Raw genomic sequence first — 111770 nt, 5'->3', positions numbered from 1 at the left:
CGTCCGGCCATCGCCCGGACGGCTTGGGAACGCAGAAGTGATCGCATCTCTAATCCTTGAGCAATCCGGCGTCGTGCAGCGCCTGAGCGGCGGCGACGACGGAATCGAACGGCAGCCCGGACCGCTCGGCGACGTCGAGCAGGCTGTGCTCGCCGTCCGAGAGGTTGAGCACCCAGAGCATGGCCATCTGGGCTTGTTTGGCGTCGCTTCGCCCGCCCAGCGAGCCGTACAGCCCCCGCTTGCCGAGTTGCGGCTCGCCGTAGGGGCTGAGGTTGACATAGCTGCGGTTGCGGTCGAGAACGGCGTACGTGTCCTTCAAGGTCTGGAGGGTTTCCTCCATGGCCTCGGTGGAGACGAAATCGAGGTTGTCGGCCGAGGTGTGGTACTCGGGATAGCCCGCGTACGGCGTCCTCGTCAGCGATCCGACACCCAGGTTGAAGCCGGGGGAGCAGAACTGGCGCTCGTCGTAGCCGTACGGCGAGAAGTCCACGATCTCGTGCGCGCGATCGGCCAGGACGTAGGAGAGCACGCGGTCGATCTCGGCGTCGCCCCGGCGGCTTCGCTTGTACGTCAGCGATCCAGGGTCACCGGCGCACGCCAGCACGAGCCCGGCCTTGATCCGGCCGGCGCGCTCGGTGTTGCGCGCCAGCCAGGTGATGGCGCCGATCGTGCCCGGCATGAACAGGAACCGGTACGTGTAGTGGGGCTTTTCGAGCGTCTGCGCGAAGGCGGCGGCGATCGCGATCCCGGCGACGTTGTCGTTCGCCAGCGACGGATGACACGTGTGACAGGAGATGATCACCTCGTCGGCGACCTCGCCCCGCACAACGTGCTCCGCGTAGGTGAGGCTCCCGTCGGCCAGTGTCGAGTCGATGCAGACCTCGTACTCGCCGTCCGGCATCGCGTCGAGGGTTTCCTGTGCCAGGCAGAAACCCCAGGTCGGCGAGTAGTAGCTGGTCCGGTACGGCACCCAGGACGGCTGGTCGGGCAGGGTGTGGAGGTGTTCCCGCAGCTCGGAGAGTGGCATCTTCCGCGACACCGGGACGCTGTAGCCGACGACGTGCAGATTCGACTCCTGAAAGTCGACCACGCGGCGGCCGGAAGCGTCCTTGATGTACGCGTCGCGGATGTTCCACTCCTGCGGCACCGTCCAGTCCAATACCTGGGTGCCGGTGGGGACCTCGTGGATCTCCAGCGGGATGTGCTCGCCGACGATCTCCAGCGTGCGGCGGACGCCGTCGCCGGTGATGCTGCGGCACAGCGGATACAGGCGCTCGACCAGCTCACGCAGGCCGGCGCTCGTGTCCAGGTCCCGGTACGACATCAGCGACGCCGGAGGGTGTCGTCGAGTTCGCCGGCGGCGGTGCGGTCCTGCAGCCGGGCCAGCCGGGTGAACAGGCGCTGGAAGCCGTGTTCGGTGAGGCCGTGGGTCTTGTAGGCGTCGATCAGTTCGAGCGCGCCGTCCTTGACCGACCAGTCGCAGTCGAAGCCCGGGATCGCCGCGCGGAACCGGGAGAAGTCGACCCGGTAGGACCGCGGGTCCGCGCCCGCCTCGCCGGTGATCCGCAGCGTCGAGCCGGGAACGGCCTCGACGACCTCTTCGGCGATCTCGGCGACGGTCACGTTGTTGCGTTCGGTGCCGATGTTGAACGCCTTGCCGTGCACGGCTTCCTTGGGCGCCACCAGGGCCGCCGCGAAGGCACGCGCGATGTCCTTGGCGTGCACCAGCGGCCGCCACGGCGTGCCGTCGGAGAGCACCAGGACCTCGCCGGAGAGGAACGCGTGCGCGGTCAGGTTGTTCAGCACGATGTCGCCGCGCAGCCGCGGCGAGAACCCGAACGCGGTGGCGTTGCGCATGTACACCGGGCTGAAGTCGCCGTCCGCGAGCTCCTGGACGTCGTCCTCCACCCGCACCTTCGACTCGGCGTACGGCGTCACCGGGCGCAGCGGCGCGTCCTCGTCGACCAGGCCGTCGCCGCCCGAAGCGCCGTAGACCGAGCACGTCGAGGCGTAGAGGTACCGCTTGACCCCGGCGTCCTTCGCCAGCTTGGCCAGCTTGACCGACGCGTGGTGGTTGATGTCGTAGGTCAGCTCCGGCGCCAGCGAACCGAGCGGGTCGTTGGACAGCGCGCCGAGGTGGATCACGGCGTCCACGCCGGCCACGTGCTCGGCCGTGACGTCACGAAGGTCGACCTCGAAGCCTTCGGGATCCTGGGGCGCGGGGCCCAGCACGCAGGTGTCGTAGAGACCGGAGTCGAGGCCGACCACCTCGTGGCCTTCGGCGGCCAGCACCGGGGCCATCACCGTGCCCAGGTAGCCCTTGTGCCCGGTCAGCAGCACACGCATGACTTTCAGCCTTTCGCAGTGAGGTCGAGCGTCAGTTTCTTGAGGTCGAAGGCCTCGGCATAACGCTGCCCGCATTCGATGCCGCGAATGCGGGCGAGGCCGAGGAAGGCTTCCCGGTCGTACCAGGGCCGGTGCCGCTGCGAGGCGTAATGCTCCTGCAGCAGCCGGACCTTCTCCTCGGCGCGGTCCGGGGAGAGCGGGACGTACGCGGTGGGTTTGCCGAGGTCGCCGTCCCATTTGGCGATCTCGTACTCCAGCTGGAGATGGGTGCGGAACACCGTCGGCACCAGCGTCGCCAGGCCGCGGTGGTCCTGATGCGCGTCGGCCGTGCGCGGCGAGAGGACGAGATCCGGATCCGTGCGGCGGCGCAGGTCCTCCAGCCCGTTCTTGGCCTCTTCCCAATGCGAGGGGAACCGGCCGTCGGGCAGTTTCAGCACGGTGACCTCGACGTCGGCGCCCGGGCAGAAGGCCGCGAGCGCGGCGCGCTCCTCGGCCTCCCGCTCGGTGCCGCCGCCGGACAGGACGAGCGCGTCGACCCGGACCCCCGGGTTGCCGGCGCAGATCGTCAGCAGTGTGCCGCCCGCCCCGATGGCGATGTCGTCACAATGCGCGCCGAGCGCGACGATCCGCTCGATCCCGCCGGTGCCGAGTCCGATCACGCCGTGACCGCCGGCGCGGGTTCGCGTTCCCACCGCGCCCAGGGGCGGTCTCCGTGCGCGTACGCGTCGTCGAGCTGGACGCGTTCCTTGACGGTGTCGGTCGGCTTCCAGAACCCGCGGTACGGGTACGCGAGCAGCTTGCCGCGCTTGGCGAGCTCGCCGCAGCCGTCGGCCACCAGGTCGCCGCCCTCGGGGATGTGGTCGAAGACCTCCTGGCGCAGCACGAAGTACCCGCCGTTCTCCCACAGCGGCATCTCGCTGACCGGGGTCAGCGCGCCGATCCGGCCGTCCTCGTTCATCTCGACGCAGTGGAACGACGACTGCGGCGGCACGACCATCATCGACGCGCCGGCGTCGGATTCCTTGAACCGCTCGATCATTTCCGGGAGCGGGGCGTCGGTGAGGACGTCGGCGTAGTTGGCGAGGAACATCTCGTCGCCTTCGAGATACGGGCGCACCCGGCGCAGCCGCTCGCCGATGGCCGATTCGAGGCCGGTCTGCACGAAGGAGATCGACCAGTCCGCGATGTCGGTCGACAGCAGTTCCGCCTTGCCGTTGCGCAGGACGAAATCGTTGGAGACGGTCTCCTGGTAATTGAGGAAGAATTCCTTGATGTGGTGCGCGCCGTAACCGAGACAGAGCACGAACTCGGTGTGGCCGAAATGCGCGTAGTAGCGCATCACGTGCCAGATCAGCGGTCTGGGGCCGACCATGGCCATCGGCTTCGGCACGTCGGACGCGTCACCGTTGCGCATCCGCATGCCGTAGCCGCCGCAGAAGAGGACTACCTTCACGACTTCACCTCGACGATTTCCAGGTGCGGGATGGGGAAGACCAGTTTCCCGCCCCAATCGCCGGCAAAGGACAATTGGGCGGTCAGTTCCTTCCGGAGGTTCCACGGAAGGACGAGCACGTAATCGGGCCGGTCCGCTTCGATGCGCTCCGGCGGGAGGATCGGGATGCGGGTGCCGGGGGTGAACCGGCCGTGCTTGTACGGGTTGCGGTCGACGGTGTACCGCAGCACGTCCGGGCGGATGCCGCAGTGGTTCAGCAGCGTGTTGCCCTTGCCCGGGGCGCCGTAGCCGACGACGGTCTTGCCTTCGAGCGCCGCGTCGGTGAGGAACTTGTTCAGATCGAGCCGGACCTTGGTGACCCGCTCGGCGAATTCGGTGTAGCCGGACATTTCGTGCAGCCCGGCGGCCTTCTCGGCGTCGAGGACCCGCATCATCCGCTCGCTCGGCTCGCCGGCGACGGCGTCCGGGCGCGCCCACAGCCGGATGGATCCGCCGTGGGTGGGCAGCAGTTCGACGTCCACAACGGACAATCCGCCGCGCGAAAGGGCCCGGCGCGCGGATTCCACCGTGTAGTACTGGAAGTGCTCGTGATAAATGGTGTCGTACTGGTTCTCCTGGATCAGCGTCAGCAGGTGCTGGACCTCGATGCTGACCCAGCCGTCATCGGCGACGAGGGCGCGGAGCCCGTGCGTGAAGCCGATGATGTCCGGAATGTGTGCGTAAACGTTGTTCGCCACGACGAGGTCGGCGGGACCGTGCTCCTCGCGGACGTCGCGCCCGCTTTCGGGACTGAGGAAGGCGGTCTTCGTCGGCACCCCGGCGTCACGCGCGGCTTGGCCCACGTTCACCGAAGGTTCCACGCCAAGACAGCGGATCTGCTGCGCCACAACATGTTTGAGCAGATAGCCGTCATTGCTGGCGACTTCGACGACGAACGAGGACTCGTCGAGCCCGAGTCGTTCGACGGCGCCGTCGACGAAGGTCTTGGCGTGGTCGACCCAAGAGGCGGAATACGACGAGAAGTACGCGTATTCGGTGAAAGTCTCTTCCGGGGTGATCAGCGGTGGGATCTGGGCGAGCCAGCATTCGGTGCAGACCCGCAGGTGCAGAGGATAGGTCTGCTCCGGTTCCGCGAGCTGTTCCGCGGTCAGGAAACGTTCGCACGGCGGCGTCGCCCCGAGGTCGACGACGCTGGCGAGATGGGCCGATCCGCAGAGTCGGCAGGTGGTCATCGAGAGGCTCCTTGGCTCGCGTCACGTATCCCAGACGTCGGCACCTCGGGCCACCTCGTTACAGGCCATTCCGGGGTCTCACGCTTCCGTCTCACAACCGAAACCTGGCGTCTCGTCCATCGGCGCACCTGTCTCGGCCATCCGGGCGCGGGCAATGCCGGAACCCCGTGACCGTGGGTGATTCCAAGCCCCTCACTTCGCGTTTAGCCCGCTAAACGCGATCCCGCATTCACGGAACCCGGCCACTTCGCGTTCAGCGGGCCAAACGCGAAGTGGCCAGTGGCGCCGCTCACATCGTCAAGAAACCACCAAGGCGTAGTCCGCGTCGGTCGCCGGCGTTTCCGGATGTCCGTCGGCGTTGACCTGCGTCGCCACGACCTCCACCGTCCAAGTCCCGGCGGCGGGCTTTTCGAGGATGACGTTCTCCACCGTGTCGAGGGTGTTCGGCGAGCCGCCCGCGGTCGAGAAGTTGCCCGCGTTCAGCCCGTTGTTGCCGTAGTAGACGGTCCCGTTCGGCGCGGTCACCTTCAGGGTCAGGTCGTTGACCCTGGCGGCCGACGCGCTCGGCGAGCCTGCCGGGTCGGTGTAGGCCAGCGTCGCCTTGAACTGCTTCGTGCCGTTCACCGCGACCGTGTACTTCTTGGACTGCCCGGTGCTCAGCAGATCCGTCTCGTTGACCAGCACCGGCAGCTTCCACCCGTTCGCCTTGGCCTGTTCGTGCAGGTACCGCACGTTCGCGGTGCCCCAGCCCTGATGCGTGCGGGTCATGTCGTGCGAGGTGCCGCTGAACGCGAACTGGTCGGCCCCGTTGACCAGCAGCGCCTTCGCGGTCGCGGCGTGCGGGCGGCTCGTGAAGACGTCGCGCCCCTTGCCGGGGCCGCCGTCGAACACACCGTCGGCCCACATCTGGAACAGCAGACCGGCGTTTCCGCAGGTGATCGGGGTCGCGCCGCTCGTGCCGCCGAACGACGTCGTGTACGAGGTGTCACTGCCGGACGACGTGGTGTCGATCTTGTCGTAGTAGTTCGACAGTTCCGGTTTGATCCGGCCGTCGGAGGCCGGGCCGATGCTGGCGCCGCGGTTCCACTTGTCGTCGGTGCGGCTCAGCGTGTTGTAGTGGTACTGCCCGCCGACCGAAAGCACGTTCTTCGACCAGGCCTGCGGCCGCGACTGCTGGGTCCCGGCGTTGCTCTGCGACTGGCAGATCAGCAGGTCGAGGTCGAAGACGATCTTGTCGAGCTCGGCCGACACCGAGGTGTACGACGTCGTCAGCCCGCCGCCCCAGCTGTTGCTCTGGAACACCGCGCGGTACTTGCCTGCCGGGTCGACGAGTTCCTTCGTGTGCGCGTAGCGGTCCGGTTTGTTGTAGGTGGCGAAGATGCCCTGGCCCTCGGGCAGCAGGCCACGCTGCGGGGCGCTCACGCCGGACGCGAAGATCTCCCCGTACGTCGCGGTGCCGTGGCTGGTGTCGGTCGAGTTCGAGCCGTGCAGCACGGTCGGCCGCGCCTTGAACTCCTGGTGCGTGGCGCGCAGCCCGCCGTCCATGACCTCGCCGCGCACGCCCTGGCCGCGGTAGCCGCCGACACTCTCGATGTAGTTCGCGCCCCCGCTCTCCCTGGCGTTGGCCATGTCGGTCCCGGGTGCGGTGATCGCGCCGACCGCGAGCACCTCGGCGCCCTGCGCCACGGTCGCGACCTGGCCGGAGCCGAGCGTGGCGACGAGGTGCTGACCGCTCTGCGAGATCGCCTCGATACCGCCGCCGAGCCGCAGGATCCGCTCGGCCACCGCGCGCTGGTCCCGCGCGTCCGGCTCGACCAGCGTCACCAGATAGCTGCCCGTCCCGGCCATCGAGATTTCCGTCTTGTCATCCGGCCGGTATTCGCCGAGCCAGCGGACGAAAGTCAATTTCGCGATCGATTCGCGGTTCTCGGGCTTGAACCTGACCACGTACGCGAAATCGGGAATGTAGGTCCCGATTCGCACGCCGAGCCCGCGCAATTGTCCCCGCTGCGCGTCGGTCAGCGTGTTCCGGACCTGGAGCAGGTAGGCGCCCTTCCAGTCCTGGCTCGCCGCCGCGCGCTGGGTGAGCGGGTCGAAGGTCCTGCTGGCCAGGCGGATGAACTGGGGGTCTTCGGGGGTCGGGGCGGCCGCGGCCACCCCACTGGTCAGGAGCATCGCGCCGACCAAGGGCGCGAGGAAGCGGACAGACTTCGACCGTGGCATGAAATACCTCCGGGGAGCTCTGCAGGGGAGAGAGTCTTCCGAAGGTACCGACCGAAATGCCCGATGATCAGCCGCTGAACGGCCCAGCGCTTTTCCGGCGCTGCGGGAAATGGAGCATAAACGGTTAAAAACTCGTTCAGCGGGCGGCGGGGATCTCGTCGATCGTCCCGCTGAACCGCGCCAGCCGCTCGCGTTCCTCCTCGTCGAGGCGCCGCGTGCCGCCGTCGGGCAAGGTGCACGCGACCCAGATGGTGCGGCAGCGCGCGTAGACGACCTTCTCGTCGCGAAGTCTGCTGTTCACCACGATGTCGCAGGTCCCGATTCGTCCCACCACGGTCTCCACCTCGACCGGGTTGTCGCGGAACGTCAGCCGCCGCACGTAGCTGACGTTGTGCTTCGCGATCAGATAGGTCGGCCCCTTCGTCCGGAAGACCCGGTCACGCCGCGGGTCGAGCATCGCGACCTGCGCTTCCTGGAAGTAGTCCAGCAGCCGCACGTTCCCGACGTGACCGAGGTAGTCCAGGTCGGTGACCCGCAGGCGATGACGGTAGAGATGGATTTCGGAGGCGGGATTCGCACTGGTCGTCCCCAGCGGATGTGCGTGCACGGTGTGGATCTTCAACGATCGCGCGGTGTTCCCGCCGCACGGCGCCGCCGACACCGGCCCGGTTCACTCCATCAGGGTTTCGGAAAGCTCGCGGATCGCGGCGGTCTCGGCGGTGTGGAGGTCCCGGATCATCGTGCCCATCGCGGCGAAGAGGTCGCGGGCCTCGACGTCGGTGAACGGCGTTTCGTCGTCGTAGTGCGCACGCAGTTTCCACAGCTCCGCGCCGGCCTCCGCGGCCGCGTCCTGCCCCGCGTCGCCTTCGCGGACACCCGCCGAGACCGCGCTGACCAGCCCGCGCATCCACCCGAACTCCGCCGCCGACGCCGGGACGGCGGCCTCGGCCAGTTCGGCCCAGCGTTCGGCGATCCCGCGCCATGTCGAGGCCTGTTCGGCCAGCTCCGGGAGTTCGAGCAGACCGGAGGCCTCGGTGAGCGCGTCGGCGAACAGCCCGCGCAGGTGCCCGCCTTCCATCCCGGCCGGGGTGACGCTCTCCCAGACGTCGAACAGCGCTCCGACGAGACCGCGCCGCTCGGCGAACGCGCGCGGCCAGCCCTTCGGGTCGCGTTCGTCGGTCATCGCCTTCGCCCAGCGTCCCCAGGCGGGCAGCGAAAACGACTTCGACGGCTCGGAGAGGTTCCGCGCGCAGTCGGCCAGCCCGTCGTGCACGGCCGCCCGCCAGTCCGGGACCTCGCCGGGCGTGATCGTCGCCAGGAGGTTCTTGTACGAGCCGACCCGGCCGCGCGCGGCGTCGAACGTCTTCCGGTCGACCGTCAGCGGAGCGAGGTTCCGGTCGTCGACGAGCACACGGCCGTCTTCTTCGCCGTACGCGACGACGAAGTGGCCGCCACCGCCGGACATCGCCGGCGGCAGGTGCCAGTAGCCGAGCGACTCGCGGTCGGGGAGGACGATCACCGGTCGCCCGGCTTCGAGGTCGGCGGTGAGCCGTTTCGCGGCCGCGCGTTTGCCGCCGGTGGTGTGGATGTCGGCGCCGAGCCCGAGACGGTCCACTGTGGACTTCAGCCATTCCCGCGGATAGTGCCAGCGCGCGCGGAAACCGAACACGATCGTCGACGTCGACTCGTGCGCGAAATCCCAGAGGATGTAGCCCGCCCCGATCCCGCCGGACACGGCGAACACCAGCGCCTCGCTCGGCGGTTTCCCGTCCGGGCCTTCGACGTCGTGGTGTGCCAGCACGGCGGCCACGGCCGACACGTCCGGTTGCAGCCCGCCGCGCGGTACGTACTCGCTCACCCCGCCATCATGCCCGCGGACGCCCGCGGTGGGCGAGCGCCGGTCAGAGCTTTTCCGCGACCGGGATGACTTCCGCGCCGATCTTCTCGACGAGGTCGAGGTCGGGGAGCCCGGGAATGGACCCGATCGCGACGTCGACGCCGAGTTCCGCGAGCTTGCCGAGCGCGTCGTTCAACTCGCCGGTCTTCTCGCCCTTCGGCCCGATGTCGAAGGTGTGATAGACGGTCTTGGTGATCTCGGCGTAGTCGCGGCCCTCGTTTTCGCAGTGCTGCTTGAGCACGTCGAGTTTGCGCTCGAGGTCCGGTCCGTCGAAGAGATTGCACATGTCGCCGTACTTCGCGACGAACCGCAGCGTCTTCTTCTCACCGCTGCCCCCGATCATGATCGGCGGATGCGGCTTCGACAGCGCCTGCGGCACGTTCATCAGCCTGTCGGCCTGATAGTGCTTGCCCTGGAAGGGACCGTCGTCGTCACTCCACATCTGCCTGATGTACCGCAGCGTCTCTTCCAGCCGCTCGAAACGCTCGGCGGTGGACGGGAACGGGAAGCCGAGCCCGCGCGATTCCTCTTCGTTCCAGCCCGCGCCGATACCGAGAATGGCGCGGCCGCCGGAAAGGACGTCGAGGGTCGTGATGGCCTTCGCCAGCAGGCCGGGTTCGCGATAGTGCACCCCGGTGACGACGGTGAGCAGTTTCGCGCGTTCGGTGTGCGCGGCGAGGAAGCCGAGCGCCGTGTAGGCCTCGATCATGTCGTTCTCGGGCGGGCCGACGACCGAGATCTGGAAGAAGTGGTCCATCAGGGCGACGGAGTCGAAGCCGGCTTCGTCGGCTTTCCTGGCGACGGCCGCCAGATCGGCGCCCAGCGAGCTCGCGCCCTTCGGCCACGTGAGGTCCGGGATCTGCAAACCGAGTTTCATGCCATCGACGGTATACCCGGAGTTACTCCACGTGGGAACTCAGAAATCCCTGATCAAGGAAACCCTGCCGCGCAAGGGATCCGTCACGTACACCGTTCTGGTGCGCTGGTCGATCGCGATCGCGCCGGGGTTCACGCCGAGTGACAGGTCGCCGGTGAGCAGGCTCGTGACGCCGTCGATCCTGGCGACCCCGTTGGGTCCTCCGTTGGCGTAGACGGTGTTCGATCCTTCGTGGACCGCGACCGCCGACGATTCCGAGCGCAGCAGCACGGTCGCCTTCTCCTTGCGCGCGGCGCCGTCCACGACGGACAGATGATGGATCGCCGAATTCGCGACGAACACCGTCCCGGACGGGCGGTGCACGGCGACCCCGGTCGGGGACTGTCCGACCGGGATCCCGCCGGTGAACTTGCCCGCGCCGATGTCGTAGACCTCCAGCGAGTTCGTGTCCGGGCTGGTGCAGTAGGCGAGCTTGCGCCCGCTGTCGACCGCCGTCGACGCCAACGACCGCGTGGGGCCGGGGAGCAGGTTCAGCATGCGGCAGCCGACGCCGTCGATGACCGCGAGCGTCCCGGTGAGGTCGCTCACCGCGTAGGCGCGGTTCGCCTGCTCGTCGACGTCGACATCGGACGCGCCCGGACCGGCGGGCACCACGCTGACGACCTCGTTGACCAGCCCGTCGATGACGAGGACGGTCCCGCCCGGCGGGTTGGCGACGTAGACCCGGTTGGTCACGGTGTCCACGGCCAGCCCGGCGGGTTCGCCGCCGACCGGGATCACGTCGCCGACCGTGCCGCTCCGCGAGTCGAGGACGACGACCGTTCCGGTGGCCGGGTCCGAGACGTAGGCGAAGCCGGTGACGGAATTCACCGCGACCGCCTCCGGGGCGCCCCCGACCTCGACGACGAGCACCTTCTCGGCTCTGGCCGCCGGCGCGAAGGCGACCGCGGAAGCACCGGCCGCGGCCAGCGTGAGCAGGGCTCGGCGGCTCAGTTCGGGTCCTCGCACGGGCGCCTCCCCATGAACGTTCCGGGGTTCGACGATAACCCGCGATCCGAGCGGGCGAAGGAACTTCGCGTCCCCCGAAAGCGTTGTTTCCGATGAGTAACCCCTCACTGGAGAAAGAAAGGAGCAGGACGCCGTGCACAAACACCAGAACGGACTGAAGACCGTCGTCCTGCTCGGCGTGCTGTCCGCGCTCATCGTCGGGATCAGCGGGTTCTTCGGCCGGGGAGCGCTGCTCATCGGCCTGGTGGTGGCGCTCGGCGTCAACGCGTACGCCTATTTCAACTCCGACAAGCTGGCCCTGCGGGCCATGCGCGCCCGGGCGGTTTCCGAGGCCGAGCAGCCGGCGATGTACCGGATCGTGCGGGAGCTGGCGACCACGGCGCGGCAGCCGATGCCGAGGCTCTACATCAGCCCCACGCAGGCCCCGAACGCCTTCGCGACCGGCCGCAGCCCCCGGCACGCCGCGGTGTGCTGCACCACCGGCATCCTCGACCTGCTCGACGAGCGCGAGCTGCGGGCGGTGCTCGGGCACGAACTGTCCCATGTCTACAACCGCGACATCCTCATCTCGTGCGTCGCGGGCGCGCTGGCGAGCGTGATCAGCGTGATCGCCAACATCGCGATGTTCGCGAGCGTCTTCGGCGGCGGCGACCGCGAGGACGGCGACAGCCCGCTGGTCGCGCTGCTCCTGGTGCTGATCGGGCCGATCGCGGCCGCCGTCGTGAAGCTCGGGGTGAGCCGCTCGCGGGAGTACCAGGCCGACGCGTCGGGCGCGGAACTCACCGGTGATCCGCTCGGCCTCGCTTCGGCGCTGCGGAAACTCGACCAGGGGACGCGCGCGGCCCCGCTCGTTCCTGAGCCGAAGCTGGTCTCGCAGTCGCACCTGATGATCGCGAACCCCTTCCGGCCGGGCGAGGGCCTCACGAAACTCTTCTCGACCCACCCGCCCATGGCCGAACGCATCCGCCGCCTGGAAGAAATGGCCCGCCGCCCCTTCTGACCCCACCCTCGCCCTCCGTCCCGGATCGCGTTTAGCCCGCTAAACACAGGTCGCGCGCTCCTTCCCCCCGGCCTCCAGATCGCGTTTAGCGGGCTAAACGAGGGTCGCGGCCGCCCATGCCTCGAAACGTCAGGAAAGGGTCGTTCAGGACGAAAAACGTCATGAAAGACCCTTTCCTGACATCCACGACGCCAGCCCCGCCCCAGATCGCGTTTAGCGGGCTAAACGCGACGTCCCAGGTAGTGGGAGGGGGAATCGGGCGGCGGACCTGCGGGTTCCCCGGGCATGGGTTCCGCACAGCAGTTGCACCTCGGGGTCGCGCTCGACGGGGCCGGGCAGCACCCGGCCGCCTGGCGGGTGTCCGACGTCCGCCCGGCCGCCTTGTTCACCGCCGCCCACTACCTAGCCCACGCGAAGCTCGCCGAAGCGGCTTCGCTCGACTTCGTCACCCTCGACGACACTCTCGCGCTCCAACCCGGCGGCGAGGAGGTCGTCCGAGGCAGGCTCGACGCCCTGCTGACCTTCGCCGCGATAGCCTCCGTGACCAGCGGAATCGGCCTCGTCCCGACGGTCACCACCACCCACACCGAGCCGTTCCACATCTCGACGGCCGTCGCTTCGCTCGACTTCGCGAGCAGAGGCCGCGCAGGCGTCCTCGCGGTCCCTTCGCGCACCGAAGCCGAGGTCGCGCACTTCGGCAGGCGCACGCTGCCGTCCGAGGTGGACGCCGAAGCGGAGAACGCCGAGGTCGTCGACGTCATCGCGCGCCTCTGGGACAGCTGGGAGGACGGAGCGATCATCCGCGACGAGCCGACCGGCCGCTTCATCGACCGCGAGAAACTGCACTACGTCGAGTTCGAAGGCCGCTTCTTCGACATCAAGGGACCTTCGATCACGCCACGCCCGCCGCAGGGCCACCCCGTCGTCGCGGTCTACGGCGACTCGCCCTACGCGCGCGGCGCCGACGTCGTCCTGATCGACGAGGTCCGCGACGCCCGCGAGCGTTTCCCGGACGCCAAACTCCTGGCCGGTCTCTCGATCGTGCTCGCCGAAACCGAGCAGGCGGCCATCGACCGCCGCCGCGCGCTGGAGGCCCACGCGCCCTTCCCGCCGGGCCTGAGCTTCACCGGCACTCCCGCCGACCTCGCCACCGAACTGCCCCGCATCGCGGCGTCGGCCGGCCTCGACGGTTTCCACCTCCGGCCCGCGGTCCTGCCCGACGACCTGGCGCTCTTCACCGCCGAGACCGTCCCCGCGCTCCAGGCCGCGGGCGCGTTCCGGCAGGCCTACACCGGCACCACCCTGCGCGACCACCTCGGCCTCGGGGTCGCCGCCAACCAGTACGCGGAGGCGTGACAGATGCCCAAGCAGGTCAAACTCGCCGCGCACTTCCCCGGCGTCAACAACACGACCGTGTGGAGCGACCCGCGCTCGGGTAGCCAAATCGACTTTTCCTCCTTCGAGCACCTCGCGCGCACCGCCGAGCGGGGCAAGTTCGACTTCCTCTTCCTCGCCGAGGGCCTGCGCCTGCGCGAGCACGCGGGCAAGATCCTCGACTCCGACGTCGTCGGCAGGCCGAACACCACCACCGTGCTGGCCGCGCTCTCCGCGGTCACCACCCGCCTCGGCCTCGCGGGCACGCTGTCGTCGACCTTCAACGAGCCGTACGAGGTCGCCCGGCAGGTCGCGAGCATCGACCACCTCTCCGGCGGCCGCGCCGCGTGGAACGTCGTCACCTCGCCGGACTCGTGGACGGGGCAGAACTTCCGGCGCGGCGGCTTCCTGAAACGCGAGGACCGCTACCGTCGTGCCGAGGAATTCCTCGCCACCGTGCGCGAACTCTGGGACAGCTGGGCACCCGGCGCGCTGGTGGGGGACAAGGAGAACGGCGTCTTCGCGCGCGACATCGGCCGCTTCGTCCACAGTGGACCGCAGTTCGACATCCGCGGCGAGTTCACCGTCCCGAGGACGCCGCAGGGACAGCCGATCGTCATCCAGGCCGGGGACTCCGACGAAGGCCGGGAATTCGCGGCCAAGACCGCCGACGTCATCTTCAGCCGGCACGGTTCACTGGAAAGCGGCAAGGAGTTCTTCGCCGACGTCAAACGCCGCCTCCCCGCCCACGGCCGCGAGCCCGGCGAGCTGCTGATCATGCCCGCCGCGACCTTCGTCCTCGGCGACACCGAGGAGGACGCGCACGAGTACGCACGGGAGATCCGCTACCAGCAGGTCCGCCCGGCCACCGCGATCCAGTTCCTCGAACAGGTCTGGAGCCGCGACCTCTCCGCCTACGACGCCGACGGCCCGCTGCCCGAGATCGACCCGGACCCCGACGCCGAACCGCTGACCTGGGGACGCGTCCGGCACGAGAAGGATCCGCTGGCCGTGGCCGCGAAATGGCGGGCGATCGCGGAGGAGAAGAAACTCTCGATCCGTGAGCTCGTCATCGAGGCGACCGCGCGCCAGCAGTTCGTCGGCACCGCCCGGCAGGTCGCGGAATCGGTCAACGAGTACGTCCAGAGCGACGCCGCGGACGGCTTCGTGCTGGTCCCGCACCTGACCCCGGGCGGCCTGGACGCCTTCGTCGACGACGTCGTCCCGCATCTCCAGGAGCGGGGTGTCTTCCGGACCGACTACACCGGGGACACCCTGCGCGAGCACCTGTTCAGCCGCTAGCACCCTGGGTGCGCGCGACGTTCATCAGATATTCGCCGTAGCCGGACTTCGCCAGCTTCGCGCCGAGCGCGAAGCACTGGTCCGCGTCGATGAAGCCCATCCGCAGCGCGACCTCCTCGAGACAGGCGATCCGGACGCCCGTCCGGTGTTCGAGGACCTGCACGAACTGGCCCGCTTCCAGCAGCGAGTCGTGCGTGCCGGTGTCGAGCCAGGCGAACCCGCGGCCGAGATCGACCAGGGTCGCGCGGTCCTGCCGCAGGTAGGCGAGGTTGACGTCCGTGATCTCCAGTTCCCCGCGCGGCGAGGGCTTGAGGTCACGGGCGATCTCGACGACCTGGTTGTCGTAGAAGTACAGGCCGGTGATGGCCTTGTTCGACTTCGGCTTCTCGGGTTTCTCCTCGATCGAGAGGAGCTTGCCGTCGGCGTCGATCTCGCCGACGCCGTAGCGCTGCGGATCCTTGACCGGGTAGCCGAACAGCACGCAGCCGTCGAGCGCCGTCGCGGCGGCCTGGAGCCTGCTGGAGAACCCCTGGCCGTAGAAGATGTTGTCGCCGAGCACGAGCGCGACGTCGTCATCGCCGACGAAGTCCGCGCCGATGACGAACGCCTCGGCCAGCCCGTTGGGGGCGGCCTGCTCGGCGTAGCTGAAGCTGAGCCCGAACTGGCTCCCGTCGCCGAGCAGCCGCCGGAAATGCGGCAGGTCTACGGGCGTCGAGATGATCAGGATCTCGCGGATCCCGGCGAACATCAGCACCGAGATCGGGTAGTAGATCATCGGTTTGTCGTAGACCGGCAGCAGCTGTTTCGAGATCGCCTGGGTGATGGGATGCAGACGCGTCCCACTGCCCCCGGCCAGCACGATGCCCTTCATGCGCAGCCCCCACTCCCGTAGCCGTCCTCTCGACGACTCACACTACCGGGTGGGTCAGAACGCCGGGCCCTTCGCGAAATAGGCCTTGCAGCCCAGGTTGTACTCGGTGGAGATCTGCAACACGTTCTTGCCGCCGTCGACCGGCAGCAGTGTCGAGCTGTAGTTGGGGCAGAAGTTGTTGTGGATGCCCACGACGTGCACCGGCGCGGGCAGTTCGTACCAGTTCCCGGCGCCGAAGTTGTCGTTCGCGAGCAGGACCTGGCCGTTCTTGTCCTGCGGGACGCCGGCGGCGTCGGTGTAGATCTGCCCGACCATCACCAGCCGCACCCCGTTCGGGCCGCCGGGGAACAGCGTGATCGTCTGGGCGTGCTGGAAGTAGTTGCCGCTGGCGGTGGTGACGCGGGTGCCGGGATCGAGCGGATCGCCCCAGTTGGCGCCGTCCGAGGAGATCTTGAAGTACGGGTCGCAGTACCGGTCGCCGTAGTTGCAGATCTCGTAGGCCAGGTAGTACCGGCCGTCGGGGAGGCGGCGGATGATCGGCATCCCCGGCCGCACCCGATGAGGAGGGATGGCCATGGTGCGCTGCTTGGTGCCCCAGTTCACCCCGTCGGTGGACGCGACCCGGTTCATCACCTGCGCGAACTGCGGCGCCTCGGTCTCGTCGGCGTAGTGCAGCCACAGCGTGCCGCCCGCGTCGACGACGAACTCGGGCTCCCAGATGCCGTCGTGGTTGTGCGAACGGGCGGCTTCGGACAGGAAGGACCAGCTGCGGCCGGCGTCGCGGCTGTACCAGATCTTGATGCCGATCCGCCGCTGCGGACCGGCGTCCTGCCGGTAGCTCGCGGCCCACAGCAGGGTGCCCGCGCGAAGCCTGCCGACCCGCTGCGGCAGTTCGTACAGCGTCCCGCAGCACATGCCGTAGCGGCCGTCACGGTCGCGGATCTCGCCGATCTTGTGGAAGGTCTCGCCCTCGTCGGTGCTCTCCATGATCGGCGTGAACTTGCCGCTGCCGTCTTCGCTGGTCAGCGAAGCGAGGATGCGGCCTTTGCCGATCGCGGAATGCTCCAGGCGGATGAGCCGGGCGTAGGAGCCATAGCCGGGCACGAGCTGTTGCCGGTCCGCGGCCTGCGCGGACGTGAACAGGGACGCGATCACGGTGAGTGACAGCGCGAGGGCGAGTGCGGAGCTGAAACGGCGCTTCATCGAGACCTTCCTTGAACGCGATCGCCGGATTACAACACGGACATTTGTCCATTTCGGACTCCCGCGAAGGCGTTGCGGCAGAAACCCACGCCCGGGTGGCCTGAATCGCTCGGCCGGGTGGTCCGGTAACGCTGGGCGATCGGTCGGCGAAGATCCCATGACCGAACAACTAGGGGGAGTCCGTGATCAGGCGCTTGTCCGCGGCGTCGGCCGCCGTGCTGCTGACCGTCGGCCTGGTGGCCTGCGCGCCGCCGAACCTGGGCCGCGTCGTTTCGCACGCCGCCGCCCCGGACGAACTGCGCTCACCCTCGGCGACCCCCAAGCCGCCGCCGACGTCCAGCACCACCCCGCGACCCGGCCCGCAGCCGGAGGAGAAGCACTCGGGCAAGGGGAGCGCGTCGGTCCCGATGACCTGGCCGATGCGCCTCGGCTTCGTGACCTTCGACTGTCCGAAGTGCTCAGGGCACGTCGCGGTCAACACCGAGAACGAGTTGATCGTCAACGACGTCGGCCCGTACAAGGGCACGCAGTGGATCAACGACATGCCGGGCCACCAGGCGAAGACGTTCACCATCAAGGCCAACGCCGCCTGGACGCTGACCATCACCGACGAAAGCGGCCTGCCGGTGCTCGAACCGGGCAAGCCCCTCTCGGGCAAGAGTGAAGCGGTTTTCCGGGTGCCCGACGCCGTCTCGTCGGTCGCCGTCGTCACCAAGAACAGCGGCCGTACCGCGGTGTGGGTGCATAGCGGCGACTACTCGGACCTTCCCGTGAACCAGCTCGGCGACTACAAGGGCGACGTGCCCGTGTCCGGCCCGGCCTATCTCTCGGTAGAAGGCGACGGGACCTGGACGGTCACCGCGTCCTAGCTATGACGAAGGCCACCTTCGAGGGTCTCGAAGGTGGCCTTCCTCGCCTGGATCACCGGTAGTTCGTGAACTGCAGCGCGATCTCGAAGTCCTTGCCCTTCAGCAAGGCGATCACGTCCTGCAGCTGGTCCTTCTTCTTGCCGGACACCCGCAGCTGGTCGCCCTGGATCTGCGCCTGGACCCCCTTGGGGCCCTCGTCACGGATGAACTTGGCGATCTGCTTCGCCTTGTCCGACGCGATCCCCTGCAGGATCTTGCCGCCCACCTTGTAGATCTTGCCGGACAGCGCCGGCTCGTCCGCCTCGAACGCCTTCAGGGAGATACCGCGCTTGATCAGCTTCTCCTTGAACACCTCGACCGCCGCCAGCGCGCGCTCTTCGGTCTCGGACTCGATCGCGATCGCTTCTTCGCCGGACCAGTCGATCTTGGTCCCGGTGCCCCGGAAGTCGAACCGCGTACCGAGTTCCTTGCTGGCCTGGTTCAGGGCGTTGTCCACCTCCTGGCGATCGACCTTGCTCACCACGTCGAAAGAGGGATCCGCCACGTGTTCTCACACCTCGTACTCGCTTGTCAGGAGCTTCCACCCTAGCCCTGCGGAACCCGGTTGACCGGCCCGCCACGGCATTGGGTATTCTTTCGTCTCGGCCGGGGAGACCCGGCCACGGCGAGTTGCCCGAGCGGCCAAAGGGATCTGACTGTAAATCAGACGGCACAGCCTTCGGGGGTTCGAATCCCTCACTCGCCACACCAGAGCGGCCCCTGTGACCAGGTCACGGGGGCCGCTCTCGTTCGTTGAGGCGCTTACCGTCCGCGACCCCGCCGCTGCGGCCACGCCGGGTGGCTCTCCGGTTCGACCAGGTCTTCGAGGTAGGTGTGGTCGCTGAAGTCGTCGTCGGTCACGGGCGCTTTACGGGCGCGCCGGGGCGCGGCCACCGGCTCTGGTGCCGCTTCGAGTTCGGCGGCGATCTCGGCCAGCTGTGGCCATAGCTTCTCCTGGGCCTTCGGCGCGAACAGTGCCTGCGCGAGCGGATGCTCGCAGGCCCCGGTGGCGACTTCTTCCCAGCTGAACTTGCCGTCCCGGACGCAGCCCGCCGCCCGGGTCAGCCGCGGCGAGGCGCCGGGCCGTTCCGCCGCGAGGCGGAAGACCTCGGCCGTGAACTGCGACGCGTCGACCATGATCGCCACCTCCGTCGTACTCCCGCCGCTACGCGGAGTAAGACGACCCTACCGAGTCCGGTAGCGCAACAGCACGATCCCTGAAGTGAATGCCCGCTCCTCGACCAGGCGGAGTTTCGGTACGCCGGTGGCACTCTCGAACAGCCGGCGACCTTCCCCGACCACGACCGGATAGACGAACAGCCGGTACTCGTCGACGAGGCCCTCGGCGATGAGCGCGCGCACCAGCGAAATGCTGCCGGTGGTCACGATGTCCTTGCCCTCGGCGGCCTTCAGTCCCTCGATCTCCGAGCGAAGCTCGCCGGAGAGCACCGTCGTGTTCTCCCACTCCGGCTCCGTCAGAGTGCCGGAGACCACGTACTTGCTCACCGAGTTCAGATAAGCCGAAATCCCTGTCGTGTCTTCGGTTTGTTTCGGCCAGTAGCCGCGCATGTCCTCGAAAGTGACGCGTCCGGTCAGGAACGCGTCGGCGTTCTCACGTTGTTCGCGCAGTGCGGCCATGACGTCGGACTGATCGGTGTCGCCCGGGACGAACCAGTCTCCCGCCAATTCGATCACGCCGTCGATCGTGCAGTTCTCCGTGACGATCAATTCCCGCATGCGCCCGACCGTACCGCCGCCCACCGACAAGAATGGACCGATGATCGAGCCGCCGCCCTGGCCCGCCACGCCGCTGGCCCACGGATCCGTTGTCCTGCGCGAATTCGCTGAAACCGACGTTTCGCTCGTCCTCGAACTCGGCGAAGATCCCTACGTGCCGCTCATCGGCAGCCTGCCCGCGCATCCGACCCGCCGGGAGGCCGAAGACTGGGTGCGACGGCAGCAGACCCGTCACGCCGAGGGACGGGGCTTCCCCTTCGTGATCGAGGCCGACGGGACCGCGGTCGGCACGATCGGCCTCTGGCTGCGGAAACTGTCCGAAGGCATCGGGATCCTGGGCTATTCGGTCTCGCCCCGGCATCGGCGACGCGGGATCGCGACTGACGCGCTCAAGGCGATCACCGGCTTCGCTTGGACGGTCCCCGGTGTCGAGCGGATCGAGCTGTGCATCGAGCCGTGGAACCGCGGCTCGTTTCGCGCGGCCGAGAAAGCGGGCTATCGGCGTGAAGGGCTGCTGCCCGCCCATCAGGAGATCGGCGGGATCGCGCGGGACATGTTCCTCTATGTGTCGCCGTGAACGGCGTGCCTCGACGGGTACCACGTCTCACCCGCGGGTTCGCCCGCCATGTTCCAGCTCCACGACACGGTGGGCGTGACGCGCGCGTAGATCCCCGGACCGAAGACCCCCGTGCGTTCGACGGGCTCGGCGGCCTCGCCGTAGATCCGGACACCGCGCGCGACGAACGGGTCCAGTGAGACCAGGTCGTCGATGACCAAGGCGACTTTCCGTTGTCCTGCTTGGATGTTGCGGAACTTTCGGGTCACGAGGACCGACGCGCCCGCGCCACCGACCCAGAAATGCGTCCCGTCGAACTCGAACGCCAGCGGGACGACGTCGGGCTGCTCGCCGTCCTCGGACAGAGTCGCGAAGCGGGCCAGGGGTTGTGAGCGCAGGTACTCGATCTCGTCCTCGGTGAAGGCCATGACGTCATTCTCCTCGGCTAAGCCGTGAGCGCCTGCGCGCCGTTGAGCACCAGCATGTCGGTGACGAAGCAGACCGGGGTGCCGTCGGCGTTCCGGCCGATCCAGGTCGGGTAGCTCCCGTCCCCCCAACCGGTGGCGAACGCGATGATGTTGCCGTCGGCTCCTTCCGGGGTGATGTCGACGTGGGGATCCACCTCGGCGAACTTCTCCATGAGGTCGTCGTCCACCTCCTCGGGGAGAGCGTCGGCGTCGGCGAAACAGCCCGTCCCGCTGTCGACGCCGTAGCCGTAGAACTCCCCGTCTCCCAGGAAGAGCGCGTTCTGACCCGGCCAGACGGCGACTTCCCAGGTGGCCACCGGAACGTCGGCGACGACGAGTTTGGCGGCGGCGACCCGCTCGTGGGTGGGCTCGTCGACGAACCGGATCACGGCGAGCTCGACCCGGTGCTCCCCGGGCGGGACCGTGACCGTGAAGTGGTCGGAATCCGGGTCGAGGAAGGCCGGATCCGAGGCGACGAGCCTGCCGCTGGGCATCCGGAGCTTCCCGGCGTCCTGAAGTTCGATCTCCACGAGACCGTGGTCGTTGCTCAACGCGAAACGCGTGCCCGCGGTGAACATCTCCACCATGCCGCTGGGCCGCAAAGGAACCGACGGGCGCCAGGGACGCTCGTCGACGGGAAGCGGCGAATCGGTTTCGGGGGCCTCGGGCATCCGCAGCGTCAGCGGCCCTGAGTTCGCGAGAGATTCCCAGTCACCGAAAGCGGGCTTCGGGCTGGTCAGCTCGGACACCGGCTTGTGCGCGCGGCCGCTGCTGGAGCCGCCCGCGTAACCGTCGGGCGCCTGATGCATCCAGCCTTCGCCTTCGGGCCCGAACGACATCTCCACGCGGCCTGCGGTCTGTTTGTCGAATTCCTCCTGGTCAGGGGTTTTGTAAGTCCACTGCTCGACGCGTACGAGGAACAAGGCACCGTCTTCGAGCAGGCGGTACTCGAACGAAGCGCTCCGCCTGCCCTGCTCGTCGATGTGCCGGCAGCGGGCGAAATGGTGCTCCCAGGCGATCTCCAGCAGCACCGACGGCGACCCGGCGCCGGGACGAACCAGCGCGACGGCGTACTGCTCACCAGCGGCGTCGCGTTCCCGCGCGGTACCGGGCGCGAGCCTGCCGACCAGAGCAAGGGTGGCCGGATCCCAACCCTCACAACAGATGACTTCGAACGAAGTCCCCTCAGACATGCAGCGGACCCTAGCGGGCGACACCGACAAAAACACTAGGCTGTTCGTTTACGAAGGGAGACAACGTGTTCGCGATCCAGCCGTGGCATCTGCTCATCCTGGTCCTGGGGGTCGTCTTCGTCGCGGCGGTCATCGTCGCGGTGGTGATGGCGGGCAGGAATCGCTGACCTGCTCGCGGATCGCGTAGTCGCCGAAGGCCGGTTCCAGCAGTTCGAAAGCCCGCTGTGCCGCCTTCGTCAGCGCCTCGGCGATCTCGGCATCGCTCTCGCCGGAATGCGAGCGCCGGAGGACCTCGCGGAAGAGGACGCGGTCGATCGCGTTGAGCTCGGCGGCCGCCATGACCGGCGTGACGTCGTCCGTGTCGGCTCCGGTCTCGGTCGTGAGCAGCACGGCGAGCGCTTCTTCCCGTAGTTCGTGCAGTTCACGCAGCCGTGCGGTCAACGTCGGGCTCTCCAGCACCATCGTCGCGAAAGCCGTTCCGGTGAAGCCGATCACCGGGGAGTGCTCGGCCAGGGCGTCCAAGAAGGTGCGCCGAAGCGCGGCCAGCGCCGACTCGCCCGGCTTCCGGTCGCGGACGGCGTTCGCCAGCCCGTTCGTGAACTCCTCGTGCTGATCCAGCGCCAGGTCTTCTTTGCGCGCGAAGTAGTTGGTGACGGTCTTCTTCGCGACCCTCGCCGCCGTCGCGATCTCGGCGATCGTCGTCTCCTCGAAGCCCTTCTCGATGAAGAGAAGCGTCGCCTTGTCGGAGATCAGTTGTCGTGTCTCCTGCTTCTTGAGCTCTCGTAAGCCCACATCCGCGCTGGTCATGGACGAAGTTTACCACCGTAGTAAAAATATCCTTGACTTCCGGTAGGTCGGGTGTAAACTTACGTCCGTACTACCAAGTAGATGAGAGAAGAGGCTCCTTGACCGCTCGAATCCCCCAAGGCAACGAAGGCATCAACCGCGCCCAGGTCCGCCGGAGCGACCGCCGTCAGCAGCCGTTCCCTGGCCGCTCGATGCCGGTGCGCCGCTCGACCGGCGTCCCGCGCCGCCGGTCGTACTGACCGATCAGCTCGTCCGAGAACTCATCGCCGACCGAAGGGGATAGCCCATGAACGTCCTTGCCTCCACCGTTTCGCTGACCGTCGACGACGTCGCCGCCTCCAGTCGTTTCTTCACCGAGCACTTCGGCTTCACCGAGCAGATGGCCGCGGAGGGTTTCGTCTCCCTCGGGCACGAAACCGCGAAGGTGGCCATCGTCCTGCTTCGGGCGGGGATCGAGGTCCTGCCGGAGAACCTGCGGCAGGTGCGCGCGGCCGGCGTGATCGTGGCCTTCACGGTCGAGAACCTCGAAGCCGAGGAGAAGCGCCTGCGCGAAGCAGGTGTCGAGATCACGTTGCCGCTGCGGGAAGAGTCGTGGGGAGAGCGCCTCTTCATGGTCACCGACCCGAACGGCGTGCCCGTGGAACTCGTGGAATGGGTGCAGCAGTAGGGAAAGCCGAAGCGGGTCTCGGTTCATGGTGGACCGAGACCCGCTTTGCGCCGTCGCCGCCTACTTCATCGTGGCGAGCTGGATCAGGTTGCCGCAGGTGTCGTCGAAGACCGCGGTGACCACGGGGCCCATGTCGACGGCGTCCTGGGTGAACTCGACGCCCAGCCCCTTGAGTCGCTCGACCTCGGCGTACACGTCGTCGACGGCGAACTGGGTGAAGGGGATCCCGTCGTCGGTCAGTGCCTTCTTGAACGGCTTCGCCGCGGGGTGACCGTCCGGTTCCAGTAGCAGTTCGACGCCGTCGGGATCGGCGGGGGAGACGACGGTGAGCCAGCGGGCGTCGCCGGTGGGCACGTCGGTCTTCTTGGTGAACCCCAGCTTCTCGGTGTAGAAGGCCAGCGCCTTGGCCTGGTCGTCGACGAAGACGCTGGTGATGGTGATCCGGATCATGGGTTCGGTTCCTCTCGGTCGATGGGCCACCGCTCGACGATCGACCGCAGCGGACTCGTGTCGATGTGGTGGAACTTGTAGCGGCCCTGCCTCCGGGTGTGCACCAGGCCCGCCTGTTCGAGCATCGCGAGATGCTGCGAGATGGCCTGCCGCGAAGACGCCAGGCCGTGCTTCATGGTCAGCCTGCCGCAGATCTCGAACAGGGGCTGACCGTCCTTTTCGGTCAGCTCGTCCAGGATGGTGCGCCGCGTCGCGTCGCCGATCGCCTTGAACAGGTCGCCGTCCACGACACCGTTTATAGGCAAGTCGTCACTTGCCTGTCAAGCCGGGGTCAGGAGCCCAGGTAACGCAGGATCGCCAGGACGCGACGGCTGTAACCGGCGGTGTCGGTCAGTGCGAGCTTGTCGAAGATGGCGTTCACGTGCTTCTCGACCGCGCTTTGCGACACGTACAACGACCCGGCGATCCCGGCGTTCGTGTGGCCCTGTGCCATCTTCTCCAGCACCTCGCGTTCGCGGACCGTCAGCTTCGCGAGCGGATCGGTGTGCGTGGTCCGCGCGAGCAACCGCCGGACCACTTCCGGATCGAACGCGGCCCCGCCCGCGGCGACCCTGTCGAGCGCGTCCAGGAATTCGCCCACCTGGGCGACCCGGTCCTTCAGCAGATAGCCGACGCGTTCGCCGTCGCCGGTGATCAGCTCTGCGGCGTAGCGCTTCTCGACGTACTGCGAGAGCACCAGGACCCCGATCTCCGGCCAGCGTTTCCGGATCTCGAGGGCCGCGCGAAGGCCTTCGTCGGTGTGGGTCGGCGGCATGCGGACGTCGGTGACGACCACGTCCGGCTGGAACGCGGCGGTCGTCGAGACGAGGGCGTCGCCGTCGCCGACCGACGCCACGACGTCGTGCCCCTCTTCGACCAGCAGCCGGACGAGTCCTTCGCGCAGCAGGGTCGAGTCTTCGGCGAGGATCACCCGCACGGCAGCACCGCCGTCACCACGGTCGGACCGCCGGGCGGACTGTCCACAGTGAACTCACCGTCCGCCGCCGCGACACGCCGTGCGAGGCCGGAGAGACCGCCGCCGGACGCCCGCGCCCCGCCGGCGCCGTCATCGGTGATCCGCACCCGCACCCCGTCCCCGGCCCGCTCGGCCTCGATGTCGATCCGCGTCGCCGCGGCGTGCTTGATCGTGTTGGTGACCGCCTCGGACGCGACGAAGTAGACGACGGTCTCGATGGCCGCCGACGGCCGTTCCGGTAGGTCGACCCGCAGGTGGACCGGGACGCCGGAGCGTTCCGCCAGCGCCTCCAGCGCGGGGTGCAGACCGTCCGAGTCCAACGCGATCGGATACACCCGCCACGAGACTTCACGCAGGTCTTCGAGGGCTCGCTGCGATTCCTCGTGCGCCTGCCGGAGCAGGTCCGACGCGTGGTCCGGATCGCTGGTCCGCCGCGCCCGGCCGAGCAGCATCCCGAGCGCGACCAGCCGCTGCTGGACGCCGTCGTGCAGGTCCCGTTCGATTCGGCGGCGCTCGCCGTTGACCGCTTCGACCACCTCGGCCCGGCTGGTCGACAGTTCGGAGACCCGGCGGCGCAACGTTTCCTGTGTACTGGGGCCGAGAAAGCGCCTGGCCAGCTTGCGTTCCAGTGTCGCGATCCCGAGGAGTCCTTGCACGGAAAGGAAGAGCAGGAGGACACCGAGCAGGACGGTGGCGATCTGATCGGAGACGTCACCTTCACCGGGCCAGTCGCCGAAGGCCTTCTGGTACGCGACGTACGTCCCGATCACCACGCCGTAGCCGAGCAGCAGGAAGATCCCGGCGCCGAAGAGACCGACGACGCACCGCGGGACGAGATAGGCCATCGCGCGGCTGTCGGGGTAGTCCAGGGCGTTCGCCTCGCCGAAGTACTTCTCCAGCCGTCGCCGTTCCATTTCGGACAGTACGTGGGCACCGGCGAGGACAGGCTCCCGCACCGCGGGGATCAAGAGCGCGAGGCCGCCGAAGAGCACGTAGAAGAACTCCGCGAACGCTGTCATGGCGCCGATCGCCAGGCCCAGCGTGCCGCGGAGAGCTTTTCGCAGGTAGCGGCGAATCGCTGCCGGAACAGGCATAACGCCAGGTTAGCGGGGTCGTCGAAGATCGGTACTGCGGTTTTCCTCAGTGATCTGTGCCGCTTCACCCCAGGGTGTGGAACCCGGGCAATTCGTACGTTCGTTGACACCTGCAGACGACCACGAAAGGCCGCCATGAATCTCCTCCTCGCCCAAGCCGCCAGCGAACCGATGGGTGGTCTCGCCGGCTGGGCGGTGTCGCTGATGGACGCGCTGGGCGGTCCGGGAGCCGCGATCATCGTCGGACTGGACAACCTGTTCCCGCCGATCCCGAGCGAACTCGTGCTCCCGCTCGCCGGATTCTCCGCCAGCCAGGGCACGTTCACCCTGGTGGAAGCGCTGGTGTGGACGACCTTCGGGTCAGTCGCGGGCGCGATCATCGTCTACTACCTCGGCCTGCTGCTGGGCCGTGACCGCACACGCCGCTGGATGGCGAAGATCCCGCTCGTCAAGGCGTCCGACTTCGACAAGACCGAGGCATGGTTCCGGAAACACGGCACCAAGGCGGTGTTCTTCGGCAGGATGGTGCCGATCTTCCGCAGCCTCATCTCCCTGCCCGCCGGGATCGAGCGGATGCCGTTCTGGCGGTTCCTGACCCTGACCACGCTGGGCAGCCTGATCTGGAACACGGTGTTCGTCCTGGCCGGCTACGCCCTCGGGGAGAGCTGGCACCTGGTCGAGGAGTACGCCGGGTTCTTCCAGTACTTCGTGATCGCCGCCGTCGCGATCGCGGTCGTGCTCTTCGTCGTGAACCGGCTTCGTGAGAAGAACCGCACCAATGCGTGAACCCGTGTTGGGGCGCCTGGAGCGGCGCCCCACACGGTCGTATCAGGACCGGAAGGGACCGGTCACCTCGTAGGTGATCCCACCCGAAGACGAACCGGAGGTGCCGCGTTGCGACGAGAAGTACAGCCGATTCCCCGCAGGAGTGAACGCGGGACCGCAGATCTCCGACGAGCTCTGGCCGGTGATCCGCAGGAAGGGCGCCACGATGTCGTTCGGCGTGATGACGCAGATCTCCATGTTGCCGCCGTCTTCGGCGACGTACAGGTCACCCGACGCGCTCCCGGTGACGTTGTCGACGCCGGTCAGCGGCGCCGAACCAGGGCTGACCAGCGAGTCGTCGTAGGCCAGCTCGTAAGTGCTGTTCGTCAGGTTGAGCTGCCAGACGCGGTTGTCGCCCTTCGTGGTGAACCAGGCGGTGTCGTTGGCGTAGTGGAGGCCTTCGCCGCCGTTGAACCGCTTCGCGCCGGACACCTGGTTGCGGGTGGCGGTGGGGGAGCCGTCGGGGTCGGGCACGTTCGCCCAGGTGAAGCTGCCCGACGTCGCCGTGCCCGCCTTCAGCACCTGCAGCGTCCCGGCCGAGAGGTCGCCCCAGGTCGTCGGGACGAAGCGGTACAAGCAGCCGTCCGTGGTGTCCTCGGTCAGGTAGACGACCTTGCGCACCGGGTCGGCCGCCGCGGCCTCGTGCTTGAACTTCCCCATCGCGGGCCGCTGGACGGCGGCCGAGGCGGGTCCGTTCGGCTGGCACTCGTAGACGAAGCCGAGATCGATCTCCTCGCAGGAAAGCCAGGTGTTCCAAGGAGTTTTGCCACCCGCGCAGTTCTGGCGCGTGTTCGCCAGGACACGGTGGGCGCCGGTGATGTTCCCGCTCGCGTCGAACTTGACCGCGCTCGCGCCGCCGCCGGGCGTGATCTCCGAGTTCGACACGTAGATCCAGCCGCTGCCATCGGCGAACACCGCGCCGCCGTCCGGGGCGCTGTGCCAGGTGTAACCGGTGCTCGCGACCTTCTGGCCGGATCGTGCGATGACGCGGCTGGTGAATCCCGCGGGCAGCTGGATCCTGTTCGCGTCGGCGGCCTGCAGCGCGCCGTACGGGCTGGGTCCGTTCTGGGCGGGCGCCGCCAGCGCGGCCCCCGAGAGCCTGTTTCCGAACGCCGTGACGCCGGCGCCGACCACGGCCGCGCGCAGGAAATTCCGTCGCTTCACTCGTGCCTCCGCTGATGTGGTGGTGCGGGAAGGAGCGGATCGGAGAGTACGGGCGGAACGGGACTTCCAGGTGAATTCGCGGCGTATTCACCGGGAGGGGAGAACTTTCGTAGGGAGGCCTCGTTCAGCACTATTTCCTTCGCCTTCCGAAGGCCCGGCGCTTCGGCGCCACCGCGTTGTTCGGCGATTTCCAAGGCGAGGAGTACGCGGTCGAGCGGAGCACATCCGCCATTGCGGTGGTGCCGACGTCCGATCAGGTGACGCCACTCGGCGAGATACTCGTCGAGCCCGGGTTCGCCGGGTACGGCCCGGAGCAGCGCTCGCATCAGGACACGCATCTGATTTTCATTGCCGGGCAAGGTGTTCCGGGCCAAGGTGTCGGCCAGGGTGCTTCGGGACTGACCGGTCGCGGCGGCCAGCGCGCGGATGCTGAGGCCGCTTCGATCGCGGAGTTCGCGCAGTCGCGCCATGAATTCCGATTCCGTGGTGAGGGTGGTGTTCATCGGCGTGCCCGTGCGGGCATCGGACGGAGGACGGCGCAGAGCAGGGTGATCGCGATCCCCGCCGCGATCGGCGCACTCGTACCGGCGAAGGTCAGTGCCGTGACGAATACGGTGAGAATGCTCAGGCAAACGATCTGACCGGCCGAAACGCAGCTTCGCCTCGGCAGCAGGGGCGGCAGGATTCCGTGACTCATGACCTTGCCCTCTCAAGGCTCAGTGGCGGCATCCGGATGGATGGGCACGGAATACACGTTATCAAATCGTGATAGGGAGTTTAAGGAGGTTTAATGTCCGGGATCGTCCGGGTTTCGACGGCGAAGGCCCCGGATCCTGGACGGATCCGGGGCCTTCGGTTCGTGTCGTTACGCCGCCTGGGCGACCGGGGTGGACGCCGGGGCCAGCGCGAGGTCCAGCACTTCGCGGACGTTCGCGACGGTGTGGACGTCCAGCTGTGCCAGCACTTCGGCCGGGACGTCGTCGAGGTCCGGCTCGTTGCGCTGCGGGATGATCACCGTCTTCATCCCGGCCCGGTGCGCGGCCAGCAGCTTCTGCTTGACCCCGCCGATCGGCAGCACGCGACCGGTCAGCGACACCTCACCGGTCATCGCGACGTCCGATTTGACGACCCGGCCCGAAAGCAGGGACGCCAGCGCGGTCGTCATCGTGATGCCGGCGCTCGGCCCGTCCTTGGGCACGGCGCCCGCGGGGACGTGCACGTGGATGCCGCGGTCCTTCAGGTCGCCGACCGGGAGCTCCAGCTCCGCGCCGTGCGAGCGCAGGTACGACAACGCGATCTGCACCGACTCCTTCATCACGTCGCCCAGCTGACCGGTCAGGGCCAGCCCGGTCGAGCCGGATTCCGGATCCGCCAGCGACGCCTCGATGTAGAGGACGTCACCGCCGGCGCCGGTCACCGCGAGACCGGTCGCCACACCCGGCGTCGACGTGCGCTGGGTCGACGCGGGCAGCGAGGACTCCGGCAGGTGCCGCGGGCGCCCGAGGTAGGTCTCGAGCCCGTCGGCGTCGATCGTCAGCGGCAGTTCGATCTCGTCCAGCGCGACCTTGGTCGCCACCTTGCGCAGCACCTTCGCGATGGTCCGGTTCGCGTTGCGCACCCCGGCTTCCCGCGTGTACTCGGCGGCGATGCGGCTGAACGCGCCGTCGGTCAGCGTGACGTCGTCCTTTCCGAGGCCCGCGCGGTCCAGCTCGCGGGGGAGCAGGTGGTCGCGGGCGATGGTGACCTTCTCGTGCTCGGTGTAGCCGTCGAGGGTGACCAGCTCCATCCGGTCCAGCAGCGGGCCGGGGATGGTCTCGAGCGCGTTCGCCGTCGCGAGGAACACGACGTCGGACAGGTCCAGCTCGACCTCGAGGTAGTGGTCGCGGAACGTGTGGTTCTGCTCCGGGTCCAGCACCTCCAGCAGCGCTGCCGTCGGGTCGCCGCGGTAGTCGGCGCCGACCTTGTCGATCTCGTCGAGCAGCACGACCGGGTTCATCGAGCCCGCTTCCTTGATGGCGCGCACGATCCGGCCGGGCAGCGCGCCGACGTAGGTGCGCCGGTGGCCGCGGATCTCGGCCTCGTCGCGGATGCCGCCGAGCGCGACGCGGACGAACTTGCGCCCCATCGCCTTCGCCACGGACTCGCCGAGCGACGTCTTGCCGACCCCGGGAGGACCGGCGAGCGCGAGCACCGCGCCCGAACGCCGTCCGCCGACCGGGCCGAGACCCGACTCCGCGCGGCGCTTGCGCACGGCCAGGTACTCGATGATGCGTTCCTTCACGTCGTCGAGACCGGCGTGATCGGCGTCGAGGATGTCGCGCGCGGCGGCGATGTCGTGGACGTCGGTGGAGCGCTCGTTCCACGGCAGTTCGAGGACTGTGTCCAGCCACGTGCGGATCCAGCCGCCCTCGGGGGACTGGTCCGACGTCCGCTCCAGTTTGTCCACTTCGGACAGTGCGGCCTTCTTGACCGCGTCCGGCAGTTCGGCGGCCTCGACGCGGGCGCGGTAGTCGTCGTCGTTGGCGGTGCCGTCGAGTTCGCCCAGCTCCTTGCGGATCGCTTCGAGCTGGCGGCGCAGCAGGAACTCCTTCTGCTGCTTCTCCATGCCCTCCTGGACGTCCTTGCGGATCGTGTCGGTGACCTCGAGCTCGGCCAGCTGCTCGCGGCTCCATTCGAGGGCTTTTTCGAGCCGTGCCGAAACGTCGAGCGCGGAGAGCAGTTCGAGCTTCTGCTCGGTGTTCAGGTACGACGAGTTACCCGCGAGGTCGGCGAGCGCGGACGGGTCCTCGACCTCCTGGACGGCGTCGATCATCTGCCAGCCGCCGCGCTGCTGGAGGATCGCGAGGACGACGCTCTTGTACTCGGACGCGAGCTTCGCGGAGTTGTCGTCCGTGGTCTCGGTGGCGACCTCGGCGTGGACCCAGCGGGCGGCGCCCGGACCGTCGGCGATGCGGCCGACGACGGCACGGCGGGTGCCGCGCAACAGCACCGCGGTCTTGCCGCCGGGCACGCGCCCGATGCGTTCGACGGTGGCGATGGTGCCGAGTTCGGCGTACTCGCCGTGGACGCGGGGGACGATCAGCACCTCGGCCTTGGCGGCGGCGCCGGACCGGATCCCCGGGAACGAAGCCTGGGCAGGTGTGTTGGCCTGGGCGGACTCCACCGCGGCGCGCGTCTCCGTGTCGGCGAGGTCGAGCGGGACGATCATGCCCGGCAGCACGACGTCGTCATCGAGCGGGAGGACGGGCAGGAGGCGGTTGTCGGTCATCTGTGCACTCCTCGGTTAGTTGAGTCTGCCTAGCTCAACTCTCCGATCGACCCGTTTGTTTCCTTTCCGCGTTCGCCGTCAGCGATCACCCACTCCTCCGACCTCCACGCCCCAACGCGTCGAGATTAGGGGGCTAAAGTCGACGCGTTGGGGTCAAAGGTCGGATGTCAGGGGTGGGTGGCGACACCGCACCAGGCGAATGGCCGGGCGCCTTCCTCGTCCCGGCGCAGTTCCCGCGTCGGCCGCCACGCGGGCAGGTGCACGAGACCGGGCTCCATCAGAGGCCAGTCCCCGAAGAGCGGCTCGATCTCTTCGCGGTCCCGCATCCACACCGGGTTGCTCGTCTTCCGGTACTGCTCGACCATCCAGCGCAGCCCGTCGGCGTCAGCGCCCGTCTGGCCGCCGAAGCTCATGTGCGACAGCCCCAGCCAGCTGCCCGGCGCCAGCGCGTTCCGATAGGTCGCGACCAGCGCGGGCGGATCGTCGTGCGGACCGGCGAAATGCAGGACGGCCATCATCATCAGGCAGACGGGCTGCTCGAAATCGATCAACCGCCGCGTCTCCGGATGCCGCAGGACGTCCTTCGGTCGCCGCATGTCGGCGTGGACGATCCCCGCCCAGTCCGTCGCCTCGTGCCGTTCGAGGATCAGCTCCGCGTGCGCCACCGCCACCGGCTCGTAGTCGACGTACACGACCTTCACCTCATCGCCGGGCTCCAGCTCTTCCCGGACGATCTCGTGCACGTTCCCGGCGGTCGGGACACCGGAACCCAGATCGACGAACTGCCGGATCCCGGCGTCCAGCGCGGCCCGCACGACGCGGTTCATGAACTCGCGGTTGTGCCGCGCGCCCGGTTTCACCCACCGCCACTGCCGTTCCAGCCGCCGGGCGAACTCACGGTCGACCGCCCAGTTGTGGGTCCCGCCGAGAAACCAGTCGTAGATCCTCGCCGCGGACGGCTTTTCGGTGTCTACCCCGGTCGGCGCAACCGGGGCCGCGTCATCGTCAGTGGTCACGGAAACCCCCTGCTCTCCCAGGAAAGGGCCTATCGGGATCAGTGCACCGCCGGCCGCCGCTGCCAGTACGTCCAGAGCGGCCGGTAACCCTGCGCGTACCAGAACGGCGTCGACCGCGGATTGGCCAGCGCGTGGTGCAGCAGCACGGCTTCGGTGCCGCATTCGTCGAAGATCTGGTGCGCGTGCGCGGCGAGCGCCGACCCCACGCCGCTCGACCGCGCCGGTTCGGCCACCGCCAGCGACGACAGGTAGCCGACCTTGTCGGCCGCGACCCGGCCGCCGATCCACGCCGTCTCCCCGGGGAACTGCACCCGCACCATGCCCAGCGGGCGCCCGTACAGCTCGGCGATCCACAACGTGGGGTTCTCCCGCTGCAGCTCTTTCGACAGGTCCGCGGTGATCGCCTCCTCCGCGCCCTCGCGCAAGGTGACAGAGCCGAACTGCGCGTCATAACGCTGCAATTCCAGTTCGAGTCCGACGGCGGTTTCCAGATCATCCGCTTCCGCGGGCCGGATGTGCACTCCGGGAGTGGCGGGCGGCCCGGTCACGGCGAGCCGGTCGGCCGGCCGGACCGCGATCACCAGCACCGGAGCGAATCCGCGGCGCAGCAATTCGGCGGAGCCGGGCGAATCCCGGCTGGGCCGCACCACGGTCGCGGCCGTTTCGACATCCCCAGGTGGGGCGACCGCCTTTAGATGTTCATCCCATCGGGTGAGTAATGCGTCAAGGGCCGCTTCCGGACGAGGTCCGGTGAGCCGCGCTTCGAGGCGATGTTCGACGAGGGCCCGCCACGGAGAGTCAACAGAATCAGGACCCGCTTCAGTCCGTACCGACAATCCGGCGGCAGCCGAGTCGCCCGCTGTCGCGGAGAGTGACACGGAGCCCTCGACAGGCTCCAGTGCAGGCATTTCAGGAAGCAGGGCGTCCACGGTGGCGAGCCGCTCGGCATGCCCGGCGGCGATGGCGTGGCTATTCATAGGACTATTCAAGCCCCTACTGACGGGTCCGACGGGAACTTCACGAGATTGGCTTGACCGTGGCGCCAGGTGACTTCCGGTAGTCGGAAGGAACGCGAATATCGCTCCCATTTCACCCCTTGGTCCACGCAGGTCAGCGCGACGCGCCCATTGTTAACCCTGGGGTGATCTCATACTGTCTCGAATGGGACTTGGGTACGCCCTCCGGGGTACTGTATTGCCCTCGTCCCCGAGGTCGCGGTAGGACAGGACCGGTTGGGCAGCCGGGAAGGAAGGTCGGATGCCGGACACGAACGGCAGGCCCGCGAGCGCCGCACAGGCGGCAGCGGGCAAGGGAGGCGCCGTTACGGAGGCTCGTACCGACGAGCGACGATTCCGCGTCTACACCTTCGCGGTACTCACCATGGGCATCGCCGCCGCGGCCGCCGTCAGCCTGTGGCTGGACTTCGAGGCCTCGGACGATCTGCTGTGGATCGGGCCGATCCTCGCGCTCGCGTTCCTGCTCGCCGAACAGCTCGGGATCAACGTCGACGTCCGCAGCGGCATCTCCTGGACGATCTCGTTCACCGAGATCCCGCTGGTCATCGGATTCTTCGTCGCACCCTTCGAAGTAGTCCTCGCCGCGCATCTCGTGGCGGGCATCGGAACCTTGCTCGCCCGCAAGGTCGCGGGCCGTGTCCTCTACAACGCAGGCGCGTTCCTGCTGGAGATCACCGGCGCGTTCGCCGTGGCAGGACTGGTGAAACAGGCCTCCGGCGCCCACAGCATGACCTGGATCGCCGCGCTGGCGGGCACTTTGACCGCGCCGCTGGTCAGCACGCTGCTCGCGCTCGCCGCCGTCCGCGTGCTGCGCCGCCGCATGCGGGTCAGCACCGCGATCCGGCTGACCGGCCGCATCCTCGTCGTCGGATTCGTCAACGCCTCGGTCGGTCTTTCCGGTTATTTGGTCATTTCCGGGACGCCGAAGGCTTGGCCGCTCGTGCTGGCCGTCTTCCTCGGACTCACCGCGCTGTACTGGGCGTACTCCGATCTGCTCCGCGAACAACGCGACATGGAAGCGCTGTCCGACGTCAGCCTGATGGTCGCGCGATCCGGTCAGCAGGCCGCCGCGCGTCCCGCCGGGCGCGCCGACGAACTCGTCGGCGGCGTGGACGTCCGCGAGTGGGCGACCATCGCCGAACGCATCAAGGACCAGCTGGCCGCGGGCCGGGTCGTGCTCAGGCTGCGGCTGGAACCCAAGGACACCATGCGCATGGTGGTCGCGGGTGACGAACTGCCGCCCGTCGATCCGGCCGCCGACGACCCGCTGCTGCGCCTGCCCGGCGCGCACGTCCGGCATTTCCGGATCACCGAAGCCAATCCGGATGTCCGCTCCGCGTTGCTCGACCGCGGCGCGCAGGAAGCGCTGGTCGTCCCGTTGCGGAGCGCGAACCAGCTCCTCGGCGTCGTCGAAGCGCACGACAGGCTGTCCCGCTGGCGTGGTTTCGGCAAGTACGACGTCCAGCTGCTCGGCACGATGGCCAGTCACCTCGCGACGTCGCTGGACAACCGGCGGCTGCTCGCGACCCTGCGTCACGACGCCTACCACGATCCGCTGACCGGCCTGCTCAACCGGCCGGGCTTCCGCCAGGTCGCCAAGGAACCGTTGCGGGAACAGGTCGACGCGGTCGTGCTGCGGGTCGACCTCGACGTCTTCTCCACCGTCAGCGACGCCCTCGGTTACGTGTGGGCCGACCGGATGGTCATCGCCGCCGGACGGCGGATCCGTGACGCGCTCGGCCCCGACGTCCCGCTCGCCAGGCTCGAAGGCGCGTCCTTCGCGGCGCTCCTAGTCGGCTGCGCGCCGGAACGCGCCCAGGCCGCCGCGGAACTGCTCCGCGCGGAACTGGTCGCCCCGTATCCGGTGGACCGGCTCTCCGTCGAGGCCAACGCGATGATCGGCTACGCCACGTCCTCGGCCGAAGACGACGAGCAGATCGACGTCGACATGCTCCTGCAGCGCGCCGACGTCGCCGTCCGGGCCACCAAGGGCGGCGAAGAGGTCCGCGGCTACATGGCCAGCATGGGCCAGATCTTCATGCGCCGGTTCCAGATGGTCACGCAGTTCCGGCAGTCGCTGGAAGAAGGCCAGCTGAGCGTCCACTACCAGCCGAAGATCACCTTGCCGAACCGGCAGATCCAGGGCGTCGAGGCGCTCGTGCGCTGGGTGCATCCGGAGTTCGGCAGGCTCGGCCCGGACGAGTTCGTCCCGGCGATCGAGGCGGCCGGCCTCATCGGCGTCCTGACTTCGTTCGTGCTCGAAGAATCGTTGAAGCGTGTGCGGAAGTGGCTCGACGAGGGCCTGCGCATCTCCGCCGCGGTGAACCTGTCGGTGCGCAACCTCGCCGACGAGGATTTCCCGACGAAGGTCGCACGCGAACTCGACCGCTTCGGCATCCCGCCCGAGCTGCTCACGTTCGAGCTGACCGAGTCCGGTGTGATGTCCGACCCGCAGAAGGCACTGCCGATCCTGCGGGAACTGCACTCGCTGGGCATCGTGCTCGCCGTCGACGACTTCGGCACCGGCTACTCGTCGCTGGCCTACCTGCGGCAGCTCCCGGTCGACCAGGTCAAGATCGACAAGAGCTTCGTCCTCGGCATGGGCACGGACCTGGGCGACCTCGCCGTCGTGCGCTCCATCGTCGAACTGGGCCACTCGCTCGGTCTCACGGTCGTGGCGGAGGGCGTCGAGGAGGACGTCGCGCGAGATCAGCTCGAAGCGATGGGCTGTGACGTGGCACAGGGCTACCTGATCTCGCGGCCGCTGCCCGAGGATCGCCTGGAGGCGTGGCTGCAGGCGCGCACGGCGCGTTCGCCGGGGCGACACTCCGAGACCGTCTTGACCCTGCTGACCTGAGGTTTTGCGGTAAGAGGCCCCCCGCTCAAGGCCCCTTAACCGGCCTGCTAATCTTTCCAAGTCCTCGCGAGAGGGCAAGGCCCCTTTAGCTCAGTCGGTAGAGCGTTTCCATGGTAAGGAAAAGGTCTACGGTTCGATTCCGTAAAGGGGCTCGCAACCTCAACCGCGTCACGCAAGCGTGTCGCGGTTAGGGTTATGTAAGGGCGGTGTAGCTCAGCTGGCAGAGCAAGCGGCTCATAATCGCTGTGTCGCCGGTTCAAGTCCGGCCACCGCTACGCGGTAATCCTGGGTTTCCCAGGCCTAGTAGAGAAGGAAATGCTGTGGCTGCCACTGACGTGCGACCGAAGATCACGCTCGCGTGTGAGGAGTGCAAGCACCGCAACTACATCACCAAGAAGAACCGGCGCAACAACCCGGATCGCCTGGAGATGAAGAAGTTCTGCCCGAACTGCGGTACGCACCGGACTCACAAAGAGACCCGCTGAGCGTCTAGCGGTTCTACCAGTCTTGCTCGAAGCCGTCCTGGTCACCAGGGCGGCTTCGAGTATTTTCCGGGTTCGGTAGCCTGCTCGGGTGGCCTTGGATCAGTCGTTCACCGGGCGGGCGTACCCGCCGACCAGCACCTATGAAGTGAGTCGCGAGAAGATCCGGGAGTTCGCCGACGCGCTCGGCGACACGAACCCGCTCTATCGCGACACCGAAGCGGCGAAGGCGGCCGGCTACCCCGACGTCATCGCGCCGCCGACGTTCCTCACGATCATCAACCTCGCGTCGATCAACGCGATCGTCTCCGACCCGGAGCTGGGTCTCGACTATTCACGGATGGTCCACGGCGACCAGCGGTTCACCTACACGCGGCCGGTGCACGCGGGCGACGTCCTGTCGCTCACCACGTACATCGACAACATCATGACCCGCGCCGGGAACGACTTCATCAACCTGCGCGCCGAGATCTCCGGCGCCGACGGCGGCCTGATCGCCACCACGTACGCGCAGCTCGTGGTCCGAGGGGAGGGCGCGTGAGCACGTTCACCGCCGGAGAAGAACTGGCTCCGCTGACCGTCGAGGTCACCAGGGAGCAGCTGGTGCGCTACGCCGGCGCTTCGCTGGACTTCAACCCCATCCACTGGAACGAGGCCTTCGCCAAGGAGGTCGGCCTTCCGGACGTCATCGCGCACGGGATGCTGACGATGGCGCTCGGGTCGCGGCTCGTCACCGACTGGCTCGGCGACCCCGGCCGCCTCGTCGACTACTTCGCGCGCTTCACGCGCCCCGTGGTCGTGCCGAACGACGGCGCGGCGACGATCGAGTTCACCGGGAAGGTCGCCGTGGTCAACGACGACGGCACCGCGCGGATCGACATCACCGCCAAGTTCGAGGGCAAGGCGGTTCTCGGAAAGGCGCAGGCGGTCGTCCGCACCTGACCTCGAAAGTGATAGCAAGGGACCCTTGCTATCGCCTCTCTCAACATTGAGATAAGCGATAGCGAGGGTCCCTTGCTCTCTTTTCGCAGGTCAGCTGGGGTGCGCCGGAACCGCAGCGGCTCGCGTAGCGCCGCGAAGCGCCCTTCGCAGGCTTAAGAGGGGCCGCTTCGCGCGCTTAAGCGGCCTTAGGGCGCGTGATCAGACCCGCGATGCCGAACACCTCTCACGCCACGTAATGCCTCGCGTGTACTGCCAGTCGCAGCACAAAGGCGACAGCGCGCTACGCGACCTTGAGCAGCTTCTCGATGACCTCCGCCATCCCTTCCTCGCCCCGCGCGTTCGGGTGCAGCGGCGCGGCGGGGACCGAGGGCGCCGGGCCCTCCACCCACCGCCGGTTCGCCGCGCTGCACATGTCCCGCCCCTTGCTCGCGGTCGACATGTCGGCGAATCCCGCTTCGTGCGCCTTGGCCGTCTCCTGAAGCGTGGTGTTCAGCAGCTTCAGCGAGTCGCGGAAGTAGGCCACGTCCCCCTCGCCGACCGGCAGGACCGGCCAGCAGCCGCCGTTGTCGTCCGGAAGCACCGTCGGGTACCCGACGATCACGATGCGCGCTTCAGGCGCCTTCGAGCGGATCTGGTCCAGGACGCCGCCGAGCCGGTCCGCCGCGGCGCTGATGCGTTCGGCGAGCTGGTCGCGTCCGCCCGCGTTCAACTGCGTCTTGCACGGCGAAGCGGTCTGCTGCTGCGTTGCGCACTGACCCGCGAGCCCGGCCAAGCCCACATCGTTGCCGCCGATACCGACGGTCACCAACGTCGTGTCACCGTCGACCGCGTCGAGTTGCGGGGCGTTCGTGCCGTCCCGGGTCTTCTGCTCACCGGTGAGGTGCTCGGTCGTGGCGCCACCACAGCTGACGTCGACGAACTCCGCCGGGCGCAGCTTCGCGGCGAGCAGGCTCGGATAGTTGTTGTCCGAGCGGTCGCATCCCGCCGGCGCGCCCGCGGGCCGTCCAGTGCCCGGTGAAGCTGTGTAGGAGTCACCCAGAGCCACATATCGGCCCGAGCCCTCCGAAGTGGTGACCCCCGCCGGTGTCACCGACGTCCCTCGCTCCCACAGGTGGTAAGCGATCCCCAGGACGGACAGCACGATCACCAGGAAGAGGCAGCCGCCGCCAGTTCTCCGCTGCGTCACCCGTTCGTTGTACGCGACCCGGGTCACTCTTGTCATCGGTCCGACCGTCGGTGAACTACGCGTGAACGGGTGATCACCGGTTGCCTGAGACGTGGATCACGTTCAGGGTGAGGCGCGTACCTAGCCCCGAGGAAAGGCGAAAGACGTGAGCCTGAACTTGAACAAGCTGGTCGACAAGGCGTGGGAGGACAAGGGCATCAACGAGCTGCTGGACGCCCCGCCGTCGGCGCTCGAAGGTCTGACCCCGAAGCACGACGAACTCCTCGCGGAATTCAAGATCAAGACCATCCGGGACCTCGGCAACTGGAAGTACGCCGCGAAGGCCCACGCGCTCGTCCAGCTCGCAGACGGCGAATCCTGACCGTCGAGGACCTCTCCTGCCGGGAGGGGCCCTCAGACGAGATCGCGCAGCTCGGCAGCGAGATCGAGGGCATGAGCGACGTCCCGCGCGAGGTAGTGCGGGTCGACGAAGGCTTCGGTGATCCCGGTTTCCGCGGCCGCCTCCAGCTGCGCCGCGACGTCCTTGAGGTCCGTGTCGGGCTTCGGGTTGATCCGCAGCACCCGCCGCAGCGTGCCGGGGTCGCGGCCCGCCCGCTCGGCGGCGCTCACCACGGTCTTCCAGAGCTTCGCCAGATACGGCGCGGGCAGTCCGGCGGGCAGCCAGCCGTCCGCGCGGCGGCCGACGCGCTCCAGCGCCGGCTCCGATCGTCCACCCAGCAACACGGGCGGATGCGGGCTCTGAACCGGTCGCAATCCCACTTTCGACGTCGGGATCCGCCAGCGTTCGCCTTCGTGCTCGACGGGGTCCCCGGTCCAGAACGCCCGGAGGACGTCCAGAAGCTCCTCCAGTTGCCCGCCGCGGCCCTTCCAGGGCGTGCCTGTCGCGGTGTACTCGTCGCGAAGCCAGCCGGTGCCCAGCCCGACGTCCAGGCGGCCCCCGCTCACCTGATCCAGTGAAGTGAGCATCCGCGCGAGCACCACGGCCGGGTACACCGTCCCGGTGAGCGTGCTGGTGCCGAGCCGGACCCGTTTCGTGACGCTCGCGGCCGCCGTCATCACGATCAGCGGATCGCCGAAAGTGACGAATTCGGGCGGGTACGGCCGTTCCGGTGTTCCGCCGGGATAGAAGTCCGACGGCGAGACCGGGGCCAGTACGCGATCCCCGACCCACAGGGACTCGTACCCGAGTTCCTCGGCCGCCGAGGCGAAACCGGTGACAGCGTCCAACGACGCCAGGGGGCCGTACTGCGGAAGCGCGATCCCCAGGCGCATCGCGGTCACCGTGCTTCCGCGAGCAGCCGGCCCATCCTGGTGATCCCTTCGGCGAGATCGTTTTCGTTCAGCGCGTAGGAGATCCGGAAGTACCCGGGTGTCCCGAAAGCCTCGCCCGGCACCACGGCGACTTCAGCCTCGCGCAGGATCAGATCGGACAGCGCCACCGTGTCGGCCGGTCGTTCACCGCGAATCTCTTTGCCCAGCAAGGCTTTGACCGACGGGTAGACGTAAAAAGCGCCGAGCGGCACCGGAGTTTCCACTCCCGCGATCTCGGAAAGCAGGGACAGCGCCGTTTTGCGCCGGGTGTCGAACGCCACACGCATCGCGTGGACGGCGTCGAGCGGACCGCTCACCGCCGCCAGCGCGGCGCGCTGCGCGACGTTCGAAACGTTGCCGCACAGGTGCGACTGGTACGCCGTCGCGGCCTTGATCACGTCCTGCGGGCCGAGCATCCAGCCCACCCGCCAGCCGGTCATCGAGTACGTCTTCGCGACCCCGTTGAGGACGATCGTCCGGTCGGCGAGCTCCGGGACCAAGACGGGCATCGAAGGCGCTTCGGCGCCGTCGTAGACCAGGTGCTCGTAGATCTCGTCGGTGATGACCCACAGCCCGTTTTCGTGCGCCCAGCGTCCGATCGCCTCGACCTGCTCGCGCGGGTACACCGCGCCCGTCGGGTTCGACGGCGAGACGAACAGCAGCACCTTCGTGCGCGGCGTCCTGGCGGCTTCGAGCTGCTCGACGGTGACCAGGTAGCCCGCCGTCTCGTCCGCCGTGACCTGCACCGGGACCCCGCCGGCGAGGGCGATCGACTCCGGATAGGTCGTCCAGTACGGCGCGGGCAGCAGCACCTCGTCGCCCGGGTCGAGCAGCGTCGCGAACGCCGAGTAGACCGCCTGCTTGCCGCCGTTGGTCACCAGGACGCGACCGGGGTCGATCTCGAACCCGGAGTCGCGCACGGTCTTCGCTGCGATCGCCTCGCGCAGCTCCGGCAGCCCGCCCGCGGCGGTGTAGCCGTGGTTGACCTTGTCGCGGACGGCCGCTTCGGCGGCTTCGAGCACGTCGGCGGGGGTGGGGAAGTCCGGCTGCCCGGCGCCGAACCCGATCACCGGACGCCCCTGCGCCTTGAGCTCCCGGGCCTTCGCGTCGACCGCCAGCGTGGCCGACGGCGTGATGCCGCCGATCCGGGCCGAGACGCGGGATGCCGCCGAGGACGAGGGTGCGGGAGCGCTCATGGCGACATCGTGGCACGATCATGGGGTCGGCCGTGGGGAGTTTCCCCGCGGAAGGCTGCTCCGCGCCGCTTTGAGGGGGCGCGGTTGCGAAGCTGTTCGGGGGTTGCCGTAGACTTCTGGTCTCGGAACGCACTACGGTCATCCCCGCCACGGCGGTGGGGACGATGGAATGCGTCCTCGGGAGCTCCAGAGCATCGGGGCTCCAAAGGGGTGTAGCTCAATTGGCAGAGCAGCGGTCTCCAAAACCGCAGGTTGCAGGTTCAAGTCCTGTCACCCCTGCGTAAGCGAACTGGTGAAGGCGGAGGAGTGGTCGTGAGCGACAGCGACGCCAGCGGTGAGAAGGCGCAGGACGACGCCGGGCAGAAGCCCGACGAACAGTCCCGCCCGGTGACCGCCGCTGCCCGGCGTGAGCGCCGTGCGTCCGCGCGCCCGTCCGGCAAGGCCGACGCCAAGTCGGACGACAAGACCCGCCCCGCCGGCAAGGCGAAGGCCGGGGACAAGACCGAGAAGTCCAAGGACGCCAAGGGCACGGCGACCCCGAAGCGCGACCGCAAGCCGAAGCAGGCGTCGATCTTCGCCCGGCTGATGCGCTTCATCCGCGAGGTCTGGGCCGAGCTGCGCAAGGTCATCTGGCCGAACCGCAAGCAGATGGTCACTTACACCGCGGTGGTGCTGGTCTTCGTGGTGTTCATGGTGGCGCTGGTGAGCGGCCTCGACCTGGCCTTCAAAGAGGTCGTCGGTGCCGTCTTCGGCAGCTGAGGCAGCCGGTCGCGGTGCCTGATTGCACCGCACGGTGGCCTGCGCCACGGCAACCGATCAACTGAGAGGACGGAACGTGACCTCCGACAACGGCACAGCAGCCGGTCATGAGCTGACCGAGCTTTCCGACGAGCAGGTGCACGCGGCACTCGGCGACGAGCAGTCCGAGCACCTGGATTCCGTCGAGGTGCCCGCCGCAGGCGACGAGGTCGACGAAGCCGGAGATGTCGCGGAGGCCGACGAGGCGTCCGTCGAGACCGACGACACCGCAGCCGACGACAGCGCCACCGAGCCCGAAGCCGACGAAGACGTCGACCCGGTCGCCAAGCTGCGCGCGGAACTCAACGCCGCTCCCGGTGAGTGGTACGTCGTGCACTCGTACGCGGGTTACGAGAACAAGGTGAAGACCAACCTCGAGACCCGGACCCAGACGCTGGACGTCGAGGACTACATCTTCCAGATCGAGGTCCCGACCGAAGAGGTCACCGAGATCAAGAACGGCCAGCGCAAGCAGGTGCAGCGCAAGGTGCTGCCCGGCTACATCCTGGTCCGGATGGACCTGAACGACGCCTCGTGGAGCGCGGTGCGCAACACGCCGGGTGTCACCGGGTTCGTCGGCGCCACGTCGCGTCCGTCGCCGCTGACCGTGGACGAGGTGCTCAAGTTCCTCGCGCCCAAGGTCGAGACGGCCGCCCCGGCCAAGCCCGGCAAGGGCGAGGCCGCTTCCGCCGAGTCGCCGCTGGGCGCTCCCGCGGTCGAGGTCGACTTCGAGGTCGGCGAGTCGGTCACCGTCATGGACGGCCCGTTCGCGACGCTGCCCGCGACGATCTCCGAGGTCAACGTGGACGGACAGAAGCTGAAGGTCCTGGTGTCGATCTTCGGCCGGGAGACCCCGGTCGAGCTGTCGTTCAACCAGGTCTCCAAGATCTGACGGCCGCCAGACGGCCGGCAGTCCCCGCGTACTGGCAGGTGTGCGGGGGACTCAAGTCAGTAAGAAGGATCAAACGAAATGCCACCCAAGAAGAAGAAGCTTGCGGCGATCATCAAGCTGCAGATCAAGGCGGGTGCGGCCAACCCCGCGCCGCCGGTCGGCCCCGCGCTGGGTCAGCACGGCGTCAACATCATGGAGTTCTGCAAGGCCTACAACGCCGCGACCGAGTCGCAGCGCGGGGACGTCGTCCCGGTCGAGATCTCCGTGTACGAAGACCGCACGTTCGACTTCAAGCTCAAGACGCCGCCGGCCGCGAAGCTGCTGCTGAAGGCCGCGGGCGTGGAGAAGGGCTCCGGCGAGCCGCACAAGACCAAGGTCGCCAAGGTCACCTGGGACCAGGTCCGCGACATCGCGAAGACCAAGGAATCCGACCTGAACGCGCACGACATCGACCAGGCCGCGAAGATCATCGCCGGCACCGCCCGCTCGATGGGCATCACGGTCGTCGACTGAGTTCCACCCCGCACCACCGTGGGAGAGCCAGTGCTGGCTCCAACACCACACTGATCCGTTGAAGAGTTAAGGACAGAAGCAATGCCCAAGCACAGCAAGGCCTACCGTCAGGCTCTTGAGCTGGTGGACCGCGAGCGGCTCTACGCCCCGCTCGAGGCCGCGAAGCTGGCCAAGGAGACCTCCTCCAAGAAGATGGACGCCACCGTCGAGGTCGCCATGCGCCTCGGTGTCGACCCTCGCAAGGCCGACCAGATGGTCCGCGGCACCGTGAACCTGCCGCACGGCACCGGTAAGACCGCCCGCGTCATTGTTTTCGCCGTTGGTGACAAGGCCGCCGAGGCCGAGGCCGCCGGCGCGGACGTGGTCGGCACGGACGAACTGATCGAGCGCATCCAGGGTGGCTGGCTCGAGTTCGACGCCGCGATCGCGACGCCGGACCAGATGGCCAAGGTCGGGCGCATCGCCCGGATCCTCGGCCCGCGTGGCCTGATGCCGAACCCGAAGACCGGCACCGTGACCCCCGCGGTCGCGAAGGCCGTCGCGGACATCAAGGGCGGTAAGATCAACTTCCGCGTCGACAAGCAGGCCAACCTGCACTTCGTCATCGGCAAGGCCTCGTTCGACACCGACAAGCTGGTGGAGAACTACGCGGCCGCGCTGGACGAGATCCTGCGCGCCAAGCCGTCGTCGGCGAAGGGTCGCTACCTGAAGAAGGTCACGATCTCCACGACGATGGGCCCGGGTGTCCCGGTCGACCCGGCCCGGACCCGCAACCTCCTCTCCGAGGACGCGTGAGTCTGAGTTAGACATCACTGACAAGGGGGCGGTCCCGCTACGGCGGGGCCGCCCCTTTTTCGTGTTTGCTGGAGGGCATGCCTACCTTCGCGTCGTTCGACGGGCTCCAGCTGAACTACACCGTTTGGGAAGGTGAAGGGCGTCCGGTGCTGCTGCAGCACGGTTTCGCCGCCGACACGAACGCCAACTGGATCGCGCCCGGCGTCGTCGCCGCCCTCCAGGACGCGGGACTGCCCGTCATCAGCCTGGACGCGCGTGGGCACGGGCGATCGGCGAAACCGCATGACGAAGCCAGTTACGGCGATGACGCGATGGTTCGTGATGTGTCGGCTCTGCTCGACGCGCTGAACCTCGACGAGGTGTCGATGGTCGGCTATTCGATGGGCGCGATGATCGCGCTCGGCGCGGTGGCCGCCGACCCGCGGATCCGGTGTCTCGCGATCGGCGGGGTCGGTTCGGGGATCGTCGACTTCGGGGGTGTGGACACGCGGGTGGTCACGCCGGAGGCGATCAGCGAGGCGTTGCTCGCTTCGGACCCGTCGACGCTGCCGCCGTCTTCGGCGCCTTTCCGGATCCTGGCCGACGCGTTGCGGGCCGATCGGATCGCGCTGGCCGCCGTCGCGCGCGGGACGGCGAACCCGAAACTGGACCTGACCGCGATCGCCGTGCCGACCCTGGTCCTCGCCGGTGATTCCGACCCGCTGGCCGCCGAACCCGAACGCCTGGCCGCCGCCATCGCCGGCGCCCGCCTCGTCCGCGTCCCCGGTGACCACATGGCCGCCGTCATGCACCCCGCCTTCGGCTCCGCCCTGACCGGCTTCCTCACCTCGCACGACCTCTGACCCCCGTGTCGACTTTCGCGGGCTAATCGCGATCCGGCGGCAGGAAGCGTAGGTCGACAGGGGTCAGTTGCCGGTGGGCGGGGCGGGGCAGGGCTCGGGAGAGTTCGCGTGGCCGGTGATCAGCCACTGGCCCATCTCGACTTCCTGCAGGGTGAAGCTGCCCAGCACGGGGCCGCCACGGATGCTGTACCAGCACGAGTGGATCGTCAGGTTCTGCCGCGGGACCACGCTCGACATCGGACGCACCGCGTAGATGTAGGGCGTGATGTCGGTGACCTTGGCGTTCAGTGCCGGGACGGCGGTCGCGCAGTCCGGGTAGCCGAGATCCTTGGCGAACTGAGCTTGCGCCTGCTCGGTCATGGCCAGGCAGACTGTTTCGGTCCGGACGTCCGGCGGGTACGGCTTGCCGATCGTGTCGTAGATGGCTCGCACGGCCTCCCACGGATTGTTCGCGAGAACGCGATTCGTGTGGTGCTTGCCCCCGCCGCCCTGGACGAACGTCGCCGTGTCCTGCCCGGCGTCGCTGGGGAAGATCTGCCGGTAGGCGATGGTCGCCCCGACGCAGATCAGCACGATCACGATCACCCAAGCGAGGAGCTTCCCGCCGAGGCGTCGCAGCCAGCGAGGCATGCGCGGCCGAGGGGTGTGCACGAGTTCGCCGGGCGGCGGTCCCGGAGGCGCCGGCGGCTGTCCGCCGTAGTGCTGGGTCACGGGCTGCGCGGGCTGGGACGGCACGAGGCCCTGCTGCTGCGCTTCGGTGAACTTCAGATAGTCCTGGAACTGCTGAAACTGCTGGAACTGGCGCAGTTGCTCCTCGTCCAGCCGAGGCGCGGGCCGACCTCCCGCCTTGGGCTCGATGTCCGTGCCGGGCTCGTCGCCCGGCTTTCCGTCATCACGCTGCTCCGCCACGTCACCATGATGCCTCGCGAGAGCTCTGTCGCACTCCGCCGGTCGCGTTTAGCCCGCTGAACGCGAGTTGAGAGGGGTGCCGTGGGAGGGCGAGGAGAGGGTCGCGTACTCTTGTGAAGGTTCTACCGAAGACCGCTGGTCTTCTCCTGGTCATCTGGCCTGGAGAACGAAGGCCCCGCTAGGGCGGGCGACCCGCGCAGGAGGAACGAGGCTCGCTCGCGATGCACGTCGTCGTGTGCCCTGACGCCCCGCGCCTGTCTGCGCTGGGGCGTTTCGTCGTTTCAGGGCTCTCAAGGCCAGTGGACCACTAGCCAAGAGAGGAGGCGACCATGGCGAAGCCCGACAAGGAGGCGGCCGTCGCCGAGATCGCGGAGAGCTTCCGCAGCAGCTCGGCCACAGTCGTTACCCAGTACACCGGCCTCTCCGTGTCCCAGCTGTCCCAGCTGCGCCGCGCTCTCGGCACCAGTGCCAAGTACCGGGTCGCGAAGAACACCCTCGTCAAGCGTGCCGCCACGGACGCGGGCATCGAGGGCCTTGAAGACCTGTTCGTCGGCCCGACCGCGATCGCCTTCGTCGAAGGTGAAGCTGTTGACGCCGCGAAGGCGCTTCGCGACTTCGCGAAGGACAACAACGCGCTTGTGATCAAGGGCGGCTTCATGGACGGCAAGACGCTGTCCGTGGACGAGATCAACCAGATCGCCGATCTCGACAGCCGTGAGGTCCTGCTCGCCAAGGCGGCGGGCGCGTTCAAGGCGAAGCTGTCCCAGGCCGCCGCGCTGTTCCAGGCGCCGGCGTCCCAGGTCGCTCGCCTGGCTGCCGCGCTGGAGGACAAGCAGCGCAACGCCGGTACCGAAGCAGCCGAAGCACCCGCCGAGAGCTGAACACCCCCACCCCGAACTTTTAGTTCGTTTCAGAGAGGAAAGCCACCATGGCGAAGCTGAGCACCACCGAGCTGATCGACGCCTTCAAGGAGCTCACCCTTCTTGAGCTGTCCGAGTTCGTCAAGGAATTCGAGACCACCTTCGACGTGACCGCGGCCGCCCCGGCTGCCGTCGTCGCCCCCGGCCCGGTCGGCGCCGCCCCGGCCGCCGCCGAGGAGCAGGACGAGTTCGACGTCGTTCTCGAGTCCGCCGGTGACAAGAAGATCCAGGTCATCAAGGTCGTCCGTGAGGTCGTCTCGGGTCTGGGCCTTAAGGAGGCCAAGGAGCTGGTCGAGGCCGCTCCCAAGGCCCTCCTGGAGAAGGTCGACAAGGAGGCCGCCGAGGCCGCCAAGGAGAAGCTCGAGGCCGCGGGCGCCAAGATCGCCATCAAGTGATCTCGGGCGCGTAGCGCCTGCCGCAGCACCGTCGAAAGGGCGGGCATCCACTCCGGATGCCCGCCCCTTTCGCTTTGATCACGACCGTTGCGTCCGACGGGCGCCTTCCGACTACAGGGCGACTCATCCCGTTATGGAAGGCGAACAGTGACAACGGTGCGCAATCCTCGTGTCCGGTACTTCGCAAGTGCGCAACTTTCGCCCTTCGAGGTCGAAAAGCGAATAAAAGAGGCGAAAGCTTAGATCGAGGACGGCGACAACGCGGACGAGCCCGGTCCGGACTACACCGATCGGCTGCTCGTCGAGATCCTGGCCCAGCAGGTCGCTGCAAGGCGCCACCTGCTCGTTCTCGCTGTCATCGCCGTGCTCGGCGTCGCCGCTTCGGTGATCTGCGCGATCGTCATCGCCGTTCAGGTCACGAAGGCCAACGCTCACTCCGGTAGCGGCTCGTCGTCTTCGTCCTACTGCGGCCTCTATCGCTGCTAGCCCCGGCGCCCGGATCGCGTTTAGCGGGCTAATCGCGATCCGGAGGCGGAGCGGGTGGGGGGACGCGGGGAAGGGGCTGACCTCGGTTTAGCCCCCTAATCGCGACGCGGGTACCGCGCCGGGCTGGGAGGGGCCGGTTGTGGATCTGCGGCCGGGGGTGACGTGCACTACGGTGCCGCTAGCGGTGCACGGGCAGGCGGCGGGCTGCGCGAAAAGTTACCCGCGGGTCTGGCCAGAAAAGAAAACTGGTGAGTAACCTGTTCGCACTCAGCTCGTTGCACCTGGTTGACGCGGGTATCGCTGCGCGAACGCATGCGTCCTCTCGGGCCAGTGGCACGGGACGGCAGTGCGCGACGACGCGGAACAGCTCCTGGAGGTGCGATGGGTGCCGAGGTGGTCATCGAAGGTCTTTCCAAGTCCTTCGGTAAGCAGGCCATCTGGCGGGACGTCACGCTGACCCTGCCTCCGGGCGAGGTCTCGGCGATGCTCGGACCGTCCGGAACCGGTAAGTCCGTCTTCTTGAAGTCGATGATCGGTCTGCTCAAGCCGGACAAGGGCCGGTGCATGATCAACGGCGTCGACATCGTGACGTGCTCCGAACACCAGCTCTACGAGGTGCGCAAGCTCTTCGGCGTCCTTTTCCAGGACGGCGCGCTGTTCGGCTCGATGAACCTCTACGACAACGTGGCCTTCCCCCTGCGGGAGCACACGAAGAAGTCGGAGACCGAGGTCCGCCGGATCGTCCTCGAGAAGCTCGAGATGACCGGTCTCAACGGCGCCGACAAGAAGCTGCCCGGCGAGATCTCCGGTGGTATGCGCAAGCGTGCCGGCCTCGCCCGCGCCCTGGTGCTGGACCCGCAGATCATCCTGGTCGACGAGCCGGACTCCGGTCTCGACCCGGTCCGCACCACCTACATCTCCCAGCTCTTCCTGGACGTCAACGCGCAGATCGACGCGACGTTCCTGATCGTCACGCACAACATCAACCTCGCCCGCACCGTCCCGGACAACCTGGGCATGCTTTTCCGCAAGGAACTGGTCATGTTCGGCCCGCGCGAGGTGCTGCTGACCAGCGAGGAGCCGGTCGTCAAGCAGTTCCTCAACGGCAAGATGGACGGCCCGATCGGCATGAGCGAGGAGAAGGACTCGGCCCAGCTCGCCGCGGAGCGCGCGATGTTCGAGGCCGGTCACCACTCGGGCGGTGTCGAGGACGTCAGCGGGGTGCCGCCGCAGATGCAGCCGACGCCCGGCGTGCCGACCCGGATGGGCGCGGTCCGCCGCAAGGACCGCGTCATGCAGATCCTGTCCGGGCTCCCGCCCGAGGCGCAGCAGAGCATCATCGAGTCGCTCTCCCCGGAGGAGCAGCAGCGCTACGGCGTCCGTCCGCAGCGGCTCGCCGCGGCGGGGCATCGCTCCGCACCGCAGAACGACGGCCCGATGCCGAACCACCACCAGGGTCAGCTGCCCGACGATCAGGTCGCCTCCATCCCGCATCCGGGGAGACCGGGCAACCACCGCTTGCGGCCGCATGATCCTGGGTCAGGTGGCGCGTGAGCTCTCCCGCTTCATCGGCGAAGATCCCCGGAATCGGCATGGTGCGCGAGACCGGGAACCTGTTCGCCCTCGGCCTCGACATCGTTCGTGGCATTTTCCAGCGCCCGTTCCAGCTGCGGGAGTTCATCCAGCAGGCCTGGTTCATCGCGAGCGTCACGATCCTGCCGACGGCGCTCGTCGCGATCCCGTTCGGCGCGGTCATCTCGCTGCAGTTCGGTTCGCTCGCCCGCCAGCTCGGCGCCCAGTCCTACACGGGCGCCGGGTCGGTGCTCGCCACCGTGCAGCAGGCCAGCCCGCTGGTCACGGCGCTGCTGGTCGCGGGCGCCGGCGGCAGCGCCGTCTGCGCCGACATCGGCGCGCGGACCATCCGTGAAGAGATCGACGCCATGGAGGTGCTCGGCGTCTCCGCGGTGCAGCGGCTGATCGTGCCGCGCGTGCTCGCCATGATGCTGGTGGCGCTCCTGCTGAACGGCATGGTCAGCGTCATCGGCGTGCTCGGCGGCTACTTCTTCAACGTCGTCCTCCAGGGCGGGACGCCGGGCGCGTACCTGGCGAGCTTCTCCGCGCTCGCCCAGCTGCCGGACCTCTGGGTCGGCGAGCTGAAGGCGCTGATCTTCGGCTTCATCGCCGCGGTCGTCGCCTCCTACCGGGGACTGAACCCGTCCGGCGGCCCGAAGGGCGTCGGCGACGCGGTGAACCAGTCGGTCGTCATCACGTTCCTCATGCTGTTCGTGGTGAACTTCGTGATCACGCTGATCTACCTGCAGATCGTGCCCGGAAAGCTGGACTGACGCATGACCTTTCTCCAGGGCGCCAAGCGGGTCGCCAACCGTCCACTGCAGACTCTGGACAACCTCGGTGACCAGATGTCGTTCTACGGCCGCGCGTTGCTGTGGACGCCGCGGACGTTGCGCCGCTACACCAAAGAGGTCCTGCGGCTGCTCGCCGAAGTGAGCTTCGGTTCCGGTTCGCTCGCCGTCATCGGCGGCACGGTCGGCGTCATGGTCGGCCTGACGCTGTTCACCGGTGTCCTTGTCGGCCTGCAGGGCTACTCGGCGCTGAACTCGATCGGCACCTCGGCCTTCACCGGCTTCCTGACCGCGTTCTTCAACACCCGCGAGATCGCCCCGCTGGTCGCCGGCCTCGCGCTTTCGGCGACGGTCGGCGCCGGGTTCACCGCCCAGCTGGGCGCGATGCGGATCTCCGAGGAGATCGACGCGCTCGAAGTCATGGGCGTGCCGAGCCTGCCGTACCTGGTGACCACGCGGATCATCGCCGGTTTCGTCGCGGTCATCCCGCTGTACGTCATCGGCCTGCTGAGCTCGTATCTCGCGTCCCGGTTGGTCGTTATCTACATCTACAACCAGTCAGCGGGTACCTACGACCATTATTTCGACCTCTTCCTACCACCACAGGATGTGCTCTATTCGTTCATCAAGGTGCTGTTGTTCAGCGTCTTGATCATCCTGTCCCATTGCTATTTCGGATACCGGGCTTCCGGCGGCCCCGCCGGTGTCGGCGTGGCGGTCGGCAAGGCGGTGCGGCTGAGCATCGTCACGGTGTCCATCATGAACTTCTTCATCGGTTTCGCGATCTGGGGAACCGACGTCACGGTGAGGATCGCAGGATGATCGCGACAGTCCGGCGCAGGTTGTTGGGCCTGCTCTTGGTCGCCGTGCTCGTCGGCGGGGTGGCGCTGAGCATCGCGCTGTACCAGAAGGCCTTCACGCCCGTCGTGAGCGTGAAGCTCCAGTCCGGCAACATCGGCAACCAGTTGCTGAAGCAGTCCGACGTGAAGGTCCGCGGCCTCATCGTCGGTTCGGTGAAGGACATCGCCGCGACCCCGAACGGCGCCGAACTCACGCTCGCGCTGAATCCGGAGTCGGCGAAACTGATCCCGCAGAACGTTTCCGCGCGATTCCTGCCGAAGACTTTGTTCGGCGAACGCTTCGTTTCCCTCGAAATCCCGGACGACCCTTCGACGAGGACGATCGCCGAGGGCGACGTGATCACCCAGGACCGGACGTCCGGCGCCGTCGAGCTGGAGCAGGCCTTCGCCCACCTGATGCCGGTGCTTCAGGCCGTCCAGCCGCAGAAGCTGTCGAGCACGCTTTCGGCGATCTCCACCGCGCTCAACGGCCGCGGCGGCCAGCTCGGCGACACCCTCTCGCAGCTCGGCACGTACGTCGGGGACCTGAACCCGCACGAACCCCAGCTCCAGCAGAACCTCAAGGAACTGGCGAAGTTCTCGGACAACCTCAACGCCGTCGCCCCGGACCTGGTGCAGACCTTGGACAACCTGAGCACGACCACGCGCACCGTGGTGGATCAGAAGATGAACCTACAGAACCTCTACGGCAGCGTCACGCAGGCCTCGGTCGATCTCCAGACCTTCCTCCGGAACAACGCCGACAACCTGATCCGGCTCGCCGACACCGCCCGCCCGACGGCGGAGCTGCTGGCGAAGTACGCGCCGGAGTACCCGTGCGTGATCGGGCAGATGGCGGCCAACCTGCCGAAGATCGACAAGGCGCTCGGCAAGGGAACCAACCGGCCCGGTCTGCACGCGACCATCGAGATCACCGTCAACCGCGGTCCGTACCTGCCGGGCAAGGACGAGCCGAGGTTCGAGGACAAACGCGGTCCGCGCTGTTACGACCTGAAGCAGTTCCCGGACCCGTTCCCGCAGTACCCGCCGGACGGCCCGATCAAGGACGGCAGCACGGTCAAACCGCCGGCGCGGTCGGCCAACGACGGCCTTTCGCCCTCGAACGGCTACGCGAACATCGGCGGTTACAACGGCGGGGGAGCGCCCGCCGGCAGCCCGTCCTACAGCGCGTCCGAATCGGACTTCCTCGCGCAGCTGGTCGCCCCGCAGGTCGGCATGTCCGCCTCGGACGTGCCCGGCTGGGGTTCGCTGCTCGTCGGTCCGCTCTACCGGGGAGCGGAGGTGCACGTCCAGTGAGGGGATTGCTCGCACCGCTGATCAAGCTCTGCGTCTTCGTCGTGGTCACCGTGCTGTTCACGACGATCCTCGGGATCAGCATCGCCAACATCAACACCACCAGCACCAACGCCTACAAGGCGCGGTTCAGTGACGCGACCTTGTTGCTGCCCAACGACGACGTCCGCATCGCGGGCGTCCGGGTCGGGCAGGTCAAGGACGTCCGCATCGTCGACCGCCGCCAGGCCGAGGTCGAGTTCGAAGTGGACGCCGGCCGCAAGCTGCCCGCCGGGGTCACCGCGCAGATCAAGTTCCGCAACCTGGTCGGCCAGCGCTACGTCTCGCTCGGCCAGGGCACGGACTCCTCCGGCAAGAACCTGGCGCCCGGCGGCAACATCCCGCTGGAGCGGACCACGCCCGCGCTCGACCTGACGCAGCTGTTCAACGGCTTCAAGCCGCTGTTCACCGCGCTCAACCCGGACGACATCAACAAGCTGTCCTACGAGGTCATCCAGGTCCTGCAGGGTGAGGGCGGCACGGTCGAAAGCCTGCTGAAGCACACCGCCTCGCTGGCCACCACGATCTCCGACAAGGACCAGGTGATCGGTGAGGTCATCGACAACCTGAACTCGGTGCTCGACACGGTCAACGGGCACACGCCGCAGCTGAACGACCTGATCGTCAAGCTGCAGCAGCTGGTCTCCGGACTGGCCGCGGACCGCGAGCCGATCGGCGACGCGATCGACTCGCTCGGCAACCTCGCGCAGACCACCTCCGGTCTGCTCGGCGAGGCCCGCGAGCCGCTCAAGCAGGACATCGCCTCGCTCGGCACGCTGACGAAGAACCTCAACGACAGCCAGCCGATCGTCGAGCACTTCATCCAGTTCCTGCCGCAGAAGGTGACGGCGCTGACGCGCACCGCCGACTACGGCTCCTGGTTCAACTTCTTCGCCTGTGAGCTGACGGGAGGCGTCGCCCTGCCGCCGCTGATCAACGAGCCGATCAACCTGCCGCTGCTGCCGGTGAACCGGGCGAGGTGCACGGCATGAAGTCGTTCCAGAAACGCAACCCGATCCCGATCGCGCTGGTCGGCATCTCGGTGCTGCTGCTCGGCTTCCTCGCCGCGCTCAACTCCGAGGACCTGCCAGTGATCGGCGGCGGCACGACCTACAGCGCGGACTTCAGCGAGGCGTCCGGGCTGCAGCAGGACAACGACGTCCGGGTCGCCGGGGTGAAGGTCGGCAAGATCTCCGACATCAAGCTCGACGGCGACAAGGTCCGGATCTCCTTCAAGGTCAAGGACGCCTGGCTGGGCGACAAGACCAGCGCGGCGATCAAGATCAAGACCGTGCTCGGCCAGAAGTACCTGGCGCTCGACCCGCAGGGGCAGCGCACGCTCGACCCGAGCGCGACCATCCCGCGCGAGCGCACGGCGTCGCCGTTCGACGTCCTCGACGCCTTCCGCGGGCTTTCGCAGACCGTCGACGACATCGACACGACGCAGCTGGCGAAGAGCTTCGACGTCATCTCGGAGACCTTCGCCGACACCCCGGCCGACGTGAAGGGCGCCCTGAACGGCCTTTCGCGCCTCTCGGACACCATTGCTTCACGGGATTCGCAGCTGGCGAACCTGCTCGCGAACACGCGGCAGGTCTCGCAGACGCTCGTCGACCGCGACGCCGAGTTCCAGAAGCTCCTGGCCGACGGCAACAAGCTGCTCGGCGAGGTGTCCCGGCGCAAGGACGCGATCGCCGCGCTGCTGGACGGCTCGCGCAACCTCGCCACCCAGCTCAAGGGCCTGGTCGACGACAACGACGCGCAGCTCGACCCGGTGCTCACCCAGCTCGACCAGCTGACCTCGATGCTGCAGCGCAACCAGGACGCCCTCGGCCAGGGCATCGCGCGGTTCGCGCCGTTCATCCGGGTGTTCACGAACACCATCGGCAACGGCCGCTGGTTCGACAACTACATCTGCGGACTGGTCCTGCCGTCGTTCGGGCCGATCAACGACAAGGGGTGCTACGAGAAATGAGTACCCGTCTCGGTTCCACCCTCGCGCGCGGTTTCACCCTCGCGATCGTGCTCGCGCTGGTCGTCGCCGGCGCGCTGTGGTGGACGCTCAAGGACGCCGGCCGCAACCACGTGACCGCGTACTTCGCTGGCGCCGTCGGCCTCTACGAGGGCAACAGCGTCCGCATGCTCGGCGTCGACATGGGCACGGTCACCAAGATCCAGCCGATGGGCAACCAGGTCCGCGTCGAACTCGAATACGACCGTTCGGTGGCGGTGCCCGCCGACGCGAAGGCGATCATCGTGTCGCCGTCGCTGGTCAGCGACCGCTACGTGCAGCTGGCCCCGGCCTACAAGGGCGGCACGCGGATCGCGGACGGCGCCGTCATCGGCCTCGACCGCACCGAGGTCCCCCTGGAAGTCGACGAGCTCGCCGCCAGCCTCTCCCGGGTCAGCCGGTCGCTCGGGCCCAATGGCGCCAACAAGAACGGTTCGCTGTCGAACCTGCTCGACACCGCCGCGAAGAACTTCGACGGCAACGGGCAGGCGCTGCACGACACGATCACGAAGCTCGGCCAGGCCGCGGGCACGTTGTCCGGCAACAAGGACGACCTGTTCAAGACCGTCGAGAACCTCGGCTCCTTCTCGCAGACGCTGGTCAACAGCGATTCGCAGGTCCGCGACTTCGAGCGGCAGCTCGCCGACGTCAGCGGATTCCTCGCGGGGGAGAAGGACAACCTCGCCGCGACGGTGAAGCAGCTGTCCGACACGCTCACCGCGGTGCAGGCGTTCATCGAGAAGAACCGCGACCGGCTCAAGTCCAATGTGGACAAGCTGGCCAGCGTGACCAAGGTGCTCGTGGACCAGCGCGGCGCGCTCGCCGAGATCCTCGACGTCGCCCCGGTCGGCCTCGGGAACCTGGTCAACACCTACAACGCGTCGTCGGGCACGCTCGACGCGCGGGCCAACCTCAATGAGCTCACCCAGCCGCCGCTGGTGATGGTGTGCAACCTGCTCAAGCAGACCCCGGACGCGCTCGACGCGCTGGGCGACGCGTGCAAGGGGATCGCCGGACTGGTCGACGGGCTGGTGCCGCTGCCGTCGATCGCGCAGGTGATCCAGTCCTCGCAGGCGGGCCAGCTGCCGCCGCTGCCGCTCCCCATCGCCGGTCAGCTCTACGGAACGGCGGCGAAATGATGCGTACGAAACTTGTTTTCGCTGCCGTCGGGACCGTCGCGGCGCTGACGTTGAGCGGCTGCGGGTTCAGCGGGATCTACGACGTCCCGTTGCCCGGCGGCGCCGAACTCGGCGACCACCCGTACACGGTCAAGGTGCAGTTCCGGGACGTGCTCGACCTGACCCCGCAGGCCGGCGTCAAGGTCAACGAGGTCTCCATCGGCCGCGTCGAAGCGATCGGACTGACCCAGGACGGCTGGAACGCCGAAGTCACCCTCCGGGTGAACGGCGACGTGAAGCTGCCGGCGAACGCGCTGGCCAACGTCAAGCAGTCGAGCCTCCTTGGGGAGAAGTACGTCGAGCTGGCCGCGCCCCCGGACGGGCAGGGCAAACTCGCCGACAACGCGGTGATCCCGCTGGCCCGCACGAACCGCAGCGTCGAGGTCGAGGAACTGCTCGGCGCGCTTTCGCTGCTGCTCAACGGCGGCGGGGTCGAGCAGCTCAATACCATCACCAAGGAACTCAACAACGCCACCAACGGCCGTTCGCCGGAGCTGAAGGCGCTGCTGAACAACACCAACGAGCTGGTCTCGAACCTCGACAAGCAGTCCGCGAACATCACGCGGGCGCTCGACGGGCTGAACCGGCTCTCGCTCACGCTGAACGGCCAGAAGGACAAGCTGGTCGGCGCGGTCGACAATCTCGGCCCCGGTCTCGGCGTGCTGGAGCAGCAGCGCGGCCAGCTGGTGACCATGCTGAACGCGCTCAACAGTCTCTCCGGGGTCGCCGTCGACACGGTGAACAAGAGCAAGGAAGACCTCGTCGCCGACCTCAAGGCGTTGCAGCCGACGCTGCAGAAGCTGGGCGAGGCGGGCTCGGATCTGCCGAAGGCGCTGGAGATCCTGCTGACCTTCCCGTTCAGCGACGCCGCGTACGACGGCGTCAAGGGCGACTACTTCAACCTGTTCGCGAAGGTCGACCTGAACCTGAACGAGATCCTGAAGAACCTCGGCCGCAGCCGCGAGAACCCGCTGAAGGACATCGTCCCGGTGCCGGGGCTCACCGGCGGGACCGAGGGGCCGGGCGTGAACCCGCCGCTGCCGATCCCCGACAGCGTCGGCGGAACCCAGGCGGGCGGCCAGGCGAGCGCGCCGCAGGGCGGCGGTAAGCCACAACAGACCGGACCCGCCGGGATCTTCGGCCTGCTGTCGGGAGGTGCCGGCTGATGCTGGTCCGTAGGACGAAAATCCAGCTGGTCGCGTTCGCGATCATCTCCGTGGTCTTCATCGTGTACGCGCTGATCCGGTTCGCCGGGCTCGGCCAGGTCTTCGGCGACGAGGGCTACACGGTGAAACTGCAGCTCAAGCAGTCGGGCGGGATCTTCCAGAACGCCGAGGTCACCTACCGCGGCTTCAACATCGGCAGGGTCGGCGAGCTGCGCCTGACCAAGACCGGGCTGGAAGCCGACCTCAACATCGCGCCGGACGCCCCGCAGGTGCCCGCCGATCTGGACGCCGTGGTCGCGAACCGGTCCGCGGTCGGCGAGCAGTTCGTCGACCTGCGGCCCAAGAGCGAGAACGGGCCGTTCCTCAACGCGAGCTCGGTCATCCCGGCCGACAAGGTCAAGACGCCGGTGCCCACCGAACAGCTCATCGGCGACCTCGACAGCCTCGCGGCGTCGGTGCCGACGGACTCGCTGCGCAAGGTCGTCGACGAGTCGTACAACGCCTTCAACGGCACGGGCCCGGATCTGCAGCGGCTGCTCGACACCGCGCGGAGCTTCACCGCGACCGCGCAGGAGTACCTGCCGCAGACCGTCCAGCTGCTGGAAAAGGGCGGACAGGTCCTCGAAACGCAGAACGACATGGCGAGCTCGATGAAGTCGTTCAGCGCGGACCTCAACAAGCTGTCCGGCACGCTGAAGAACTCCGACGCCGACATCCGGAAGCTGATCGGGATCACCCCGCAGGTGGCGAACCAGATCAGCTCGGTGCTCGCCGAATCGGGCCCGGGGCTGGGCGCGCTGACGGCGAACCTGCTGACGACGTCCAACCTGCTGGTGACCCGGCTCGACGGGCTGGAGCAGGGGCTGGTGACCTACCCGATGCTGGCCGCGGGCGCGAACAGCGTCGCCAACGACGGCACCGCGCACCTGGGTCTCGCGCTCAACCTGTTCAACCCGCCTTCGTGCACCAAGGGCTACATCGGCCTCGACAAGTACCGCGAAGGCACCGACACGACGGTTCGCCCGCCGAAGGACGACGCGTACTGCGCCGAGCCGAAGGGCAGCCCGATCAACGTGCGCGGTTCGCAGAACGTGCCGTACAACGGGGTCCCGCAGATCCCGACCGAAGGTGACGTCGCGAAGAACGCCGGCCGTTCCGCCGAGGAGCTGGCGGCCTTGCGCGCGGCGCAGGGCATGCCGAGCGTCCTGCAGAGCCCGGGGGTCAGCCTGGCCAGCCTGGGCGCCCTGCTGGGCCTGCCCGGCTGAGCCCGAGACCGTATACCTACCCTGGAGTGTCATGAGTTCTTCTCGATCGCGGACCTTGGTCCTCGGGGCGGCCGCGTTCGCCCTGGCCGCCTTCGTCGCCGCGGCGATCTTCGGTGTCCAGTGGGCCGTGGCCGCGTCGGACGACAACGCCGACCTGGCGCGCTCGCGGGACGCGGTGGCCGACGCGGGCGGCCGCGCGATCAAGGCGTACACCGAGGTCGACTTCGAGAACCTCGACGCGTTCTTCAACCAGCAGAAGGCCGTCTCCGACGACAAGATGAGCCAGCAGCTGGCGCAGCTGGAGCCGACCTACCGCAAGGCGCTCAGCGACGCGAAGACCAAGGTCGCGACCACGATCCAGGACATCGCGGTCGAGGAACTCGACGACCACGAGGGCAAGGCGAGCTTCCTCGCCGCCATCACCACCCAGGTCACCCAGGGCGACAAGTCGAGCTCGAAGGCGTTACGCCTGGAGGTCTCGATGACCCGGGTCGGCGATGAGTGGAAGCTGTCCGGGATCGACAACGTGCCCCTCGTCGCGGCCGGTCAGTAAGAGCGTCACCTAGAACGGAGCCTCGTAGTGCCCCCCTCCCGTCGCCAGCCCCCTCGCAGCACTCCGCCGGTGCGCCGCCCCCGGGTGGCCGGTCTGCGACGGCCGGCTCCCGAGGCTTCCGCCTCGGAGGTCTCCGCTCCGGAAGTCTCCGCTCCGGAGGTCGAAGAGACGCCGGTGGCGAAGACGGCGCCGGTGCGCCGTCCGCGGCCCGCGCCGCGTCCCGCCCCCGTGGTCGAGCCCGAGGCCGTCGAGCCCGAGGTTGCCGAGCCTGCTGAATCGTCTGAGGCCGCTGAGTCCGCTGAGTCCGTTGAGGACACTGCTGAGGCTGTCGAGGCTCCTGCTGAGGTCGAGGAGACCCCTGAAGAGTCTTCGGACTCTGACGACGAGGTCGCCGCGAAGCCGAGTCCGCGTGCGAAGACTCGCGCGGCCGCGAAGGCGAAGCCGGACGACATCGAAGAGGCCGAAGCCGAAGTCGCCACCGAGGCCGACGAGTCGTCCGAGGCGAAGCCGAAGAAGCCGGGCTCCGGGAAGCTGATCCTGGCGGGCGCGCTGGTCGTCGTCGGGTTGCTGCTGGCCGCGACCGCGGTGCTGTTCAAGATCCAGGCGGACGACGTGTCCAGCTCGACGAACAACACCGCGCTGCTGGACGTCGCGAAGACCGCGCAGGTCAAGGACCAGGTCGCGAAGGCGACCGAGGCGCTGTTCTCGTACGACTACAAGAACATCTCCAAGACCGAGAACGCCGCCGGCGATCTGCTGGTCAACGACGAGGTGCGGGCGAAGTACAACCTGCTGATGGGCGAGGTCAAGCGGCTGGCCCCGCAGCAGAAGATGGTCGTGACCTGCAAGGTCACCCGCAGCGCTGTCATCCGGCTGGAAGGCGACCGGGCCGACGTGATGGTGTTCGTCGACCAGAGCTCGACGCGGGCCGACACGAACAAGACCACCGCCGGGAGCGCGCAGCTGCACTTGAACGCGGAGCTGCAGGGCGACAAGTGGAAGATCACGGCGATGAACACCTACGCCGCTCCGCCGAACCCGACGGCTTCCTCGGCCCCCGCCGCGCCCCCCGCCTCCCCGGCCCCCTCCAAGTGACCCCCACGACCTGCGTTTAGCCCCCTGATCGCGACCCGTCGCCTCGTTCCGTGAAGGCCTCCTTGAGGGACCCAGAGTCCCTCAAGGAGGCCTTCACGGCTTCCGCCCCCGGGGCCTCCCGGCCGCGTCGAGTTTCGCCCCCTAATCGCGATCTGGGGCGGCTCCCTGTGCCTCGCACCAGCCGACCCACCGTTCACAGCCGCCACAGGCCCCGACGCGCCCCGAAGCGGCCTCGGAGGACCCCGCCCCGACCCGGTGACTCTCCGGGACACCCCGGCGGCCGGATCGCGATTAGCGGGCTAAACGCAGGTCGGCGCGTCGGCGCCGTCACCTGCGGGTACGGGGCGGTAACCGGGATGATCGTCCTGTGAGGCACCCCGTGCGGACCTACTTCGACGCTGCGCCAACCGGCGGGACCACCGCGCGGCATCTTGACTCAGAGCCCCTGTGGGGTCACGCTTACTGGCAACGGTGAGAACCGGCGGTGCCCTTGCGGGAGGGACGGCCCGGGGAAGCCAGGAGAGGCATACCTGAAGACGTTGCGATGCAGGCTGGGCCCCATCGGGAGCGCCCCCTGGACAGACCGCGACGTTCGGGCTAGACTGCTTCTTTGCGCTGCCCTCTTTCAGGCTGCCCGGAGCCGGTAGTTAGGATAGTGGGCACACGGCACCCTTGACAGTCCGCTTCAGCTGTTGCTGACGCGGCTGCTCACCGCTCATTGTCCCCGGAAGGACGCATCTTGGCAGTCTCTCCCGCGAACCAGGCCACTGCTGCGACCACCTCGGCTGTATCTCGCTCGGAGTCCACGGGAATCCCGGGAGCCCCCAAACGGGTCTCCTTCGCAAAGATTCGCGAGCCGCTCAGCACCCCGAACCTGCTCGACGTGCAGATCAGGTCCTTTGAATGGTTCACCGGCGACGAGGCGTGGTTCGAACGCCGCGTCGAAGAAGGTGAAGAAAACCCGGTCGGCGGCCTGGAAGAGGTCCTCAACGAGATCTCGCCGATCGAAGACTTCTCCGGATCCATGTCGCTGTCCTTCTCCGACCCGCGCTTCGACGAGGTCAAGGCCTCCGTCGAGGAGTGCAAGGACAAGGACATGACGTACGCGGCCCCGCTGTTCGTGACCGCCGAGTTCGTGAACAACAACACCGGCGAGATCAAGAGCCAGACGGTCTTCATGGGCGACTTCCCGGTGATGACCGACAAGGGCACCTTCGTCATCAACGGCACCGAGCGTGTCGTCGTGTCCCAGCTGGTCCGTTCGCCGGGTGTGTACTTCGACACCAGCGTCGACAAGACCACGGACAAGGACGTCTTCAACGTCCGCGTCATCCCGAGCCGGGGTGCCTGGCTCGAGTTCGACGTCGACAAGCGCGACACCGTCGGCGTCCGCATCGACCGCAAGCGCCGCCAGCCGGTCACCGTGCTGCTGAAGGCGCTCGGCTGGACCACCGAGGCGATCCGCGAGCGCTTCTCCTTCTCCGAGACGCTGCTCGCCACCCTCGAGAAGGACCACACCGCCGGCACCGACGAGGCGCTGCTCGACATCTACCGCAAGCTGCGCCCGGGCGAACCGCCCACCAAGGAGAGCGCGCAGACGCTGCTGGAGAACCTGTTCTTCAAGCCGAAGCGCTACGACCTGGCCAAGGTCGGCCGGTACAAGCTGAACAAGAAGCTCGGCCTGACCACGCCGTACGACACCGGGACGCTGACCGAAGAGGACATCGTCTCGACGATCGAGTACCTGGTCCGCCTGCACGCGGGCGAGGACAAGGCGACCGTCGGCGACCAGACCATCCCGGTCGAGACCGACGACATCGACCACTTCGGCAACCGTCGTCTCCGCACCGTCGGCGAGCTCATCCAGAACCAGATCCGCGTGGGTCTGTCCCGGATGGAGCGCGTCGTCCGCGAGCGGATGACCACCCAGGACGTCGAGGCGATCACGCCGCAGACCCTGATCAACATCCGTCCCGTCGTGGCGGCGATCAAGGAGTTCTTCGGTACTTCGCAGCTGTCGCAGTTCATGGACCAGAACAACCCGCTGTCGGGGCTGACGCACAAGCGTCGTCTGTCCGCCCTCGGCCCGGGTGGTCTGTCGCGTGAGCGCGCCGGCATGGAGGTCCGGGACGTCCACCCGTCGCACTACGGCCGCATGTGCCCGATCGAGACGCCGGAAGGCCCGAACATCGGCCTGATCGGTTCGCTCTGCTCGTACGCGCGGGTCAACCCGTTCGGGTTCATCGAGACCCCGTATCGCAAGGTCGTCGAGGGTCGCGTCACCGACCAGGTCGACTACCTCACCGCGGACGAGGAAGACCGTTACGTGAAGGCGCAGGCGAACGCGCCGATCTCGGACGACGGCACCTTCGTCGAAGACCGCGTCCTGGTCCGTAAGAAGGGCGGCGAGGTCGAGCTGATCGACCCGCTCGACGTGGACTACATGGACGTCTCGCCGCGGCAGATGGTCTCGGTCGCGACGGCGATGATCCCGTTCCTCGAACACGACGACGCGAACCGCGCGCTCATGGGCGCGAACATGCAGCGTCAGGCCGTTCCGCTGCTGCGCAACTCGGCCCCGCTGGTCGGTACCGGCGTGGAGCTGCGTGCCGCGGTGGACGCCGGTGACGTGCTCGTCGCCGAGCAGGCCGGTGTGGTCGAGGAGCTCTCGGCCGACCTGATCACGATCATGCACGACGACGGCACGCGGAAGAGCTACGGACTGTACAAGTTCCGTCGCTCGAACCACGGCACCTGCTTTAACCACCGCCCGATCGTCAACGAGGGCGACCGGGTCGAGCAGGGTCAGGTCATCGCCGACGGCCCGTCCACCGAGAACGGTGAGATGGCGCTCGGCAAGAACCTGCTCGTCGCGGTCATGCCGTGGGAAGGCCACAACTACGAGGACGCGATCATCCTCTCCGAGCGCCTGGTGCAGGACGACGTGCTCACGTCGATCCACATCGAGGAGCACGAGATCGACGCCCGCGACACCAAGCTGGGCGCCGAGGAGATCACCCGGGACATCCCGAACGTCTCCGAGGAGGTCCTCGCCGACCTCGACGAGCGCGGCATCATCCGCATCGGTGCCGAGGTCCGCGACGGCGACATCCTGGTCGGCAAGGTCACGCCCAAGGGCGAGACCGAGCTGACCCCGGAAGAGCGCCTGCTCCGCGCGATCTTCGGCGAGAAGGCCCGTGAGGTCCGCGACACCTCGCTGAAGGTGCCGCACGGCGAGACCGGCAAGGTCATCGGCATCCGCGTGTTCTCGCGCGAGGACGACGACGAGCTGCCCCCGGGCGTCAACGAACTGGTCCGCGTCTACGTGGCCCAGAAGCGGAAGATCCAGCCGGGCGACAAGCTCGCCGGCCGCCACGGGAACAAGGGTGTCATCGGCAAGATCCTCCCCGCCGAGGACATGCCGTTCATGGAGGACGGCACGCCCGTCGACATCATCCTGAACACCCACGGTGTCCCGCGTCGTATGAACATCGGCCAGGTCCTGGAGCTTCACCTGGGCTGGCTGGCGTCGCAGGGGTGGAAGATCGAGGGCAACCCGGAGTGGGCGAAGAACCTCAACGAGGAGCTCTACGACGTCGACCCCGGCACGAACACCGCCACCCCGGTGTTCGACGGCGCCAAGGAAGAGGAGCTCACCGGGCTGCTCGCGGCGACCAAGCCGAACCGCGACGGCGAGCGCATGGTCAAGCAGAACGGCAAGGCCACGCTGCTCGACGGCCGCTCCGGCGAGCCGTACCCGTACCCGGTGTCGGTCGGCTACATGTACATCCTGAAGCTGCACCACCTGGTCGACGACAAGATCCACGCCCGGTCCACCGGCCCGTACTCGATGATCACGCAGCAGCCGCTGGGTGGTAAGGCGCAGTTCGGTGGCCAGCGGTTCGGCGAGATGGAGTGCTGGGCGATGCAGGCGTACGGCGCCGCATACACCCTGCAGGAGCTCCTGACGATCAAGTCGGACGACGTGGTCGGCCGCGTCAAGGTGTACGAGGCCATCGTCAAGGGGGAGAACATCCCCGAGCCGGGCATCCCGGAGTCGTTCAAGGTGCTCCTGAAGGAGCTCCAGTCGCTCTGCCTCAACGTCGAGGTGCTGTCCAGCGACGGCGCCGCGATCGAGATGCGCGACTCCGACGACGAGGACCTCGAGCGTGCCGCGGCCAACCTCGGCATCAACCTGTCCCGCAACGAGTCGCCCTCGGTGGACGACGTCGTGCACTGACCCGCGATGAGGCGGGAGCCCGCCAGGCTCCCGCCTCCGCTCGCCAACTCCTCTAGTCGCATCAACCCCAAGGGGATGTAAAGACGTGCTGGACGTCAACTTCTTCGATGAGCTCCGCATCGGCCTCGCCACCGCCGACGACATCCGTCAGTGGTCCTTCGGCGAGGTGAAGAAGCCGGAGACCATCAACTACCGGACGCTCAAGCCCGAGAAGGACGGCCTCTTCTGCGAGAAGATCTTCGGCCCGACCCGGGACTGGGAGTGCTACTGCGGTAAGTACAAGCGGGTCCGCTTCAAGGGCATCATCTGCGAGCGCTGTGGCGTCGAGGTCACCCGCGCCAAGGTGCGCCGTGAGCGGATGGGCCACATCGAGCTGGCCGCTCCCGTCACCCACATCTGGTACTTCAAGGGTGTTCCCTCCCGCCTGGGCTACCTGCTCGACCTGGCGCCGAAGGACCTCGAGAAGATCATCTACTTCGCGGCCTACGTGATCACCGGTGTGAACACCGAGCTGCGGCACAACGACCTGCCGACCCTCGAGAACGAGATCGGTGTCGAGCGCAAGAACCTCGAGACCAAGCGCGACGCGGACATCGAGGCACGGGCGCAGAAGCTGGAAGCCGACCTGGCCGAGCTGGAGGCGGAGGGCGCCAAGTCCGACGTCCGCCGCAAGGTCAAGGAAGGCGGCGAGCGCGAGATGCGTCAGCTGCGTGACCGCGCCGGTCGCGAGCTGGACCGTCTCGAGGAGGTCTGGACGACCTTCACCAAGCTCGACACCCGTCAGCTGATCGCCGACGAGCTGCTCTACCGCGAGCTCATCGACCGGTACGGCGAGTACTTCACCGGCGGCATGGGCGCGGAGGCCATCCAGAAGCTGGCCACCGAGTTCGACGTCAGCGCCGAAGCCGACAACCTGCGCGACACCATCCGCAACGGCAAGGGGCAGAAGAAGCTCCGCGCGCTGAAGCGGCTCAAGGTCGTCGCGGCCTTCCAAGCCACCGGCAACGACCCGCGCGGCATGGTGCTCGACGCCGTCCCGGTGATCCCGCCGGACCTGCGCCCGATGGTCCAGCTCGACGGTGGCCGGTTCGCCACCTCCGACCTGAACGACCTCTACCGCCGGGTCATCAACCGGAACAACCGGTTGAAGCGGCTGATCGACCTCGGCGCGCCCGAGATCATCGTCAACAACGAGAAGCGGATGCTGCAGGAGGCCGTCGACGCGCTGTTCGACAACGGCCGCCGCGGCCGCCCGGTCACCGGTCCCGGTAACCGCCCGCTGAAGTCGCTGTCCGACCTGCTCAAGGGCAAGCAGGGCCGGTTCCGTCAGAACCTGCTCGGCAAGCGTGTCGACTACTCCGGTCGTTCGGTCATCATCGTCGGTCCGCAGCTGAAGCTGCACCAGTGCGGTCTGCCGAAGGACATGGCGCTCGAGCTGTTCAAGCCGTTCGTCATGAAGCGGCTGGTCGACCTGAACCACGCGCAGAACATCAAGTCCGCCAAGCGGATGGTGGAGCGCTCGCGGCCGCAGGTGTGGGACGTGCTCGAAGAGGTCATCACCGGCCACCCGGTGATGCTGAACCGTGCGCCGACCCTGCACCGCCTCGGTATCCAGGCCTTCGAGCCGCAGCTGGTCGAAGGCAAGGCCATCCAGCTGCACCCGCTGGTCTGTGAAGCGTTCAACGCGGACTTCGACGGTGACCAGATGGCCGTGCACCTCCCGCTGTCCGCGGAGGCGCAGGCCGAGGCCCGCATCCTGATGCTGTCGGCGAACAACATCCTGTCGCCGGCGTCGGGCCGTCCGCTCGCCATGCCGCGTCTGGACATGGTGACGGGTCTGTTCCACCTGACCCGCCTGAACGAGAACGCCGACGGAGCGGGCTTCGCCTACTCCTCGCCGGCCGAAGCGATCATGGCGTTCGACCGCAAGGCGCTGAGCCTGCACGCCCCGATCAAGATCCGCATCACCGACCGTCAGCCCGCCAAGGCCGACGAAGCGGCGCTCGCGGAGAAGGGCTGGGAGCCGGGCAAGGCGTGGCTGGCCGAGACCACCCTGGGCCGCGTGCTGTTCAACGAGCTGCTGCCGGCGGACTACCCGTTCATCAACGAGCCGATGCCGAAGAAGCGTCAGGCCCTGATCGTGAACGACCTCGCCGAGCGCTACTCGATGACCCAGGTCGCGCAGACCCTGGACCGCCTGAAGGACGCCGGTTTCTACTGGGCGACCCGCTCGGGTGTCACCGTCGCCATCTCCGACGTGCTCGTCCCGGCAGGCAAGAAGGCCATTCTGGACGAGTACGAAGGCAAGGCCGACCAGGTCGAGAAGCGGTACCAGCGTGGTCAGCTGTCGCACACCGAGCGCAACAACGAGCTCGTCAAGGTGTGGACGCAGGCCACCGAAGAGGTCCACAAGATCATGGAGACGGCGCTGCCGGACGACAACCCGATCGCGATGATCGTGAAGTCGGGCGCGGCGGGCAACATGACGCAGGTCCGGTCGCTGGCCGGTATGCGTGGCCTGGTGTCGAACCCGAAGGGTGAGTACATCCCGCGTCCGATCAAGGCCAACTTCCGTGAAGGCCTGTCGGTGGCGGAGTACTTCATCGCGACGCACGGTGCCCGTAAGGGTCTGGCGGACACGGCGCTCCGTACCGCCGACTCGGGTTACCTGACCCGTCGTCTGGTGGACGTCTCGCAGGACGTCATCGTCCGCGAGATCGACTGTGGCACCACCCGCGGTATCAACATGCCGATCGGGCAGGACGTCGGCGACGGCAAGGTCCTGCGCGACCAGCACGTCGAGACGGCCGTGTACGCGCGGAACCTGGCGACCGACGCGGTCGACGCCAAGGGCAACGTCGTGCTCAACGCGGGCGACGACATCGGCGACCCGGCCCTGGACAAGCTCATCTCGAGCGGGATCTCCAAGGTCAAGGTCCGTTCGGTCCTCACCTGTGAGTCGGCCGTCGGTATCTGCGCCACCTGCTACGGCCGGTCCATGGCGACCGGTCAGCTCGTCGACGTCGGCGAGGCCGTGGGTATCGTCGCGGCCCAGTCGATCGGTGAGCCGGGTACGCAGCTGACGATGCGTACGTTCCACCAGGGTGGTGTCGCCGGTGACGACATCACGACCGGTCTGCCCCGTGTCCAGGAGCTGTTCGAGGCCCGGGTCCCGAAGGGCAAGGCGCCGATCGCCGACGTCGATGGCCGTGTGCGCATCGAGGAGAGCGAGCGGTTCTGGAAGATCACGCTGATCCCGGACGACGGCAGCGAAGAGATCGTCTTCGACAAGCTGTCCAAGCGTCAGCGGCTCGCGAACACCCCGAACGGCCCGCTGGGCGACGGTGACCGTGTCGCCGTCGGTCAGCAGCTGCTCGAAGGCACGCCGGACCCGCACGAGGTCCTGCGGGTCATGGGGCCGCGCGAGGCGCAGATGCACCTGGTGGACGAGGTCCAGAAGGTGTACCGGGCGCAGGGTGTGTCGATCCACGACAAGCACATCGAGGTCATCGTGCGGCAGATGCTGCGCCGCGTGACGATCATCGACTCCGGTGCCACGGACTTCCTCCCGGGCGAGCTGCCCGAGCGGACCAAGTTCGAGGCGAAGAACCGCGCGTCGGTCGCCGAAGGCGGCGAGCCCGCCTCGGGTCGCCCGGTGCTGATGGGGATCACGAAGGCCTCGCTGACCACGGACTCGTGGCTGTCGGCGGCCTCGTTCCAGGAGACCACGCGTGTCCTGACCGACGCGGCCATCAACGGCCGTTCGGACAAGCTCGTGGGCCTCAAGGAGAACGTGATCATCGGTAAGCTGATCCCGGCCGGTACCGGGATCAACAAGTACCGCAACATCCAGGTGCAGCCGACCGAGGAGGCGCGGGTCGCCGCTTACGCGATCCCGTCCTACGACGACGGCTACTACACCCCGGACGTCTTCGGCTCCACGCCGGGCGCCGCGGTGCCGCTGGACGACTACGACTTCGGCCGCGACTTCCGCTGACCGAAGCGATAGCCACGAGAAAGGCCCCCGCCGATCAGGCGGGGGCCTTTCCCGTTTCCGGGCTCTTCGAGTCACCCGAAGCGGGTATTGGACCTTCACGAATCCCGCTAGAGTGATCCGGTTATCTGCGGTTCGGGGGCTATGCGCATTTCCATCTGGGTAGTCTGGGGTGACTCTGCGTGAACAAATCTCCAAGTGGTAGATCCGGGTTTCGTACTGGGGCGATCTACCTCGCGACCTTCGCCGCCGCAGCCGCCTTGACCGGCGTCTTCGCCGCGCCCGCCGGGGCGGACCCGGCACCTTCGTCACCGGAGTCGAGCGCGCCGGCGACATCCGAAGCACCGCCGAGTTCCACCACGCCGGTGCCGAGCGCGCCACCGGTCGAGACTCCGACGCGCGCGGCGCCGAAGCCGCAGGCCGAGCGAGCGAAGGTCGAAGTCTCGGTCGCTTTCGCAAAGACGTCGTACAGGACCGACGAAGATGTCCGTTTCACTTTCCAGGTCAAGAACGTCGGTGAAACCCCAGCGGTCGGTCTCCGGGTCAACCAACGCCTCCTTGAGCCGGGTGCGCTGTCGATTCCCTACGAGCCGGGCTGGGGAGAGTTGGGAAGCGCGAAGGGGGTGAACCTCGCGCAGGGAGCGACCACCGAGGTGACCGTCACCGGACAGATCGCGGACTTCGACCAGGACACCGCGAACGTCCGAGGCTTCATCTCCGACGAGACCGGGTTCAGCGCGGGCGAGTTCAACGCCACTGTCGCCGTCACGAAGGTCACCGGGCACGCGACGGGAAGCGTTTTCGGCGACAAGAACGGCAATGGCGAGTTCGATGACGGCGAGCAGCTGGGCGGTATCCCGCTCACGTTGCGGCACGCCCTCGGGTCCAAGGAGTACAAGGCCACGAGCGGCGACGACGGGAAGGTCGATTTCGGGGACGTCCCGGCCGCCAAGTACTTCCTCGGTGGCGGTGAGGCGATCAAGGGCTGGCTGTTCCCGTTCCAGGTCATCCAGGTCGGCGAGGGCGCCAAGGAGCTGTCCATCCGCGGGGTGCAGCCGCTGAACGGCGCGCTCAAAGCGTCGATGTCCTTCACCAAGGACACCTACCAGCCCGGCGAGCTCGCCCACGTCACCGTGAAGCTGACGAACTCCGGATCCCTTCCGCTCGTCGGCATCGTGGCCGGGTGCAATCGCGCCGGAGTGGACTTCGCCCTGAAGAGCGGGCCCGGTTGGGGAGAGCTCTCGTATTTCGCGGGTGGCGCGACGATCGCTCCTGGCCAGACCCGCACCTTCGACGTGACCGAGAAGGTCCCGGATGCCGCGCTGAACCATGGCCGCGTCGCGGTGGGTTGCGACTTCGGCTATGCCGACGTCGACATCGACAACAACCCGGTGGCGACCGACGAGGCCTCGGTGCCGGGCGGGATCGCCGCTCTCGTGGGCCAGGTGGTCCACGACACCGAGCCGGGCAAGCCGTTGAAGGGGCTCGCCGACGTCAAGCTCGTACTCTCCTCCGACGGTGACTGCCCGACCATCGCCGAGACGACGACCGACGCGGAGGGGAACTTCAAGTTCGCCGAAGTGGTGCCGGGGCCGAAGTACCGCTTGTTCTTCGCGCCGCCGCAGGGGTGGCGGATCAAGTACGAGAACCCGATCTCGACCTACGTCGTCGGCCCGGCGGACAATCCCGCCCGGCTCCACGTCGAAGCCGAGAAAGGCCAGGAGCCGCCGCTCACCATGCCCACCCGGCGTCCTGGCTGTGACGCGTCCGGAACCACCGCGCCCGCTCCCGGGCAGCAGGGTTCCGGCGGTGGCCAGGGTGGTTCGGGCCTGGCCAGCACCGGTGCCGACGTGATCGGGCTCGGCGCGCTCGCGCTCGCCGCGCTGGGTCTCGGCGCGGTCCTGGTCTTCGGCGCCCGCCGCCGTCGTCAGCCCGCCGGATAACGGCCGTCCACCGCGAGAAAGCCCTCCGTCCATCCCGGACCGGGGGCTTTCCCTTTGCCCCCGGCCCGACTCGTGTTTCGCCCCCTAATCGCGATCCGGGGGCGGCGGCGCGGGTGGGCGACGATCGGTGCGGTATCAGCCTGGATGCGCGACGGATGGCGGGCGTTTCCGGGGCTGTCGGCCGAAAGGATGGTCGACATGGAATCCCTTGTGAAAGAAGAGAACACGTCCGCGAAGAAGCTGAGGTCCGCCTTGGACGGCGTCCATCGGGCGGGGGTGCCGGGTGTGTTCGCCGAGGTGCGCGCGGGTGAGCGGATCTGGCGCGGCGCGGCCGGGGTCGCCGACCTCGAAACCGGCCGCCCCGTCGAGACCGGGATGCGGCAGCGCGTCGGCAGCATCACCAAGACCTTCGTCTCGGCCGCGGTTCTGCGTCAGGTCGAAGAGGGGCGGCTCGGGCTCGACGAGCCGATCGGGGACCACCTGCCGCAGCTGGTCCCCGGTGACCGCGGCCGGGCGATCACGGTCCGCATGCTGCTCAACCACACCAGCGGCCTCGCCGAGTACCTGCCCTACGCGTTCCCTTCGCTCAAGGAGTTCGCTCCCGGGAGCCTCGACGACAACCGGTTCCGGCAGTTCCGCCCGGCCGAGTTGATCGAGATGGGCGTCGGCGCGCCCGCCACCGGCGAACCGGGAAGCACTCCCGGGATCTACTCCAACACGAACTACCTGCTCCTGGGCGAACTCTTGGAGCACCTGACCGGAACCCCGGTGGAGGCGCACGTCTTCCGTGCCGTCATCGAGCCCGCGGGTCTCGCGAACACCGGATTCCCCGCCGGTCCGCGGATCGAAGAGCCGCACTCGCGGATGTACGAGGCCCTGTTCGGCGCGATCGATCCGCCGCGCGACTACAGCGTCTACACCATGTCCTGGGTGATGACCGGCGCCGGCCTGGTCTCGACCGTCGGCGATCTCAACCGTTTCTATCGCAAGCTGCTCGACGGCGAGATCGTCAGCCCGTCGTCGCTGACGGAGATGCAGCGTCTGGTCCCGGTCATCGCGCAGGACGGGCGGCGGATCGACTACGGGCTCGGCCTGTACAAGACCGAGACTCCCGAGGGCATCTTCTGGGGGCACGACGGCACGGTGTGGGGAGCCATGACGATGGCCTGGGCCGGTGCGGACAGCGGACGGCAGTTCGCCGCCGCGATGAACCTCGTGCGCTGGCGCAAGCCGGACGCCGAGGGAACCACGCACCCCATCGACGACGCCCTGGCGACCCTCAAACACCAGGCCCTCTGTGACCCCGCCACCGACCTCTGTTCAGCCCCCTAATCGCGATCCGGCCGGGGTCGGCCCCAGGTCGGCGCCGGAGTTCCCGGGATTGAGTAACGAAATCATAACGTCGCCGCGAACGTCGAGCGGGGGTTACTGGGCCGTTGTGACGTGCCGTAGTGCCGCCAGGTGGCCTAATTCCCAGTACTCGGAAAACCGCCACTCGTTCGGCTCAATGGCCCATCCGCATCGTGGGAAATTCACCCGGCCGTGGCATGTCCCATTCTTTGATCACGAGATTGACACTCCGGCGGCTTCACACGAGTATTTCGCCCATGCAATCCCCAGTCGCCTTGGTGTGGCGCCGGCACGTTGACTTGCGGCAGCAGGCAAGCGCGCTGTGTATGGATTTCTGACCTTTTCCGGGCTCGTCGCGACGTGACTGAATTCGCGTGTTCGCAACGGACGCGCCGGTTCCTCGTGCGCTGACACTTTCTGCTGTGCCGCAACGGTTTCCTGTGTGAACCGGCGGTTGATTGCTTTCCCTTTCATTCGCGTGGTGACGCCTGCGCGAATCGGGGGAGAGGTGTGCCGATTGTCTGGCGCTTCGGTAGCGAAAACAGGGAGAAAGAATGCTATCCAACTCGCCCAAGTGGCGAAAAGTGGCGATAGGCGCCATGGCGGTGGCGCTCGCCGTGGGCACGGTGACCTATACCGGTTCCGCGACGAGCGCCTACGCCGACGTCCAGGTCGTCAAGGACGCGAAGAAGGCGGCCGACGGCAAGGAGTACTGGGTCCAGAACCACCTGGTGTCCAAGGACGTCGCGGCGTCCCGGAGCGCCGACGGCAAGCGCAAGAAGTGGCTGCTGGTCTGGGCCGGTGACGAGAACATCGCCGACACCCTGGTCAAGGACGTCAAGAACCTGCCGGGTTCGCTCGGCGGCGGCCTCAACAAGATCAAGAACGCGTTGCCCGGTCCGGACTTCCTCGCCGTGATCGACGCGACGCAGGGTTCGCCGACCTACGGCAAGGTCGTCAACACCGCCACCGTCGGGCCGCTCGTCGAGAACGAGCCGCACCACATGCAGTACGTGTGGCACAAGGGCGACACGATCTACGCCGGCGCGCTGTTCGCCGCCGCGACGTACGCCTTCGACGTCTCCGCGTTGCCGCAACTGAAACTCAAGGGCGTCAGCCTGCCGACCCAGACCCTCGGCGGTTCCGTGCCGGACGCGTACTGGGTGCTCAAGGACGGCACCGCGTACGGCACGTACATGGGCGGCCCGGTCGTGCCCGGCCCGCACACCTACGCCAACGGTTCGACCGTGGTGGGCAACGGTTTCGCCGGCAGCCCCGGCGAGGTCGTCCGCTTCGACCAGAACGCACAGGTGCTGTCCGAGTCCCCGGCGGCCACACCGCAGGGCGACAACAAGAAGCTGTGCGACAACCTCCCGCAACTGGACAAGCCGACCTGCGCCAACCCGCACGGCATCCAGGCGCGCGAGGACCTCGACACCCTGGTCACCAGTGACTACGCCGAGCCGCGCAACATCATCCTCGACCCGGTGAAGCAGCCGTCGCCGTACCTGCGACGGCCGACCGTCCGCACGTGGGACATCTCCGACCGCAACAAGCCGAAGCTCAAGACGGTCTCGTACCTGCCGGACGGCCCGCGCGCCGATCCCGCGGATCCGCTGCACGCCGAGAGCCGCGCGGTCATGGAGACCACGGTGACCAACCTGCCGGGTCACAAGGGGGCGTTCGCCCAGACCATGCAGGGCGGCGCGGTGTTCTACACGCCGGACATCACCGCGAAGGAGCCGCACTGGATCCAGGTGTTCGACGACGGCGCCGCGAACAAGGCGATCCACCCGAACAACGACTCCAACGGTGGCGGTTCGAACGGCGGCTGGATCCAGACCAGCCCCGACGACAAGTACCTCTACCGCGCGATCACCGGACGGTCCAAGGGCGCGCTCGGCCCGGACGACCCCGGCACGACCGGTGGCGTGTACATCCTCGACATCCAGAAGCTGCTCGCCGCGGGCGACAAGGTCGAGGACATCCAGGGCCGGATCGACACGAAGGAGAAGTCCCAGCAGGGCGGTGGCGGCGACCTGCCGACCGTCGTCGGCGCGGCGCCGATCAACCCGGGCACCCCGGGCGGTGGCCCGCACTGGGGCGCGTACGACAACTTCGTGCTCGGTTCCGACGGCTACTACCGCGAAACCGACAAGCCGCAGCACCTCGCGGTGTCGAACTACTTCGTCGCACGGTCCGGTTTGGACGGTGACCACAAGGTCAACCTGCTGAACCTGGGCGAGGACGGGAAGATCGCGGTCGACCAGAACTTCCGGGACGAGTTCACCGGACAGGTCGGGATCAACTTCAACCGGAAGACCTGGCCGCACGGGTCCTTCGGCAACGCCAAGCCGCACTCCGAACTGTTCGTCGTGGCTGACGCGGATCTCAAGTAATCCTGCTCGGCGCGGAAGGCCGTGGGTGGTGGGCGCACTCCGCCACCCACGGTCCCGCCGACCTACCCGGAGAAGGTCCTCATGGATCACCACGTCATACCGGCGAGCTCGGGTTCGGCCGGAGCCGACATCGCCCTGGTCCTGCTTCGGCTCGGACTTCTGCTGGCGACCGCTTTCCTCGCCGGCACGGGAATCCTTCGCCCGCTGGTAGGCGAACTGCCTGGGCGTCTGCGCTTCACCATCGCCGCTCTCGGCGGGGTTTCGGCCGCGCTCGCCGCGGTTTCCGCCTTCGCGACCGACGTCAACGTCATCGCGCTGATCGTGCATCTCGTGCTCGCGCTGGCCGTTCCCGTCCTGATCCGACGGCCGTCCGCCGGTCGCTGGGCGTCCCTCGCGCTCGCCGCTCTCGTGGTGCTCGAAACCTCGCTCGGGCGGACGGGCGTCGAGTTCGCCATCGACACCGTCTACGTCGCGGCCGCGGCCGTGTGGTTCGGCGTCACCGTTCTCTCCGTCTGGGTTCCCGCCGGACAGTGGCGCCAGACGAACTTCCGGCTCGGCCCGCTTTCCCTGACACTGGGCGGACTTCTCGTCGTCGCGGGCGCTGTCCAGCTGTTCTCTTCCGGCCTCGGTTTCGACCGCCGGATCTACGGCACGCTCTTCGGCGTCACGTTGCTGGTGATCGCCTTGCTGCCGGTCGTCGCCACCGTGGTCGCCGGGTTCTCCTTCTCCGGCAAGGATTCCACGCGTGCTTACCGGTTCGGCGCGGCCGCCGTGACCGTCGGGTTCGTCGCCTGGAGTGCCCTCGCGGCCATCCCCGAACCACCCGAGCCGCCGATTCCCGGCGTCGCCCTGCTCGCCGACGCCTCCGTCGGTGACCAGCGGTTCCCGGTGCTGGTGAGCCCGCAGCGACCAGGCAAGAACCTCGTCCACTTCCCCGCGAGCGCGGGCGACGAACTTTCCGCGGGGATCGAAGGCGGCCTGATCGGCAAGGCCATCGTGCGCCCCGGGGCCGAAGGCACCTGGGCCGAGGTCGACCTCCCGAAGGGCCGCAGCGATCTGATCGTCAGCCGCGGTGAGGAGAAGACGACGATCGAGGTCGACGCGGGTGAGGAGCAGGGGCACGCCATCGCGGACACGGACGCGCCCGAGTGCGCTTCGGCCGCGCTGGGCGGCCTGATCGCCGATCGCCGCGACGTCCTCACCTCCTGCCCCTCGGACGCGCTTTCGGGTGAGGACAGCGGTTCTCTCGTCAAACTCGTCGAGTTCCTCGCCGGGCGCAAGCCTTCCGCGCTGACCCTCGTCGAGGACGACTCGCCGCGCGGTGTCGCCGCCGCGAAGCTGGTCCGGGAGACCGCCGCGCGCTCCGGGCTGCCGGTGCGGGCCGAGGCAGGCCCGAACACCGCCCTGGTCGTCGTGTCCGGTTGGGCGGGCGGCTACACGGCGATGACCCGCGCCGCCGAGTCCCAGCGGCTCAAACCGACCCACCAATACGGCCTGTACCTGGCGCCCTGGCTGCTCAACGGCCCGATCGTCAACTCCGTCGCCAGTTCCTCGGTGCCGCTGAGGTTCGACCCGCGCGAGCAGGTCGCGGTGAGTTTCGCCGTCGCCGCGGGCAACGCCTTCGGCGGCGAAAGCCCCACGCTCGGCGGATTTCGGAACTGGCTGGGAGCCCCGCTGAACGGGGACGTCCAGATCTTCGCGGCGGCCCAGGTCAACGCCATGCCGATGTACCCGGGCGAACCGCACGCCGTCGGGATGATCGCCGACCGGAACTACGCGGGGCAGTGGATCCCCGACGGCACGATCGTGCCGATCAGCTCGGTACTGCGGTGAAGGATTCCGCTCGATTCCAGCAGCGGTAAGGCTCCAGTTCACCGAAAGAAAAGGGAGAAAAGATGAAGCGAATCGCGGCCCGTGTGCTGCTGCCGCTCGCCGTCGCGGGCGCGCTGTCCGGACTCGCCGGCGGCGTCGCCTCGGCCGACCCGCTGCCGGGTCCGCCCACCGGCGGCGGCCCCGCGGTCTGGCTGATCCCGGGCGTGGACCTCGGCAGCCTGCTCGGTCCGACCGTCCCCGTGCCCACCGACCTGCTCGCCCCGATCTACGGGATCATCACGCCGATTTCGTAAAACCGTTACCAGCAAAGGAGAATCTCATGAAGAAGAGTCTCGTCCGCGCGGTCACCGGCGCGGCGCTCGCCGGTCTCGTCGTGCTCGGTTCGGCCGCTCCGGCGCTCGCCGCGCAGGACGCCCCGAACGATGTCGTGGTCGTCGACGAACCCGACACGAGCGACCTCACCAACATCTGGACGTTCGCGCCGCTCGGCGTCCCGGTGCTGGGTCTGATCCAGTCGCTCAACGGCGTCCCCGGCAAGCTGCTGCCGTCCTGATCCCCCTGGCGGCGCGGCACCGGCTTGGTCCCGGGGCCGCGCCGCCGCTTCCGGCGCTTCCTGAGAGGAGAACCGATGGCCGGCAGACAACTGATCGGGCGCATCGCCATCGCGGGGATCGTGGTGGCCGCGCTCGCGACCTGTGTGGTGCTGCTCAACGGCGGCGAGGAGCCGCAGGCGGAGGGTGTGGCCGTCGTCGGCGAGCCGACCGAGGCCGCGCCGTCGCGTGGGCCCGACCGCACGATCACGCGGACGCTGAGCCAGGCGCAGCCGCAGCCGGTGTCGAACGACTGGCGGATCGCCTACGAGCTCGCCGGGACGGGGACCGCGACCGTGGTCTACGACTCGAACGGGCTGGGGCTCGTGCACCAGGAGCTGCAGGTGGCGCTGCCGTGGCGCAAGGAGCTCACGTGGAAGAACACCGGCACCCCGCCGACCGTCCAGGTGATGGGGCAGGGCGAGGGCGCCGTCGAATGCCGGGTGGCCGTGGGCGGCGCCGTCGTCACGTCCCAGAAGTCCGCCCCCGGCGAGGTCGCGACCTGCGCCGGCCGCCTGGCCCCCTCCTGACCCAGGACTCGACTTTCGCCCCCTAATCGCGATCCGGCGGTCGGGAAAACCGGTGGCCGGGGTGGGCAGAATGGGATCATGACCTGGAGCTTCGAAGTCACCCCCGTCGATCACCCGGACGCCGCCCAGCTGCTGCGGGAGTACCTCGACGAGATCGCGTCCCGCTTCTACGAGCGCCAGGTCACCGACGAGGAGCTCGACGCTCTGCTCGAGAAGAACCACAGCCGCGACCTGACCCCGCCGACCGGCGCCTTCCTCCTCGCATGGCGCGACGGGGTGCTCGCCGGCTGTGCCGGACTGCGGGTCGCCGCCCCCTACATCACCGAACTCACCCGCGTCTTCCTCCGGCGGGAAGAGCGCGGCAAGGGCGGCGCGGCGCTGCTCGTGGCCGCCGCCGAGGACGTCGCCCGCGGCCTCGGGGCCACGCTGATCCGCCTCGACACCCGTGACGACCTCGTCGAGGCCAGGGCCCTGTACGCGCGTCTCGGCTACGAGACGGTCGAGCCCTTCAACGACGACCCCTTCGCCCACCACTACTTCGCGAAGTCCCTGGAACTCCCGGATCGCGTTCAGCCCGCTAAACGCGATTGAGCGGGACCCGGTCCGCGACATCGGCCAGGTAGTCCAAAGTGCGCAGGAGCTGCTTCCCGCTCGGCAAGGACTTCGGCGCGACAGCCACCGTCCGGCCGGACGTGTGGAACTCGCGGCACCGGCCCGCGTTCGCCGTCAGCCAGTCCCGGACCTCGGACCGCAGGACGAACCCGGGAGCCGAGCAGTCCACTTCGGATCCGCTGATCAAGAGCGTGCAATCCGGCATGGCCGCGCCCACCTCGACGTGCACGACCGTCCGCAGCGAACCGGTCTCGCGCGTGCCGTCCGGACGGAACCCGGCGCCCGGCAGGTGGTAGCGGTAGACACCGAAGGGCTTCCCCCGGTGCGTGCCCACCACCGCCTGGTCGATCGACTCGCCGACGCGCCGCAGCGGGGCGGGTTCCCGGCCCCGGACGGGTTGTTCGTGCCGCCCGCCCGAGGCGCCCTGCCCGAGCTGGGCGCCGCTGAAGAAGTCCCAGCCTCGTTCCCGGGCCAGCGCGGCCAATCCGCGTTTCTTCGCCGCCCCGGCGAAAATCCACCAGGCGGCGAGCAAGACCGGCAACGCCACCGCGACGATGGCGATGATCCACGCGGTCACGGCTCAGAAGTCCAGGTTGTCGGAGGTTTCCTCGGTCGTCTGCTCGTCGTCACCCACGGAACCGTACTGGCCCGCCTTGATCCCGCCCGAGGTGTACGTGCCGACCTTCCCGGTGACACCCGCCGCGACGTCGCCCTTTTCCTTGGCCGTCTCGGGTGTCTTCCAGCTGCCGTCCGCGTTCGTGGCCTTGCCGAGCCCGACGGTGTTCAACGCGGCCTTCTTCGTGGCCGACGTCATCCGCTCGCCGAAACCGTCCGCGAGCCTGCCGCCCATGGCGCCGTCCTTCGAGGCGAACTTGCCCCACGCGGACGCGCCCGGCCCGGCGGCCAGCTGGCCGGTGGCCTTGTTGCTGGCCATCAGATCCTTGTAGTTGCCCTTCCACTTGCCGAAGAACTCCTTGAGCTTGCCCAGGAACTGCTTGATCTTGTCGAGCAGCTGGCGGAGCTTGTTCAGGAACTTCTGCACCTTCGACGTCGTGGAGACCGCGCGGGTGGCGGTCAGCCCGCCCGCCGTCGCCGTCGAGCCGCCACAGGTCGGGACGGCCGCGGCCAGCGCCGGGATCCAGATCATGACCAGCCAGGTGATGAACTCGGTGAGGATCGCCTTGATGAACTCCTCGATCACCGTCATGACCATGCTGGAGATCTGCAGCAGCTGGGCGATGTCGCCCGCCTGCGCGGCGATCCCGTCGATGCCCTGCCCGAACTTCGCCAGCTTCTCGCCGGCCTTGTTCGCCGCGTCACCGTCCCACTGGGACAGTGACGACTTCGCGTCCTCGACGAACTTCTTGCTGTAGTTCTGCAGATAGACGCCGATGTTGTTGAAGTTGCCCGCCGCGTTCGACAGCGCCGGGCCGTCCCCGCTCACCATGTGGATGGCGTCCTGGATCGGCTGGCACACGTTCATCAGGAAGCTGAGTCCCTGGCCCACCAGCCAGCCGATCGGGTCACTGGCGATGTCCGCCACGCCCATGCACGAGCTGACGAACCCGGCGCCGCTGGCCGCGATGGTCCCGATGTCGCTCGCCTGGAACCCGTCCGCGGTCGCCTTCTTGACCGTGTCGAAGGTGCTGAAGCCACTGCCGATCGGCCCGGGCAGCGACGTTAGCACCTTGTCCGTGCGGAAGGTGTCCGGGTTGTAGTCGTTGATCTCGATCTTGGTGTGCTCGCCGGTGATCTTCTGATCGGCCACGATCAGTCCCCCTCGCTACTTGGCCGGGCCCATCTGCGGTGTCCTCGACTGTGCGGGCTGATCCAGCAGCTTGAGGATTTCGTTGAGCGCCTTGACGTTGTCGTCTTCGTTCTGCTCGTAGGCGGTCGCGGCGTTGCCGAGCTTCTCCGCGGCCGCGGTCAGGCCCGACCCCATCTCGATCACCAGATCCTGCAGGTCGGTGAGCATTTCCGTGTACTCGTTCTTCACGAACAGACCGACCACCCCCCAGGATTCGTCGCCGACGTCGGACTGCTGCACCAGCCGTCCGACCTCGGTCGGGATCTGCACGTCCTGCCCGAGCTTGCCCGAGTAGGTGCGCAGCGCCTCGATCACCACCTTGTGTCCGCCGCCCATCGGTCACTCCTCCTTCGTCGTGATCGGCGCCTTGGACTCCGTGACGCCGTCTCCGGTTCCCGCCCGCGTCGCGTTTAGCCCGCTAAACGCGATCTGTGCCGGGTGTCAGCGGTCGTCTTCGTCGAACAGGTTCTTGAGGAAGCGATCGCCGTCGGATCCACCGCTCGACGCCGGGGGCCGCGCTTGCTGCGGTTCGTCCGCGGACTTGAGGACGGAGCGCTCGGAATAGTCGTCGGGCTGCTCCGCCCGTGCTTCCGCGGGCGGAGCCTCGTCCATCCGCGCCTTCAGGTCCTCGACCGTGGTCCCGAAGAGTTCGGCCTGGGTCTCCAGCACCTGGTCGACCAGGTTGAGGTCGTCGCCCATGTGCTCCTCGACGATGGTCGCCTGCTTGCGCGCCGATTCCGCCACGGCCTGCTGGATGGTCGACATCAGGGCCGCCGAAAGTGCCTCCGGACGCTGGCGAAGGGCGTCTTCGGTGAACTTGACGTCCATGATCGCGCCGCCCGGCCCCGCCACCACGGTCACCGAACGGTCCGGAGAGGACGCCGTCGCTTCGAGCCTGCTCAGCTCGTCCTGCATGCCGCCGATGTTCGCGAACCGATCGTCGACGTTCTTGATGCTGGACTGGAACTTCTCGAATTCCGCGACCAGTTGTTCGAACTCGGCCGACATGGAGCCTCCCCGTGCTTGCGGCGCGTCATCTGGAGCAACGCTGTGACCAGTCTCATCGTGACTCATTCACCGGTTCGACGCGACGGGGTGCTTTTCGGATCCATCCGGCTCACCCGTCAGGGGAATAGGTAGCGTGGTCGGCCGAGCAGGGCGGTATCAGTACGAAGAGGGGAGGGCGTCGTGGACGCCGAGCAGCAGGAAAGCACCGAAGAACCCAGGCGGGGGAGCCACGCGGCGCCGGAGGGGGCGCCCGTTCACCCGTTGATCGACCTCAGCCGGGACCCGCACCCCGGCCGGGCGGACCACGCCAAGCCCGACGAGGAGTGAGGGCCGGGCGGTGGCGGGGCACGGAATGAAACGGCCCGAAACGCCGTTCCATCAGGGTGGCCGCGGCGTGACGCCCGGCACGATATAGTTATCGACCCCCCGACTTGGTCGGCCCGGAAGGCGCCGGGTATCTTTGGAGACCGTGCCCGGCAGGCGTCGGGCCGTCCCGTGTGCCGTACGGCATGGACGGGGTGCTCAGGCATCCGGTCCACCGGCTTCGCCCACGCGGGATCCGACGGAAAATCCCTACGGGAAGTTACCGGTCGCCAGACCGTGACGCGGGCCGACACGCCCGACCGCGGGGGCCGGAGACAACACGTAGTAGCAAGATCGCGAACAGAAAGCTGGTCCATTGCCCACGATCCAGCAGCTGGTCCGTAAGGGCCGCCAGGACAAGGCTGCCAAGCAGAAGACCGCGGCCCTCAAGGGGAGCCCGCAGCGGCGTGGCGTGTGCACTCGCGTGTACACCACAACCCCCAAGAAGCCGAACTCGGCGCTTCGCAAGGTCGCTCGTGTGAAGCTGACCAGCGGCATCGAGGTCACCGCCTACATTCCCGGTGAAGGCCACAACCTGCAGGAGCACTCGATGGTGCTCGTGCGCGGTGGTCGTGTGAAGGACCTGCCGGGTGTCCGCTACAAGATCATCCGCGGTTCGCTCGACACCCAGGGTGTCAAGAACCGTAAGCAGGCGCGCAGCCGGTACGGCGCGAAGAAGGAGAAGAGCTAATGCCCCGCAAGGGTCCGGCCCCGAAGCGGCCGCTGATCTCTGACCCCGTCTACGCATCCCCGCTGGTCACCCAGCTGGTGAACAAGGTGCTGAAGGACGGCAAGCGGTCCCTGGCCGAGCGCATCGTCTACGGCGCCCTCGAAGGCGCTCGCGAGAAGACCGGCACCGACCCGGTCGTCACGCTGAAGCGCGCCCTCGACAACGTGAAGCCCACCATCGAGGTGAAGAGCCGCCGCGTCGGTGGTGCCACCTACCAGGTGCCGATCGAGGTCAAGCCGGGCCGCTCCACCACCCTCGCGCTGCGCTGGCTCGTCTCCTTCTCCGCGGCCCGCCGCGAGAAGACCATGATCGAGCGTCTGCAGAACGAGCTCCTCGACGCGAGCAACGGCCTCGGCGCCAGCGTGAAGCGGCGCGAGGACACGCACAAGATGGCCGAGTCCAACAAGGCCTTCGCGCACTACCGCTGGTGATGACCGCCCGGCTGCCGATCAAAGCCTTGCCGGGCCCCAATTTTGAGACAGGGGAACACTCTCGTGGCACGTGAAGTGCTGACCGACCTGAACCAGGTCCGCAACATCGGCATCATGGCCCACATCGACGCCGGTAAGACCACCACCACCGAGCGGATCCTGTTCTACACCGGGGTCAACTACAAGATCGGTGAAGTCCACGATGGCGCCGCCACCATGGACTGGATGGAGGAGGAGCAGAAGCGGGGTATCACCATCACCTCGGCTGCCACCACCACGTTCTGGGCCGACCACCAGATCAACATCATCGACACTCCGGGCCACGTCGACTTCACCGTCGAGGTGGAGCGTTCGCTCCGCGTGCTCGATGGTGCCGTCGCCGTCTTCGACGGCAAGGAAGGTGTCGAGCCGCAGTCCGAGCAGGTCTGGCGTCAGGCGGACAAGTACGAGGTTCCTCGTATCTGCTTCGTCAACAAGATGGACAAGCTCGGCGCGGACTTCTACTTCACCGTCCGCACCATCGAGGAGCGCCTCGGCGCCCGCCCGCTGGTCATCCAGCTGCCGATCGGCGCCGAGAACGAGTTCGAAGGCGTCATCGACCTGGTCCGCATGAAGGCGCTGACCTGGCGCGGCGAGGTCCAGAAGGGCGAGGACTACGCCGTTGAGGAGATCCCGGCCGAGCTCGCCGACAAGGCGGCCGAGTACCGGGAGAAGCTGGTCGAGGCCATCGCCGAGACCGACGACTCCCTGATGGAGAAGTTCCTCGAGGGCGAAGAGCTGACCGAGGCCGAGCTGAAGGCCGGTATCCGGAAGCTCACCGTGAGCCGCGAGGCGTACCCGGTGCTCACCGGTTCCGCGTTCAAGAACAAGGGCGTCCAGCCCATGCTCGACGCGGTCATCGACTACCTTCCGTCGCCGCTGGACGTCCCGGCCGTCGAGGGCACGCTGCCCGACGGCGAGACCCCGGTCTCCCGGAAGCCGTCCGTCGACGAGCCGTTCTCCGCCCTGGCGTTCAAGATCGCCGCGCACCCGTTCTTCGGCAAGCTGACCTACATCCGGGTGTACTCGGGCAAGGTCGCCTCCGGCGCGCAGCTGATCAACGCCACCAAGGAGCGCAAGGAGCGCATCGGGAAGCTCTTCCAGATGCACTCCAACAAGGAGAACCCGGTCGACGAGGCCCAGGCCGGCCACATCTACGCGGTCATCGGCCTGAAGGACACCACCACCGGTGACACCCTCGCCGACCCGCAGAACCCGGTCGTCCTCGAGTCGATGACGTTCCCGGCGCCGGTCATCCGCGTCGCGATCGAGCCGAAGACCAAGGCCGACCAGGAGAAGCTGTCCCTGGCGATCCAGAAGCTGGCCGAAGAGGACCCGACGTTCCAGGTCAACCTGGACGAGGACACCGGCCAGACGATCATCGCGGGCATGGGCGAGCTGCACCTCGAGGTGCTGGTCAACCGCATGAAGTCCGACTACAAGGTCGAGGCGAACATCGGTAAGCCGCAGGTCGCCTACCGCGAGACGGTGCGCAAGACGGTCGAGAAGCTCGACTACGTGCACAAGAAGCAGACCGGTGGTTCCGGTCAGTTCGCGAAGGTCATCGTCAAGCTCGAGCCGCTCGAGTCCACCGACGGTGCCCTCTACGAGTTCGACAACAAGGTCACCGGTGGCCGCGTGCCGCGGGAGTACATCCCGTCGGTCGACGCGGGCGCGCAGGACGCCATGCAGTACGGCGTGCTGGCCGGCTACCCGCTCGTCGGGTTGAAGTTCACCTTGTTGGACGGCGCGTACCACGAGGTCGACTCTTCGGAAATGGCCTTCAAGATCGCCGGTTCCATGGCGATGAAGGAAGCCGCGAAGAAGGCCGGTCCGGTCATCCTCGAGCCGCTGATGGCCGTCGAGGTCACCACGCCCGAGGACTACATGGGCGATGTGATCGGCGACCTCAACTCCCGCCGTGGCCAGATCCAGGCCATGGAGGAGCGCGCTGGTACCCGTGTCGTCAAGGCACTGGTCCCGCTGTCGGAGATGTTCGGTTACGTCGGCGACCTGCGTTCGCGTACGCAGGGACGTGCCAACTACTCCATGGTGTTCGACTCCTACGCCGAGGTTCCCGCGAACGTCGCGAAGGAAATCATCGCGAAGGCGACGGGGGAGTAGTTCCCGTCCGCTCGCGGGCATAAGGAACGCTCCTGAACGTCCGCGGTATCCGTAAGAAACGAATCTCCGTCCGACAGCCACGTTGGCCGGTGAGTAAGCAAAACAGTCCAGGAGGACATTCCAGTGGCGAAGGCGAAATTCGAGCGGACCAAGCCGCACGTCAACATCGGGACCATCGGTCACGTCGACCACGGTAAGACCACTCTGACCGCGGCGATCACCAAGGTTCTGCACGACAAGTACCCCGAGCTGAACACCGCTTCGGCGTTCGACCAGATCGACAACGCGCCGGAAGAGAAGCAGCGCGGCATCACGATCAACATCTCGCACGTCGAGTACCAGACCGAGAAGCGTCACTACGCTCACGTGGACGCCCCCGGTCACGCGGACTACATCAAGAACATGATCACCGGTGCGGCGCAGATGGACGGCGCGATCCTCGTGGTCGCGGCGACCGACGGCCCGATGCCGCAGACCCGTGAGCACGTGCTGCTCGCGAAGCAGGTCGGCGTGCCCTACATCGTGGTCGCGCTGAACAAGGCCGACATGGTCGACGACGAAGAGATCCTGGAGCTCGTCGAGCTCGAGGTCCGCGAGCTGCTGTCCTCCCAGGACTTCCCGGGTGACGACGCTCCGGTCATCAAGGTCTCCGGCCTGAAGGCCCTCGAGGGCGACGCCAAGTGGGGCGAGAGCGTTCTCGAGCTGATGGCGGCCGTCGACGAGAACGTGCCGGACCCGGTGCGTGAGCTCGACAAGCCGTTCCTGATGCCGATCGAAGACGTCTTCACGATCACCGGCCGTGGCACGGTCGTGACCGGCCGTATCGAGCGTGGCCGCGTCAACGTGAACGAAGAGGTCGAGATCGTCGGCATCAAGGAGAAGTCGACCAAGACCACCGTCACCGGTGTCGAGATGTTCCGCAAGCTGCTCGACCAGGGTGAGGCCGGCGACAACGTCGGTCTGCTGGTCCGCGGCATCAAGCGCGAGGACGTCGAGCGCGGCCAGGTCGTCGTGAAGCCGGGCACCACCACCCCGCACACGGAGTTCGAGGGCTCGGTCTACATCCTGTCGAAGGACGAGGGTGGCCGTCACACCCCGTTCTTCAACAACTACCGCCCGCAGTTCTACTTCCGTACCACGGACGTGACCGGCGTCGTCACCCTCAAGGAGGGTGTCGAGATGGTCATGCCGGGCGACAACACGGACATCAGCGTCGTGCTGATCCAGCCGGTCGCCATGGACGAGGGCCTGCGTTTCGCCATCCGTGAGGGTGGACGGACCGTCGGCGCCGGCCAGGTCACCAAGATCAACAAGTGATTTAGACGCCCCGCCCGGGGGCAATACACCCCCGGGTTAGGGGCGTCAAATCACGTGTGCGACACTATTCAGGTTGCTCGTCCTGGGGCGGCCGAACCCGTACTTCTTCGGAAATCGGGTTCCGGCCGCCCTGGTATGAGCGGCCACGGTCCGCGGAGCACTTCCTTCGGGTGAGGCTAGCGGGCAAGGGCATTTGAGACGGCGACCAAGCATTTCCGCCGGCTCGATGCCTCCTCACGTTGAGGAAGACCAGGCAAGACGAAGATCCCGCGGGATCCGTCTGTGCGTCGGGCCCGACACGCCCGACCGCGTGGACCGGGGACAGGGCCGTTGAACTGGGAAAACCTCAGCCAGGCTGAGGTTTGAAAAGACAAAAGCGGCACGAGACGACAAGGAACGAGCAGCCACCATGGCGGGACAGAAGATCCGCATCCGGCTCAAGGCCTACGACCACGAGGCGATCGACACCTCGGCACGCAAGATCGTCGAGACGGTCACGCGTACCGGCGCCCGTGTTGTCGGGCCGGTGCCGCTGCCCACCGAGAAGAACGTTTACTGCGTCATCCGCTCGCCGCACAAGTACAAGGACTCGCGCGAGCACTTCGAGATGCGCACGCACAAGCGTCTGATCGACATCCTCGACCCGACGCCGAAGACGGTCGACGCGCTCATGCGCATCGACCTGCCGGCGAGCGTCGACGTCAACATCCAGTAGCAGCGGCTGGCGAGCGGCGGAGAGTAAGAGACTCATGTCTGACAGGCAAGTGAAGGGCATCCTGGGCACCAAGCTCGGCATGACCCAGGTCTTCGACGAGAACAACCGGGTCGTCCCGGTGACCGTCGTGCAGGCCGGGCCGAACGTGGTCACCCAGGTTCGGACCCAGGAGAACGACGGCTACAAGGCCGTGCAGCTGGCTTTCGGCGCGGTCGACCCGCGTCGCGTGAACAAGCCGCGCACCGGCCACTTCGACAAGGCGAGCGTGACCCCGCGTCGTTTCCTTGCGGAGCTGCGTACCACCGACGCCGAGACCTACGAGGTCGGCCAGGAGATCACCGCTGAGGTGTTCGAGGCCGGCATCGAGGTCGACGTGACCGGTACCAGCAAGGGCAAGGGCTACGCCGGTGTCATGAAGCGTCACGGCTTCAAGGGCCAGGGCGCGAGCCACGGTGCCCAGGCCGTGCACCGCAAGCCCGGCTCGATCGGTGGCTGCGCCACCCCGGGCCGCGTCTTCAAGGGCCTGCGCATGGCGGGCCGGATGGGCAACGACCGGGTCACCACGCAGAACCTGACCGTGCACGCGGTGCGTGCCGAGGACGGCCTGCTGCTGATCAAGGGCGCCGTGCCCGGTCCCAAGGGCGGCCTGCTGTTCGTTCGCAGCGCCGCGAAGGGTGGTAACTGAACATGACCAGCGTCGAGCTGAAGACCCCGGCCGGTAAAGCCGACGGCACGGTCGAGCTCCCCTCGGAGATCTTCGACGTGCAGGCCAACGTGCCCCTCATGCACCAGGTCGTGGTGGGCCAGCTGGCCGCCGCGCGCCAGGGCACGCATGACACCAAGACCCGCGGTGAAGTCCGCGGTGGTGGCAAGAAGCCGTACCGCCAGAAGGGCACCGGCCGCGCCCGCCAGGGTTCGACCCGGGCGCCGCAGTTCACCGGTGGTGGCGTCGTCCATGGCCCCACGCCGCGTGACTACACCCAGCGGACCCCGAAGAAGATGAAGGCCGCCGCCCTGCGTGGCGCCCTCTCCGACCGGGCCCGTGCCGGACAGCTGCACGTCGTCACCGAACTGGTGACCGGCGAGAAGCCGTCCACCAAGTCCGCCAAGGCCGCCATCGCCGCGCTGACCCAGGCGAAGCGCGTTCTCGTGGTCCTGCACCGCGACGACGAGCTGAGCTGGAACTCGCTGCGGAACCTGGCCGAGGTCCACATCATCACGCCCGACCAGCTCAACACCTACGACGTGTTGGTCAACGACGACGTGGTGTTCACCAAGGCCGCTTACGACGTGTTCGTCGCCGGTCCCGTGCGGGGCAAGGGCGCGAAGGCCAGCGCGCGGTCGAGCGAGGTTGAAGGGAGTGACGAGCAGTGAGTGCGATCGCCATCCCCGATCCCCGCGACATCTTGCTCGCGCCGGTGATCTCCGAGAAGTCCTACGGGCTGCTCGAGGACCACAAGTACACGTTCATCGTCCGCCCGGACGCCAACAAGACCCAGATCAAGATCGCGGTCGAGAAGGTGTTCGGCGTCAAGGTGGTCAGCGTCAACACGGCCAACCGCCAGGGCAAGCGTAAGCGGACTCGCGCCGGCTTCGGCAAGCGCAAGGACACCAAGCGCGCCATCGTGACTCTTTCGGCTGAGAGCAAGCCGATCGAGATCTTCGGCGGACCCACCGCGTAAAGGACTGAGCTGACACATGGGCATCCGCAAGTACAAGCCGACGACCCCGGGTCGTCGCGGTTCCAGCGTCTCCGACTTCGCCGAGATCACTCGGTCCACCCCGGAGAAGTCGCTGCTGCGTCCGCTGAGCAAGTCCGGCGGCCGTAACTCCAGCGGCAAGATCACCACCCGCCACAAGGGCGGTGGCCACAAGCGTGCGTACCGGCTGATCGACTTCCGCCGGAACGACAAGGACGGCGTTCCCGCCAAGGTCGCGCACATCGAGTACGACCCCAACCGGTCCGCTCGGATCGCGCTGCTGCACTACGCCGACGGCGAGAAGCGCTACATCATCGCCCCGGAGAAGCTCAAGCAGGGTGACACGGTCGAGAACGGCCCCCGCGCCGACATCAAGCCGGGTAACAACCTGCCGCTGCGCAACATCCCGGTCGGCACCGTGATCCACGCGATCGAGCTCCGCCCCGGTGGCGGCGCGAAGATGGCGCGGTCCGCCGGTGCCAAGGTGCAGCTGGTGGCGAAGGACGGGCCTTACGCCCAGCTTCGTCTCCCCTCGGGCGAGATCCGCAACGTCGACGTGCGCAACCGCGCCACCATCGGCGAGGTCGGCAACTCCGAGCACTCGAACATCAACTGGGGCAAGGCGGGCCGTAACCGCTGGCGCGGCAAGCGCCCCACCGTCCGTGGTGTCGTCATGAACCCGGTCGACCACCCGCACGGTGGTGGTGAGGGTAAGACCTCCGGTGGTCGCCACCCGGTGAACCCGAACGGTAAGCCCGAAGGCCGCACCCGCCGCCGCAAGGCTTCCGACGCCATGATCGTCCGCCGCCGGCGTACCGGCAAGAAGCGCTGAGCAGGGAGGTAGAAGAACATGCCACGTAGCCTCAAAAAGGGCCCCTTCGTGGACGACCACCTGCTCAAGAAGGTGGACGCTCTCAACGAGTCGGGCAAGAAGACCGTCATCAAGACCTGGTCGCGACGCTCCACGATCATCCCGGACTTCCTGGGACACACGATCGCGGTGCACGACGGTCGCAAGCACGTCCCGGTGTTCGTCACCGAGGCGATGGTGGGTCACAAGTTGGGCGAATTCGCGCCGACTCGGACCTTCAAGGGCCACATCAAGGACGACCGCAAGTCGCGCCGCCGCTGAGCGGGCACGAGAGAACAAGGAACTAGCGATGAACGCCCAGAACGACGTGGCCGAGGCTTTGCCGACGGCTTACGCGCGGGCTCGCTTCGTCCGGGACTCGCCTACCAAGGTGCGCCGGGTGATCGAGCTGATCAAGGGACGTAGCGCCGCCGACGCCTTGGCCGTGCTCCAGTTCGCCCCGCAGGCGGCAAGCGAGCCGGTCGCGAAGGTGCTCGCCAGCGCCGTGGCCAACGCCGAGAACAACCTCGATCTCGACCCGGACACCCTCTGGGTCAAGAACGCCTACGCCGACGAGGGCCCGACCCTCAAGCGCATCCGTCCGCGGGCCCAGGGCCGCGCGTACCGGATCCGCAAGCGGACCAGCCACATCACCGTCGAGGTGGAGTCGCGTCCCAAGGCCGAGGCCAAGAAGGCACAGGGCAAGAAGAAGGCAGGTGGCCGGTAGTGGGCCAGAAGATCAACCCGCACGGCTTCCGCCTGGGTATCACCACGGACTGGAAGTCGCGTTGGTACGCCGACAAGCAGTACGCGGAGTACGTGGCCGAGGACGTCAAGATCCGGAAGCTGCTGTCCACGGGCATGGAGCGCGCCGGGATCTCCAAGGTCGAGATCGAGCGCACCCGTGACCGGGTCCGCGTCGACATCCACACCGCCCGGCCGGGCATCGTCATCGGCCGTCGCGGCGCGGAGGCCGACCGCATCCGCGGCGCGCTGGAGAAGCTGACCGCCAAGCAGGTCCAGCTGAACATCCTCGAGGTCAAGAACCCCGAGGCCGACGCCCAGCTCGTCGCTCAGGGTGTCGCGGAGCAGCTGAGCAACCGTGTGGCGTTCCGCCGCGCGATGCGCAAGGCGATCCAGACCTCCATGCGCTCGCCGCAGGTCAAGGGCATCCGCGTGCAGTGCGGCGGTCGTCTCGGCGGTGCCGAGATGTCCCGCTCCGAGCACTACCGCGATGGCCGCGTCCCGCTGCACACGCTGCGCGCCGACATCGACTACGGCTTCTTCGAGGCCAAGACGACGTTCGGTCGCATCGGCGTGAAGGTGTGGATCTACAAGGGCGAGCTCGTGGGTGGCCTCAAGGCCAAGGAGGCGCGTGACGCCGCCGCGGCCGCCGAGCGCGCCCCGCGCCGTGACCGTGGTGACCGTCCGTCCCGACCGCGCCGCTCCGGCTCGTCGGGCACGACGCCGACCTCGACCGAAGCCGGCCGGGCGGCCGCCGCCGCGAAGAGCGACGACACCGCCCCCGCGGCCACCGAGGCCCCGGCTGCTGAGACTGCAGAAAAGACGGAGGGCTGACACGTGCTCATCCCGCGCAGGGTCAAGCACCGGAAGCAGCACTCCCCGAAGCGCCACGGTGCCGCCAAGGGCGGTACGAAGGTGAACTTCGGCGAGTACGGCATCCAGGCGCTTGAGCACAGCTACGTGACCAACCGGCAGATCGAGTCCGCTCGTATCGCCATGACGCGTCACATCAAGCGTGGCGGCAAGGTGTGGACGACCATCTACCCGGACCGCCCGCTGACCAAGAAGCCGGCGGAAACCCGCATGGGTTCCGGTAAGGGTTCGCCCGAGTGGTGGATCGCCAACGTGAAGCCGGGCCGCGTGATGTTCGAGATCTCGTTCCCGAACGAGGAGACCGCCCGTGAGGCGCTCCGCCGCGCGATCCACAAGCTGCCCATGAAGTGCCGCATCGTGACCCGTGAAGGTGGTGAGTTCTGATGGCGAAGGCAGGTGCCGCTCTGGCATCGGAGCTTCGTGAGCTCACCGCGGAAGAGCTCGTTCTGCGTCTGAAGGAATACAAGGAGGAGCTCTTCAACCTCCGCTTCCAGATGGCGACCGGACAGCTCGACAACAACCGCCGTCTGCGTACCGTCCGCACGGACATCGCGCGGATCTACACGGTCATGCGCGAGCGTGAACTCGGCCTGTCCGTTTCCCCTGACGCCGAGAGTGAAGGTGCCGCATGAGCGAGCAGCCCACCGAGGCGGCCGGCCGCAACGACCGTAAGGTCCGTGAGGGCTATGTCGTCTCGGACAAGATGAACAAGACGATCGTGGTCGAGCTCGAGGACCGCAAGAAGCACCGTCGTTACGCCAAGGTTCTCCGCAGCACCAGCAAGGTCAAGGTGCACGACGAGAACAACGAGGCGGGCGTGGGCGACCGGGTCACCCTGATGGAGACCCGCCCGCTGTCGGCGACCAAGCGCTGGCGTCTGGTGCAGATCGTGGAGAAGGCCAAGTAAGTAGGGCTCTTTTTGAGTCCCTTAGTTCCGCAAGGCTCGCAGTTCACCGCGAGAACCAGCGCGACATACAGGAGTAGACGTGATCCAGCAGGAGTCGCGGCTTCGGGTTGCCGACAACACGGGCGCGAAGGAGATCCTTTGCATCCGCGTTCTCGGTGGCTCGGGGCGGCGCTACGCGGGCATCGGCGACATCATCGTCGCCACCGTGAAGGACGCCATGCCGGCTGCCGGCGTGAAGAAGGGTGACGTCGTCAAGGCGGTCATCGTTCGCACGCGCAAGGAGCGCCGTCGTCCGGACGGTTCTTACATCCGCTTCGACGAGAACGCTGCTGTGCTCATCAAGAACGACAATGAGCCCCGCGGCACCCGCATCTTCGGGCCGGTCGGTCGCGAGCTGCGCGACCGTAAGTTCATGAAGATCATCTCGCTCGCGCCGGAGGTGTTGTAGAGCATGAAGGTGAAGAAGGGCGACACGGTCGTCGTCATCGCCGGCAAGGACAAGGGTGCCAAGGGCAAGGTCATCCAGGCCTACCCCGAGCGCGAGCGCGTGCTGGTCGAGGGCGTGAACCGGATCAAGAAGCACACGCGGATCTCCCAGACCCAGCGCGGTGCGCAGTCCGGCGGCATCGTCACGCAGGAGGCGCCCATCCACGTTTCGAACGTGATGGTCGTCGACTCCGACGGCAAGCCGACCCGGGTGGGCTACCGCATCGGCGAGGACGGCAAGAAGGTCCGGGTCTCGCGCCGGAACGGTAAGGACATCTGATCATGACCACCGCAGAGAAGATCGCCCCGCGCCTCAAGGTGCGGTACCGCGAGGAGATCAAGGGACAGCTCCAGGCGGAGTTCTCCTTCGAGAACGTCCACCAGATCCCGGGCGTCGTCAAGGTCGTCGTGAACATGGGTGTCGGTGACGCCGCCCGTGACAGCAAGCTGATCGAAGGCGCCATCCGCGACCTGGCCGCGATCACCGGGCAGAAGCCCGAGGTTCGCAAGGCTCGCAAGTCCATCGCGCAGTTCAAGCTGCGTGAGGGCCAGCCGATCGGCGCGCGCGTCACGCTGCGCGGCGACCGGATGTGGGAGTTCCTCGACCGGCTGCTGACCATCGCGCTGCCGCGTATCCGTGACTTCCGCGGGCTTTCGCCGAAGCAGTTCGACGGCAACGGCAACTACACGTTCGGTCTCAACGAGCAGTCCATGTTCCACGAGATCGACCCGGACGCCATCGACCGCCCGCGCGGTATGGACGTCACTGTCGTCACCACCGCCAACACCGACGACGAGGGCCGCGCGCTGCTTCGCAAGCTCGGCTTCCCGTTCAAGGAGAACTGAGTCGATGGCCAAGAAAGCACTGGTCCACAAGGCCGCGAAGACGCCGAAGTTCAAGGTTCGCGGTTACACGCGCTGCCAGCGGTGCGGTCGCCCGCACTCGGTGTTCCGCAAGTTCGGGCTCTGCCGGATCTGCCTTCGCGAGATGGCACACGCGGGCGAGCTGCCCGGCGTCCGCAAGTCCAGCTGGTAAGAGTCTTTTTTAACTCCCACTTCGCCACAGGCCTTGCAGAAATTGCAGGGAACCAGGGCGAGAAAGGTTGACAGGTCACCATGACGATGACCGACCCCATCGCAGACTTCTTGACCCGTCTGCGTAACGCGAACTCGGCTTACCACGACGAGGTCGTGCTTCCCCACTCGAAGATCAAGGCGAACATCGCCGAGATCCTCAAGCGCGAGGGTTACATCTCGGGCTACCGCGACGAGCCGGGCGAGAAGCACAAGAACCTCATCGTGGAGCTGAAGTACGGCCCCAACCGTGAGCGCAGCATCGCCGGCCTCCGCCGCGTGTCCAAGCCCGGCCTGCGGGTCTACGCAAAATCGACCGAACTGCCGTCGGTTCTCGGTGGCCTCGGCGTCGCGATCATCTCGACGTCGTCCGGCCTCCAGACCGACCGTCAGGCCAAGCGCAACAGCGTGGGCGGCGAAGTCCTCGCCTACGTCTGGTAAGGAAGGGGGCACAGACATGTCACGCATTGGAAAGCTGCCGGTCGCCGTCCCCTCCGGGGTCGAGGTGACCATCGACGGTCAGCAGATCAAGGTCGAGGGGCCCAAGGGCACCCTTGAGCACACCATCGCCGAGCCGATCACCGTCGAGAAGGCCGAAGACGGCACTCTCGCGGTGAAGCGTCCCGACGAGGAGCGCACCAGCCGCGCCCTGCACGGTCTCACCCGGACGCTGGTCAACAACCTCGTCGTCGGTGTGACCGAGGGCTACGAGAAGAAGCTCGAGATCCACGGTGTCGGTTACCGCGTGCAGGCCAAGGGTTCGGACCTCGAGTTCGCCCTCGGCTACAGCCACCCGGTGAAGATCGAGGCGCCGGAAGGCATCACCTTCAAGGTCGAGACCCCCACCCGGTTCTCGGTCTCGGGCATCGACAAGCAGAAGGTCGGCCAGATCGCCGCGGTCATCCGCAAGCTGCGCCGCCCGGACCCGTACAAGGGCAAGGGCCTGCGCTACGAGGGTGAGAAGATCCGCCGCAAGGTCGGAAAGACGGGTAAGTGATCATGAGCGACACGACTACGAAGCGCAAGCCGGTCGGCAAGGACATCTCGACCCGCCGCCGCGTCGCGAAGGCCCGTCGGCACTTCCGCCTTCGCAAGAAGATCAACGGCACGGACCAGCGTCCGCGCCTGGTCGTCAAGCGTTCGTCGCGGCACATCGCCGTGCAGCTGATCGACGACCTCGTCGGCAAGACCCTGGCGTCGGCGTCCACCCTCGAGGCGGACGTTCGCGCGCTGGACGGCGACAAGAAGGCCAAGGCCGCCAAGGTCGGGGAACTCGTCGCCGCCCGTGCCAAGAACGCCGGTGTCTCGGCCGTGGTGTTCGACCGTGGTGGCAACGCCTACCACGGCCGCATCGCCGCTCTCGCCGACGCCGCGCGTGAGGCGGGGTTGGAGTTCTGATGCAGATGCTCGTGAATGGAAGGACAGCCTGATGCCGGGACGTACACGGCAATTCGGCGGCGGCCAGGGTGGACCCGGCGGGCAGGGCGGCAACGACCGCAATGACCGTCGCGACCGCCGGGACCGGCGCGACAGCGGCCGTGGCGGGGCCGGCCAGGAAAAGACCCCGCACCTTGAGAAGGTCGTGACGATCAACCGCGTCGCCAAGGTCGTCAAGGGTGGTCGTCGCTTCAGCTTCACCGCTCTGGTGGTCGTCGGTGACGGCGACGGTCAGGTCGGCGTCGGCTACGGCAAGGCCAAGGAAGTTCCCGCGGCCATCGCCAAGGGCGTCGAGGAAGCGAAGAAGAACTTCTTCCGCGTTCCCCGCGTCGCCGGCACCATCCCGCACCCGATCCAGGGTGAGGAAGCCGCCGGTGTCGTGCTGCTCCGTCCGGCCTCGGCCGGTACCGGCGTCATCGCCGGTGGCCCGGTGCGCGCGGTGCTGGAGTGCGCGGGCGTCCACGACGTGCTGTCGAAGTCGCTCGGCTCCGACAACGCGATCAACATCGTGCACGCGACCGTGGCGGCCCTGAAGGGTCTGCAGCGTCCCGAAGAGGTCGCGGCCCGCCGCGGTCTCCCGCTCGAGGACGTCGCTCCGGCTCGCATGCTGCGTCAGCGCGCGGGTCAGGGGGTCTGACATGACTCAGCTCAAGGTGACCCAGGTCAAGAGCAAGATCGGCACGAAGCACGCTCACCGCGAGTCGCTGCGCACCCTCGGGCTGCGCAAGATCCGCCAGAGCGTCGTGCGTGATGACACTCCCGAGGTGCGCGGCCTTATCCACACCGTCCGCCACCTGGTGGAGGTCGAGGAGGTCAAGGCATGACTGCCATCAAGATCCACCACCTTCGTCCGGCTCCGGGCGCGAAGCGCGACAAGATCCGCGTCGGCCGTGGTGAGGGCTCGAAGGGCAAGACCGCCGGTCGCGGTACCAAGGGCACCAAGGCCCGGAAGAACGTGCCCGCCGGTTTCGAGGGTGGGCAGATGCCCATCCACATGCGGCTGCCGAAGCTGCGTGGCTTCAAGAACCGGTTCCGCACCGAGTACCAGCCGGTGAACGTGGGCGACATCGCCCGCGTCTTCCCGGACGGTGGCAAGGTCGGCGCCGAGGAGCTCGTCGCGAACGGTCTGGTCCGCAAGGGCAAGCTCGTGAAGGTGCTCGGCAACGGCGACGTGAACGGCGTCAAGCTGGACGTCACCGCCGACGCTTTCTCCGGCTCCGCCAAGGAGAAGCTCTCCGCCGCCGGTGGCTCCGCCACCACGCTCTGAGCTCGCTCCCGCTTCACCCGGCTCCCTCCGCTTCGCTGCGGGAGCCTCAGCTTCACCGAAAGGCCCGCCCGGCTCCGCCCGGCGGGCCTTTCGCTTTGCCTGCGCTCCGCTCGGCCGACCTCTGTTTAGCCCCCTAATCGCGATCTCGCGCCGAGGAGCCTCCAGGGACCCAGATCGCGATTAGGGGGCTAAACACGAGTCCTCCGGTCGCCCGGGTGCCTAGGGCCCGGATCGCGATTAGGGGGCTAATGTCGAACCGCCCGCCAGGCCGCGAGCGTGGCGGGCGGGGGTCTGAGCTGGAAGAATCGCCAGGTGGCCACACCTCCTGGGCAGGATCCGCAGCCCTTTCAGCAGCCGGACGCCCCGCCGATGGTCGTATCGGTCTCGGGTCCGATGGATCCCGTGAATGAGCCGGAACGGTCCGGTCGGCTGGAACCCCGCAGGGTGGTCTCGGTGGCATTGGGCGTCCTGGCGCTGGTGCTGACCCTCATGGGCTGTCTCTTCCCGTTCTTCGCCACCGAACATCGGCTTCCCTTCGATCGCAGCGACGAGGTCATGGTCGTGGTCGAGCAAGGCGCCTGGGAAACGAAGTTCACTTCCGCCGACCATCCCCCTTTCACCACGCCCGCGTCGCCTGTCGGCATTCCGCTCCTGATCGCCGCGGCAGTCCTCCTGGCGGCCACGATCGCCAGCGCCCGCGCCGCCCGGTTCCGACGTCCGGGCGCCTTGGACCGGTGGCTCACCACCATCGCGGCGGTGTTCCTCACCGCGGTCGTCATCACCGTGGCCACTCAGGGGTTCGGCCGTCCGATGGGAGAGACGACCGAGGTGGAGATGACGCTGGGCGCGGGGATGTGGGCTCTCTTGGCCGCGGTCGTCGCCGCGGCAGGCGCGGCCGTCATGAGTCATCGCGTCCAGGAAGACGAGGTCCCGGCGAGCGAAGACACGAGTCTCGCGGACATGCCCACCCCGAAGGACGGCATCTCCATCACGGTGCTCCCACCGGAGCCGCAACCCGGGCCCCCGGACTATTCGGCCTTCGCACCTACGCCGGATCCCGGCCCGAAGGAGCGCGATTAGCCCGCGAAACACGCTCGCGGCCACCGATACGGTGGGGGAGGAGGTGGCCGATGACGTGGGTAGTGGTCTTTTTCGGCGCGGCGGTGCTCGTGGCTTTTACGCCAGGGGCGAACAACCTGCTCGGCCTGCACCACGGCATGACGCAGGGGGCAGGGAAAGGGCTCGCGGGGCTTTTAGGCCGATTGGTCGCATTCACGGTGCTGATCGCCGCGGTCGCGGCAGGGCTCGGACAACTCCTCGCGGCGTCGGAGCTTGCACTCACGGTGATCAAATGGGCTGGCGTCGCCTACCTGGTCTGGATCGGCGGGCGACTGCTCTGGTCGACGTTCCGTACCGGACGAACCGCGCTCGTCCAGACGCCCTCAAGCGCTGAGCCCGTACCTGCCTTGCGGATCGCGAGGAAGGAGTTCGTCGTCGCGATCACGAACCCGAAGGCGATCCTCATCTTCACGGCGTTCGTACCGCAGTTCATCGACGCAGCTCACGGCTCATTTTCCGCCCAGATCGCGATTCTCGGCGCCGTCTACCTGCTGGCGGAGTTCGTCGCGGGCGCGACCTACGTCGGAGTCGGCGCGCTCGTGAAGTCGCTCCGGCTGTCCCGTCGCGCGACTCGCAACGTCGACCGCGGCACCGGAGTCGTGCTCCTCGGCATGGCGGGAGCCCTCGCCGCTTCCAGCTCCTGATCACGGTGCGTTCAGCGGGCTAACCGCGATCCGACGAGGCCCGGAAAGCAAAGAACGACAGGGCGATCTGTCAAGGTTCGGGAGCGAGAAGAGCAAGTCGATCAACCTCGCGAACCAACCTTCGTCCGGAAAACCCACACGCGCTGCGGACACGCCCTGTGAAGCTGTTAGAGTCGGCGACACGCTTCGGGACGAGTGTGCCCCGAAGCGTTCCTGGCTTGTGCCAGAAAGCTGTGTGTTCCCGCCGGCCCCAGGTCGGCCAAGCCGATCGTCGGTAATACAGCCGACGACGCCGAGGAGGTCCCCCGCGTGCTCAGCGCCTTCCGCTCGGCTCTAGCGACGCCGGATCTACGTAAGAAGATCCTGTTCACGCTAGCCATCGTCGCGGTCTACCGAATCGGTGCCACCATCCCGGCCCCGGGCATCTCGTACTCCGCCGTCCAGAAATGTACGGAGACCGGGTCGCAGGAGGGCGTCTACCAGCTGCTGAACCTGTTCAGCGGCGGCGCGCTGCTGCAGCTCTCGCTGTTCTCGACCGGCATCATGCCGTACATCACGGCGAGCATCATCGTCCAGCTCCTCACCGTGGTCATCCCGCGCTTCGAGGAGCTGAAGAAGGAAGGCCAGTCCGGTCAGGGCAAGCTGACCCAGTACACCCGGTACCTGACGATCGCCCTCGCGGTCCTGCAGGCCACCGGTGTGGTGGCGCTCGCCGACCGCAAGCAGCTCTTCCCGCAGTGCGACACCGCGATCATCCCGGACAACAGCGTCTACACGCTGGCCATCATCGTCATCACGATGACCGCCGGCACCGCCGTCATGATGTGGCTGGGTGAGCTGATCACCGAGCGCGGCGTCGGCAACGGCATGTCCGTCCTCATCTTCCTGAACATCGCGGCCCGCATCCCGATCGAGGGTGGCAACATCCTCAGCAGCGCGGGTGGTGTCGTCTTCGCCCTGATCTGCGTGTTCGGCCTGGTGATCATCGCCAGCGTCATCTTCGTCGAGCAGGGCCAGCGCCGGATCCCGGTGCAGTACGCCAAGCGCATGATCGGCCGCCGCATGTACGGCGGGACCTCGACCTACCTGCCGATCAAGGTGAACCAGGCCGGTGTCATCCCGGTCATCTTCGCCTCGTCGCTGCTCTACCTGCCGGACCTGATCAGCCGCCTCGTCGGCGACGCCAACAGCAACGCCGGCTGGCAGGTCTTCATCCAGAACTACATCGTCAACCAGTCCAGCTGGGCGCACGTCCTGCTGTACTTCGCGTTGATCATCTTCTTCACGTACTTCTACATCACGATCACGTTCAACGTGGACGAGCGTGCGGAAGAGATGAAGAAGTTCGGTGGCTTCATCCCGGGTATCCGCCCGGGACGCCCCACCGCGGAGTACCTCAGCTACGTCCTCGGCCGGATCACCCTGCCGGGCTCGCTGTACCTGGGCATCATCGCGATCCTTCCGAACTTCTTCCTGTCCGTCACCGGTAGCGGGAACAACCAGAACTTCCCGTTCGGTGGCACGGCTGTGCTGATCATGGTCGGTGTCGGTCTCGACACCGTGAAGCAGATCGAAAGCCAGCTGATGCAACGTAACTACGAAGGGTTCTTGAAGTGACGCGCCTGGTTCTAGTCGGCCCTCCTGGCGCGGGCAAAGGTACTCAGGCGGTAGCACTGTCGGAGAAGCTCCGGATCCCGCACATCTCGACCGGCGACCTGTTCCGCGCCCACGTGGGCGAGCAGACGCCGCTGGGCCAGGAAGCCAAGCGCTACCTGGACTCCGGCGAACTCGTGCCCGACTCGGTCACGAACGAGATGGTGCGCGAGCGCCTCGCCGAACCCGACGCCAAGGTCGGTTTCCTGCTGGACGGGTTCCCCCGGAACACCAAGCAGGCCGACGTTCTCGGTGAGATCCTCGGCGAGGTCGACACCGAGCTGAACGCGGTCATCCAGCTCCAGGTCTCGGAAGACGTCGTCGTCGAGCGGCTGCTGTCCCGCGGCCGCTCGGACGACACCGAAGAGGTCATCCGCCGTCGCCAGCAGATCTACGTGTCCGAGACGGCTCCGCTGCTCGAGTACTACGCGGACATCCTGGTCACGGTCGACGGCGTCGGCTCGGTCGACGAGATCTCCGCCCGCGTGCTGGAAGCGCTGCGCGACCGCACGTGAATCTCGGAGGACTGCGTGTACTGCAACGGCTTCGTCGTGGGCGCATGATCGAAATTAAGACCCCTGGTGAGCTCCAGGCGATGCGGGCCGCGGGCCTGGTCGTCTGGCGCACCCTCACCGCGGTGCGCGAGATCGCCAAGCCGGGTGTGACCACGGCCGACCTCGACGAGCTCGCCGAGCAGACGATCCGCGACGCCGGCGCGGTGCCCTCGTTCAAGGGGTACCACGGCTTCCCGGCGTCGATCTGCGCTTCGGTGAACGAGAAGATCGTCCACGGCATCCCGTCGAAGACGCAGGTCCTGGGCGACGGCGACATCATCTCCGTCGACTGCGGCGCGATCCTCGACGGCTGGCACGGTGACTCCGCCGTCACCCTCGCGATCGGCGAGGTTTCAAAGGCGGATCTCGCGCTTTCCGCGGCCACCGAGGCCGCCATGTGGGCGGGGATCTCGGCGGTGTCGTCCGGTGGACGGCTCACGGACATCTCGCACGCCGTGCAGACCGCGGCCGAGAAGGCCGGTCAGGACGACGGCGTCGAATACGGGATGATCGTCGAATACGGAGGCCACGGGATCGGGCGCCAGATGCACATGGACCCGTTCCTGCCGAACCTCGGGAAGCCCGGCAAGGGCCCGCGGCTCAAGACCGGTATGGCGCTCGCGATCGAGCCCATGCTCACCGGTGGCGGCGGTGAGACCGTCGAGCTGGAGGACGGGTGGACCGTCGTGACCGCGGACGGCTCGCGGGCCGCGCACTGGGAGCACACCGTCGCCATCACCGATGACGGCCCGTGGGTCCTCACCGCCCCCGAAGACTCCTGACCCCCTACCCCTCCCGGATCGCGTTTAGCCCGCTGAACGCGAGTGCGCCCGGACCTGCGTTTAGCCCTCTGATCGCGATCGCCGGAGCGCGATTAGGGGGCTAAAGTCGAAAGCGCCCGGAGCGCGGTTAGGCCGCTGAACGCAAGTCCGCCCGCCGGTCGGCGCAGTGCCCGGGCCCGCCGACAGGGCGCCCGCCCGCTGCCCCCATCGGGCGCACTCCACCCGCCGAGCGCGCCGGGGCACTCGCCGCCGGCAGCGCGTTTAGCCCGCTAAACGCAGGTCGGCGCAGGCGTACGATGGTGGAGGTCGCTGCCAGCGGGCTCAGGGGTCACCTAACACAGTTACCCCCCGTTTGGGGCTCACGACACGGGTTGCGTACACTGTCAAGTCGGTGTACTCATCGCGCCCGGATCCTGCGCGCTCGTGAATTCTCGCGAACGGACATTGGAGCCGGGCAGGAGTGTGCCGAAGCACCACCCAGCCAAGCACTCAAGCTTTGACTGATCACACAGTGTAGCGACAGGAAATGCGGAGGACATGGGCAAGAAAGACGGGGCCATCGAGGTCGAAGGCCGCGTAGTCGAGCCGCTCCCCAACGCGATGTTCCGCGTCGAGTTGGAGAACGGCCACAAGGTCCTTGCACACATCAGCGGCAAGATGCGGCAGCACTACATCCGCATCCTGCCCGAGGACAGGGTTGTCGTGGAGCTCTCGCCCTACGACTTGTCACGTGGTCGCATCGTCTACCGCTACAAGTGATCACGACGAGTTAGCACAAGCAGGAGAGCAGGAGACGTGAAGGTCCAGCCGAGCGTCAAGAAGATCTGCGACAAGTGCAAGGTGATCCGCCGTCACGGCCGGATCATGGTGATCTGCGAGAACCTGCGGCACAAGCAGCGGCAGGGCTGATCACTCGCACTCGTACAGAGTGGATTGACGGCTACACAATCTCCCCGCACCTGCCGGGCCGTGCGAACGGCCCGGTTCACCCCCGGACTTCAGGCCGGGGCCGGGACACCCGAAGCGCGAGCCGAGGGCACGACAGGCGAGTCGGTCCCGGGACCGGACGGGGAGCAGACCTGGAGATGAATTCTATGAAGGAGCATCAACGCCAATGGCACGACTCGCTGGCGTAGACCTCCCCCGCGAAAAGCGGTTGGAGATCGCGCTGACCTACATCTACGGCATCGGCCGTACCCGCTCGAAGCAGCTCATCGCTGCTGCCGAGCTCAACGCGGACACTCGCGTCAAGGATCTGAGCGATGACGACCTCGCCAAGCTGCGGGTCTACATCGAGGAGAACTTCAAGGTCGAGGGTGACCTTCGCCGCGAGGTGAACGCCGACATCCGTCGGAAGATCGAGATCGGGTGCTACGAGGGCCTTCGCTGGCGTCGCGGACTTCCCGTCCGTGGTCAGCGCACCAAGACGAACGCCCGCACCCGCAAGGGTCCGAAGAAGACGGTCGCCGGCAAGAAGAAGGCTGGCAAGAAGTGAGCGTCCAGGGCAAGAAGGTCGTGCGGATGGGCGGCGTTCACCGCCGCGGCTCGGCTTGTGTCTCGCCCAAGGCGCTCTACGCCCGCCCGATGGCGCTCCGCAACCTGTACACCGACGCCGGTTCGATCATCCGGCGCGGACAGGCCGAAGCGGTCGCCGCTCACCAAGAGAACGCGCGCTAACAGGAGAACCCTCAGAACATGCCACCGAAGTCTCGTACTGCGGCGGGGGCCAAGAAGGTCCGCCGTAAGGAAAAGAAGAATGTCGCGCACGGTCACGCGCACATCAAGAGCACCTTCAACAACACCATCGTCTCGATCACGGACCCGACCGGTGCCGTGATCGCGTGGGCGTCGAGTGGTCACGTGGGCTTCAAGGGCTCGCGTAAGTCCACCCCGTTCGCCGCGCAGATGGCCGCCGAGAACGCCGCCCGCAAGGCTGCCGAGCACGGCATGAAGAAGGTCGACGTCTTCGTGAAGGGCCCGGGTTCGGGCCGCGAGACGGCGATCCGCTCGCTGCAGGCGGCCGGCCTCGAGGTCGGCACCATCCAGGACGTGACCCCGCAGCCTCACAACGGCTGCCGCCCGCCCAAGCGGCGCCGGGTCTGAGGAACGGGGAGGAGTAAGAAGAAATGGCTCGTTACACCGGCCCCGCGACGCGTATTTCGCGTCGCCTCAAGGTTGACCTCATCGGCGGCGACCAGGCTTTCGAGCGTCGCCCCTACCCGCCGGGCCAGCACGGCCGCGGGCGCATCAAGGAGTCCGAGTACCTCCTGCAGTCGCAGGAGAAGCAGAAGGCTCGCTACACCTACGGCGTTCTCGAGCGTCAGTTCGTCCGGTACTACAAGGAAGCCGTCCGGCGTCCCGGTAAGACCGGTGAGAACCTGCTGCAGATCCTCGAGTCCCGTCTGGACAACGTGATCTACCGCGCCGGCATCGCCCGCACCCGCCGTCAGGCGCGTCAGCTGGTGAGCCACGGCCACTTCCTGGTCAACGGCGTCAAGGTCAACGTCCCGTCCTACCAGGTCACGAAGTGGGACATCATCGACGTGCGGCCGAAGTCGTTCGCGATGCTGCCCTTCGTCGCGGCCAAGGAGTCGTTCGGCGAGCGTCCCGTTCCCGCGTGGCTCCAGGTCGTTCCGTCCAACCTCCGTGTGCTGGTCCACCAGCTCCCGGAGCGCGCTCAGATCGATGTTCCGGTCCAGGAACAGCTGATCGTCGAGCTCTACTCGAAGTGATCCATCACCGGGCCGGAGATCCTCCGGCCCGGTGTGGGTTCGCGCGGCGGCGTTCAGAATGCGCCGCCGCGTCGCCATCCCTTTCGGTGTCATATGGCGGGCGCCGTTTGGAAAGGAATTAGGAAAGATGCTGATTTCCCAGCGACCGGCTCTCGGCGAAGAGACGGTCAACGAGACCCGCTCCCGGTTCACCATCGAACCGCTGGAGCCCGGCTTCGGCTACACGCTCGGCAACTCGCTGCGTCGTACACTGCTGTCGTCCATTCCGGGCGCGGCCGTGACGAGCATCCGCATCGACGGCGTGCTGCACGAGTTCACCACCGTTCCCGGGGTGAAGGAAGACGTCACCGACATCATCCTGAACCTCAAGGAGCTCGTGGTCTCCTCGGAAGAGGACGAGCCGGTCACCATGTACCTGCGCAAGCAGGGCCCCGGTGAGGTCACCGCCGCCGACATCGTGCCCCCGGCCGGTGTCACCGTGCACAACCCGGATCTGCACATCGCGTCGCTGAACGGCAAGGGCAAGCTCGAGATCGAGCTCGTCGTCGAGCGCGGCCGCGGTTACGTTCCGGCCCTGCAGAACAAGCAGGCGGGCGCGGAGATCGGCCGGATCCCGGTCGACTCCATCTACTCCCCGGTGCTGAAGGTGACCTACAAGGTCGAGGCGACCCGTGTCGAGCAGCGCACCGACTTCGACAAGCTGATCCTGGACGTGGAGACGAAGCCGTCGATCACGCCGCGGGACGCTGTCGCGTCGGCCGGTAAGACGCTGGTGGAACTGTTCGGTCTCGCGCGCGAGCTGAACGTCGACGCCGAAGGCATCGAGATCGGCCCGTCGCCGCAGGAGGCGGACACCATCGCCGCCTACGCGATGCCGATCGAGGACCTGGACCTCACCGTCCGGTCGTACAACTGCCTCAAGCGCGAGGGCATCCACACCGTCGGCGAACTGGTCTCGCGCAGCGAGGCCGACCTGCTGGACATCCGCAACTTCGGTGCGAAGTCGATCGACGAGGTCAAGCTCAAGCTCGTCGGTCTCGGCCTCGCGCTGAAGGACAGCCCGCCCGGGTTCGACCCGACCGCGGCCGCGGCCAGCTACGACGGTGAAGGCTGGTCCGAGGGCGTCGACAGCATCACGGACGGAATTTCGGACAACGGCCACGACGATGGCCAGGACTACGCAGAGACGGAGCAGCTGTAAGGCCAGCTACGGCTCCCTCACCGGTAGGGGTGGGGGAGCCCCGGCCTCCAGCTGTGAGCTGAACGAGGAGAACCGATGCCCACCCCCACAAAGGGACCCCGTCTCGGCGGGTCGCCCGCGCACGAGCGGCTGATCCTGGCCAACCTGGCCACCCAGCTGTTCGAGCACGGCAAGATCACGACGACCGAGGCGAAGGCCCGGCGGGTGCGCCCGCTGGCCGAGAAGCTGATCACGAAGGCGAAGCGGGGCGACCTGCACAACCGTCGTCAGATCCAGCGCGTGGTGCGCGACAAGGACGTCGTGCACAAGCTGATCGCCGAGATCGGTCCGTTCTTCGCGGAGCGTCCGGGTGGCTACACCCGGATCACCAAGACGATGGCGCGCAAGGGCGACAACGCCCCCATGGCCGTCATCGAGCTGGTGGCCGAGAAGACCGTCACCGCCGAGGCCGAGGCCGCGCGCAAGACGAAGTTCGCCAAGGACGAGCCGAAGGCTGCCGCCCCGGCCGCCGAGGAGACCACTGAGGCCCCTGAGGCTGCCGACACGGCCGCCACCGAGGCTCCGGAGGCCACCGAGGCTCCCGCCGCCGACGAGGCCGCTGACGCCCCCGCCGCGGACGCGGACAGCAAGAAGGACTGACGTCCTGACGGCACCGAACACCCCGGACGAGCCCGCCACTCCCACTGCGGAGGGCGGGCTCGTTCGTCTGCGTCTGGATGTTTCCTACGACGGCACAGATTTCTCCGGCTGGGCGCGGCAGCCCGGACGGCGCACGGTGCAGGGCGTCCTCGAAGAGGCGCTCGCGAAGCAGCCTCCGGGAGCTTCGGTCCCGAAGTCCGTCGTCGTCGCCGGCCGCACCGATGCCGGTGTGCACGCCGCCGGCCAGGTGGTCCACGTCGACGTGTCGACTTTAGCGGGCAAAAGTCGATCCGGTCGCCTGGAACTGGACGAGCGGGGCATTCCTGACCTGGGGCGGATGCTTCACCGCTGGAATCGGTACCTGCCGGGTGACGTGCGGGTACTGGACGCCCGAGTGGCCGCACCCGGGTTCGACGCGCGGTTCTCGGCCGTGCGGCGTCACTATCGCTACAGCGTCTCGGACGCGCCGTGGGGCGTGGATCCGTTGAGGCGTCACGACACCCTGGCTTGGGGGCGTCCGCTCTCGATCGACGCGATGAACGAGGCGTCGGAGTCTCTCTTGGGGCTTCAGGACTTCGCGGCCTTCTGCAAACAGCGTGAAGGCGGGACGACCATTCGCGAGCTGCAGAAGCTCGTCTGGAGGCGGACCGGGCCGCACGCTGTCGAGGTCGACGTCTCCGCTGACGCGTTCTGTCATTCGATGGTGCGCAGCCTGGTGGGAGCACTGCTTTTGGTCGGCGACGGCCGTCGTCCGTTGGAATGGCCCAGTGGCGTTCTGGAGAGCCGGACGCGGGACAGCGCTGTCGCTCCCGCACACGGCCTGACGCTGATGGCCGTCGACTACCCGCCGGACACCGAACTCGCGGCCCGTGCTGATCAAACGCGCGCTATGCGTACCCCCTCCTGACCCGGACACGGCACGGTTAGCGGGCTAATCGCGCCGCGTCGGGCCCGCCAGACGGCGTCGACGATGCCTTTGAAGTCGTTCGCCAGGTCTTCCGCGGTGACGATGACGAAGCGCCAGCCCTCGGCCTCCGCGCGTCTTCGGCGTTTGCGATCGTGGGCTCGCTGTTCCGGCGTGTTGTGCCATCGGCCGTCGTATTCGATGGCGACCTTGTACTTCTTGTCGCCGAGGTCGAGGCGAGCTATGAAATGGCCTGTGCGGGAGAAGACCTCGACCTGAGGTGTCGCCGCGATGCCGCCGGCGGCCAGCACGATGCGGACTTCCGATTCCGGGGGCGATTCCGCACGAGGGTCGGACAGCCGTAGAGCGTGTCTGGCCAAGCGGATTCCCCGATTGCGGCGACCGTAGAACTCGCTGTTGAGATGCAGATCGTCCAACTTTTCGGCCCTCATGAACTGGTCCAGATCCGGGACGCCGATGCGGAGTCGTCGCACCCACCCGGATTTGCGAGGAGAAAGCCGGAGCAGCAGGTCCAGCGCGATCCGGGTTTTACGCGCGATACGGATGCCGTTCCATGGCTTCGATTCTTCGGGCTTGATCTCGGTGCGCCGGACTTTGATGCCGACTATCGGACCGAAGCGCTGTTTCTCGGGCACGACCATCTCGACCGGGTCGTGGGGCTTGGCCAGCTCGACGCCTTGGACGGTCGCGGCTGATCGTCCGGTCAGCACGGCTTCCGGAGGCGCGAGCAATGCCGCGCCACGGCAGCGCAGCTCGTGTGTGACCTCGACGTCAGCGCGGGTGTAGACGTCCTGGAACAGCCTTCGGACGCTGGAACCAAGCAGCTGGCTCGCGGTGATGAGACCCGCCTTGCGCGCGACCGAGCCGCGGAAGACGTCGGGGAGATGAGATGAATCGAAGGGTTTGGTCATGCCGACACGGTGATCGACAAGACCGACAGCACGCGGCCACCACTGGCCCTTAGGGCCTACTTATCCACAAGCCCCCACTTATCCACAGTCCGCGTGATTGCCCCTTGACGCCGAACTCCGGCCCCGCTTCCCGCAGCCGGTCGACTTTAGCCCCCTAATCGTGACGCGGGGCCTGACGCAAAACGAGGGCACTGTCCGATGTGGACAATGCCCCCGCAGAGCACGATTAGCCCGCGAAAGTCGCCGTCGGAGGTCAGTCGCCGCGGCGTACTGGGCCCAGCAGTTGCTGCTCTTTCGACGTGGTGACCAGGCGAAGCGGACGCCAGAGGTTCCGGCCCAGGGCGACGACCTGGTCGTCCTTCAACGTCGTGAGCTGCTTCATCATCTGCGGCGGGAGCCGCCAGATCCGCGCGGCCAGTTCGGCCTGCCCCGGCGGGAGCCGCTGCATCAGCACCAGGTCGGCCGCGTTCGCGGTCGCCCCAGCCTGCGGGTGCAGGTACGGCAGCACGTAGACCGTCGTCTGCCAAGGCGAACGCGGCGGGAACAGGTCCTGCGGTGTCGGGCCACCGTCGGTCACCACCAGCAGCGGCGCGTCCTCGGAAGGACGCGGGAGGTCCACCGGCGACAGCCGCCGGATCTGCACCAGCGGCGAAGGCCTGCCGTTGGGCTGGTTTCCCGCGGCCTGCGGGAGAACCTGCCACGCGGCCGGGCGACCGGTCGCCACGACGACCCACGCCCCGACCGCCATCGCCCGCAGCGCCACCTGCCGAGCCAGGTACAGGCCACCGACCAGCACGATCCGGGTCGGCGTCGAACGCAGCGCGGAGATCGTCAGCGGTTCGCCCTTGAGACCGGAGCCCAGGACGATCCCGCCCCGGTCGCCGGACGGGCTGATCGCGTCGAGCATCGCCGGGTCGACGGTGAATTCCGGGGCGACACCGGCGCTCTGGCCGGCGTCGCGCATGCGGGTGCTCATGCCGTGCCTCCGATCGGCAAAGTCGCGGAGAACCCGGAGATCTGCATGCCTCGCAACGGCGTCAGCGCCACCCCCAGCTTGTCCGAGACACTCTGCAGCCGCTGGTCGGCGGCTTCGAGTTCACGCGGGTTCCGCGCGCTCAGGCGGACGATTCCCCGCAGACCGATCTTGCCCTCGTCGGCGGACGGCGAGATCGACATCGCCACCGTCGCCGACAGCGCGCGGACACTGGTCAGGGCGTTCAGGCTGCCGCTGATCTTGCCCTTCGGCCAGCTGGTGATCGCGTAGCTCGCGTGCCCGATGCCCGCCGCGGTGACGCCGGTCCAGCGCTCCTGCAGACCGACTTTCGCGGGCGAACCGGCGACCGCGGTCAGTTCCGCGGCCGAGATGCTGGACCGCAGCAGCTCGTCCGGGTCGAGCGGCCGGGTCGGCACGCCCTGCGACTCCAGGGCGTTGCGCACCCGCGAGAGCGCGCCGATCAGCGCGCGATGCGCACCGACCACGCCGCCGCCGCGTTCGCGGATGGCGGCCGGGCACCGGCGCGGATCGAGCCGGATGGCGACCCACGTCGTCCGCCGCGCGGCCGCGGGAAGCGGGCCGAGCACCTCCATGTAGGAGCTGAGCGCCGGCGAGTCCGACGGGAGCGCGGCGCTGCCCGGGTAGCAGTGCCAGATCATCTGGATCGAGTCGAGGACCACACCGCGGTCCTCGAGGCACGGGGCGAGCGCGGACAGCGGCAGGCTCGGCGCGCCACCGGCCTGGGTGATCAGCGCGGGAGCGGGCTCGACGAGCAGGACCGCGGTCCACGTCCCGTCGTTCCACGCGAGGCCGACCTGCTGGCGTTCGTGGTCCACACCGTGCGCGACGACGAGATCGGGAACGGCGAGACGGAGCAGGTTCACCCGGGCGTCGTCAGGGCCGGTGACGGCGTCCTCTTCTTCGGCGAGCGACTCGATGCTGCTCGGAGGAAGCGGATTCGCCACCCGATCGTGTGAGCGGAGCGTGTACCGCATGGTGAGACCGGCCCATTGGGTGAACCAGCGGCCACCCCAGCGCAAGAACGCGATGATGATCGCGAAACCGAGCACGCCGATCGCGACCCACTTCAGCTTCATGTTTATCGCGAGCAGGACGAGGCCGATCGCGAGCCCGAGTTCGAGCACGACGAGGTTCGCGACGGGCAGCGGGCCGAGGTTGATCCCGCCGGTCCGGCGCCGCGTGGGCGCCGCGATCCGTGCCGCCGGAGCGGGCGGAGGGCCGGACTGCGGACCGGGGCCGCCGGACGGAGGACCGCCCGGGCCACCAGGCCCGCCAGGTCCTCCCGGACCACCAGGTCCGCCGGGGCCCTTGGGGCCACCAGGTCCTCCCGGACCACCGGGACCCTGCGGTCCACCGGGCCCTCCAGGGCCGCCGGGACCGCGAGGAACACCGGGACCACCCGGGCCTCCAGCCGGGCCGCCCGGACCACCCGGTCTCCCGGGCCTCGGCGGAGGCCCCGGCGGGCGACCAGGAGGTTGCGGCCCCGGAGGGCCGGGCGGACGTGGAGGAGTGGTGACGGACATCCGCGCTTTCTCTTCCCCTCGTGCTTGCTGCGTACCCGGAAAGCCGGTCCCGAGGAACCTGACCCTATCCGGAGTTGGTAGAAACCCCACACCAGACGGTCCCCGTACGGCTATCCTGCGGAACCGTACCGCGACGGGGAGGACTGTAGGTCGAGAATGCCATCAACACCGACTACTAAGTCTCAAGTTCAGGCTTATCAGTTCGTTCTGCGCCGGATGCAATCCGCGCTGGTCCGTCGCGACGCCGTCATGCTCCACGACCCGATGCGCACGCACACGCGGGCCACCATCGTGGGTGTCGTGCTGGCCGCACTGGGCGTCCTGGTCTTCGTCATCTGGGGACTCCTGAGCCCGAAGCCTTCCGTGCCGGAAGCGGGCAACATCGTCATCGGCGAGCAGTCCGGAACGGTGTACGTCGTGGCGGGGAACCCGAAGAAACTCGTCCCGACCTTCAACCTCGCCTCGGCGCGGCTGCTGATCATCGCGCAGTCCAAGCAGGGGGCGCAGCAGGCGGGGAACAAGCCTTCGGGGCCGCAGCAGGCCTCCGAAGTGAAGAACCCCACAGTCGTCTCGGACGAACAGCTGAAGAACATCCCGCGCGGCCAGCTCATGGGCATTCCCAACGGCCCGCAGCTGATGCCGACGGAAGGCCAGCGCGCCACCCCGGAATGGGGCGTCTGCGACGAGGTCATGTACGACCCGTCGGTTCCGCAGCCCGATCTGACGAAGACGGAGACGACCGTCTACGCGGGTGTAAAGCAGCTCGGGAGCCGTGAGCTCGGTCAAAACGAGGCTCTGCTGGCCAAGGGCAACAACGGCCGGAGCTATCTGATCTACCGGCTGGCGGCGAACCCCAACCTGCCGAACGCCAACGCCGTCAAGGCCGAGATCAAGTCGGACGCGACCGCCGTCCGCGCCGCGCTGAAGCTGCCGGACCAGCCGCGCGGGATCTCCCAGGGCCTGCTGGACGCGATTCCCGAGGTGCCCGAGCTGAAGCTGCCGGACGTCCTGGGCAAGGGGGAGAGCCCCAACTACGAGATCGAAGGCATGAAGGTCGGCGACGTCTTCTCCACGGAGCAGGCCGACGGCCGGAAGGACTTCCACCTCATCCTGCGGGAAGGGATCCAGACCGTTTCGTCCGCGGTCGCGGACATCGTCCAGACCGGCAAGAACGACGGCAGCACTTCGGTGATGTCCGTTGCCCAGGGCAAGATCCGCAACATCACTCGGGTGACCGAGGGACAGTCCACCTTCGTCGCGCTCAACGCCTACCCCCAGACCGTGCCGACGGTCCTCAACGCGACCCAGGGTTCCCGGGTCTCCTGCCTGGGCTGGTCCATCACCGGTGAAGGCGCCAGCAGGGACGGGCACACCGCGGTCTTCGTCGACGACAAGCTGCCGAAGGGCAGGAACGCCGACGGGTCCGCGCCCGGCATCAAGATCGGTACGCCCGGCCCGGTCGGCGCGCCGATCAACAGCTTCTACATGGAGCCCGGGTTCGCGGCCGTCGTCCAGTCGGCGACCGGCAAGGAGACCTTCGACAAGGGGCCGATCCAGCTGATCTCCGACCGCGGGATCCGTTACGGCGTCCCCGACGCGGTGACGGCGGATTCGATCGGGCTCAACAAGCGTGTTCCCGCGCCGGAGTCCATCGTCAGGATCCTGCCCACCGGTGCTTCGCTGAACACGCAGGACGTTCTTCGCACCTTCGACACCGTGCCGATCGACGACAGGGCGGGCTCGGTCGCCACGCAGTCGAAGCAGGCTCCCGCGGGCAACTGATCGCGGGAACCCCTGGGACGGCGCGCGCGTCTCAACGCCCAAGCGGTATCGGGTGAGTGGAGGGTGCAGTGGCCGGCCTGAAGATCGACGGCACCGTCGTCGTTGACTATGCGAAGCGGGTGGACGCGGCCGCCGGAGAGCTCGAGCTGGCGGCCGCCGAGGTGAACGGGGACGGCATCACCGTCGAGTCCCATGGCGCCCTGGCGGAGGAATTGGGCCTCGGCGCGTCTTACGGACGTGCGGCCGAGGCCATCCGGCGTCAGCTGGAGGAAGGCGCGGCCGCGCTGCGGTCGGCGTCGGAGGCCCTCCACACGGTGACCGCGCGGCACGCCGGACACGACGACGAGGCCGCCCAGATGATCAAACGCGCCGTGGAGCTCTGAACCGCATGATCGCCGAGTCGGAGAACCCGACCGATTCCATCCCGCACCCGAAGGCCGCCCGCGCCGCCGTGCCCGAGCCTGCGCCGAGCGTGTTTAGCCCGCTAAACACGACGGGGTCGGGTGGTGACCTGGTCGAGGCCGCGGCGCCGCATCTCGCCTTCGTCTCCGAACTGTCCGACCATCTGGGACTGATCGACCCCGTCGAGGCCTACCTGACCCCGCTGGCGGGGCGCTGGGAGGATCTGAAGGAGGAGGCGGACCGGCTCCGGAAAGCGGCGGCGACCGCGGGCACCGTCTCGAAAGAACTGTCGGAGGACCTCGGCCGCCTCGACGCCGGGTGGGCAGGCAAGGACGCTGACGCGTTCGTCGCCTACATCGGGGACATCAAGATCGCGGGCACCGACGTCGAAGACGCCCTCACCACGCTCGCGGGTTCGCTCGACGAGCTGGTGCTGTCGATCCGACGCATCCTGACCGATCTCGTCGAGGTCCTGGTCGACACGGCCGAGCTGACCTCCGAGACCGCGATGCTGCCGGTCGGCGGCGTCCGGCGGGCGCGGACTCAGCTGGAGGAGGCGCAGGAGTCGGCCAAGGCGCTCTTCGAAGCCGGTCGCAACGTCATCGAGGGCTTCGTGCGGCTTTGTGACGGCGTCGACGATCCTGACGGCGCGTCGCGGAGCATCGAGATCACTCATCGGTACCCGCAGGACGAGTTCAAGCTCAACGACGAGTCCGAGGCCGCTAGCGCGCCGGCTCAGGAAAAGGCCACCACTGCGGCGGATTCTGCCGCCGATCCCGAGGAGCAGTCGACGTCGCCGTCCGCGGCCGATCCCGCCGACGGCCGGAAGACCGGGTCGCACGAGCCGCTGATCGAGCAGGGTCAGGCGCCGATCCCGGAGGTCGCGCCCGTTCAGGCCGTTCCGGCTCAGGGGCAGGCCGCCGGGGCGGGATCCGCGATGATGCCGATGGGGATGGCGCCCATGATGGGGATGGGAGCGGGCGGCGGTGGCCGGACCGCGCACCAGTCGAAGACGCGGCCCGCTTCGAAGCCGTCCGATGTGGTCGGTGAGCCCGGTCAGGTCGTCCCGCCCGTGATCGGCGAGGACGATGCCCCGGCGAAGCCCAAGCCGGCTCAGAAACCCAAGCCCGCCAAGTAGGTGCCCCAGGGCCTGTCGACTTTCGCGGGCTAATCGCGATCTGCCCGGGCAGATCGCGATTAGCCCGCGAA

125 protein-coding genes and 4 tRNA genes (1 of these 129 running past the window's edge) are annotated in these 111770 nt (G+C 67.7%); 88 read left to right on the top strand and 41 right to left on the bottom strand.

Annotated features, from left to right (window positions below):
• The 11 genes from AB0N89_RS14765 to AB0N89_RS14715 all read right to left on the bottom strand — a co-directional run.
• Positions 1 to 47, bottom strand: partial view of a hypothetical protein gene (locus tag AB0N89_RS14765; RefSeq protein WP_364204547.1) — the 5' end (the start) only. Its footprint begins 1228 nt before the window's first position; only the first 47 of its 1275 coding nucleotides appear in the window; the start codon lies at positions 45 to 47; its stop codon lies off the left edge, out of view.
• A gap of 2 nt (positions 48 to 49) precedes the next feature.
• Positions 50 to 1324, bottom strand: a complete 1275-nt coding sequence (locus AB0N89_RS14760) for a DUF4910 domain-containing protein (RefSeq protein WP_364204545.1) — start codon at positions 1322 to 1324, stop codon at positions 50 to 52.
• Complete coding sequence (locus AB0N89_RS14755; protein WP_364204543.1) at positions 1324 to 2346, bottom strand: SDR family oxidoreductase; 1023 nt, start codon at positions 2344 to 2346, stop codon at positions 1324 to 1326. The genes AB0N89_RS14760 and AB0N89_RS14755 overlap by 1 nt, the downstream gene beginning before the upstream one ends.
• Before the next feature lie 5 nt (positions 2347 to 2351).
• Positions 2352 to 3005, bottom strand: a complete 654-nt coding sequence (locus tag AB0N89_RS14750; protein WP_364204541.1) for a PIG-L family deacetylase — start codon at positions 3003 to 3005, stop codon at positions 2352 to 2354.
• On the bottom strand, positions 3002 to 3799 hold the full coding sequence (locus tag AB0N89_RS14745) for a sugar phosphate nucleotidyltransferase (RefSeq protein WP_364204539.1): 798 nt from the start codon (positions 3797 to 3799) through the stop codon (positions 3002 to 3004). The genes AB0N89_RS14750 and AB0N89_RS14745 overlap by 4 nt, the downstream gene beginning before the upstream one ends.
• Positions 3796 to 5031: a class I SAM-dependent methyltransferase gene (locus AB0N89_RS14740; protein WP_364204537.1), complete on the bottom strand. Its 1236-nt coding sequence runs from the start codon at positions 5029 to 5031 to the stop codon at positions 3796 to 3798. Before AB0N89_RS14740 ends, AB0N89_RS14745 begins: the two co-directional genes overlap by 4 nt.
• A gap of 297 nt (positions 5032 to 5328) precedes the next feature.
• Positions 5329 to 7254: a S8 family serine peptidase gene (locus AB0N89_RS14735; RefSeq protein WP_364204535.1), complete on the bottom strand. Its 1926-nt coding sequence runs from the start codon at positions 7252 to 7254 to the stop codon at positions 5329 to 5331.
• Positions 7255 to 7390: 136 nt separating this feature from the next.
• Complete coding sequence (locus tag AB0N89_RS14730; RefSeq protein WP_364204533.1) at positions 7391 to 7915, bottom strand: acyl-CoA thioesterase; 525 nt, start codon at positions 7913 to 7915, stop codon at positions 7391 to 7393.
• A 9-nt stretch (positions 7916 to 7924) separates the two neighbouring features.
• Positions 7925 to 9112 carry a BtrH N-terminal domain-containing protein gene (locus AB0N89_RS14725; RefSeq protein ID WP_364204531.1) on the bottom strand — a complete coding sequence of 396 codons (1188 nt, stop codon included), beginning with the start codon at positions 9110 to 9112 and terminating at the stop codon, positions 7925 to 7927.
• Positions 9113 to 9155: 43 nt separating this feature from the next.
• Positions 9156 to 10028 (bottom strand): LLM class F420-dependent oxidoreductase, encoded by an 873-nt coding sequence (locus AB0N89_RS14720; RefSeq protein WP_364204529.1) that lies wholly within the window; start codon positions 10026 to 10028, stop codon positions 9156 to 9158.
• A 39-nt stretch (positions 10029 to 10067) separates the two neighbouring features.
• The gene (locus AB0N89_RS14715; protein WP_364204527.1) at positions 10068 to 11036 is read right to left on the bottom strand and encodes a hypothetical protein; all 969 of its coding nucleotides are present in this window, start codon (positions 11034 to 11036) and stop codon (positions 10068 to 10070) included.
• A 133-nt stretch (positions 11037 to 11169) separates the two neighbouring features.
• Here AB0N89_RS14715 and htpX point away from each other — a divergent pair, with 133 nt between their 5' ends.
• The 3 genes from htpX to AB0N89_RS14700 all read left to right on the top strand — a co-directional run bounded on the left by htpX (position 11170) and on the right by AB0N89_RS14700 (position 14712).
• The gene (gene htpX, locus AB0N89_RS14710) at positions 11170 to 12036 is read left to right on the top strand and encodes a zinc metalloprotease HtpX (protein ID WP_364204525.1); all 867 of its coding nucleotides are present in this window, start codon (positions 11170 to 11172) and stop codon (positions 12034 to 12036) included.
• A gap of 285 nt (positions 12037 to 12321) precedes the next feature.
• Positions 12322 to 13392 carry an LLM class flavin-dependent oxidoreductase gene (locus AB0N89_RS14705; protein WP_364204523.1) on the top strand — a complete coding sequence of 357 codons (1071 nt, stop codon included), beginning with the start codon at positions 12322 to 12324 and terminating at the stop codon, positions 13390 to 13392.
• Between the two features lie 3 nt (positions 13393 to 13395).
• Positions 13396 to 14712, top strand: coding sequence for an NtaA/DmoA family FMN-dependent monooxygenase (locus tag AB0N89_RS14700; protein ID WP_364204521.1), 1317 nt, complete (start codon positions 13396 to 13398; stop codon positions 14710 to 14712).
• Here the strand turns inward: AB0N89_RS14700 and rfbA are convergent.
• Entirely contained in the window at positions 14702 to 15583 is an 882-nt protein-coding gene (gene rfbA / locus AB0N89_RS14695; protein ID WP_364204519.1) for a glucose-1-phosphate thymidylyltransferase RfbA, read from the bottom strand. The two genes, AB0N89_RS14700 and rfbA, sit on opposite strands and share 11 nt — an antisense overlap.
• Before the next feature lie 54 nt (positions 15584 to 15637).
• Entirely contained in the window at positions 15638 to 16786 is a 1149-nt protein-coding gene (locus AB0N89_RS14690; RefSeq protein WP_364204517.1) for a sialidase family protein, read from the bottom strand.
• 182 nt (positions 16787 to 16968) lie between these two features.
• On the opposite strand from AB0N89_RS14690, the gene AB0N89_RS14685 reads away from it, so the two are divergent.
• Entirely contained in the window at positions 16969 to 17655 is a 687-nt protein-coding gene (locus AB0N89_RS14685) for a hypothetical protein (protein ID WP_364204515.1), read from the top strand.
• 52 nt (positions 17656 to 17707) lie between these two features.
• Here the strand turns inward: AB0N89_RS14685 and AB0N89_RS14680 are convergent, their stop codons facing one another.
• Entirely contained in the window at positions 17708 to 18199 is a 492-nt protein-coding gene (locus tag AB0N89_RS14680; RefSeq protein ID WP_005152002.1) for a YajQ family cyclic di-GMP-binding protein, read from the bottom strand.
• A gap of 119 nt (positions 18200 to 18318) precedes the next feature.
• On the opposite strand from AB0N89_RS14680, the gene AB0N89_RS14675 reads away from it, so the two are divergent.
• Positions 18319 to 18400 (top strand) — tRNA-Tyr (locus AB0N89_RS14675).
• Between the two features lie 56 nt (positions 18401 to 18456).
• Here the strand turns inward: AB0N89_RS14675 and AB0N89_RS14670 are convergent.
• Positions 18457 to 18831 carry a hypothetical protein gene (locus tag AB0N89_RS14670; protein ID WP_364204513.1) on the bottom strand — a complete coding sequence of 125 codons (375 nt, stop codon included), beginning with the start codon at positions 18829 to 18831 and terminating at the stop codon, positions 18457 to 18459.
• Positions 18832 to 18879: 48 nt separating this feature from the next.
• Entirely contained in the window at positions 18880 to 19431 is a 552-nt protein-coding gene (locus AB0N89_RS14665) for a dihydrofolate reductase family protein (protein ID WP_364204511.1), read from the bottom strand.
• A 40-nt stretch (positions 19432 to 19471) separates the two neighbouring features.
• Here AB0N89_RS14665 and AB0N89_RS14660 point away from each other — a divergent pair, with 40 nt between their 5' ends.
• A complete protein-coding gene (locus AB0N89_RS14660; protein WP_364204509.1) occupies positions 19472 to 20008 on the top strand; it encodes a GNAT family N-acetyltransferase in 537 nt (178 codons plus the stop codon).
• Here the strand turns inward: AB0N89_RS14660 and AB0N89_RS14655 are convergent.
• From AB0N89_RS14655 to AB0N89_RS14645, 3 genes are all read right to left on the bottom strand, one after another.
• Positions 19993 to 20415 (bottom strand): PPOX class F420-dependent oxidoreductase, encoded by a 423-nt coding sequence (locus AB0N89_RS14655; RefSeq protein ID WP_364204507.1) that lies wholly within the window; start codon positions 20413 to 20415, stop codon positions 19993 to 19995. The genes AB0N89_RS14660 and AB0N89_RS14655 overlap by 16 nt on opposite strands.
• 17 nt (positions 20416 to 20432) lie before the next feature.
• The gene (locus tag AB0N89_RS14650; protein ID WP_364204506.1) at positions 20433 to 21647 is read right to left on the bottom strand and encodes a DUF4241 domain-containing protein; all 1215 of its coding nucleotides are present in this window, start codon (positions 21645 to 21647) and stop codon (positions 20433 to 20435) included.
• Positions 21648 to 21776: 129 nt separating this feature from the next.
• A complete protein-coding gene (locus tag AB0N89_RS14645; RefSeq protein WP_364204504.1) occupies positions 21777 to 22454 on the bottom strand; it encodes a TetR/AcrR family transcriptional regulator in 678 nt (225 codons plus the stop codon).
• Positions 22455 to 22552: 98 nt separating this feature from the next.
• On the opposite strand from AB0N89_RS14645, the gene AB0N89_RS14640 reads away from it, so the two are divergent.
• Both AB0N89_RS14640 and AB0N89_RS14635 read left to right on the top strand, forming a co-directional pair.
• On the top strand, positions 22553 to 22693 hold the full coding sequence (locus AB0N89_RS14640) for a hypothetical protein (RefSeq protein ID WP_364204503.1): 141 nt from the start codon (positions 22553 to 22555) through the stop codon (positions 22691 to 22693).
• A 47-nt stretch (positions 22694 to 22740) separates the two neighbouring features.
• The gene (locus tag AB0N89_RS14635; protein ID WP_364204501.1) at positions 22741 to 23121 is read left to right on the top strand and encodes a VOC family protein; all 381 of its coding nucleotides are present in this window, start codon (positions 22741 to 22743) and stop codon (positions 23119 to 23121) included.
• Positions 23122 to 23181: 60 nt separating this feature from the next.
• Here AB0N89_RS14635 and AB0N89_RS14630 read toward each other — a convergent pair whose 3' ends face one another.
• From AB0N89_RS14630 to AB0N89_RS14615, 4 genes are read right to left on the bottom strand one after another with little or no spacing between them, the layout of a single operon-like run.
• Positions 23182 to 23571: a VOC family protein gene (locus AB0N89_RS14630; protein WP_364204499.1), complete on the bottom strand. Its 390-nt coding sequence runs from the start codon at positions 23569 to 23571 to the stop codon at positions 23182 to 23184.
• Positions 23568 to 23858 (bottom strand): metalloregulator ArsR/SmtB family transcription factor, encoded by a 291-nt coding sequence (locus AB0N89_RS14625; RefSeq protein ID WP_364204497.1) that lies wholly within the window; start codon positions 23856 to 23858, stop codon positions 23568 to 23570. The genes AB0N89_RS14630 and AB0N89_RS14625 overlap by 4 nt, the downstream gene beginning before the upstream one ends.
• Before the next feature lie 44 nt (positions 23859 to 23902).
• Positions 23903 to 24547, bottom strand: a complete 645-nt coding sequence (locus AB0N89_RS14620) for a response regulator transcription factor (RefSeq protein ID WP_364204495.1) — start codon at positions 24545 to 24547, stop codon at positions 23903 to 23905.
• Positions 24538 to 25680, bottom strand: a complete 1143-nt coding sequence (locus tag AB0N89_RS14615) for a histidine kinase (protein ID WP_364204493.1) — start codon at positions 25678 to 25680, stop codon at positions 24538 to 24540. Before AB0N89_RS14615 ends, AB0N89_RS14620 begins: the two co-directional genes overlap by 10 nt.
• A gap of 135 nt (positions 25681 to 25815) precedes the next feature.
• On the opposite strand from AB0N89_RS14615, the gene AB0N89_RS14610 reads away from it, so the two are divergent.
• The gene (locus AB0N89_RS14610) at positions 25816 to 26466 is read left to right on the top strand and encodes a DedA family protein (protein WP_364204491.1); all 651 of its coding nucleotides are present in this window, start codon (positions 25816 to 25818) and stop codon (positions 26464 to 26466) included.
• Positions 26467 to 26508: 42 nt separating this feature from the next.
• On the opposite strand, the gene AB0N89_RS14605 is transcribed toward AB0N89_RS14610, so the two are convergent.
• From AB0N89_RS14605 to AB0N89_RS14580, 6 genes are all read right to left on the bottom strand, one after another.
• Positions 26509 to 27669 carry an alkaline phosphatase PhoX gene (locus AB0N89_RS14605; protein WP_364204489.1) on the bottom strand — a complete coding sequence of 387 codons (1161 nt, stop codon included), beginning with the start codon at positions 27667 to 27669 and terminating at the stop codon, positions 26509 to 26511.
• The gene (locus tag AB0N89_RS14600; RefSeq protein ID WP_364204593.1) at positions 27666 to 28139 is read right to left on the bottom strand and encodes a helix-turn-helix transcriptional regulator; all 474 of its coding nucleotides are present in this window, start codon (positions 28137 to 28139) and stop codon (positions 27666 to 27668) included. The genes AB0N89_RS14605 and AB0N89_RS14600 overlap by 4 nt, the downstream gene beginning before the upstream one ends.
• A gap of 29 nt (positions 28140 to 28168) precedes the next feature.
• On the bottom strand, positions 28169 to 28366 hold the full coding sequence (locus AB0N89_RS14595) for a hypothetical protein (RefSeq protein ID WP_364204487.1): 198 nt from the start codon (positions 28364 to 28366) through the stop codon (positions 28169 to 28171).
• A 168-nt stretch (positions 28367 to 28534) separates the two neighbouring features.
• Entirely contained in the window at positions 28535 to 30937 is a 2403-nt protein-coding gene (gene lon, locus AB0N89_RS14590) for an endopeptidase La (protein WP_364204485.1), read from the bottom strand.
• Positions 30938 to 31104: 167 nt separating this feature from the next.
• A complete protein-coding gene (locus AB0N89_RS14585; protein WP_364204483.1) occupies positions 31105 to 31953 on the bottom strand; it encodes an SAM-dependent methyltransferase in 849 nt (282 codons plus the stop codon).
• A gap of 38 nt (positions 31954 to 31991) precedes the next feature.
• A complete protein-coding gene (locus AB0N89_RS14580) occupies positions 31992 to 32930 on the bottom strand; it encodes a GNAT family N-acetyltransferase (RefSeq protein ID WP_364204481.1) in 939 nt (312 codons plus the stop codon).
• A 280-nt stretch (positions 32931 to 33210) separates the two neighbouring features.
• On the opposite strand from AB0N89_RS14580, the gene AB0N89_RS14575 reads away from it, so the two are divergent.
• The 6 genes from AB0N89_RS14575 to AB0N89_RS14550 all read left to right on the top strand — a co-directional run bounded on the left by AB0N89_RS14575 (position 33211) and on the right by AB0N89_RS14550 (position 37250).
• The gene (locus tag AB0N89_RS14575; RefSeq protein WP_364204479.1) at positions 33211 to 35826 is read left to right on the top strand and encodes an EAL domain-containing protein; all 2616 of its coding nucleotides are present in this window, start codon (positions 33211 to 33213) and stop codon (positions 35824 to 35826) included.
• 79 nt (positions 35827 to 35905) lie between these two features.
• Positions 35906 to 35978, top strand: a tRNA-Thr gene (locus tag AB0N89_RS14570).
• Positions 35979 to 36028: 50 nt separating this feature from the next.
• Positions 36029 to 36101, top strand: a tRNA-Met gene (locus AB0N89_RS14565).
• Positions 36102 to 36146: 45 nt separating this feature from the next.
• A complete protein-coding gene (gene rpmG / locus AB0N89_RS14560; protein WP_005152047.1) occupies positions 36147 to 36311 on the top strand; it encodes a 50S ribosomal protein L33 in 165 nt (54 codons plus the stop codon).
• Between the two features lie 88 nt (positions 36312 to 36399).
• Complete coding sequence (locus AB0N89_RS14555; RefSeq protein ID WP_093932016.1) at positions 36400 to 36849, top strand: MaoC family dehydratase N-terminal domain-containing protein; 450 nt, start codon at positions 36400 to 36402, stop codon at positions 36847 to 36849.
• Positions 36846 to 37250 (top strand): MaoC family dehydratase, encoded by a 405-nt coding sequence (locus tag AB0N89_RS14550; protein WP_364204477.1) that lies wholly within the window; start codon positions 36846 to 36848, stop codon positions 37248 to 37250. The genes AB0N89_RS14555 and AB0N89_RS14550 overlap by 4 nt, the downstream gene beginning before the upstream one ends.
• A 280-nt stretch (positions 37251 to 37530) precedes the next feature.
• Here AB0N89_RS14550 and AB0N89_RS14545 read toward each other — a convergent pair whose 3' ends face one another.
• On the bottom strand, positions 37531 to 38463 hold the full coding sequence (locus tag AB0N89_RS14545) for an SGNH/GDSL hydrolase family protein (protein ID WP_364204591.1): 933 nt from the start codon (positions 38461 to 38463) through the stop codon (positions 37531 to 37533).
• 118 nt (positions 38464 to 38581) lie between these two features.
• On the opposite strand from AB0N89_RS14545, the gene AB0N89_RS14540 reads away from it, so the two are divergent.
• A complete protein-coding gene (locus tag AB0N89_RS14540) occupies positions 38582 to 38797 on the top strand; it encodes a hypothetical protein (RefSeq protein WP_364204475.1) in 216 nt (71 codons plus the stop codon).
• Between the two features lie 32 nt (positions 38798 to 38829).
• Here the strand turns inward: AB0N89_RS14540 and AB0N89_RS14535 are convergent, their stop codons facing one another.
• Both AB0N89_RS14535 and AB0N89_RS14530 read right to left on the bottom strand, forming a co-directional pair.
• Positions 38830 to 39717, bottom strand: a complete 888-nt coding sequence (locus tag AB0N89_RS14535) for a TIGR03619 family F420-dependent LLM class oxidoreductase (RefSeq protein WP_364204473.1) — start codon at positions 39715 to 39717, stop codon at positions 38830 to 38832.
• The gene (locus tag AB0N89_RS14530) at positions 39714 to 40943 is read right to left on the bottom strand and encodes a pyridoxal phosphate-dependent aminotransferase (RefSeq protein ID WP_364204471.1); all 1230 of its coding nucleotides are present in this window, start codon (positions 40941 to 40943) and stop codon (positions 39714 to 39716) included. Before AB0N89_RS14530 ends, AB0N89_RS14535 begins: the two co-directional genes overlap by 4 nt.
• Positions 40944 to 41149: 206 nt before the next feature.
• Here AB0N89_RS14530 and AB0N89_RS14525 point away from each other — a divergent pair.
• From AB0N89_RS14525 to AB0N89_RS14500, 6 genes are all read left to right on the top strand, one after another.
• Positions 41150 to 41222, top strand: a tRNA-Trp gene (locus AB0N89_RS14525).
• A gap of 27 nt (positions 41223 to 41249) precedes the next feature.
• A complete protein-coding gene (gene secE / locus AB0N89_RS14520; protein ID WP_037332751.1) occupies positions 41250 to 41702 on the top strand; it encodes a preprotein translocase subunit SecE in 453 nt (150 codons plus the stop codon).
• A 76-nt stretch (positions 41703 to 41778) separates the two neighbouring features.
• The gene (nusG, locus tag AB0N89_RS14515; protein ID WP_364204468.1) at positions 41779 to 42633 is read left to right on the top strand and encodes a transcription termination/antitermination protein NusG; all 855 of its coding nucleotides are present in this window, start codon (positions 41779 to 41781) and stop codon (positions 42631 to 42633) included.
• 78 nt (positions 42634 to 42711) lie between these two features.
• Positions 42712 to 43146, top strand: coding sequence for a 50S ribosomal protein L11 (rplK, locus tag AB0N89_RS14510; RefSeq protein WP_005152062.1), 435 nt, complete (start codon positions 42712 to 42714; stop codon positions 43144 to 43146).
• 81 nt (positions 43147 to 43227) lie between these two features.
• Positions 43228 to 43941, top strand: coding sequence for a 50S ribosomal protein L1 (gene rplA / locus AB0N89_RS14505; protein ID WP_191257301.1), 714 nt, complete (start codon positions 43228 to 43230; stop codon positions 43939 to 43941).
• 77 nt (positions 43942 to 44018) lie between these two features.
• Complete coding sequence (locus AB0N89_RS14500) at positions 44019 to 44783, top strand: alpha/beta hydrolase (RefSeq protein WP_364204466.1); 765 nt, start codon at positions 44019 to 44021, stop codon at positions 44781 to 44783.
• A gap of 63 nt (positions 44784 to 44846) precedes the next feature.
• Here AB0N89_RS14500 and AB0N89_RS14495 read toward each other — a convergent pair whose 3' ends face one another.
• The gene (locus tag AB0N89_RS14495) at positions 44847 to 45692 is read right to left on the bottom strand and encodes a hypothetical protein (protein ID WP_364204464.1); all 846 of its coding nucleotides are present in this window, start codon (positions 45690 to 45692) and stop codon (positions 44847 to 44849) included.
• 329 nt (positions 45693 to 46021) lie between these two features.
• On the opposite strand from AB0N89_RS14495, the gene rplJ reads away from it, so the two are divergent.
• The 15 genes from rplJ (at position 46022) to AB0N89_RS14420 (ending at position 67553) form a co-directional block, all read left to right on the top strand.
• Positions 46022 to 46573, top strand: a complete 552-nt coding sequence (gene rplJ, locus AB0N89_RS14490) for a 50S ribosomal protein L10 (protein ID WP_061979982.1) — start codon at positions 46022 to 46024, stop codon at positions 46571 to 46573.
• Positions 46574 to 46620: 47 nt separating this feature from the next.
• The gene (rplL, locus tag AB0N89_RS14485) at positions 46621 to 47007 is read left to right on the top strand and encodes a 50S ribosomal protein L7/L12 (RefSeq protein ID WP_364204462.1); all 387 of its coding nucleotides are present in this window, start codon (positions 46621 to 46623) and stop codon (positions 47005 to 47007) included.
• 867 nt (positions 47008 to 47874) lie between these two features.
• Entirely contained in the window at positions 47875 to 49047 is a 1173-nt protein-coding gene (locus AB0N89_RS14480) for an ATP-binding cassette domain-containing protein (RefSeq protein ID WP_364204460.1), read from the top strand.
• Positions 49048 to 49085: 38 nt separating this feature from the next.
• Positions 49086 to 49838, top strand: coding sequence for an ABC transporter permease (locus AB0N89_RS14475; RefSeq protein WP_125732839.1), 753 nt, complete (start codon positions 49086 to 49088; stop codon positions 49836 to 49838).
• A 3-nt stretch (positions 49839 to 49841) separates the two neighbouring features.
• Positions 49842 to 50678, top strand: coding sequence for an ABC transporter permease (locus AB0N89_RS14470; protein ID WP_005152080.1), 837 nt, complete (start codon positions 49842 to 49844; stop codon positions 50676 to 50678).
• A complete protein-coding gene (locus AB0N89_RS14465; protein WP_364204458.1) occupies positions 50675 to 52012 on the top strand; it encodes an MCE family protein in 1338 nt (445 codons plus the stop codon). Before AB0N89_RS14470 ends, AB0N89_RS14465 begins: the two co-directional genes overlap by 4 nt.
• Positions 52009 to 53040: an MCE family protein gene (locus AB0N89_RS14460; protein WP_364204456.1), complete on the top strand. Its 1032-nt coding sequence runs from the start codon at positions 52009 to 52011 to the stop codon at positions 53038 to 53040. Before AB0N89_RS14465 ends, AB0N89_RS14460 begins: the two co-directional genes overlap by 4 nt.
• Complete coding sequence (locus AB0N89_RS14455; RefSeq protein ID WP_364204454.1) at positions 53037 to 54023, top strand: MCE family protein; 987 nt, start codon at positions 53037 to 53039, stop codon at positions 54021 to 54023. The genes AB0N89_RS14460 and AB0N89_RS14455 overlap by 4 nt, the downstream gene beginning before the upstream one ends.
• A complete protein-coding gene (locus tag AB0N89_RS14450; protein WP_364204452.1) occupies positions 54020 to 55198 on the top strand; it encodes an MCE family protein in 1179 nt (392 codons plus the stop codon). Before AB0N89_RS14455 ends, AB0N89_RS14450 begins: the two co-directional genes overlap by 4 nt.
• Positions 55195 to 56403, top strand: coding sequence for an MCE family protein (locus AB0N89_RS14445; protein WP_364204450.1), 1209 nt, complete (start codon positions 55195 to 55197; stop codon positions 56401 to 56403). The genes AB0N89_RS14450 and AB0N89_RS14445 overlap by 4 nt, the downstream gene beginning before the upstream one ends.
• Positions 56403 to 57668, top strand: coding sequence for an MlaD family protein (locus tag AB0N89_RS14440; protein ID WP_364204448.1), 1266 nt, complete (start codon positions 56403 to 56405; stop codon positions 57666 to 57668). Before AB0N89_RS14445 ends, AB0N89_RS14440 begins: the two co-directional genes overlap by 1 nt.
• 31 nt (positions 57669 to 57699) lie before the next feature.
• Positions 57700 to 58221 carry a hypothetical protein gene (locus AB0N89_RS14435; RefSeq protein ID WP_020633300.1) on the top strand — a complete coding sequence of 174 codons (522 nt, stop codon included), beginning with the start codon at positions 57700 to 57702 and terminating at the stop codon, positions 58219 to 58221.
• An 84-nt stretch (positions 58222 to 58305) separates the two neighbouring features.
• Positions 58306 to 59316, top strand: coding sequence for a hypothetical protein (locus AB0N89_RS14430; RefSeq protein ID WP_364204589.1), 1011 nt, complete (start codon positions 58306 to 58308; stop codon positions 59314 to 59316).
• Positions 59317 to 60055: 739 nt separating this feature from the next.
• Positions 60056 to 63556: a DNA-directed RNA polymerase subunit beta gene (locus AB0N89_RS14425; RefSeq protein WP_093938493.1), complete on the top strand. Its 3501-nt coding sequence runs from the start codon at positions 60056 to 60058 to the stop codon at positions 63554 to 63556.
• 85 nt (positions 63557 to 63641) lie between these two features.
• Complete coding sequence (locus tag AB0N89_RS14420; RefSeq protein ID WP_364204446.1) at positions 63642 to 67553, top strand: DNA-directed RNA polymerase subunit beta'; 3912 nt, start codon at positions 63642 to 63644, stop codon at positions 67551 to 67553.
• Between the two features lie 226 nt (positions 67554 to 67779).
• On the opposite strand, the gene AB0N89_RS14415 is transcribed toward AB0N89_RS14420, so the two are convergent.
• Entirely contained in the window at positions 67780 to 68046 is a 267-nt protein-coding gene (locus AB0N89_RS14415; RefSeq protein ID WP_364204444.1) for a hypothetical protein, read from the bottom strand.
• A gap of 109 nt (positions 68047 to 68155) precedes the next feature.
• Here AB0N89_RS14415 and AB0N89_RS14410 point away from each other — a divergent pair, with 109 nt between their 5' ends.
• The 8 genes from AB0N89_RS14410 (at position 68156) to AB0N89_RS14375 (ending at position 76786) form a co-directional block, all read left to right on the top strand.
• Positions 68156 to 69493 (top strand): hypothetical protein, encoded by a 1338-nt coding sequence (locus AB0N89_RS14410; RefSeq protein WP_364204442.1) that lies wholly within the window; start codon positions 68156 to 68158, stop codon positions 69491 to 69493.
• 198 nt (positions 69494 to 69691) lie between these two features.
• Complete coding sequence (locus tag AB0N89_RS14405; protein ID WP_364204440.1) at positions 69692 to 70825, top strand: serine hydrolase domain-containing protein; 1134 nt, start codon at positions 69692 to 69694, stop codon at positions 70823 to 70825.
• A 617-nt stretch (positions 70826 to 71442) separates the two neighbouring features.
• The gene (locus AB0N89_RS14400; protein WP_364204587.1) at positions 71443 to 73242 is read left to right on the top strand and encodes a hypothetical protein; all 1800 of its coding nucleotides are present in this window, start codon (positions 71443 to 71445) and stop codon (positions 73240 to 73242) included.
• Positions 73243 to 73323: 81 nt separating this feature from the next.
• Entirely contained in the window at positions 73324 to 75075 is a 1752-nt protein-coding gene (locus tag AB0N89_RS14395; protein WP_364204438.1) for a hypothetical protein, read from the top strand.
• Positions 75076 to 75137: 62 nt separating this feature from the next.
• Positions 75138 to 75368 carry a hypothetical protein gene (locus AB0N89_RS14390; protein ID WP_364204436.1) on the top strand — a complete coding sequence of 77 codons (231 nt, stop codon included), beginning with the start codon at positions 75138 to 75140 and terminating at the stop codon, positions 75366 to 75368.
• Positions 75369 to 75394: 26 nt separating this feature from the next.
• Positions 75395 to 75628, top strand: a complete 234-nt coding sequence (locus AB0N89_RS14385) for a hypothetical protein (protein ID WP_364204434.1) — start codon at positions 75395 to 75397, stop codon at positions 75626 to 75628.
• A 75-nt stretch (positions 75629 to 75703) separates the two neighbouring features.
• Positions 75704 to 76195 carry an MmpS family transport accessory protein gene (locus tag AB0N89_RS14380; protein ID WP_364204432.1) on the top strand — a complete coding sequence of 164 codons (492 nt, stop codon included), beginning with the start codon at positions 75704 to 75706 and terminating at the stop codon, positions 76193 to 76195.
• A 78-nt stretch (positions 76196 to 76273) separates the two neighbouring features.
• A complete protein-coding gene (locus AB0N89_RS14375; protein WP_364204430.1) occupies positions 76274 to 76786 on the top strand; it encodes a GNAT family N-acetyltransferase in 513 nt (170 codons plus the stop codon).
• Here the strand turns inward: AB0N89_RS14375 and AB0N89_RS14370 are convergent.
• The 4 genes from AB0N89_RS14370 to AB0N89_RS14355 form a co-directional block, all read right to left on the bottom strand.
• A complete protein-coding gene (locus tag AB0N89_RS14370) occupies positions 76773 to 77384 on the bottom strand; it encodes a hypothetical protein (protein WP_364204428.1) in 612 nt (203 codons plus the stop codon). The two genes, AB0N89_RS14375 and AB0N89_RS14370, sit on opposite strands and share 14 nt — an antisense overlap.
• 3 nt (positions 77385 to 77387) lie before the next feature.
• Positions 77388 to 78575, bottom strand: a complete 1188-nt coding sequence (locus AB0N89_RS14365) for a hypothetical protein (protein WP_364204426.1) — start codon at positions 78573 to 78575, stop codon at positions 77388 to 77390.
• 15 nt (positions 78576 to 78590) lie between these two features.
• Positions 78591 to 78950: a hypothetical protein gene (locus AB0N89_RS14360; protein WP_364204424.1), complete on the bottom strand. Its 360-nt coding sequence runs from the start codon at positions 78948 to 78950 to the stop codon at positions 78591 to 78593.
• Between the two features lie 105 nt (positions 78951 to 79055).
• Entirely contained in the window at positions 79056 to 79622 is a 567-nt protein-coding gene (locus tag AB0N89_RS14355; protein WP_364204422.1) for a YbaB/EbfC family nucleoid-associated protein, read from the bottom strand.
• A 180-nt stretch (positions 79623 to 79802) separates the two neighbouring features.
• Between AB0N89_RS14355 and AB0N89_RS14350 the strand changes: the two genes are divergently transcribed.
• From AB0N89_RS14350 to truA, 40 genes are all read left to right on the top strand, one after another.
• Positions 79803 to 79949, top strand: coding sequence for a hypothetical protein (locus AB0N89_RS14350; RefSeq protein WP_007031032.1), 147 nt, complete (start codon positions 79803 to 79805; stop codon positions 79947 to 79949).
• 352 nt (positions 79950 to 80301) lie between these two features.
• A complete protein-coding gene (gene rpsL / locus AB0N89_RS14345) occupies positions 80302 to 80676 on the top strand; it encodes a 30S ribosomal protein S12 (RefSeq protein ID WP_003102113.1) in 375 nt (124 codons plus the stop codon).
• Positions 80676 to 81146: a 30S ribosomal protein S7 gene (gene rpsG, locus AB0N89_RS14340; protein WP_005166770.1), complete on the top strand. Its 471-nt coding sequence runs from the start codon at positions 80676 to 80678 to the stop codon at positions 81144 to 81146. The genes rpsL and rpsG overlap by 1 nt, the downstream gene beginning before the upstream one ends.
• 63 nt (positions 81147 to 81209) lie before the next feature.
• Positions 81210 to 83309, top strand: coding sequence for an elongation factor G (fusA, locus tag AB0N89_RS14335; protein WP_364204419.1), 2100 nt, complete (start codon positions 81210 to 81212; stop codon positions 83307 to 83309).
• Positions 83310 to 83432: 123 nt separating this feature from the next.
• Positions 83433 to 84626, top strand: a complete 1194-nt coding sequence (gene tuf / locus AB0N89_RS14330) for an elongation factor Tu (RefSeq protein WP_093938477.1) — start codon at positions 83433 to 83435, stop codon at positions 84624 to 84626.
• Positions 84627 to 85035: 409 nt separating this feature from the next.
• The gene (rpsJ, locus tag AB0N89_RS14325; protein ID WP_003102098.1) at positions 85036 to 85341 is read left to right on the top strand and encodes a 30S ribosomal protein S10; all 306 of its coding nucleotides are present in this window, start codon (positions 85036 to 85038) and stop codon (positions 85339 to 85341) included.
• A 34-nt stretch (positions 85342 to 85375) separates the two neighbouring features.
• A complete protein-coding gene (gene rplC / locus AB0N89_RS14320) occupies positions 85376 to 86026 on the top strand; it encodes a 50S ribosomal protein L3 (RefSeq protein WP_020633317.1) in 651 nt (216 codons plus the stop codon).
• Between the two features lie 2 nt (positions 86027 to 86028).
• Positions 86029 to 86715 (top strand): 50S ribosomal protein L4, encoded by a 687-nt coding sequence (gene rplD, locus AB0N89_RS14315; protein WP_005166776.1) that lies wholly within the window; start codon positions 86029 to 86031, stop codon positions 86713 to 86715.
• On the top strand, positions 86712 to 87023 hold the full coding sequence (gene rplW / locus AB0N89_RS14310; protein WP_005166778.1) for a 50S ribosomal protein L23: 312 nt from the start codon (positions 86712 to 86714) through the stop codon (positions 87021 to 87023). Before rplD ends, rplW begins: the two co-directional genes overlap by 4 nt.
• 16 nt (positions 87024 to 87039) lie before the next feature.
• Positions 87040 to 87873, top strand: a complete 834-nt coding sequence (rplB, locus tag AB0N89_RS14305; RefSeq protein WP_005166779.1) for a 50S ribosomal protein L2 — start codon at positions 87040 to 87042, stop codon at positions 87871 to 87873.
• Positions 87874 to 87891: 18 nt separating this feature from the next.
• Positions 87892 to 88173, top strand: a complete 282-nt coding sequence (gene rpsS / locus AB0N89_RS14300; RefSeq protein ID WP_003102083.1) for a 30S ribosomal protein S19 — start codon at positions 87892 to 87894, stop codon at positions 88171 to 88173.
• A gap of 28 nt (positions 88174 to 88201) precedes the next feature.
• Positions 88202 to 88618, top strand: a complete 417-nt coding sequence (gene rplV, locus AB0N89_RS14295) for a 50S ribosomal protein L22 (protein WP_005166780.1) — start codon at positions 88202 to 88204, stop codon at positions 88616 to 88618.
• Entirely contained in the window at positions 88618 to 89469 is an 852-nt protein-coding gene (rpsC, locus tag AB0N89_RS14290; protein WP_005166781.1) for a 30S ribosomal protein S3, read from the top strand. The genes rplV and rpsC overlap by 1 nt, the downstream gene beginning before the upstream one ends.
• 3 nt (positions 89470 to 89472) lie before the next feature.
• A complete protein-coding gene (rplP, locus tag AB0N89_RS14285) occupies positions 89473 to 89892 on the top strand; it encodes a 50S ribosomal protein L16 (protein WP_005166782.1) in 420 nt (139 codons plus the stop codon).
• A complete protein-coding gene (gene rpmC / locus AB0N89_RS14280) occupies positions 89892 to 90140 on the top strand; it encodes a 50S ribosomal protein L29 (RefSeq protein WP_005166783.1) in 249 nt (82 codons plus the stop codon). The genes rplP and rpmC overlap by 1 nt, the downstream gene beginning before the upstream one ends.
• Positions 90137 to 90415, top strand: a complete 279-nt coding sequence (gene rpsQ, locus AB0N89_RS14275; RefSeq protein ID WP_005166784.1) for a 30S ribosomal protein S17 — start codon at positions 90137 to 90139, stop codon at positions 90413 to 90415. Before rpmC ends, rpsQ begins: the two co-directional genes overlap by 4 nt.
• Positions 90416 to 90494: 79 nt before the next feature.
• The gene (rplN, locus tag AB0N89_RS14270; protein ID WP_005166785.1) at positions 90495 to 90863 is read left to right on the top strand and encodes a 50S ribosomal protein L14; all 369 of its coding nucleotides are present in this window, start codon (positions 90495 to 90497) and stop codon (positions 90861 to 90863) included.
• A 3-nt stretch (positions 90864 to 90866) separates the two neighbouring features.
• Positions 90867 to 91181, top strand: a complete 315-nt coding sequence (gene rplX / locus AB0N89_RS14265) for a 50S ribosomal protein L24 (RefSeq protein WP_005166786.1) — start codon at positions 90867 to 90869, stop codon at positions 91179 to 91181.
• Positions 91182 to 91183: 2 nt separating this feature from the next.
• Positions 91184 to 91747, top strand: a complete 564-nt coding sequence (gene rplE, locus AB0N89_RS14260) for a 50S ribosomal protein L5 (RefSeq protein WP_191257271.1) — start codon at positions 91184 to 91186, stop codon at positions 91745 to 91747.
• Positions 91748 to 91751: 4 nt separating this feature from the next.
• Positions 91752 to 91937, top strand: coding sequence for a type Z 30S ribosomal protein S14 (locus AB0N89_RS14255; RefSeq protein ID WP_005166789.1), 186 nt, complete (start codon positions 91752 to 91754; stop codon positions 91935 to 91937).
• A gap of 80 nt (positions 91938 to 92017) precedes the next feature.
• A complete protein-coding gene (gene rpsH / locus AB0N89_RS14250; protein WP_005166791.1) occupies positions 92018 to 92416 on the top strand; it encodes a 30S ribosomal protein S8 in 399 nt (132 codons plus the stop codon).
• A 16-nt stretch (positions 92417 to 92432) separates the two neighbouring features.
• Positions 92433 to 92972 carry a 50S ribosomal protein L6 gene (rplF, locus tag AB0N89_RS14245; RefSeq protein WP_364204413.1) on the top strand — a complete coding sequence of 180 codons (540 nt, stop codon included), beginning with the start codon at positions 92433 to 92435 and terminating at the stop codon, positions 92970 to 92972.
• Positions 92973 to 92974: 2 nt separating this feature from the next.
• The gene (rplR, locus tag AB0N89_RS14240; protein WP_364204411.1) at positions 92975 to 93373 is read left to right on the top strand and encodes a 50S ribosomal protein L18; all 399 of its coding nucleotides are present in this window, start codon (positions 92975 to 92977) and stop codon (positions 93371 to 93373) included.
• 31 nt (positions 93374 to 93404) lie between these two features.
• Complete coding sequence (rpsE, locus tag AB0N89_RS14235) at positions 93405 to 94049, top strand: 30S ribosomal protein S5 (RefSeq protein ID WP_007031046.1); 645 nt, start codon at positions 93405 to 93407, stop codon at positions 94047 to 94049.
• 1 nt (position 94050) lies between these two features.
• Entirely contained in the window at positions 94051 to 94236 is a 186-nt protein-coding gene (gene rpmD, locus AB0N89_RS14230) for a 50S ribosomal protein L30 (protein WP_007031047.1), read from the top strand.
• Positions 94233 to 94679 carry a 50S ribosomal protein L15 gene (rplO, locus tag AB0N89_RS14225; protein WP_038519824.1) on the top strand — a complete coding sequence of 149 codons (447 nt, stop codon included), beginning with the start codon at positions 94233 to 94235 and terminating at the stop codon, positions 94677 to 94679. The genes rpmD and rplO overlap by 4 nt, the downstream gene beginning before the upstream one ends.
• A 453-nt stretch (positions 94680 to 95132) precedes the next feature.
• Positions 95133 to 95759: a hypothetical protein gene (locus AB0N89_RS14220; RefSeq protein ID WP_364204408.1), complete on the top strand. Its 627-nt coding sequence runs from the start codon at positions 95133 to 95135 to the stop codon at positions 95757 to 95759.
• A gap of 50 nt (positions 95760 to 95809) precedes the next feature.
• A complete protein-coding gene (locus AB0N89_RS14215) occupies positions 95810 to 96442 on the top strand; it encodes a LysE family translocator (protein ID WP_364204406.1) in 633 nt (210 codons plus the stop codon).
• A 309-nt stretch (positions 96443 to 96751) separates the two neighbouring features.
• Positions 96752 to 98059, top strand: coding sequence for a preprotein translocase subunit SecY (gene secY, locus AB0N89_RS14210; protein WP_039919707.1), 1308 nt, complete (start codon positions 96752 to 96754; stop codon positions 98057 to 98059).
• The gene (locus tag AB0N89_RS14205) at positions 98056 to 98610 is read left to right on the top strand and encodes an adenylate kinase (RefSeq protein WP_005166801.1); all 555 of its coding nucleotides are present in this window, start codon (positions 98056 to 98058) and stop codon (positions 98608 to 98610) included. The genes secY and AB0N89_RS14205 overlap by 4 nt, the downstream gene beginning before the upstream one ends.
• 44 nt (positions 98611 to 98654) lie before the next feature.
• Entirely contained in the window at positions 98655 to 99431 is a 777-nt protein-coding gene (gene map / locus AB0N89_RS14200) for a type I methionyl aminopeptidase (RefSeq protein WP_364204404.1), read from the top strand.
• Between the two features lie 537 nt (positions 99432 to 99968).
• Positions 99969 to 100190 carry a translation initiation factor IF-1 gene (gene infA / locus AB0N89_RS14195; RefSeq protein ID WP_005166804.1) on the top strand — a complete coding sequence of 74 codons (222 nt, stop codon included), beginning with the start codon at positions 99969 to 99971 and terminating at the stop codon, positions 100188 to 100190.
• A 36-nt stretch (positions 100191 to 100226) separates the two neighbouring features.
• A complete protein-coding gene (gene rpmJ / locus AB0N89_RS14190) occupies positions 100227 to 100340 on the top strand; it encodes a 50S ribosomal protein L36 (protein ID WP_004558882.1) in 114 nt (37 codons plus the stop codon).
• A gap of 205 nt (positions 100341 to 100545) precedes the next feature.
• A complete protein-coding gene (gene rpsM / locus AB0N89_RS14185; protein WP_005166805.1) occupies positions 100546 to 100926 on the top strand; it encodes a 30S ribosomal protein S13 in 381 nt (126 codons plus the stop codon).
• Positions 100923 to 101108, top strand: a complete 186-nt coding sequence (locus tag AB0N89_RS14180; RefSeq protein WP_005166807.1) for a hypothetical protein — start codon at positions 100923 to 100925, stop codon at positions 101106 to 101108. The genes rpsM and AB0N89_RS14180 overlap by 4 nt, the downstream gene beginning before the upstream one ends.
• A gap of 18 nt (positions 101109 to 101126) precedes the next feature.
• Complete coding sequence (gene rpsK / locus AB0N89_RS14175) at positions 101127 to 101534, top strand: 30S ribosomal protein S11 (protein WP_004558885.1); 408 nt, start codon at positions 101127 to 101129, stop codon at positions 101532 to 101534.
• Between the two features lie 23 nt (positions 101535 to 101557).
• The gene (gene rpsD, locus AB0N89_RS14170; protein ID WP_007031054.1) at positions 101558 to 102163 is read left to right on the top strand and encodes a 30S ribosomal protein S4; all 606 of its coding nucleotides are present in this window, start codon (positions 101558 to 101560) and stop codon (positions 102161 to 102163) included.
• Between the two features lie 127 nt (positions 102164 to 102290).
• Positions 102291 to 103364 (top strand): DNA-directed RNA polymerase subunit alpha, encoded by a 1074-nt coding sequence (locus AB0N89_RS14165; RefSeq protein ID WP_005166811.1) that lies wholly within the window; start codon positions 102291 to 102293, stop codon positions 103362 to 103364.
• A 75-nt stretch (positions 103365 to 103439) separates the two neighbouring features.
• Positions 103440 to 104003: a 50S ribosomal protein L17 gene (gene rplQ, locus AB0N89_RS14160; RefSeq protein ID WP_364204401.1), complete on the top strand. Its 564-nt coding sequence runs from the start codon at positions 103440 to 103442 to the stop codon at positions 104001 to 104003.
• Between the two features lie 73 nt (positions 104004 to 104076).
• On the top strand, positions 104077 to 104910 hold the full coding sequence (truA, locus tag AB0N89_RS14155; RefSeq protein ID WP_364204585.1) for a tRNA pseudouridine(38-40) synthase TruA: 834 nt from the start codon (positions 104077 to 104079) through the stop codon (positions 104908 to 104910).
• On the opposite strand, the gene AB0N89_RS14150 is transcribed toward truA, so the two are convergent.
• The 3 genes from AB0N89_RS14150 to eccE form a co-directional block, all read right to left on the bottom strand.
• Positions 104880 to 105839 (bottom strand): hypothetical protein, encoded by a 960-nt coding sequence (locus AB0N89_RS14150; RefSeq protein ID WP_364204399.1) that lies wholly within the window; start codon positions 105837 to 105839, stop codon positions 104880 to 104882. The genes truA and AB0N89_RS14150 overlap by 31 nt on opposite strands.
• Positions 105840 to 106092: 253 nt before the next feature.
• Entirely contained in the window at positions 106093 to 106815 is a 723-nt protein-coding gene (locus tag AB0N89_RS14145; RefSeq protein ID WP_364204397.1) for a hypothetical protein, read from the bottom strand.
• Entirely contained in the window at positions 106812 to 108047 is a 1236-nt protein-coding gene (gene eccE / locus AB0N89_RS14140) for a type VII secretion protein EccE (protein WP_364204583.1), read from the bottom strand. The genes AB0N89_RS14145 and eccE overlap by 4 nt, the downstream gene beginning before the upstream one ends.
• A gap of 486 nt (positions 108048 to 108533) precedes the next feature.
• On the opposite strand from eccE, the gene eccB reads away from it, so the two are divergent.
• The 3 genes from eccB (at position 108534) to AB0N89_RS14125 (ending at position 111699) form a co-directional block, all read left to right on the top strand.
• Positions 108534 to 110159, top strand: a complete 1626-nt coding sequence (gene eccB / locus AB0N89_RS14135) for a type VII secretion protein EccB (RefSeq protein WP_364204395.1) — start codon at positions 108534 to 108536, stop codon at positions 110157 to 110159.
• Positions 110160 to 110227: 68 nt separating this feature from the next.
• A complete protein-coding gene (locus AB0N89_RS14130; protein ID WP_364204393.1) occupies positions 110228 to 110542 on the top strand; it encodes a hypothetical protein in 315 nt (104 codons plus the stop codon).
• A 5-nt stretch (positions 110543 to 110547) separates the two neighbouring features.
• A complete protein-coding gene (locus tag AB0N89_RS14125; RefSeq protein ID WP_364204391.1) occupies positions 110548 to 111699 on the top strand; it encodes a WXG100 family type VII secretion target in 1152 nt (383 codons plus the stop codon).
• Positions 111700 to 111770: the final 71 nt, after the last annotated feature.

The sequence above is a fragment of the Amycolatopsis sp. NPDC089917 genome (assembly GCF_040684635.1).
Classification (GTDB): domain Bacteria; phylum Actinomycetota; class Actinomycetes; order Mycobacteriales; family Pseudonocardiaceae; genus Amycolatopsis.
Note: the sequence above shows the minus strand (reverse complement) of the source record. Positions and strands in the feature narration are given on the sequence as shown.

Coding starts and splice junctions, on each gene's coding strand:
- AB0N89_RS14760 (WP_364204545.1), bottom strand. CDS start 1,324: ATGTCGTACCGGGACCTGGACACGAGCGCCGGCCTGCGTGAGCTGGTC.
- AB0N89_RS14755 (WP_364204543.1), bottom strand. CDS start 2,346: ATGCGTGTGCTGCTGACCGGGCACAAGGGCTACCTGGGCACGGTGATG.
- AB0N89_RS14740 (WP_364204537.1), bottom strand. CDS start 5,031: ATGACCACCTGCCGACTCTGCGGATCGGCCCATCTCGCCAGCGTCGTC.
- AB0N89_RS14735 (WP_364204535.1), bottom strand. CDS start 7,254: ATGCCACGGTCGAAGTCTGTCCGCTTCCTCGCGCCCTTGGTCGGCGCG.
- AB0N89_RS14720 (WP_364204529.1), bottom strand. CDS start 10,028: ATGAAACTCGGTTTGCAGATCCCGGACCTCACGTGGCCGAAGGGCGCG.
- AB0N89_RS14705 (WP_364204523.1), top strand. CDS start 12,322: ATGGGTTCCGCACAGCAGTTGCACCTCGGGGTCGCGCTCGACGGGGCC.
- AB0N89_RS14700 (WP_364204521.1), top strand. CDS start 13,396: ATGCCCAAGCAGGTCAAACTCGCCGCGCACTTCCCCGGCGTCAACAAC.
- rfbA (WP_364204519.1), bottom strand. CDS start 15,583: ATGAAGGGCATCGTGCTGGCCGGGGGCAGTGGGACGCGTCTGCATCCC.
- AB0N89_RS14690 (WP_364204517.1), bottom strand. CDS start 16,786: ATGAAGCGCCGTTTCAGCTCCGCACTCGCCCTCGCGCTGTCACTCACC.
- AB0N89_RS14670 (WP_364204513.1), bottom strand. CDS start 18,831: ATGGTCGACGCGTCGCAGTTCACGGCCGAGGTCTTCCGCCTCGCGGCG.
- AB0N89_RS14665 (WP_364204511.1), bottom strand. CDS start 19,431: ATGCGGGAATTGATCGTCACGGAGAACTGCACGATCGACGGCGTGATC.
- AB0N89_RS14660 (WP_364204509.1), top strand. CDS start 19,472: ATGATCGAGCCGCCGCCCTGGCCCGCCACGCCGCTGGCCCACGGATCC.
- AB0N89_RS14655 (WP_364204507.1), bottom strand. CDS start 20,415: ATGGCCTTCACCGAGGACGAGATCGAGTACCTGCGCTCACAACCCCTG.
- AB0N89_RS14650 (WP_364204506.1), bottom strand. CDS start 21,647: ATGTCTGAGGGGACTTCGTTCGAAGTCATCTGTTGTGAGGGTTGGGAT.
- AB0N89_RS14645 (WP_364204504.1), bottom strand. CDS start 22,454: ATGACCAGCGCGGATGTGGGCTTACGAGAGCTCAAGAAGCAGGAGACA.
- AB0N89_RS14635 (WP_364204501.1), top strand. CDS start 22,741: ATGAACGTCCTTGCCTCCACCGTTTCGCTGACCGTCGACGACGTCGCC.
- AB0N89_RS14630 (WP_364204499.1), bottom strand. CDS start 23,571: ATGATCCGGATCACCATCACCAGCGTCTTCGTCGACGACCAGGCCAAG.
- AB0N89_RS14615 (WP_364204493.1), bottom strand. CDS start 25,680: ATGCCTGTTCCGGCAGCGATTCGCCGCTACCTGCGAAAAGCTCTCCGC.
- AB0N89_RS14610 (WP_364204491.1), top strand. CDS start 25,816: ATGAATCTCCTCCTCGCCCAAGCCGCCAGCGAACCGATGGGTGGTCTC.
- AB0N89_RS14600 (WP_364204593.1), bottom strand. CDS start 28,139: ATGGCGCGACTGCGCGAACTCCGCGATCGAAGCGGCCTCAGCATCCGC.
- AB0N89_RS14595 (WP_364204487.1), bottom strand. CDS start 28,366: ATGAGTCACGGAATCCTGCCGCCCCTGCTGCCGAGGCGAAGCTGCGTT.
- lon (WP_364204485.1), bottom strand. CDS start 30,937: ATGACCGACAACCGCCTCCTGCCCGTCCTCCCGCTCGATGACGACGTC.
- AB0N89_RS14580 (WP_364204481.1), bottom strand. CDS start 32,930: ATGAATAGCCACGCCATCGCCGCCGGGCATGCCGAGCGGCTCGCCACC.
- AB0N89_RS14575 (WP_364204479.1), top strand. CDS start 33,211: ATGCCGGACACGAACGGCAGGCCCGCGAGCGCCGCACAGGCGGCAGCG.
- AB0N89_RS14530 (WP_364204471.1), bottom strand. CDS start 40,943: ATGAGCGCTCCCGCACCCTCGTCCTCGGCGGCATCCCGCGTCTCGGCC.
- rplK (WP_005152062.1), top strand. CDS start 42,712: ATGCCACCCAAGAAGAAGAAGCTTGCGGCGATCATCAAGCTGCAGATC.
- rplA (WP_191257301.1), top strand. CDS start 43,228: ATGCCCAAGCACAGCAAGGCCTACCGTCAGGCTCTTGAGCTGGTGGAC.
- AB0N89_RS14500 (WP_364204466.1), top strand. CDS start 44,019: ATGCCTACCTTCGCGTCGTTCGACGGGCTCCAGCTGAACTACACCGTT.
- rplJ (WP_061979982.1), top strand. CDS start 46,022: ATGGCGAAGCCCGACAAGGAGGCGGCCGTCGCCGAGATCGCGGAGAGC.
- rplL (WP_364204462.1), top strand. CDS start 46,621: ATGGCGAAGCTGAGCACCACCGAGCTGATCGACGCCTTCAAGGAGCTC.
- AB0N89_RS14480 (WP_364204460.1), top strand. CDS start 47,875: ATGGGTGCCGAGGTGGTCATCGAAGGTCTTTCCAAGTCCTTCGGTAAG.
- AB0N89_RS14475 (WP_125732839.1), top strand. CDS start 49,086: ATGGTGCGCGAGACCGGGAACCTGTTCGCCCTCGGCCTCGACATCGTT.
- AB0N89_RS14470 (WP_005152080.1), top strand. CDS start 49,842: ATGACCTTTCTCCAGGGCGCCAAGCGGGTCGCCAACCGTCCACTGCAG.
- AB0N89_RS14465 (WP_364204458.1), top strand. CDS start 50,675: ATGATCGCGACAGTCCGGCGCAGGTTGTTGGGCCTGCTCTTGGTCGCC.
- AB0N89_RS14455 (WP_364204454.1), top strand. CDS start 53,037: ATGAAGTCGTTCCAGAAACGCAACCCGATCCCGATCGCGCTGGTCGGC.
- AB0N89_RS14450 (WP_364204452.1), top strand. CDS start 54,020: ATGAGTACCCGTCTCGGTTCCACCCTCGCGCGCGGTTTCACCCTCGCG.
- AB0N89_RS14445 (WP_364204450.1), top strand. CDS start 55,195: ATGATGCGTACGAAACTTGTTTTCGCTGCCGTCGGGACCGTCGCGGCG.
- AB0N89_RS14440 (WP_364204448.1), top strand. CDS start 56,403: ATGCTGGTCCGTAGGACGAAAATCCAGCTGGTCGCGTTCGCGATCATC.
- AB0N89_RS14435 (WP_020633300.1), top strand. CDS start 57,700: ATGAGTTCTTCTCGATCGCGGACCTTGGTCCTCGGGGCGGCCGCGTTC.
- AB0N89_RS14405 (WP_364204440.1), top strand. CDS start 69,692: ATGGAATCCCTTGTGAAAGAAGAGAACACGTCCGCGAAGAAGCTGAGG.
- AB0N89_RS14400 (WP_364204587.1), top strand. CDS start 71,443: ATGGCGGTGGCGCTCGCCGTGGGCACGGTGACCTATACCGGTTCCGCG.
- AB0N89_RS14395 (WP_364204438.1), top strand. CDS start 73,324: ATGGATCACCACGTCATACCGGCGAGCTCGGGTTCGGCCGGAGCCGAC.
- AB0N89_RS14390 (WP_364204436.1), top strand. CDS start 75,138: ATGAAGCGAATCGCGGCCCGTGTGCTGCTGCCGCTCGCCGTCGCGGGC.
- AB0N89_RS14385 (WP_364204434.1), top strand. CDS start 75,395: ATGAAGAAGAGTCTCGTCCGCGCGGTCACCGGCGCGGCGCTCGCCGGT.
- AB0N89_RS14380 (WP_364204432.1), top strand. CDS start 75,704: ATGGCCGGCAGACAACTGATCGGGCGCATCGCCATCGCGGGGATCGTG.
- AB0N89_RS14375 (WP_364204430.1), top strand. CDS start 76,274: ATGACCTGGAGCTTCGAAGTCACCCCCGTCGATCACCCGGACGCCGCC.
- AB0N89_RS14360 (WP_364204424.1), bottom strand. CDS start 78,950: ATGGGCGGCGGACACAAGGTGGTGATCGAGGCGCTGCGCACCTACTCG.
- AB0N89_RS14355 (WP_364204422.1), bottom strand. CDS start 79,622: ATGTCGGCCGAGTTCGAACAACTGGTCGCGGAATTCGAGAAGTTCCAG.
- rpsG (WP_005166770.1), top strand. CDS start 80,676: ATGCCCCGCAAGGGTCCGGCCCCGAAGCGGCCGCTGATCTCTGACCCC.
- rpsJ (WP_003102098.1), top strand. CDS start 85,036: ATGGCGGGACAGAAGATCCGCATCCGGCTCAAGGCCTACGACCACGAG.
- rplC (WP_020633317.1), top strand. CDS start 85,376: ATGTCTGACAGGCAAGTGAAGGGCATCCTGGGCACCAAGCTCGGCATG.
- rplD (WP_005166776.1), top strand. CDS start 86,029: ATGACCAGCGTCGAGCTGAAGACCCCGGCCGGTAAAGCCGACGGCACG.
- rplB (WP_005166779.1), top strand. CDS start 87,040: ATGGGCATCCGCAAGTACAAGCCGACGACCCCGGGTCGTCGCGGTTCC.
- rpsS (WP_003102083.1), top strand. CDS start 87,892: ATGCCACGTAGCCTCAAAAAGGGCCCCTTCGTGGACGACCACCTGCTC.
- rplV (WP_005166780.1), top strand. CDS start 88,202: ATGAACGCCCAGAACGACGTGGCCGAGGCTTTGCCGACGGCTTACGCG.
- rpmC (WP_005166783.1), top strand. CDS start 89,892: ATGGCGAAGGCAGGTGCCGCTCTGGCATCGGAGCTTCGTGAGCTCACC.
- rpsQ (WP_005166784.1), top strand. CDS start 90,137: ATGAGCGAGCAGCCCACCGAGGCGGCCGGCCGCAACGACCGTAAGGTC.
- rplX (WP_005166786.1), top strand. CDS start 90,867: ATGAAGGTGAAGAAGGGCGACACGGTCGTCGTCATCGCCGGCAAGGAC.
- rplE (WP_191257271.1), top strand. CDS start 91,184: ATGACCACCGCAGAGAAGATCGCCCCGCGCCTCAAGGTGCGGTACCGC.
- AB0N89_RS14255 (WP_005166789.1), top strand. CDS start 91,752: ATGGCCAAGAAAGCACTGGTCCACAAGGCCGCGAAGACGCCGAAGTTC.
- rpsH (WP_005166791.1), top strand. CDS start 92,018: ATGACGATGACCGACCCCATCGCAGACTTCTTGACCCGTCTGCGTAAC.
- rplF (WP_364204413.1), top strand. CDS start 92,433: ATGTCACGCATTGGAAAGCTGCCGGTCGCCGTCCCCTCCGGGGTCGAG.
- rplR (WP_364204411.1), top strand. CDS start 92,975: ATGAGCGACACGACTACGAAGCGCAAGCCGGTCGGCAAGGACATCTCG.
- rpsE (WP_007031046.1), top strand. CDS start 93,405: ATGCCGGGACGTACACGGCAATTCGGCGGCGGCCAGGGTGGACCCGGC.
- rpmD (WP_007031047.1), top strand. CDS start 94,051: ATGACTCAGCTCAAGGTGACCCAGGTCAAGAGCAAGATCGGCACGAAG.
- rplO (WP_038519824.1), top strand. CDS start 94,233: ATGACTGCCATCAAGATCCACCACCTTCGTCCGGCTCCGGGCGCGAAG.
- AB0N89_RS14215 (WP_364204406.1), top strand. CDS start 95,810: ATGACGTGGGTAGTGGTCTTTTTCGGCGCGGCGGTGCTCGTGGCTTTT.
- map (WP_364204404.1), top strand. CDS start 98,655: ATGATCGAAATTAAGACCCCTGGTGAGCTCCAGGCGATGCGGGCCGCG.
- infA (WP_005166804.1), top strand. CDS start 99,969: ATGGGCAAGAAAGACGGGGCCATCGAGGTCGAAGGCCGCGTAGTCGAG.
- rpsM (WP_005166805.1), top strand. CDS start 100,546: ATGGCACGACTCGCTGGCGTAGACCTCCCCCGCGAAAAGCGGTTGGAG.
- rpsK (WP_004558885.1), top strand. CDS start 101,127: ATGCCACCGAAGTCTCGTACTGCGGCGGGGGCCAAGAAGGTCCGCCGT.
- rpsD (WP_007031054.1), top strand. CDS start 101,558: ATGGCTCGTTACACCGGCCCCGCGACGCGTATTTCGCGTCGCCTCAAG.
- AB0N89_RS14165 (WP_005166811.1), top strand. CDS start 102,291: ATGCTGATTTCCCAGCGACCGGCTCTCGGCGAAGAGACGGTCAACGAG.
- rplQ (WP_364204401.1), top strand. CDS start 103,440: ATGCCCACCCCCACAAAGGGACCCCGTCTCGGCGGGTCGCCCGCGCAC.
- AB0N89_RS14150 (WP_364204399.1), bottom strand. CDS start 105,839: ATGACCAAACCCTTCGATTCATCTCATCTCCCCGACGTCTTCCGCGGC.
- AB0N89_RS14145 (WP_364204397.1), bottom strand. CDS start 106,815: ATGAGCACCCGCATGCGCGACGCCGGCCAGAGCGCCGGTGTCGCCCCG.
- eccB (WP_364204395.1), top strand. CDS start 108,534: ATGCCATCAACACCGACTACTAAGTCTCAAGTTCAGGCTTATCAGTTC.
- AB0N89_RS14125 (WP_364204391.1), top strand. CDS start 110,548: ATGATCGCCGAGTCGGAGAACCCGACCGATTCCATCCCGCACCCGAAG.